The organism is Chroococcidiopsis cubana SAG 39.79 (assembly GCF_003991895.1).
GTDB classification, from domain to species: Bacteria; Cyanobacteriota; Cyanobacteriia; order Cyanobacteriales; family Chroococcidiopsidaceae; genus Chroococcidiopsis; species Chroococcidiopsis thermalis.
Genome location: NZ_RSCK01000001.1, coordinates 161850 through 256693, shown reverse-complemented (window position 1 = coordinate 256693; position 94844 = coordinate 161850). Strand labels below are relative to the sequence as shown.

The 94844-nt window shown below is 44.8% G+C and carries 94 protein-coding genes and 4 pseudogenes; 59 read left to right on the top strand and 39 right to left on the bottom strand.

Annotated elements, in window-relative coordinates; all coding sequences use genetic code 11:
- The 9 genes from DSM107010_RS41025 to DSM107010_RS01210 all read right to left on the bottom strand — a co-directional run.
- Positions 1-1253 (bottom strand): efflux RND transporter permease subunit (locus DSM107010_RS41025; RefSeq protein WP_241994078.1); only part of this gene is annotated, 1253 nt, incomplete at its 3' end.
- A gap of 190 nt (positions 1254-1443) precedes the next feature.
- Positions 1444-1956: a flavodoxin FldA gene (fldA, locus tag DSM107010_RS01245; protein ID WP_127022130.1), complete on the bottom strand. Its 513-nt coding sequence runs from the start codon at positions 1954-1956 to the stop codon at positions 1444-1446.
- Between the two features lie 399 nt (positions 1957-2355).
- A complete protein-coding gene (locus tag DSM107010_RS01240) occupies positions 2356-2769 on the bottom strand; it encodes a heavy metal-responsive transcriptional regulator (RefSeq protein ID WP_106171571.1) in 414 nt (137 codons plus the stop codon).
- An 83-nt stretch (positions 2770-2852) separates the two neighbouring features.
- Positions 2853-3470, bottom strand: a complete 618-nt coding sequence (locus DSM107010_RS01235; protein WP_181246581.1) for a cupredoxin domain-containing protein — start codon at positions 3468-3470, stop codon at positions 2853-2855.
- Positions 3471-3593: 123 nt separating this feature from the next.
- Positions 3594-5849 carry a heavy metal translocating P-type ATPase gene (locus tag DSM107010_RS01230; RefSeq protein ID WP_127022127.1) on the bottom strand — a complete coding sequence of 752 codons (2256 nt, stop codon included), beginning with the start codon at positions 5847-5849 and terminating at the stop codon, positions 3594-3596.
- A 29-nt stretch (positions 5850-5878) separates the two neighbouring features.
- A complete protein-coding gene (locus tag DSM107010_RS01225) occupies positions 5879-6073 on the bottom strand; it encodes a heavy-metal-associated domain-containing protein (protein ID WP_106165904.1) in 195 nt (64 codons plus the stop codon).
- Positions 6074-6245: 172 nt separating this feature from the next.
- Positions 6246-6896 carry a DUF305 domain-containing protein gene (locus DSM107010_RS01220; RefSeq protein ID WP_106165903.1) on the bottom strand — a complete coding sequence of 217 codons (651 nt, stop codon included), beginning with the start codon at positions 6894-6896 and terminating at the stop codon, positions 6246-6248.
- 274 nt (positions 6897-7170) lie between these two features.
- Complete coding sequence (locus DSM107010_RS01215; protein WP_106165902.1) at positions 7171-7503, bottom strand: four-helix bundle copper-binding protein; 333 nt, start codon at positions 7501-7503, stop codon at positions 7171-7173.
- A 160-nt stretch (positions 7504-7663) separates the two neighbouring features.
- Complete coding sequence (locus DSM107010_RS01210) at positions 7664-8020, bottom strand: four-helix bundle copper-binding protein (RefSeq protein ID WP_106165901.1); 357 nt, start codon at positions 8018-8020, stop codon at positions 7664-7666.
- 301 nt (positions 8021-8321) lie between these two features.
- Here DSM107010_RS01210 and DSM107010_RS01205 point away from each other — a divergent pair, with 301 nt between their 5' ends.
- The gene (locus DSM107010_RS01205) at positions 8322-9194 is read left to right on the top strand and encodes a hypothetical protein (protein ID WP_106165900.1); all 873 of its coding nucleotides are present in this window, start codon (positions 8322-8324) and stop codon (positions 9192-9194) included.
- A gap of 135 nt (positions 9195-9329) precedes the next feature.
- On the opposite strand, the pseudogene DSM107010_RS42790 reads toward DSM107010_RS01205, so the two are convergent.
- Positions 9330-9416 (bottom strand): annotated as a pseudogene (locus tag DSM107010_RS42790) (flavodoxin FldA); the annotation flags it as partial.
- Positions 9417-10226: 810 nt separating this feature from the next.
- Here DSM107010_RS42790 and DSM107010_RS41925 point away from each other — a divergent pair.
- Positions 10227-10358: a hypothetical protein gene (locus tag DSM107010_RS41925; protein WP_258183772.1), complete on the top strand. Its 132-nt coding sequence runs from the start codon at positions 10227-10229 to the stop codon at positions 10356-10358.
- Here DSM107010_RS41925 and fldA (DSM107010_RS01190) read toward each other — a convergent pair.
- Together fldA (DSM107010_RS01190) and DSM107010_RS01185 are read right to left on the bottom strand one after the other, a co-directional pair.
- Positions 10355-10885, bottom strand: a complete 531-nt coding sequence (fldA, locus tag DSM107010_RS01190; RefSeq protein WP_106165899.1) for a flavodoxin FldA — start codon at positions 10883-10885, stop codon at positions 10355-10357. The two genes, DSM107010_RS41925 and fldA (DSM107010_RS01190), sit on opposite strands and share 4 nt — an antisense overlap.
- A 321-nt stretch (positions 10886-11206) precedes the next feature.
- Entirely contained in the window at positions 11207-13300 is a 2094-nt protein-coding gene (locus tag DSM107010_RS01185; RefSeq protein WP_127022124.1) for a heavy metal translocating P-type ATPase, read from the bottom strand.
- A gap of 588 nt (positions 13301-13888) precedes the next feature.
- Between DSM107010_RS01185 and DSM107010_RS01180 the strand changes: the two genes are divergently transcribed.
- The 8 genes from DSM107010_RS01180 to DSM107010_RS01145 all read left to right on the top strand — a co-directional run bounded on the left by DSM107010_RS01180 (position 13889) and on the right by DSM107010_RS01145 (position 26692).
- On the top strand, positions 13889-14629 hold the full coding sequence (locus DSM107010_RS01180) for a DUF305 domain-containing protein (protein ID WP_106165898.1): 741 nt from the start codon (positions 13889-13891) through the stop codon (positions 14627-14629).
- A 307-nt stretch (positions 14630-14936) separates the two neighbouring features.
- On the top strand, positions 14937-16712 hold the full coding sequence (locus tag DSM107010_RS01175) for an efflux RND transporter periplasmic adaptor subunit (RefSeq protein ID WP_106165897.1): 1776 nt from the start codon (positions 14937-14939) through the stop codon (positions 16710-16712).
- Positions 16713-17096: 384 nt separating this feature from the next.
- Entirely contained in the window at positions 17097-20219 is a 3123-nt protein-coding gene (locus DSM107010_RS01170) for an efflux RND transporter permease subunit (RefSeq protein WP_106165896.1), read from the top strand.
- Positions 20220-20446: 227 nt separating this feature from the next.
- A complete protein-coding gene (locus DSM107010_RS01165; RefSeq protein ID WP_106165895.1) occupies positions 20447-21934 on the top strand; it encodes a multicopper oxidase family protein in 1488 nt (495 codons plus the stop codon).
- Positions 21935-22106: 172 nt separating this feature from the next.
- Positions 22107-22601: a hypothetical protein gene (locus DSM107010_RS01160; RefSeq protein ID WP_106165894.1), complete on the top strand. Its 495-nt coding sequence runs from the start codon at positions 22107-22109 to the stop codon at positions 22599-22601.
- Between the two features lie 349 nt (positions 22602-22950).
- Positions 22951-25371 (top strand): response regulator, encoded by a 2421-nt coding sequence (locus DSM107010_RS01155; protein WP_106165893.1) that lies wholly within the window; start codon positions 22951-22953, stop codon positions 25369-25371.
- Positions 25372-25431: 60 nt separating this feature from the next.
- The gene (locus DSM107010_RS01150) at positions 25432-25965 is read left to right on the top strand and encodes a universal stress protein (protein ID WP_106165892.1); all 534 of its coding nucleotides are present in this window, start codon (positions 25432-25434) and stop codon (positions 25963-25965) included.
- Between the two features lie 190 nt (positions 25966-26155).
- Positions 26156-26692: a DUF305 domain-containing protein gene (locus DSM107010_RS01145; protein ID WP_106165891.1), complete on the top strand. Its 537-nt coding sequence runs from the start codon at positions 26156-26158 to the stop codon at positions 26690-26692.
- Here DSM107010_RS01145 and DSM107010_RS01140 read toward each other — a convergent pair.
- Complete coding sequence (locus DSM107010_RS01140) at positions 26689-27528, bottom strand: IS5 family transposase (RefSeq protein ID WP_106165890.1); 840 nt, start codon at positions 27526-27528, stop codon at positions 26689-26691. The two genes, DSM107010_RS01145 and DSM107010_RS01140, sit on opposite strands and share 4 nt — an antisense overlap.
- A 93-nt stretch (positions 27529-27621) precedes the next feature.
- Between DSM107010_RS01140 and DSM107010_RS01135 the strand changes: the two are divergent.
- The 35 genes and pseudogenes from DSM107010_RS01135 to DSM107010_RS00980 form a co-directional block, all read left to right on the top strand.
- A pseudogene (locus tag DSM107010_RS01135) lies at positions 27622-27768 on the top strand (DUF305 domain-containing protein); the annotation flags it as partial.
- A gap of 149 nt (positions 27769-27917) precedes the next feature.
- Positions 27918-28094 (top strand): YHS domain-containing protein, encoded by a 177-nt coding sequence (locus DSM107010_RS01130; RefSeq protein ID WP_106165888.1) that lies wholly within the window; start codon positions 27918-27920, stop codon positions 28092-28094.
- 112 nt (positions 28095-28206) lie between these two features.
- A complete protein-coding gene (locus DSM107010_RS01125; protein ID WP_409197273.1) occupies positions 28207-30321 on the top strand; it encodes a heavy metal translocating P-type ATPase in 2115 nt (704 codons plus the stop codon).
- Between the two features lie 22 nt (positions 30322-30343).
- Positions 30344-30592: a hypothetical protein gene (locus DSM107010_RS01120; RefSeq protein WP_106165886.1), complete on the top strand. Its 249-nt coding sequence runs from the start codon at positions 30344-30346 to the stop codon at positions 30590-30592.
- A gap of 85 nt (positions 30593-30677) precedes the next feature.
- Positions 30678-30926 carry a DUF2933 domain-containing protein gene (locus DSM107010_RS01115; RefSeq protein ID WP_106165885.1) on the top strand — a complete coding sequence of 83 codons (249 nt, stop codon included), beginning with the start codon at positions 30678-30680 and terminating at the stop codon, positions 30924-30926.
- A 47-nt stretch (positions 30927-30973) separates the two neighbouring features.
- Complete coding sequence (locus DSM107010_RS01110; protein ID WP_106165884.1) at positions 30974-31633, top strand: methyltransferase family protein; 660 nt, start codon at positions 30974-30976, stop codon at positions 31631-31633.
- A 212-nt stretch (positions 31634-31845) separates the two neighbouring features.
- On the top strand, positions 31846-32157 hold the full coding sequence (locus DSM107010_RS01105) for a DUF5676 family membrane protein (protein WP_106165883.1): 312 nt from the start codon (positions 31846-31848) through the stop codon (positions 32155-32157).
- 412 nt (positions 32158-32569) lie between these two features.
- A complete protein-coding gene (locus DSM107010_RS01100; RefSeq protein ID WP_106165882.1) occupies positions 32570-33070 on the top strand; it encodes a DUF1269 domain-containing protein in 501 nt (166 codons plus the stop codon).
- A gap of 110 nt (positions 33071-33180) precedes the next feature.
- A complete protein-coding gene (locus DSM107010_RS01095; protein WP_106165908.1) occupies positions 33181-33654 on the top strand; it encodes a universal stress protein in 474 nt (157 codons plus the stop codon).
- Between the two features lie 37 nt (positions 33655-33691).
- On the top strand, positions 33692-34834 hold the full coding sequence (locus DSM107010_RS01090; RefSeq protein WP_106165909.1) for a hypothetical protein: 1143 nt from the start codon (positions 33692-33694) through the stop codon (positions 34832-34834).
- A gap of 89 nt (positions 34835-34923) precedes the next feature.
- Positions 34924-35289 (top strand): hypothetical protein, encoded by a 366-nt coding sequence (locus DSM107010_RS01085; RefSeq protein ID WP_199755341.1) that lies wholly within the window; start codon positions 34924-34926, stop codon positions 35287-35289.
- A gap of 123 nt (positions 35290-35412) precedes the next feature.
- Positions 35413-36951, top strand: a complete 1539-nt coding sequence (locus DSM107010_RS01080) for a phytoene desaturase family protein (RefSeq protein ID WP_106165881.1) — start codon at positions 35413-35415, stop codon at positions 36949-36951.
- A 45-nt stretch (positions 36952-36996) separates the two neighbouring features.
- Positions 36997-38211: an FAD-dependent oxidoreductase gene (locus tag DSM107010_RS01075; RefSeq protein WP_127022118.1), complete on the top strand. Its 1215-nt coding sequence runs from the start codon at positions 36997-36999 to the stop codon at positions 38209-38211.
- 32 nt (positions 38212-38243) lie between these two features.
- Positions 38244-38417 (top strand): hypothetical protein, encoded by a 174-nt coding sequence (locus tag DSM107010_RS38090; RefSeq protein ID WP_158631717.1) that lies wholly within the window; start codon positions 38244-38246, stop codon positions 38415-38417.
- An 83-nt stretch (positions 38418-38500) separates the two neighbouring features.
- Positions 38501-39160 (top strand): class I SAM-dependent methyltransferase, encoded by a 660-nt coding sequence (locus DSM107010_RS01070; protein ID WP_106165879.1) that lies wholly within the window; start codon positions 38501-38503, stop codon positions 39158-39160.
- 56 nt (positions 39161-39216) lie between these two features.
- A complete protein-coding gene (gene glgP / locus DSM107010_RS01065) occupies positions 39217-41076 on the top strand; it encodes an alpha-glucan family phosphorylase (protein WP_106165906.1) in 1860 nt (619 codons plus the stop codon).
- Between the two features lie 4 nt (positions 41077-41080).
- Positions 41081-43603 (top strand): magnesium-translocating P-type ATPase, encoded by a 2523-nt coding sequence (gene mgtA, locus DSM107010_RS01060; RefSeq protein WP_106165878.1) that lies wholly within the window; start codon positions 41081-41083, stop codon positions 43601-43603.
- Positions 43604-43788: 185 nt separating this feature from the next.
- Positions 43789-43962 (top strand): hypothetical protein, encoded by a 174-nt coding sequence (locus DSM107010_RS38085; RefSeq protein WP_158631716.1) that lies wholly within the window; start codon positions 43789-43791, stop codon positions 43960-43962.
- 61 nt (positions 43963-44023) lie between these two features.
- Positions 44024-44866 carry a zinc metalloprotease HtpX gene (htpX, locus tag DSM107010_RS01055; protein ID WP_106165877.1) on the top strand — a complete coding sequence of 281 codons (843 nt, stop codon included), beginning with the start codon at positions 44024-44026 and terminating at the stop codon, positions 44864-44866.
- A 110-nt stretch (positions 44867-44976) separates the two neighbouring features.
- Positions 44977-45366, top strand: a complete 390-nt coding sequence (locus tag DSM107010_RS01050; RefSeq protein WP_199755340.1) for a DUF1622 domain-containing protein — start codon at positions 44977-44979, stop codon at positions 45364-45366.
- 80 nt (positions 45367-45446) lie between these two features.
- Positions 45447-45929 carry a hypothetical protein gene (locus DSM107010_RS01045; protein ID WP_106165876.1) on the top strand — a complete coding sequence of 161 codons (483 nt, stop codon included), beginning with the start codon at positions 45447-45449 and terminating at the stop codon, positions 45927-45929.
- A gap of 139 nt (positions 45930-46068) precedes the next feature.
- Positions 46069-46731 (top strand): DUF1326 domain-containing protein, encoded by a 663-nt coding sequence (locus DSM107010_RS01040; RefSeq protein WP_106165875.1) that lies wholly within the window; start codon positions 46069-46071, stop codon positions 46729-46731.
- Between the two features lie 174 nt (positions 46732-46905).
- Positions 46906-48105, top strand: coding sequence for an ABC exporter membrane fusion protein (locus DSM107010_RS01035; RefSeq protein ID WP_106165874.1), 1200 nt, complete (start codon positions 46906-46908; stop codon positions 48103-48105).
- Positions 48102-49256 (top strand): ABC transporter permease DevC, encoded by a 1155-nt coding sequence (gene devC, locus DSM107010_RS01030; protein WP_106165873.1) that lies wholly within the window; start codon positions 48102-48104, stop codon positions 49254-49256. The genes DSM107010_RS01035 and devC overlap by 4 nt, the downstream gene beginning before the upstream one ends.
- 10 nt (positions 49257-49266) lie before the next feature.
- A complete protein-coding gene (locus DSM107010_RS01025) occupies positions 49267-49974 on the top strand; it encodes a DevA family ABC transporter ATP-binding protein (RefSeq protein WP_106165872.1) in 708 nt (235 codons plus the stop codon).
- Positions 49975-50110: 136 nt separating this feature from the next.
- Positions 50111-50611: a 2-oxobutyrate oxidase gene (locus tag DSM107010_RS01020; protein WP_106165871.1), complete on the top strand. Its 501-nt coding sequence runs from the start codon at positions 50111-50113 to the stop codon at positions 50609-50611.
- A 187-nt stretch (positions 50612-50798) separates the two neighbouring features.
- A complete protein-coding gene (locus tag DSM107010_RS01015; protein ID WP_106165870.1) occupies positions 50799-51134 on the top strand; it encodes a four-helix bundle copper-binding protein in 336 nt (111 codons plus the stop codon).
- Positions 51135-51251: 117 nt separating this feature from the next.
- A complete protein-coding gene (locus DSM107010_RS38080) occupies positions 51252-51422 on the top strand; it encodes a hypothetical protein (RefSeq protein WP_158631715.1) in 171 nt (56 codons plus the stop codon).
- Between the two features lie 18 nt (positions 51423-51440).
- A complete protein-coding gene (locus DSM107010_RS01010; protein ID WP_106165869.1) occupies positions 51441-52652 on the top strand; it encodes an MFS transporter in 1212 nt (403 codons plus the stop codon).
- A gap of 84 nt (positions 52653-52736) precedes the next feature.
- A complete protein-coding gene (gene ftsH / locus DSM107010_RS01005; protein WP_127022115.1) occupies positions 52737-54722 on the top strand; it encodes an ATP-dependent zinc metalloprotease FtsH in 1986 nt (661 codons plus the stop codon).
- A 309-nt stretch (positions 54723-55031) separates the two neighbouring features.
- Positions 55032-55847: a CemA family protein gene (locus tag DSM107010_RS01000; RefSeq protein WP_127022112.1), complete on the top strand. Its 816-nt coding sequence runs from the start codon at positions 55032-55034 to the stop codon at positions 55845-55847.
- A 134-nt stretch (positions 55848-55981) separates the two neighbouring features.
- Positions 55982-56426, top strand: a pseudogene (gene tnpA, locus DSM107010_RS00995) (IS200/IS605 family transposase).
- Between the two features lie 109 nt (positions 56427-56535).
- Positions 56536-57492 (top strand): bestrophin family protein, encoded by a 957-nt coding sequence (locus DSM107010_RS00990; protein ID WP_241994077.1) that lies wholly within the window; start codon positions 56536-56538, stop codon positions 57490-57492.
- Between the two features lie 97 nt (positions 57493-57589).
- Positions 57590-58564, top strand: a complete 975-nt coding sequence (locus tag DSM107010_RS00985) for an RNA polymerase sigma factor, RpoD/SigA family (RefSeq protein ID WP_106171540.1) — start codon at positions 57590-57592, stop codon at positions 58562-58564.
- A 315-nt stretch (positions 58565-58879) separates the two neighbouring features.
- Positions 58880-59356, top strand: coding sequence for a hypothetical protein (locus tag DSM107010_RS00980; RefSeq protein WP_106171538.1), 477 nt, complete (start codon positions 58880-58882; stop codon positions 59354-59356).
- Positions 59357-59408: 52 nt separating this feature from the next.
- Here the strand turns inward: DSM107010_RS00980 and DSM107010_RS00975 are convergent, their stop codons facing one another.
- Complete coding sequence (locus DSM107010_RS00975) at positions 59409-60839, bottom strand: TolC family protein (RefSeq protein WP_241994076.1); 1431 nt, start codon at positions 60837-60839, stop codon at positions 59409-59411.
- A gap of 453 nt (positions 60840-61292) precedes the next feature.
- Between DSM107010_RS00975 and DSM107010_RS00970 the strand changes: the two genes are divergently transcribed.
- From DSM107010_RS00970 to DSM107010_RS00960, 3 genes are all read left to right on the top strand, one after another.
- Positions 61293-61775: a DUF2808 domain-containing protein gene (locus DSM107010_RS00970; RefSeq protein ID WP_106169479.1), complete on the top strand. Its 483-nt coding sequence runs from the start codon at positions 61293-61295 to the stop codon at positions 61773-61775.
- Positions 61776-62059: 284 nt separating this feature from the next.
- On the top strand, positions 62060-62371 hold the full coding sequence (locus DSM107010_RS00965) for a hypothetical protein (RefSeq protein ID WP_106169480.1): 312 nt from the start codon (positions 62060-62062) through the stop codon (positions 62369-62371).
- Between the two features lie 278 nt (positions 62372-62649).
- On the top strand, positions 62650-62997 hold the full coding sequence (locus DSM107010_RS00960) for a hypothetical protein (RefSeq protein WP_106169481.1): 348 nt from the start codon (positions 62650-62652) through the stop codon (positions 62995-62997).
- Positions 62998-63059: 62 nt separating this feature from the next.
- Here the strand turns inward: DSM107010_RS00960 and DSM107010_RS00955 are convergent, their stop codons facing one another.
- Positions 63060-64817 carry an iron uptake porin gene (locus tag DSM107010_RS00955; RefSeq protein WP_181246488.1) on the bottom strand — a complete coding sequence of 586 codons (1758 nt, stop codon included), beginning with the start codon at positions 64815-64817 and terminating at the stop codon, positions 63060-63062.
- A gap of 700 nt (positions 64818-65517) precedes the next feature.
- On the opposite strand from DSM107010_RS00955, the gene rppA reads away from it, so the two are divergent.
- The 6 genes from rppA (at position 65518) to DSM107010_RS00935 (ending at position 70047) form a co-directional block, all read left to right on the top strand.
- Positions 65518-66222 (top strand): two-component system response regulator RppA, encoded by a 705-nt coding sequence (gene rppA / locus DSM107010_RS00950; RefSeq protein ID WP_106166556.1) that lies wholly within the window; start codon positions 65518-65520, stop codon positions 66220-66222.
- Positions 66209-67555, top strand: coding sequence for a two-component system sensor histidine kinase RppB (gene rppB, locus DSM107010_RS00945; protein ID WP_106166555.1), 1347 nt, complete (start codon positions 66209-66211; stop codon positions 67553-67555). The genes rppA and rppB overlap by 14 nt, the downstream gene beginning before the upstream one ends.
- 123 nt (positions 67556-67678) lie before the next feature.
- The gene (locus DSM107010_RS00940) at positions 67679-68974 is read left to right on the top strand and encodes an iron uptake porin (RefSeq protein ID WP_422387872.1); all 1296 of its coding nucleotides are present in this window, start codon (positions 67679-67681) and stop codon (positions 68972-68974) included.
- Complete coding sequence (locus tag DSM107010_RS41920; protein WP_422387873.1) at positions 68925-69287, top strand: iron uptake porin; 363 nt, start codon at positions 68925-68927, stop codon at positions 69285-69287. The genes DSM107010_RS00940 and DSM107010_RS41920 overlap by 50 nt, the downstream gene beginning before the upstream one ends.
- A gap of 83 nt (positions 69288-69370) precedes the next feature.
- Complete coding sequence (locus DSM107010_RS41020; protein WP_241994075.1) at positions 69371-69571, top strand: hypothetical protein; 201 nt, start codon at positions 69371-69373, stop codon at positions 69569-69571.
- The gene (locus tag DSM107010_RS00935) at positions 69553-70047 is read left to right on the top strand and encodes an MFS transporter (RefSeq protein WP_241994074.1); all 495 of its coding nucleotides are present in this window, start codon (positions 69553-69555) and stop codon (positions 70045-70047) included. The genes DSM107010_RS41020 and DSM107010_RS00935 overlap by 19 nt, the downstream gene beginning before the upstream one ends.
- On the opposite strand, the gene DSM107010_RS00930 is transcribed toward DSM107010_RS00935, so the two are convergent.
- The 20 genes from DSM107010_RS00930 to DSM107010_RS00835 all read right to left on the bottom strand — a co-directional run bounded on the left by DSM107010_RS00930 (position 69948) and on the right by DSM107010_RS00835 (position 88376).
- On the bottom strand, positions 69948-71174 hold the full coding sequence (locus DSM107010_RS00930) for a hypothetical protein (protein ID WP_106166553.1): 1227 nt from the start codon (positions 71172-71174) through the stop codon (positions 69948-69950). The genes DSM107010_RS00935 and DSM107010_RS00930 overlap by 100 nt on opposite strands.
- Positions 71152-71664, bottom strand: a complete 513-nt coding sequence (locus DSM107010_RS00925; RefSeq protein WP_106166552.1) for a DUF433 domain-containing protein — start codon at positions 71662-71664, stop codon at positions 71152-71154. Before DSM107010_RS00925 ends, DSM107010_RS00930 begins: the two co-directional genes overlap by 23 nt.
- 1096 nt (positions 71665-72760) lie before the next feature.
- A complete protein-coding gene (locus tag DSM107010_RS00920) occupies positions 72761-73777 on the bottom strand; it encodes an AAA family ATPase (protein ID WP_106166550.1) in 1017 nt (338 codons plus the stop codon).
- 163 nt (positions 73778-73940) lie between these two features.
- A complete protein-coding gene (gene holA / locus DSM107010_RS00915; protein WP_106166549.1) occupies positions 73941-74906 on the bottom strand; it encodes a DNA polymerase III subunit delta in 966 nt (321 codons plus the stop codon).
- 135 nt (positions 74907-75041) lie between these two features.
- Positions 75042-75326, bottom strand: a complete 285-nt coding sequence (locus DSM107010_RS00910) for a GIY-YIG nuclease family protein (protein WP_106166548.1) — start codon at positions 75324-75326, stop codon at positions 75042-75044.
- Positions 75327-75402: 76 nt separating this feature from the next.
- Positions 75403-75561 (bottom strand): hypothetical protein, encoded by a 159-nt coding sequence (locus tag DSM107010_RS38075; RefSeq protein ID WP_158631714.1) that lies wholly within the window; start codon positions 75559-75561, stop codon positions 75403-75405.
- Positions 75562-75818: 257 nt separating this feature from the next.
- Complete coding sequence (locus DSM107010_RS00900; protein ID WP_106166547.1) at positions 75819-76379, bottom strand: TRM11 family methyltransferase; 561 nt, start codon at positions 76377-76379, stop codon at positions 75819-75821.
- Positions 76345-77139: a hypothetical protein gene (locus DSM107010_RS00895; protein ID WP_106166546.1), complete on the bottom strand. Its 795-nt coding sequence runs from the start codon at positions 77137-77139 to the stop codon at positions 76345-76347. Before DSM107010_RS00895 ends, DSM107010_RS00900 begins: the two co-directional genes overlap by 35 nt.
- A 71-nt stretch (positions 77140-77210) precedes the next feature.
- Positions 77211-79022: a DNA polymerase domain-containing protein gene (locus tag DSM107010_RS00890; protein WP_106166545.1), complete on the bottom strand. Its 1812-nt coding sequence runs from the start codon at positions 79020-79022 to the stop codon at positions 77211-77213.
- Positions 79023-79238: 216 nt separating this feature from the next.
- Entirely contained in the window at positions 79239-80573 is a 1335-nt protein-coding gene (dnaX, locus tag DSM107010_RS00885) for a DNA polymerase III subunit gamma/tau (RefSeq protein WP_106166544.1), read from the bottom strand.
- 90 nt (positions 80574-80663) lie between these two features.
- Entirely contained in the window at positions 80664-82010 is a 1347-nt protein-coding gene (dnaN, locus tag DSM107010_RS00880) for a DNA polymerase III subunit beta (protein ID WP_106166543.1), read from the bottom strand.
- 66 nt (positions 82011-82076) lie between these two features.
- A complete protein-coding gene (locus DSM107010_RS00875) occupies positions 82077-82997 on the bottom strand; it encodes a DUF5895 domain-containing protein (protein WP_106166542.1) in 921 nt (306 codons plus the stop codon).
- A gap of 110 nt (positions 82998-83107) precedes the next feature.
- Entirely contained in the window at positions 83108-83422 is a 315-nt protein-coding gene (locus DSM107010_RS00870) for a hypothetical protein (protein ID WP_106166541.1), read from the bottom strand.
- 68 nt (positions 83423-83490) lie between these two features.
- A complete protein-coding gene (locus DSM107010_RS00865) occupies positions 83491-83718 on the bottom strand; it encodes a hypothetical protein (RefSeq protein ID WP_106166540.1) in 228 nt (75 codons plus the stop codon).
- A gap of 169 nt (positions 83719-83887) precedes the next feature.
- A complete protein-coding gene (locus tag DSM107010_RS00860; RefSeq protein ID WP_106166539.1) occupies positions 83888-84217 on the bottom strand; it encodes a hypothetical protein in 330 nt (109 codons plus the stop codon).
- 52 nt (positions 84218-84269) lie between these two features.
- Positions 84270-84986 carry a PD-(D/E)XK nuclease family protein gene (locus DSM107010_RS00855; protein WP_106166557.1) on the bottom strand — a complete coding sequence of 239 codons (717 nt, stop codon included), beginning with the start codon at positions 84984-84986 and terminating at the stop codon, positions 84270-84272.
- 68 nt (positions 84987-85054) lie between these two features.
- Positions 85055-85894, bottom strand: a complete 840-nt coding sequence (locus DSM107010_RS00850) for a ThiF family adenylyltransferase (protein ID WP_106166538.1) — start codon at positions 85892-85894, stop codon at positions 85055-85057.
- Entirely contained in the window at positions 85891-86469 is a 579-nt protein-coding gene (locus tag DSM107010_RS00845; protein WP_106166537.1) for a Mov34/MPN/PAD-1 family protein, read from the bottom strand. The genes DSM107010_RS00850 and DSM107010_RS00845 overlap by 4 nt, the downstream gene beginning before the upstream one ends.
- A 571-nt stretch (positions 86470-87040) precedes the next feature.
- On the bottom strand, positions 87041-87979 hold the full coding sequence (locus DSM107010_RS00840; RefSeq protein WP_127022109.1) for a nucleotidyl transferase AbiEii/AbiGii toxin family protein: 939 nt from the start codon (positions 87977-87979) through the stop codon (positions 87041-87043).
- Positions 87963-88376, bottom strand: coding sequence for a DUF6088 family protein (locus DSM107010_RS00835; RefSeq protein ID WP_127022106.1), 414 nt, complete (start codon positions 88374-88376; stop codon positions 87963-87965). The genes DSM107010_RS00840 and DSM107010_RS00835 overlap by 17 nt, the downstream gene beginning before the upstream one ends.
- A 979-nt stretch (positions 88377-89355) precedes the next feature.
- Between DSM107010_RS00835 and DSM107010_RS42785 the strand changes: the two are divergent.
- The 3 genes and pseudogenes from DSM107010_RS42785 (at position 89356) to DSM107010_RS00820 (ending at position 90715) form a co-directional block, all read left to right on the top strand.
- Positions 89356-89725 (top strand): annotated as a pseudogene (locus DSM107010_RS42785) (helix-turn-helix transcriptional regulator).
- A 14-nt stretch (positions 89726-89739) separates the two neighbouring features.
- Positions 89740-90009 (top strand): hypothetical protein, encoded by a 270-nt coding sequence (locus DSM107010_RS42780; RefSeq protein ID WP_146138869.1) that lies wholly within the window; start codon positions 89740-89742, stop codon positions 90007-90009.
- A 160-nt stretch (positions 90010-90169) separates the two neighbouring features.
- Complete coding sequence (locus tag DSM107010_RS00820) at positions 90170-90715, top strand: tyrosine-type recombinase/integrase (protein WP_106171143.1); 546 nt, start codon at positions 90170-90172, stop codon at positions 90713-90715.
- Between the two features lies 1 nt (position 90716).
- On the opposite strand, the gene DSM107010_RS00815 is transcribed toward DSM107010_RS00820, so the two are convergent.
- The 4 genes from DSM107010_RS00815 to DSM107010_RS00810 form a co-directional block, all read right to left on the bottom strand.
- Positions 90717-91346, bottom strand: a complete 630-nt coding sequence (locus DSM107010_RS00815; RefSeq protein ID WP_241994072.1) for a site-specific integrase — start codon at positions 91344-91346, stop codon at positions 90717-90719.
- 7 nt (positions 91347-91353) lie between these two features.
- Entirely contained in the window at positions 91354-91659 is a 306-nt protein-coding gene (locus tag DSM107010_RS41010; protein WP_241994071.1) for a hypothetical protein, read from the bottom strand.
- 62 nt (positions 91660-91721) lie between these two features.
- On the bottom strand, positions 91722-91889 hold the full coding sequence (locus tag DSM107010_RS38070; RefSeq protein ID WP_158631713.1) for a hypothetical protein: 168 nt from the start codon (positions 91887-91889) through the stop codon (positions 91722-91724).
- Positions 91890-91933: 44 nt separating this feature from the next.
- Entirely contained in the window at positions 91934-92323 is a 390-nt protein-coding gene (locus DSM107010_RS00810; RefSeq protein WP_106171147.1) for a hypothetical protein, read from the bottom strand.
- Between the two features lie 126 nt (positions 92324-92449).
- Between DSM107010_RS00810 and DSM107010_RS00805 the strand changes: the two genes are divergently transcribed.
- Entirely contained in the window at positions 92450-93862 is a 1413-nt protein-coding gene (locus tag DSM107010_RS00805; RefSeq protein ID WP_127022100.1) for a coiled-coil domain-containing protein, read from the top strand.
- Positions 93863-93938: 76 nt separating this feature from the next.
- On the top strand, positions 93939-94844 hold a 906-nt coding region (locus DSM107010_RS00800; RefSeq protein ID WP_199755338.1), incomplete at its 3' end, for an AAA family ATPase.

Here is a 94844-nt window from a genome sequence, read left to right as displayed (position 1 = left end):
TCTTCGACAATGACAATGGCATCATCCACTACCATTCCAGTTGCCAGAATGATGCCAAACAACGTCAGGCTGTTGATGGAAAAATTGAATGCTTTAACGAATGCAAAAGTGCCGATTAAAGAAACTGGAATTGCGATCGCGGTAATCAGGCTAGCACGCCAGTCTTGTAAGAAAACGAAAATCACCAGCACGACGAGGGCGATCGCTTGCCACAAAGTATTTACTACCTCTTGACGCGACTCTTCGACAAATAGAGTTGCATCATAAGGAATTTCATAGACAATACCTGGGGGAAAATCCTTTGCCAGTCGCACCAACTCAGCTTTAACTCCATCAGCAACAGTCAAAGCATTACTGCCAGGAAGCTGAAAGATTTGATAGCCAACTGCCTTGCGATTGCTGTAGCTAGCTGTAGAGCTGTAATCTTCGGCTCCTAATTCTGCTCTGCCTACATCCTTGAGCTTCACCAGCGTACCATCTGCACCCGTTTTCAACACCAAATTCTCAAACTCGGTTGCTTCTTTCAGCCGACCTTGAGCTTGTACGTCAATTTGATATAGCTGCTCGTTGGGGGCAGGTGGTTGCCCAATACGTCCGATTCCTAACTGGATGTTCTGCTCGTTGAGCGCATCTACCACGTCTTGGGTAGTCAAGCCTCGACTTGCCATCTGAGGTGGGTTCAGCCACAGTCGCATAGCATAGCGGCGCTCGCCAAACCGAGCAACATTACTCACGCCTTCAACTCTTTCTAAGCTATCTAGGACGTAGAGATCCATGTAGTTGCTGATGAAGTTCTCGTCGTATTTGTCTGACTCTTGGCTGTAAACTGCGATTCCTAAAATAGCTGCGCTCGATTGCTTGCTGACGGATACTCCAGTTTGTTGTACCACTTGAGGCAATCTCGGTTCGGCTACAGAGACTCGATTGAGAACGTTCACCAATGCGGTATCGGGATTATACCCTAACCTAAACGTAACGGTGATGTTGCTAGTACCGTCGTTGCTGCTGGTTGAAGCTATGTATCTCATGCCCTCAACGCCGTTAATCTCCCGTTCCAATACATTTGTCACCGTTTCTTCTACAACTGTGGCACTTGCCCCAACATAGTTTGCCCTGACGACGATTTGCGTTGGGCTGATGTTGGGAAACTGTGCTATGGGTAACGTGGGGATGCTAATCAGTCCGACTAGCAAGATGATGAGGGCGCAGACAATAGCGAAGACGGGTCGCTTGATGAAGAAATCGACGAACATGATTTACATCTTGATGAATCAGGGCGATCGCGGTTGGTGAAGTAGGGGAGGATTGGCTTTGCGAGGAAGAATTGGTGCACTATCTTTCGCCAACACACCTGAAAATAAGAGGACTTTTCCTGGCTGAGGTTAGTCAACCTAGCGTATCGTTCAATGCTTCTTAGTTTGACGAGCTACCTGCAAACGCCTCCTATAGACCAATCTCTTGCTTCAGTTGACTCACCCAAGTTTTGATGCGCTCTTGCGTTAAATCGGATTGATTATCTTCGTCCAATGCCAGACCGACAAATTTCCCATCGCGTAAGGCTTTAGAATCAGTAAATTCATAGCCTTCTGTAGACCAATAGCCAACTGTTTCGCCACCTTGTTCGGCAATTTTTTCTTCCAACATACCCATAGCATCTTGGAAAGTGTCGGGATAGCCTACTTGGTCGCCTTCACCAAAATAAGCTACTTTCTTACCCGTGAAGTCGATATTGTCAAGTTCATCGTAAAAATTTTCCCAATCGCTTTGCAGCTCGCCAATATTCCAGGTAGGACAACCGATGATGATATAGTTATAGCCTTCAAAATCACTTGCTTCAGCCTTGGAAATGTCATTTAAGTCAACAACACTATCTCCGCCAAACTCTTTCTGAATTATTTCTGCCGCAGTTTGCGTGTTGCTGGTTTGAGTTCCAAAAAATAAACCAATCTTAGTCATTTCTTTTCCTCATTAGAACTAAAACTAATTTAAATTCTCTAGCTGACTGGAGAGTCAAGGGTAAACCAAAAAAGATCTAACTGGTGATAAAGTTTTGAGGCATGAAATAGATAGTGCTTAATTGAAAGAAGCACTAAATGTAAAAGCTATATTTACAAAGGTGCTCAACTAAACCTAGAAGCGGCTGACAACTGTTTGTCAAACTACGTTTATTGCTGTTTCAGCACAGTTTTTAAGGTTAACGTAGCTAACTGGCAGAGCGATCGCCAGTAAATAAAGAAAATCGAGAATATACCTACGATTTTCTAACTATTCAGTTTTGAAGTATTTCACAACTCAAATCATATTCAGCTTTTAGGTGAAAGAGAAAACTTGAGATTTTAATGCCCAAGTGCCGCTCTACGCACGTTCAATAATCGGGCAAATCGTCTCTTCAGGATGTTCCGGTATAGTCTTCCAACCAGAGAGTAGCCCTTGTAACTCTAACTTGAGAATCTGTAGCTGCTGGATTTGTTTCTCGATTTGGGAAACCTTATCTTCCAACTCAATCTTGACACGATCGCACGGTAGCTCGCCGCGATCGTAAATATCTAAAAAATCTTTAATTTCTGCTAGGCTTAACCCTAGTCGCTGCGCCCGTTTAATAAAGTTCAAACGAACTAAAACATCAGAGCTGAATATTCTAAATCCACCTTCCGTTCTCCCCGATGTTTTGAGCAAACCTAGCTCCTCATAGTAGCGAATTGTTTTGATTGGTACGCCACTTTCCTTAGCAACTGAACCAATTAATTTTGTCTGTTCTTGAACTAACATATTCAGTTCCTCTGCTGGCAAACTCAGTCATTTCTATCCTAAACTCTCCAGTTAGCTGGAGAGACAAGAGGATGCACATTGATTTATGAACGGTGATGCATGTCAGCAGAGTAAAGGGCAGATGCTTTCTCGTTGTTGTCAACACTGGATGGTTGTACTTCGATAGTAGAATTAGCTCCTTGAACTTCTATAGCACCTCGAAACATATTCATGCCGCAGGTGAAAGTATAAGTACCTGGTTTGTTGGGTGTAAACTCAATAGGTTTGACTTGGTTGAGGGGTAGCTCTTGAGCAATGTGAAAATCAGGAAAACGGACTTCTTCGAGGCAACTGCTAGGATCTTTACGGTAGAAGTTGAGCCGAACTGGTTGACCTGCACTCACGACAACTCGACTAGGTTCGTAACCACCATCTACCGTAACTGTAACTTCTTGAATTCCTGCTTGAGTTGTCGCCTGACGAGATTTAGGCTTGCTGAGCAAGAACCACCACAGTTCTAGCCCGATTAATCCCAAGCCACCAACCGTAACTGCACCTTTTATCCATAACGGTTGTTCGATGCGCTCAAACTGACTGGTGCCCTCTGGTTCGGAGTGTTGCATTCCTTCGTGAGGCATTTGTGCAACTGCCTGACCTGAAGTCATCCCAAATATCAATCCTAAACTGGCAATACTACCGACGATCGCACTTTTATTCACCATTGGAAAACCTCCTAGACAATCGCTCCTGAAATTACGCCCAACAGAAATCCAAATCCTGCTAACGTACTGAAAAATAGCACTTGCTTGAGCATTGTTACTTCTCCTCGATCGTGCGATCGCTTTTCAACTTGTTTTTGGATGGAAGTTACGCAACCGCAATGCATTCGTCACGACAGAGACAGAACTAAACGCCATCGCCGCACCTGCAATAATCGGACTGAGCAACCAACCAAAGAAAGGAAAGAGAATGCCTGCGGCAATCGGAATTCCAGCCACGTTGTAGATGAAAGCAAAGAACAGATTTTGTTTGATGTTGCGAATGGTAGCTCGCGAGAGCTGAATCGCCGTCACAATACCTTGCAGATCGCCAGAAATGAGCGTCAGGTCACTAGCAGCGATCGCCACATCCGTTCCCGTACCGATGGCAATTCCCACATCTGCTTGAGCTAAGGCTGGTGCATCGTTAATGCCATCCCCCACCATTGCCACAATCTTGCCTTCTGCCTGGAGACTTTCTACTTGAGCGGCTTTTTGGTCGGGACGAACTTCAGCAAAGACTCGTTTAATCCCCACTTCACGGGCAATAACTTCTGCGGTACGGCGGTTGTCGCCCGTCAGCATCACCACCTCTAATCCCATCCGTTGCATCGTGCGGATTGCCCCAGTAGAAGAAGGTTTGACGGCATCGGAAATTCCCATAATTCCTTGGACTGTACCATCGATCGCAATCCAGATAACTGTTTTACCCAAATACTCCAGCCGATCCCATTGTTGCTGCAATTGACTAGTATCGATCCCCAACTCATTCATCCAACGATGAGTACCAATTTGTACCAGGAGATCGGATGCGTATCCTTGCACGCCGCTACCTGCAACTGCTTCAAACTCTCGTACTTGAGTTGGTTCAACTCCCTGAGAACGGGCATATTGCACCACTGCTTCAGCTAAAGGATGCTCGGAATTGCGCTCGATAGATGCTGCTAGGCGTAACAATTTTAGCTCGTTACTATTTGCCGTACCATTAACCGTTACGAAGTCCGTTACAGTTGGCTTACCTTGCGTAATCGTACCCGTCTTATCAAGCACGATCGCTTGCAGTTTGTGCGCTAGTTCCAGACTTTCTGCACCTTTAATCAGAATGCCATTTTCTGCACCTTTACCCGTTCCCACCATAATCGAAGTTGGTGTAGCCAAACCCAAAGCACAAGGACAAGCAATAATCAGCACGCCAACAGTGGTAATCAACGCCATCGTGACGTTACCCATAACGTTGAACCAGATGATAAAGGTGGCGATTGCGATCGCAATCACCGCAGGCACGAACCATCCCGTTACTCGGTCTGCTAATCGCTGAATCGGTGCTTTAGAACCCTGGGCTTGCTGTACGAGCTTGACAATTTGCGCTAAGAAGGTGTCTTTACCAACTCTTGTTGCTTTAAACTTAAAGCTTCCGGTTTTATTGATCGTCGCACCAATCACCTCATCGCCAGACTGCTTTTTCACAGGCAAGCTTTCACCTGTCACCATCGACTCATCAATGGTAGAAGCACCGTCTACGATCTCTCCATCAACGGGAATCTTTTCCCCAGGACGTACCAAGACGATATCGCCCAAAACCACTTCGGCAATGGGAACATCTACTTCTCGACCGTTGCGGATCGCGCGTGCTGTTTTAGCCTGCAATCCCATCAGCTTGCGAATTGCTTCTGAGGTTTGTCCTTTAGCGCGATTCTCTAGGAGTCTTCCCAGCAAGATTAAAGTAATGATGACGGCGGCGGCTTCGTAATAAACATCCGGTCTAAGACCTTGAGCGATAAACCACCCAGGCAAGAAGGTGGGGAACAGGGAATATAAGTAAGCCGCACCCGTACCGATTGCCACTAACGTGTCCATTGTAGCGGTATGGCGCTTGAGGGCTTTCCAGGCATTGATGAAGAATGATGCGCCACACCAAAATTGTACCGGAGCGGTTAGCACCAACTGTAACCAGGAATTGTGCAGCCACATCGGGATGAAGGGGATAGATACCCCCGTCATGGCAGGCAACGACCCAATAACTAGAGTGGCACTGATAATACCGCTCACCCAGACCTTGCGGGTCAAGTGGCGATTTTCCGCTTGCCGCGTCTGACGTTCCGTATCGTCTTCTGGAGCAAGTACGTCGTCTTGCATGGCTATAGCAGAATAGCCAGCCGCATCAACTGCATCCTGAATTGCTGCTACGCCAGTTTTATTAGGGTCATAGGTGACTGTCGCTTGCTCTGCACCAAAGTTGACGCTGCACTCACTCACCCCAGGAACAGAGCGGATGGCATCTTCAATATTATTCGCACAGGAGGCACAACTCATGCCTCTTAGTTTCAGGCTAGCGTTTTCCATTTTTGACTCCTTGGCAGATGCAACTGTAACTATGCAACTGAGTAGCCCGCAGCGGTAATGGCTTCCTTTACGGCTGCTTGGGATACCTGGGTTTCGATATTAACCTGCTTGGTTTTTGGATCTGTCTGAACTATAGCTGTAGGATCGATTGCTTTGATTGCCTTGGTAATCGTTTGTCCACAAGCTGAACAAGCCATGTTGGGAACTTTTAATTGGAGTGTCATGGTTCAAATCCCCTTTGGTTTAACTAACTCCATCTTGCAATCTCTAGTTGGCTGGAGAGTCAAGGGGGTGGAGAAAGAATTTTTGTGAGGACAAAAAGTAGGAGCTTGATTAGCTCAAAACCAAGCTCCTATTCAAAACCAGTAATAACGTAGTAAGCGAGCGCTTATTAGGCTAACTACGGTTGTTCATTGCCTGGAGCAACTGCTGCATTTGGGCAATTTCAGCACTTTGACTCTCAATAATATTTTCAGCTAAATTACGAATTTCACGGTGTTGGGCACTGTTAACAACTAAGCCAGCCATCATCGTTGCCATGCGGTGATGGCGAGTCATTTGACGGAGAAATTCTCGATCGAAATCCTGGGCATTTTCCAGCGCTTCCATCATTTCCCTGTCCATCATCTCCATCTGCATCATGGCTTGCATCATTGACTCATCCATCCCACTATCCATTCCCATGTTCATTTCAGTAGTAGGTACTTCAGTGCCATACCACTGTTTATACCAAGTTTGCATCTGCTCAATTTCACGGGTTTGCTCTTCAATAATGGACTGAGCCAGCTTTTTAACTTCTGGGCTTTTGGCTCGGCTTAGAGCCATTTGAGCCATTTCATTAGCACTTTGATGGTGAGGAATCATCATTTCGATAAAAGGCTTATCTACTTCAGTCCTCATGTCCATCCTACGCTCTGCCGAACGAGGGATTTGCGCCTGAATCTGCTCTTGGGCTTTAGCTCTGTCGGTGAGAGAAAAAGCTGTAATAGAGGTGCTTGTCAGTAAAGCAACAAGACTGTAGATAACAAACTTTTTGTTTTTGTTCATTTTTGGATGATATTCAAATCGCAGATAATTTTGGTACTTTTGCTAGTTTTTAGTGTGAGTAGCTTTGACTTAAAGCTATTTTGTGCAGTTGACTAAAGAGTCAGCAGTGAGGTAGATCTGTTCGCAACAGATTGTGGCAAGAGTTAAAGACATGCGGTTTCAAAATCTGTAGCGATCTCAGTTATTGCACGCGATAGTACTGTCCCTAAAATATTTGCCGTTTGAAGCAATTTGGGCAGTAACAATAGTGCTCTACCTCTCTGCCTTTGGATAATTAAGCTATGCCTGCAACGCTAGCAACCTTGCGGTATTCCTCAACAGCACGCCGACAAGCTTGAGCGCATTTTTGACAATGGGGATTATCTTTGTGCTTCTCGCATTCAGTGGCGCATGCTTCGCAGATTTCGATACACGAGCGAACGATCTGAGGGATAAAGCGCGAGCCACGACTGATGTAAGCAGCAGAAGCCCAGCAGATGTCTGCACAATCGCGGCATAGGCGAGCGCATTCGGGCATACTGCCAAGACATACATCTGCACAGTGTTCGCATTCATAGGCGCAGTGAACGGCAGCATCTACAATCGATTGGTAATTTTGATGCGGCATGAGTAACTCTCCTAACGTTCTGGTACAACTTCCCGATCGAGCTTAAAGTCTCTAGTTAGCTGGAGAATCAAGGCGATCGAGTACTACTAGAAACAGATTTTGGCGCTCGTCATAGTAATGCGTCTGCCCACTCAATAGGCAGACGGCGATCGCGATCTACTTACGCAGCCATAGCTGTAGCCATCTGACGGCAGGACTCGGCGCAACGACGGCAGGACTGAGCGCAGCGCTTGCAGTGCTCGTGGTCGTGCTTCTCGCACTCAGCCGCACAGCGATCGCAAGCCTCGGCACAGACGCTGCATAATTGACCGTGCAGATCGGAGTTACGGGACATAAAACGAGCGCAGATGTCGCAAGTGTCAGCACAATCACGGCACAGCTTGATACAGTGAGCCATCATCTGTACCATATCGCTATCTAAGCAGGCAGTAGCACAGTTTTCACACTCGCGCAGACAATCGAGACAAGCCTGAATGCAAGTTTCAAGTTGGGATTGATGAGATTGAGATACTGTCATAACTCTCCTCCAAAAGCTTTAAAAACGAAATGAAGCAGTCATTATGCTTCTGTAGCTTTACTTTAGAAGGTGGCAAACGCACTCGCGTCTCTCTAATGGCACTAATGGTACGGAGCGCATTTATTACTGTAGAGATACAGCAATTTCATCCAAATTTCATCTCCATGTGATATCTGTGTTATTCAATACACGATGACGAATATTTCACGCTAATTTCATTCTTCTGTGAGAATATGTAGATATAAGAGTAGTGAGTAACGGGTGTTAGTAAGAAGACGAGCAGCTAAATTACAACTTTTTTATGACTAATACAGATTCTAGAAAAATTACTAATAAAAAAGTTATTACTCTACTGGTAGCTACTACTATAATCGTTATGTTCCTACCAGGATTGACAGAGCATGTCTCCAGTCTCTTTTCTGCTCTTACCTTCACAGCCACTAATACTGTTACTGCATCCAAGTTAGGGCAAAATATCCAAATCTACGGCAAAACAGAACGGTTAGGTGATGGAATTATCCGCTCCTTTATCATGCTTGATGGTAAGAAGAATTCCTTAATAATTGGCGTGACTTTTACTAAAGAAGCACCGTTAAATCTGCCAGCAACACCTCACGAATACGAGCTTTCGCTACCGTCAGAAGCCTCTGCTTCAGCGTTCCGCTATGTTGTCATCACTTGGAATCCACAAGGGCATCAACCACTTGGGATCTACAATCCTCCTCACTTTGACTTTCATTTCTACTCGCTGGGTGCTGAGGAACGAAAGAAAATTACGGCAAATGGAGACGATTTGATTAAGGTATACAAGTCACCCTTAAAGAAATCGATTCCAATAGATTACATCCCAGAACCTACTAATCCTGCTCCTGGAGAAGGAAGGCATTGGATTGACAGTAAATCCTCAGAATTTCAGGGTTTACCCTTCACCAAGACATTCATCTACGGAACATACAATGGAGAAATCGTCTTTGGAGAACCGATGTTGACCAAATCTTGGTTAGAAACACAACCGAATTTTACCGAAGCTATAAAACTTCCAGAAGTATACTCCAAGAGCGCATATTATCCCACTTCGTATAGCGTTAAATACGACCGGACACGGCAAGAATATACCGTATCCCTCGATCGATTGATATTTCGTTCTTTAAAATCTTTTGAAGACAAGAATTAGGCGATCGCCCACTTGAGCCGATCGCAGCTTTTCGTTAGTTGAAGAGCGTAAGCTTCAAGACAAGCAACAATGCTGAAGTTCACGGTTCCAAGATTGAAATATTTTTCAAGGTTAACAATAAAGCTAATATTCTTTCTAAAAGCCAAACTCTTGTTTCAGTTGATTTACCCAAGATTTGATGCGCTCTTGCGTTAAATTGGATTGATTATCTTCATCCAATGCCGGACTATTGCTGGTTTGAATCCCGAAAAATAAACTGCTTTTTGCCATTATTCCTCTTTTCAAGTTTCTACTAGGAATATTTGCGCGGTAATCTGCAAGTGCAATTGTAAATTACTTCTTATTTTTTACGTATTTGATAAATAAATACTTCCTCCATCAGAAAGAGTCTATTCTTAAGAGAGTCGCGAGGAAAAAGACAAGCAGGGCACTTCTATTACCTCAAACCTTTAGGCAGAGGCAGCCTACGCCATTGCAATAAAAGAAGAGCGTTTTATACTCTAGGAGGTTATAAGTGCAGTTTTTATCGCTCTTGTAAAAGAGCGAAATTTCTGTCTTTTGATAAACAGGAATTTCACGCTAATTTCATTTCGATATACATGTTACAAAATTCTACCGCTTGAAAGGTGGGCATCTATTTTTTTTATTTATAGTGAATCACATCAATAACCATTAATCTAGCGTAGGAAAAAACTTAGATATGGACTGGCTGTCGAAAGCAGTTGGCATTGTGCTAGTGCTTCTAGCACTGCTCAATATTTATTTCACTGTTCTATATCCCCGTAGTGGCAACAGCGCCATTAGTATGCTATTGAGCAAAAGGTAGTGGCAGTTATTTCAGCTAGCGGCACAACTTTTTAGGGTTCGTCGCGATCGCTTTCTCTCTCATTGTGGTTCTGTAAATTTGACAGTGATTGCTACCACATTGCTACTCTTACTGTGGCGTAAGAATTCTAGCGATCGCAGGTGTTCGCCTAATCAGTGCAGCACTAATCGAGTGGATTGCTTTAGTGATGGGTAGGTGGAACTATAGTGAAGCCACGCTCCGACTTCCCTTCTAGAGGTCGGGATGCTACCCGTGCTTCAGTTGATGATTTTACCCGTTCTAACTTTTTGGATTCCTTTTGGATTGTGGAGCAAATTACTCAAAGAAAGCGGATTTAGACCGTAGCTTCCGTCTGTAAACCAAATTCTTGTTTTAGTTGCGCGACCCAGGTTTTAATTCGTTCTTCAGTTAAATCGGATTGATTGTCTTCATCCAAAGCAAGCCCAACAAACCGCTCGTCCCGAACTGCTTTCGACTCCGTGAAATCATAGCCTTCCGTAGACCAGTAACCAACTGTTTCACCACCAAGTTCTGAAATTTTCTCTTCTAAAATTCCCATTGCATCTTGGAATGAATAAGCATAACCTACTTGGTCGCCTTCACCAAAATAAGCAACCTTCTTGCCAGTAAAATCAATTTCGTCTAACCGATCAAAGAAGTTACCCCAGTCATCCTGAAGCTCACCCACGTTCCAAGTTGGGCAACCAATAATAATGTAGTCGTAGTCGTTAAAATCACTCGGTTCAGTTTTGGAGATGTCATATAACGTTACAACATTTTCTCCACCAAACTCTTGCTGAATCATCTCAGCTGCGGTTTGAGTATACCCTGTTTGAGTTCCGTAAAACAAGCCAATCTTTGACATACTACACTTCCTTCTAGATTAAATTTGAGTGCTATTCGCTAAGTTCTAAAGGATCGCAGCCCCTTTTACAATCAACTGTTAGATTTGAGTTGCGATTCTTTTGGAGTTGTCCCTTTAATCAAAAACGTTCTTATCTTGCTCAATTTCGAGCAGGTCATCTATCTCGAACTTACATCGATCGAGGTCACATCCCCTCTTGCTACCGAGATAATTCCGATCTCATTTTTCGGGCAGACAAGCATTTCATAACGATTTCATTTTTGTGTGCGTTATTGAATTAAGGGTCGGTTAATCCTAGAGAGCAGCTCAAATCAAGCAAGATCAGCCTCTGAGCCTAAGCCGACGTAATAACATGGCATTGATTGAAACAACAACGGTCGAAACGCTCATGAAGATAGCGCCTACTGCTGGAGATAAGAGAATTCCAAAGGAATAAGCGACTCCTGCGGCTAAAGGAATGCCAATAATGTTGTAACCCGTTGCCCAAAACAGATTTTGCAGCATTTTGTTGTAGGTTGCTTTTGCCAACTTCAATGCATAGGTGGCATCGAGGGGACTACTATTGATTAATACCAAATCTGCGGATTCGATTGCGACATTGGTCCCAGCCCCGATCGCCAGTCCTAAATCTGCCTCGGTTAGAGCAGGCGCATCATTAATCCCATCTCCCACAAACGCAGTCGGTTTTTCGGCTTTGAGTCTGCGGATAATTGAGGCTTTATCTTGCGGTAGCACGCGGGCATAGTAGCGATCGATGTTCAAATCCTCAGCAACGGTCTTGGCAACCGCTTCTGCATCGCCCGTAATCATCACCACTTGCACATTCATTTCCTGCAATCTTGCGACTGCTTCTCTTGCAGGTTCCCGCACTCGATCGGCTAATCCAAAAACAGCCAGCACTTGCCGCTCGTCCATGAGGACGATCGCGCTTTCTCCCCGCGACTCACTTTGCTCTAATCCTGCTTGTAAGGCTGCTGGGAATGCCAGCTTCAATTCGCGCACCCATTCGGGTCTACCGACTCGATAACGTTGGTTGTTTACCGTGCCTTCCACACCGCTACCAGGAATTGCTTGAAAATCTTCGCCTTTTGTAAATTGAATCTGGTGACGATCTGCTTCCTGCACGATCGCTTGAGCCAGAGGATGTTCGGAGAGCGATTCTAGCGTTGCCGCAATTCCTAACGCTTTGAGTTCATCAATTTTATCTGTGTAAATCCGTTGAACTCCAAATCGTCCTTCTGTTAATGTTCCAGTTTTATCAAACGCAATCGTTTGAATATTTCTTGCTCGCTCAAATGCTTCTCGACTGCGAACTAAAATCCCATGTTTCGCAGACATCGCTGTTGCATTGACAATCACCAGTGGAATCGCTAAGCCTAATGCGTGCGGACAAGCAATCACTAATACTGTTACGGCGCGATTAATTGCAAAAGTACTATCAGGACCGAATGCCAGCCAAACAATGAAGGTCAGCGTTGCAACTGCGATCGCAATCAGTGTCAACCAATACGCTAATCGATCCGCTAATGCTTGATAGCGGCTTTTAGAGCTTTGCGCTTCCTCAACGAGGCGCATGATTTGGCTAAGGGTGGTTTGTTCACCTGTTCGAGTGACTTTCACGGTCAATGCGCCATCTCCATTTACGGCTCCGGCAACCACTTCATCATTAACTTGCTTGGTGACTGGGCGAGATTCACCAGTGAGAAAAGCTTCATTCACACTCGAAGCACCTTCTGTGACTTCGCCATCGATTGGAATTTGTTCGCCAGGGCGAACTAGAATTAAGTCATCGTGTTGTAGTGTATCGACCTGAACATCCTCAATTCGTCCATTCACCAAACGATGCGCTACGGTAGGCACGAGTTGGGCCAAATTCTCTAAGGCTCGACTTGCTCCCTGAACCGATGCCATCTCGATCCAGTGCCCTAGCAGCATGATGTCAACGAGTGTTACCAATTCCCAATAAAATGGTTCGCCTCTCAGTCCAAATGAAACAGCGAGACTATAAATAAAAGCAACAGTGATGGCAAGCGCAATCAGCGTCATCATGCCAATCTTGCTGCGTAATTCACGCCATGCCCCTCGCAGAAAAACCCAACCGCCATAAAAATAGATAACTGTACTGAGAATTGGGGCAACCCACTCTGAACTAGGAAACGCGATCGCGCGATACCCGAACCACATCTGAAACATGGGTGCGTAGTAAAGCACTGGTAAACTTAGCACCAGACAGATGAAGAATCGTCGCTGAAAGATTTCTGGACGATGACCTGCGTGCTTATCGTGGTGGGAATGTTGCTGTCGAGCTTCATGCAAATCCTGACGGACATCAGCAAGTTGCCTCTGATGTTCATCATGTCCAACGTATTCTTGCTGGGGTTGCTGATGCCCGTGATCCTCGTGATGGCGTTGCATAAGTCTCTCTAGAAGTGGAGAAAAATGTAGATAGTTTAAGACTCTTAAAACAACGTATAAGAATCATCCATCTTAACAATCTGTTCACCTTAAAGCAGGTACAGAATACCCGCTCTAACTGCAATCTTTAAGTTATTTGTAGTTTGTTAAACTCATAGAGCCAAAGGCAAATTCAGCATAAAACGTGGATACTGCTAATACATCGTTCTTAAGTAAGAGTGCAATTTCTTTCTATTGAAAGATAAGCATTTCATCTTAATTTCATCGCCGTATGCTGTCTTTACCATGAAGAATAAAAAGTAGCATTTTATACTTAAATGATTTTGTTAGTTTTTCTCACTAACGCAGGCATTGACATTGCTTTGTCGAGCCAGCGATGCGATCGCGTGTAATGGATAAATGGATAAAGGATTTCATCCAAATTTCATCCTGTTTTGCAATACTTAATATTTAGGGCAATTCAATCGCTCTTCTGAGCGAAATCATTGTCTTGCTATAGCAGTCAGTTATGGTGGCAAACTTAACTGTTGACTCTCCAGCCAACAGGAGATTTCATAATGAGAAAGGAAATTCTTAAGCAATAGATTTATGAGTACAAAGTCGTTTAGGCAACCTACATCTGTGAAAACTAAGTTTTTAGCGTTAACCCTAGCAGCGATCGCCTCGATGACAGGTGGTTTACTTGCTACTGTTTTCGGTGTCTCGGCGAAAGATGGTAAAACTCCAGGCACCACCAACGCTCATGCCAAGCAGAATATGCAGCATGGAGGCGGTATGATGAATCACGGCAGTGGCATGATGAATCACGGCAGTGGCATGGCAATGGATCTTGGTCCAGCCGATGCCAACTACGATCTGCGGTTTATTGATGCGATGAGACTGCACCACCGAGGCGCGATCGCGATGGCGAAAGAAGCACAGCAAAAATCAAAGCGTCCTGAAATTAAGAGCCTGGCGCGCAACATTATTATTGCCCAAAACCGTGAAGAAAACGAGCTGCTGCGGAAGTGGCGACAGCAATGGTATCCCCAAGCGAGTCAAGAGCCTGTTGCCTACGGCGGAGAGGGCAAACCTGTAGTTCCAATGACAAAACAACAGCAGCAAAGCATGTCAATGATGATGGACTTGGGAACTGCTGACGCTCAGTTTGACTTGCGCTTCATGAATGCGATGATTGCTCACCATGAAGGAGCAGTCATGATGGCTCAAGATGCTTTGCAAAAGTCGAAGCGACCGGAAATTAAACAATTGGCTAATGAAATTGCCACTTCACAACAAAAAGAGATCGCTCAAATGAAGCAATGGCGCAAAGCTTGGTATAAGCAGTAAACCAGTAATGCAGTGTAGAGTTGAAAACGCTTATACTGCGATGTCTGAAGCTATGGCAGCAAAGTTTCCTTGCAACTAAGGCGATCTCAGTCGAGAAGTTTTGCGGCGATCGCGAAGGTGAAATAATCTCTTAATTATTTGTCTAATTGCCAGTAGCCATTTCATCTTGATTTCATCTGCATAGGAGAAACTAGATACTTAGTAGTGCAGTTGTAGTGCTGTGCTAGGTTCAGGCAAAAAGTAAAGAACTGCCCAGATGCTAACACGGAAAACTTCGCTCCCACGGTACACAAGGACATTTCTAGTGATGCTCAAATCATCCCGTCCCCAATCGTCTGCACCGCTTCGCCGCCTCTCTGGGGCGATCGTCAGCCTTGCAATCCTCATAGCTCCCATAACTGTGTTAGCTCACGGCGGACACGGAGATGAATTTCAAGGAGGAGGAAGTGAGGCGACTCAAACAACTGACTCGATTCCAGTCGATGCCGAGACTGCCAAGCGGCTGGGAATCAAAGTAGAGCCAGTGAACCGACAGCGACTAACAGTAGGGCTAAAAACGACCGGACAAATTGAAACTCTGCCCAACAAGCAAGTAGAAGTCACGACACCAATTTCAGGAGCTAAAGTAGCCCAGTTATTAGTGCAACCTGGCGCTGCCGTGCAAGCAGGTCAACCCGTTGCCGTTATATCTACTCCCGACTTAGTAGAACTGCGCGTCACTTCTCAGGAAAAGCAGGCAGAGGCACGAGCAGATTTACAAAAAGCGCAAGCAGACTTAAGACTAGCGCAACAAAACTATCAACGTTTCTCACAAATTGCCGCAGCCGAGATCGCGCAAGCACAAAGCCAAGTAGACTTTGCTCAAGAAAAGTCTGATAAAGACCAAGTTTTGTTGACTAAAGGTGCAATTCCCCGTCGCCAAGCTCTAGAATCCGAAACTCAGCTAGCCGAAGCTAAAGCTAAGCTGACAGCAGCTAACAGCCGTCGAGATGTCATTGCAGCCGAAGCCGATCTCAAACGCGCTCAGTCAGAGGTGGAGGCAGCTCAGTCCCGCCTTAACCTCAGCACTACTGCATATCAAACTCGACTGCAACAACTGGGTGCAAAAGCCAATGCTCAAGGGCTGGTAACAGTTACAACTCCCATTTCTGGTAGAGTTGCCGATCGCGAAGTCACTATCGGTCAATCCTTCCAAGATGCAGGTGGCAAGCTGATGACAATTGTGAACGACAGTCGGGTTTATGCCACAGCTAACATCTACGAAAAAGATTTAGATAAAGTTAAAAAGGGTCAACCAGTCAAAGTCACAGTTGCTTCTATGCCCGATCGGACTTTCACAGGACGCATCACCGTAATTGGTTCGGTGGTGGAAGGCGAGACGCGGGTAGTACCTGTCAAAGCCGAGATCGATAACTTTAGCGGAGTCCTGAAGCCAGGGATGTTTGCCCAACTAGAGGTGCTAACAGATCGGACATCAACAGCACTCCTGGCAATTCCCAGCTCAGCCGTGGTGGAAGCCAACGGCAAACAAATGGTTTACATCCAAAATGGCAATGCTTATCAACCAGCCGAAGTGATTTTAGGTCAGACATCTGGGGATATGGTTGAGGTAAAAAGCGGCTTATTTGAAGGGGATGCAATTGTTACCCAACGCGCCCCGCAGCTTTACGCTCAGTCTTTACGGGGAGGCTCAAAAGAAGCTCCAGCAGCAGATTCAGCCGGAGAAGCTGAAGCACCCAAGGCAAGTAACGAAGGCACAACTCCTAGTGCTACAACAGCGGGAGCGCAATTTCCCTGGTGGTTGGCAGGAGCAGCAGGAGGATTAGCGATCGGTACTGCTGCTTTTGCAGCGGGTGCTTTTTGGTCTGGTCGTCGCACCAAGTCTCAACTAGTCCCAGCATCAACAGGACCTGCATACGAACCCCATGAATATCCTAATGGTAATGGTTCTACCAAATCGACAACTTACTACACGCCCAAGCTAGACGATCGCGTAGAATCTGTTTCTAGTGACGAATCATCCTTGATGAACGACGATCGTCATACAAGGAGCCAGCAGTCAGAAGCCAGAGACCGGAAGTAAAGATCTTCTTCCAGAATTCCACAAAATCCCTGGTAAGGACTGTCGCTCGCTGCCTCATTCTAGACCATGAAGATTTGGACATGACAAGATGCTAAACATTCAGGCTTGACATTGGAGCAATACAAATTTTCTCCTTGGTTGCTACAAAAACAGTTGTCTCAAGCTCAAAGATTATTTCCAATCGCCATATTTTAGTTTTTGCTGCTAGGTACAATAGGGTTTTTGATTAACTAAACGTGAAAAAATCGATTTTCAAAATGGATTTCATCTCAATTTCATCTTCTTTTGGGAAATTGAATAGAGTACCCAATCGCCAACATCGCTACTCATCCAGCTAGAATGAGCAGTTTCAAACAGCAGCTATCTCTCACCTAGAATCGAAAAATGCTCAATTCCATCCTGAAGTGGTCAATCGTTCGACGCTGGCTAGTTGTTTTGGGGGCAGTCATTGTCACCGTATTAGGAATTTACAATTTGAGGCAGATGCCCTTAGATGTTTTTCCTAACTTTGCGCCGCCCCAGGTTGAGATTCAAACAGAAGCACCAGGACTGGCTCCTGAAGAAGTAGAATCTTTGATTACATTGCCAATCGAAAGTGCCATTAATGGTACGCCTGGAGTCACAACGGTACGCTCGTCCTCTGCGGTTGGAATTTCTGTGGTCAAGGTCATCTTTAGCTGGGAAACTGATGTATTTCAAGCCCGCCAGTTGGTAACAGAGCGATTGCAGCAAGCCCAAAGTAAGCTGCCTCAAAACATCGAGCCACCGCAGATTTCTCCAACTAGCTCTCCGATTGGTACGGTGTTGCAATATGCGTTTACTGCCGAGACTACGCCGTTGATGGAAGTCAGGCGACTGGTTGACCGCGATATCACTAACCGTCTGCTGGCAGTGCCAGGTGTTTCTCAAGTCATCGCTTATGGGGGAGACATTCGCCAGTATCAAGTATTGGTTGACCCTGCCAAGTTAAAAGCTTTCAACGTCTCCTTGGCAGAAGTCACCGAAGCAGCACAAGCAGCGAATACCAATGCGGCTGGTGGCTTTCTTGTCAACCCAGACCAAGAATTATTAATTCGGGGCATTGGACGAATTTCATCAATCGAAGAGCTGAAGCAGTCAGTAGTTACTGCCCGTAATGGCAATCCCGTACTGCTAAACGATGTAGCTGACGTGCAAATCGGCGCAGCCTTGCAGCGGGGTGATGGCAGTTTAAACGGTCAGCGAGCGATTGTGGTCATGGTTAACAAGCAACCCCAAGCTGATACTCCGACAGTGACTAGAGCGATTGAAGCTGCGATCGCAGACATTCAGCCCAGTCTGCCCGAAGATGTTAAAGTTACCGTTTCTTTTCGCCAGCAAAACTTCATCGACGATGCGATTAAGAATGTTGAAGATTCCCTGCGGGATGGCATCATTATTGTTTCCGTTATCCTAGTGCTGTTTTTGATGAATTGGCGTACTGCCATTATTACTCTCAGCGCCATTCCCCTATCGATACTCATTGGACTGCTAATTTTGAATTGGTTCGGTCAAGGCATCAACACGATGACTTTGGGAGGACTAGCAGTGGCAATTGGCTCGGTGGTAGACGACTCAATCGTGGATATGGAAAATGCCTACCGAGGGTTGCGGAAAAATCAGCTAGCAGGAAATCCAGTTCATCCGTTCCAAGTGGTCTATGACACATCAGTAGAAGTGCGCGTTAGCGTGCTATTCTCCACGATAATTATCGCTGTTGTTTTTGCCCCAATTTTTACGCTGACTGGAGTAGAAGGTCGAATTTTTGCCCCAATGGGGGTGGCTTACTTAGTATCGATTTTTGCTTCAACCCTGGTAGCAATGACGCTCTCGCCAGCCTTATGTGCCATCTTGTTAGCTAACCGCCGATTACCAGAGGAAGAAACTTGGATTTCCCGTTTTTCTCAACGGCTGTATCGTCCGCTGCTCCGATTTTCCATTCGCGTTCCTAGTGTGATTCTGGCGATCGCAGTGGCTTTATTTGTCGCCTCCGCGATCGTTTTGCCGTCGCTAGGACGAGTGTTTTTACCTGAGTTTCAGGAGCGATCGCTCGTCAATGCTATGTTGCTATACCCTGGTGTTTCTTTGGAAGTCACGAACAAGTCGGGGATGGCAATTCAAGAGGCGCTTAAGGGCGATCCTCGGATTGAGTCGGTACAGTTACGCTCTGGACGTGCGCCAGGAGACGCAGATGCGGGTGGTGTCAACTTAGGACACGTAGATATAGAAATTAGCGATGAAGGAATGAAAGACCGAGAAGCGACTATTGAAAAGATTAGAGCAGAATTTGCGAAATTACCAGGAGTTGCTCCTAGTATTGGTGGTTTTATTTCTCATCGCATGGATGAGGTCTTATCTGGGGTCAGAAGTGCGATCGCGGTGAAAATTTTTGGTCCCGAACTGGATGAACTACGCAGTATTGGCGCTGAAGTTCAGACAGCAATGAGCAACGTCCAAGGTGTCGTAGACTTACAGCTAGAACCCCAAGTGCCGATTAAACAAGTGCAAATTCAATTCGATCGCTCTGCTGCGGCTCGTTACGGTCTTTCAGTCGGTCAACTATCAGAAACGATTGAAACTGCATTAAACGGACAAGTCGTTTCCCAAGTGCTGCGAGAGCAACAGTTATTTGATTTATTAGTGTGGTTAAAACCAAGCGATCGTAATAACTTAGAAACTATTAGGAATTTATTAGTTGATGCTCCTAACGGGCAGAAAATTCCTTTAGGATCTGTTGCTAATATTGACTACGGCACTGGTCCCAATACGATTAATCGGGAGAACGTTTCTCGGTTAATTGTTGTCTCTGCTAACGTATCCGGTCGAGATTTAGGTTCTGTTATTGAAGATATCCGAGCCAATATTAAACAACAAGTGCAACTACCATCAGGTTACTTTATTCAATACGGCGGTCAGTTTGAATCAGAGCAACGAGCGACTCAAAACTTACTTCTATTTGGTGCTTTGGCTATTGTCGTCATTGCCGTCTTAATGTACTTCGCCGTCAAGTCCATATCTGCCATGCTGATGATTATGATTAATCTACCTTTGGCTTTGGTGGGAGGCATTTTTTCTGTGGCTTTGGGCGGCGGTGTCATTTCCGTGGCTTCAATGGTGGGATTTATCACTTTGTTTGGAGTCGCCACGCGCAACGGCTTGCTACTAGTTGAAAACTACAACGCTAAGTTAGCCAAGGGAATGCCTTTGAAGGCAGTTCTATTTGAGGGTTCAATGGAGCGACTGGCAGCTATTTTAATGACAGCACTTACCTCAGCACTAGGTATGGTTCCGCTTGTTATTGGTAGTGGTGCAGGTAAAGAAATTTTGCAACCTTTGGCGATTGTGGTATTAGGTGGATTGTTTACTTCCACGGCGTTAACCCTGTTAGTTCTTCCAGCTTTGTATTCTCAATTTGGTAAATTCCTGGTTCCTAAGCAAAACGTCTCAATTGTAGAAGATAGTAAAGTAGTTGGAGCCATCTCAGAATAATGCTGGAAAGACTGAACAGTTGCCTGTTTACTGAAAACTTTTAGGGCACTTAATCCAGATTTCACTTTCTCCTGAGACATGAATTAGTAGACATATTATATTCTTAGCTGCGATCGCTACCTATCCTAATTGGATGAGTAGCATCGGTAAGAAGCTATTTCTGGAGAATCTCAAAATTACAGGCTCATTTCTCAATCTTGCAGGCTTTGCCCTGTGAAGGACAGATTATGGTAAAAGTTAACCGCAGACAGTTTATTATCCTCAGCACTGCTAGTGCAGTGACTGCATCAGTCGCGAGCATTGCATTGGCACAAAACAGCAGGAATCCCTTCAAATCTCAAGCTTTGTCCCCCAAACTTCACAAAAGTGCTGACGGTTTACTAGAACTAGAGCTAGAAGCAAGTTCCCGTCCTATAAGTTTGGGAAACAAACAAGCAACTCTTCTGGGCTATAACGGACAAGTACCCGCTCCTCGGCTCGAAGCTCAAGCGGGAGATATAGTCCGCATCCGCTTCACTAACAACCTTTCTCAACCTACTAACTTACACTATCATGGGTTACACGTTACACCCATAGGCAATGCAGATAATGCTTTCCTCGACATTCCACCAAAAGAGAGTTTGACCTACGAATTTACACTCCCGAAAAACCACCCATCCGGCACATTTTGGTATCATCCCCATCGTCACGGCTATGTAGCAGAACAAGTATTTGGTGGGTTAGCAGGTTTATTTATTGTTCGGGGTGAGTTGGATGAGATTCCTGAAATTCAAGCTGCGAAAGAGGAATTTCTGGTTTTACAAGATTTTGGTATAGATGGAAGCGGACGCATCCAATCTCCAAACCACATGGCAATGATGATGGGGCGGGAGGGGCAGATGTTGACAGTTAACGGTCAAGTCAAACCCACTTTCTCTATTGCTTCTGGGGGTTTACTACGCTTGCGATTCCTTAATGCTTCACCTTCTCGGTTCTACCGCCTCGCTCTAGAAAATCATCCCTTTTATTTAATTGCTACAGACGGGGGAGCTTTAGCCGAACCTGTGGAACTCAAAGAACTGCTACTTGCGCCAGGAGAACGAGCAGAGGTGTTGGTGCGTGGGGAGAGAGAACCACAGCAGTACCGCTTGTTAAATTTACCCTACAACCGAGGAGGGATGGAAATGATGGAAGATGAAATGGGTATGATGGGTGGTAGCAGCCACATGATGGGCGGAAGTTACCAAGTTAATCCTCAAGTTTTAGCAACTCTGACTTATCAAGGCTCTGTCTCTACTTTACCTTTACCCAAACAGCTCATTCCTGTAGAAACTCTCCCAGAACCGAAGACACTCAGACGGTTAGAATTGTCAATGGAGGAGGAAATGACTCCTGGTATGGGGATGAGCTTCACGTTCAATGGGAAAGCTTTCGATCCAAATCGCATTGATGCCCAAGTTAGGTTAAATACAGTTGAAGATTGGGAATTAGTCAACGTCGATCCAGACCGCATGGATCATCCTTTCCATTTGCACGTCAATCCTTTTCAAGTCATAACGCGCAATGGGAAACCAGAACCCTATCGCGCTTGGAAAGATACTGTTTTGGTGCGTGGAGGTGAAACTGTCCGCATCCGCATTCCCTTTCGCGATTTTTCTGGTAAGACCGTTTATCACTGTCACGTTCTTGACCACGAAGATCTAGGAATGATGGGGATTGTGAATATACAGGCTTGACACTATCAGTCATTTAGTCATTCCCGCTTTGTATTCTCTATTTGACAAGTTTTTAGTTCCCAAAAAGACCATGCCGATACAAAATATTGAAGTTGCTCAAGGTTCACCTGTATAAACTTACTTGTCAGCTAGTTTTTTCAATCTTTAACCATTTCAACTCAGGAGTCAATCAATGAAATTATTGCAATTTGGCGCGATCGCTCTAGGTAGTGTAGGAATGCTCGTTTTAGGGGCTTTTAGCCATAGCGATCGCGCCACTAGTTATGCCAGCAGCTCAAATACTAAAGCTGCAAAAATTGTAGTGGCGAAGAATGAATTAGTCGAGAAAGCAGGTACATCTAAAGATAGTAAAAGTAAAAAAGGCGGTCAGGTTGTAGAGGCAGGAGCTTACCATCTAGAGCTAGTGCCTGAAAAAGAAGCGAATGGAACCCACTTGGATTTGTATTTACAAAGAGGAGACAATCACGAAGCAATTCCTAACGCTAAAGTCACGGCTCAAGTTCAATCGCCTGACGGAACGCAAAAAAACTTAAATTTTAAATACGATCCCAGCGGGAAGCACTATACAACTTTGTTGCCTGGGAAAGCAACAGGTCAATACCAGATGAAAGTTACTGCCGACATTAAGGGTGAAAAGGTAAACGGACGTTTTAGTTTTAAGCAATAATCCGAGCGGGCGGCTTTACCGATCGTAGGTAGTTATTTCACCAGTACAGTCGAGGACACGGCTTTTGTGTCCTGACTGGTAGCTAAATGCTTAGCTCAACTGCACTCGGCGCAGTAGCATAGCATTGATTGCCACAATGACAGGTAGGCAAGCTCATGACTTTTTAACTATCTTCCCCATGACTGAAACTATGCGGTGAATAGAGAAGATTTATAGCAAAACGTTAGCTTTAAACCGTTATTTCATCCTGATTTCATCCCGACCTGCAAAAATTTAATATGTGGAGGTATTATCGCGACCAGTTGTAGGAGACGCTGTACTTTCTACTACTTAACATCTGGAATAGGTTGTGAAGATTTTAGTTGTTGAAGATGACGAAGCTGTTGTTAACGTGCTATCTCTACTTCTCTCTAGCCATAACTATGTTGTAGAAGTTGCCGTAGATGGACAAATAGCTTGGGAACTAATTGAAGTTTATGACTACGACCTAATTTTACTTGATGTTTTATTACCTAAACTAGATGGCATTAGTCTTTGCCAGCGACTGCGATCGCACGGCTATCAGATGCCAATTCTGCTGGTTACAGGTCAGGATAACAGCCAAGATAAAGCAATGGGGTTAGATGCTGGAGCAGACGATTACATTGTAAAACCTTTTGAACAGCAGGAGTTGCTCGCTCGCATCCGTGCTCTACTACGTCGAGCAAGCGTTAATCCTGCTCCAGTTCTAGAGTGGGGAAGCTTGCGACTAAATCCAGCCACGAGTGAAGTGACGTATGCAGAAAATTTGCTGTCACTCACCCCTAAAGAGTACGCGCTGCTGGAACTATTTTTACGCAATACTCGGCGAGTGTTTAGCTATGGTGCGATCCAAGACCATTTGTGGGCATATGAGGATATTCCTAGTGAAGATGCCGTGAGAACTCATATTAAAACTTTACGACAAAAACTCAAAAAGGCAGGTGCGCCAGTTGATTCAATCGAGACTGTCTATGGCATTGGTTATCGCCTAAAACCCTTGGAGTCGAAAGCTAAAAATCGTCAGTTAGAATCGTTTAATTTGCCATCTACTGCTAAGGGCGAACCGATTGAGCAGCAGACGCTAACAGCCCTATCCGAGGTTTGGAATCGATTCAAAGCAAGAGTTAACAAACAGATAGAAATACTCCAACAAGCTGCTGCTGCTTTGATGAATCAGGCATTGGATCGGGAGTTGCGGCAGCAGGCAGAACAGGAAGCCCACACTTTATCCGGTTCGCTAGGTACATTTGGCTTTCCCAAGGGTTCTCAACTAGCTAATCGCATTGAGCGGCTGCTTCAGGTAGGCGAATCGCTAGAGCAAAACGAGATTGTGTGTCTTTGCGAATTGGTGGCTGCTCTGCGCCAGGAAGTAAAACAATCCCCTGAAGAATTGAACCTAGAGGCTGATGAGGAACCTATAGATGATAGCGATCCTCGTCCCCTATTGTTAGTAGTGGATCGCGATCGCCCTTGGGCAGAACAAGTCGTGAAGGAAGCCGCTAGCTGGGGATTTCGAGGAGCGATCGCTTCAACCCTCGTTCAAGCAACGGCTAGTCTGGAAGAGCAAAGCCCCACCATTGCCCTGTTCGATCCTACTATTGCCCAACTTACAGAAGACAGCTTAACGTTGCTAGTAAAACTCAACAACTGGACACCCCCCATACCAGTAGTAGTCTGTACTGCCCAAGCTAGCTTAACCGAACGATTGGAAGTGGCTAGACTAGGTGGACAAGCCTTTTTGCATAAGCCAGTCACTCCAACTCAAGCGTTAGAAGCAGTTCTACAGGTTCAGCAACGAGTAGAAATGTTTCGACAGATCGGAATTGGCGGTGCTACAGAAGTCCGTGTCATGATAGTAGACGACGATCCCCAAATCCTGGCGGCTCTACGCACCTTATTAGAGCCTTGGGGATTGCAAGTCACGACTCTGGAAGATCCACAGCAATTTTGCCAGATTCTAGAAGCAACGCTACCGGATTTGCTAATTTTGGATGTCGGAATGCCGAATGTCAGCGGCATCGAACTCTGTCAAATTGTCCGCAACGATTCCCGCTGGGGACGTTTGCCGATTATTTTCTTGACAGCTCATACAGATAGCTCCACAGTAAATCAAGTGTTTGCTGTAGGTGCGGACGACTTCGTTAGTAAACCTATTGTGGGTCCAGAATTAATTTCCCGCATCCTCAATCGCTTGGAACGCATTCAACTCCTGCGGAACATGACTGAGATTGACCCGCTGACAATGGTGTACAACCGCCAGAAGTTTGTGCAAGCCACTAGCCAACTGCTTTGCCTAGCTGGTCAACAAGGTCAACCGCTTTGTTTAGCATTTCTAGACATAGATTGTTTGAAGCAAATCAACGACCTCTATGGCTACAGCACTGGAGACATCGTACTGCGTCAATGCGGGCAGTTACTGCGGCAGACTTTTCAACAACAGTCTGTGGTAGCCCGTTGGGTTGGAGAAGAATTTGTCGTCACCCTATACGGCGCAACTAAAGCGGAGGGAATAGAGAGACTTTCTAGAGTATCGCAAACTATACGTCAACAATGGTTTACGTCAAGCGATCGCACTCATCGGTTTCGGGTTACGGTTAGCGCTGGTATTGCTCAATATCCTGATGACGGAACCGATCTAGATTCTCTATGTCGCGCTGCACTAGCCGCCCTGCATCAGTCCAAGTTAGCTGGATGCGATTGCATTTTCTCTGCGGGGGGAACCCCTAGCTCTATTCTCGCTTCCTCATAACTTCCTCAGATTGTCTGCCTAAGCTCAGAAAATAAGGGAAAGTTAGCACCCCAATGCTCTATGTTTCAAAAAATCCTCACAGCACTAGACAAATCTGAAATTAGCAAGCATGTTTTTGAGGAAGCTCTGGCTCTGGCAAAAGCTAATGGAGCTAGTTTGCTGCTATTGCACGTTTTATCGGTTGACGAAGAGGATTATCCTCTTGTCGCCGGACGTAATAGTTGGAACTACGACCCAAAAGCAATCTGTGCCGCTGTAGAAAGCTTTCAAAAGCATTGGCAGGAGTACGAACAGCAAGGGCTAGAGTTGTTGCGATCTCGCACTGCTCAAGCAACTGCTGCTGGGGTGAAGGCAGAATTTACCCAAAATCTCGGCGGTCCTGGTGCGTGTATTTGTGCAGTAGCTCGTGCCTGGGGTGCCGATCTGATCGTGGTGGGACGGCGGAGACTTTCGGTTTGGCGCGAGTTAGTGCCAGGTAGCGTCAGTAGCTACGTGCTTCACCACGCTCCCTGTACCGTGATGGCAGTGCAGTATCCCGTGAAAAAAAATATACGTACTCTCCACCCTCAGCCATTAAAGTTAGCATCCGAATAAATTTCGACTGAAATTTTTTGAACCCACAATGCCTTTGTTAAATGCGTTACGTTATTGCAACTTACTTTGAGTCTGGGAACGGGCGCTAGGGAAGCCTCTTGTTGACTCGTCCACTCATAACTTCCTCATAGTCTAAAGTTAGGATTGCAACTAAAGACAACTTCGGTTATTCATCGCGTAAGGTGAAGCCATGAATAAAGCATTAATTTATACTTTTTTAGGATTATTGACAGCTGGCGCGCTCTCCAGTACCGCTACAGAGGGTACGCAAGCTCAATCTCCAAGAGCGCAACAAGATCCGCATCACCCCTCTGCTCAAGCTACCCCTGCTCGCCAAGGGATGATGATGCAGCAAGTCGATCGGCACTTCATCGAAATGATGATTCCCCATCACCAGGATGCAGTGGAGATGGCTAAGCTGGCATTAAGCCGCGCTAAACGTCCTGAGATCGAAAAACTGGCTTCAACCATCATCAAAGACAAAAATCGAGAGATTGAGCAAATGCAGACCTGGTACAAACAGTGGTACGGCACAGAAGTACCTGCTGCACCGATGGCTGGCATGGGAATGATGGGCAGAGGACAAGGAATGATGGGAATGTCTATGCGCCCAGGTATGGAGATGCATTTGGACACTTTGAAGGATGCCTCTGACTTCGATCGGGCATTTATCCGCGAGATGATACCCCATCACCAAATGGCAGTGATGAGACCTCTTTCAAATTAGCTAACTGTGACAGCTTGAGCCTGTTCAAAGTTGTACAAAGTAGCAATCAGATTGCACCGCAACCCAAAACGTTTGCGACGGTTGCGATAGCGTCCCGATAAAATCCGAAACACTTTCAAGCGGCGGTTAACATGCTCAATCCCCACTCGTTCACGCGCCAGTTGCCGATTGTAAGCTTTGTCTTCCACTGTGAGATACCCGCCTCTAGGTTTCTTCTTCGGCAAGCGAGAGTGAATATGCAATTTTTGCAATCCCTGATAGCCCTTATCTTGCAAACTCTCAGTCAGGGGATGAAAGTGAATGCCAGAGGCTTTGAACAACTTAAAATCGTGCTGTCGTCCCTTGCCGAAGAAGGTACAAATGACTTGTTGGGTCTGGGCATCAATTACCAATTGGCTTTTGAGCGTATGGCATTTCTGTTTACCCGAATAGAATGCGCGTTGCCGACGTTTGGGACGCTCAATGCGGGTTTCGGTGACATCGACGATGACCACGCTTGGTGTAGCAAAACCGCGCACTAACTGCCGTTTACCTGGTAAACGGAAGCGCCGAGTTCGCATCAACGTATCTTCGACCCACTGGACAATTCGGCAGACCGTGGACTCACTGATGCCCCAACTCGTGCCGATGTGAAAATAAGGGCGATATTCTCGCCAGTATTCTAGTGCCACCAAGATCCGCTCGTCAAGTGCCAATTTTGGCTTAGCTCCTGGTTTTGGAGTCGTTCTCCATTCGGGTTGAAGGGCTTTGACCATTTGCTTGAAGGTTTCTCGCTGCACGCCAAAGCGTCGCTTAAACTGTTCATCCGTCAGGGTTTGAGCTATTGTAGAATTCATCATCAGGACGTTTTTGTTCAAATTGTTCTGTCCTGATGTTTCCTGATTTTGCGTCCCGCTTCAATCTGACTTTTTCTAATCTGCAAGAGGTCTATGATGTCACGGATGGTTGTTAACAACGGTACTCAGCCAGAACTTCGCAACTTAGCTCAATCCATTATTAAAACTCAAACGGCTGAAATCGAGCAAATGTTGCAATGGTATCGAACCTGGTATCAGGCTACTTCTAGACAAAATTAACTAAGTTTTCTTTTGCTATTTAGGGACGATCGGGCGATCGCGGTTTTCCGATCGACCTACAGGTTTAATCTTGGTGGTTTTCCCATCGAGACCCCTACCTCTAGCCTGAAACCATTTTTTCTTGCATAGCTATAAGAGGATAGTTGAATATGTTTGGATTTCTTAGACGCAAGCGCGAACAAAGCAACGACAAGATGGCGCAAGACCCGATTTGCGGCATGACAGTTGAGAAAGCTACCGCGCTCAAGTCAGAGCGGGATGGGGAGACGTACTATTTTTGCAGTCCTCATTGCCAGCGCACTTTTGAATCGCAAACAGCAGAATAAAGCACAACCAAAACTCCCTTTAAAACTCATTTAAGGAGCTGACAGAATGGCTACAAACCACTCGCATCACGGGCATCGGCATGGAAGTGCAGTAGCACCGAATCCAAATGAGATGGCGAAAGACCCGATTTGCGGCATGACGATCCCTAAAGCAACATCACTAAAGACAGAACGAAGCGGGCGCGCTTACTATTTTTGCAGCCAGAGTTGCCTGAACACGTTTTTAGATCCCGAAAGAGAACTCAAATCGATGCGGAAGCGCGTCACCATTGCCTTAACGGGAGTGCTGCTACTGGCAATCATGCGTGCCGCTGCTTTCATTGGTCTGGCAGCAGGCGTAACTTTAGTGACTTGGGTTCCCATTCCAGCCCTACCTTGGTTTACTTGGGGTGTGTGGCTATTCATCTTGACTACGCCAGTCCAGTTCATTGGTGGGTGGTCGTTTTACGTGGGGTCGTGGAACGCCATTCGCAGCCGTCACATCAACATGGATTTCCTAATCGCGCTCGGCACGACGGTCGCTTACGTCTACAGCGTGGTCGTCATCTTTTTCCCCAACATCTTACCTGTCAAAGTTGCCGAGCGCGAAGTCTACTTTGAGGTATCTGCTATTATCATTGCCTTTGTCTTGCTAGGCAAGTACATGGAGGAAATCATCAAAAAGAACTCCTCAGCAGCCATCCGCAAATTATTGGATCTAAAGCCTGCAACTGCCAAAGTGATTCGGGACGGCATGGAAATGGAAATTCCAGCAGAGAGCGTCATGGTTGACGAAACAATTGTCGTTCGCCCAGGAGAGCGAATTCCCACGGATGGAGTTGTTTTAGATGGGGCTTCTTCTGTAGATGAATCGATGCTAACTGGAGAATCAATTCCGGTAGAGAAAGGAGCGGGAGCAGAGGTGATTGGTGGAACGCTAAACCGCACGGGACTTTTCCACTTCCGAGCAACCCGCGTGGGGGCAGAAACAGCACTGGCACAAATCATCAAGTTTGTAGAAGAAGCGCAAAACAGTAGCGCTCAAGTTCAGCGGCTGGCAGATACAGTGACTGGTTACTTCGTTCCAGCAGTAGTCATTATTGCGGTACTTGCCTTTGTGGGCTGGTTGCTAGTAGGGAATTTCCCGCAAGCCTTACTGTCATTTATTGCGGTACTAATTATTTCCTGTCCTTGTGCTTTAGGGGTAGCCACTCCTGCTGCTCTGATGGTAGGTGTTGGGAAAGGTGCGGAAAACGGCATTTTGATCCGAGGTGGTGAAGTTCTAGAGCGGGCGCAAAAGCTTTCTACTGTAGTTTTTGATAAAACTGGAACGCTGACTAAAGGCGAGCCTAGCGTCACGGACGTGGTTCAGTTGTCAGAACGTCCAAAAGATGAAGTCCTGCGGCTGGCGGCTGCGGTGGAAATAGGCTCGGAGCATCCTTTGGGTGAGGCGATCGTGCGGGCAGCTAAACATCAGACGATAGATATTCCTAAAGTCGATAATTTTGAAGCGATTCCCGGACACGGTATTCGAGGAGAAGTCAATGGCGATCGCGTCATCTTGGGCAACCGCCGTTTGTTTCAACAACAAGGCTATTCCTTGACTCCAGAGGTAGAAAGTCGATTAACTCAGTTAGAGATGGATGGCAAAACTGCCATGCTGGTTGGTTGCAACGGTCTACTAGTAGGAATTGTTGCGGTAGCGGATACGCTCAAGCCCGAAGCCGAACAAGCAATTGCCGCCTTGCGTCGTGAGAGAGTCAAAGTTGTCTTGCTGACTGGAGACAACCAACGCACTGCGGAGGCGATCGCCCGTCAAGTGGGGATCGATCGGGTTATTGCTGAAGTTTTACCCAGCGACAAAGCCGAAGTTGTGAAGAGAATCCAACAACGCGGCGAAGCAGTGGCAATGGTAGGTGATGGAGTCAACGATGCTCCTGCACTAGCAACTGCTGATATTGGTATTGCTATTGGCTCTGGTGCCGATGTTGCCAAAGAGACAGGGGGGATTATTCTGGTGAAGAACGACGTGCGCGATGTCGTGGCGGCAATTCGCCTTTCCCGCGCCACCATGCGTAAGATTAAACAAAATCTGTTCTGGGCTTTTATCTACAACACGATCGGGCTTCCCATTGCTGCCTTCGGTTACTTAAGTCCAATTATTGCCGCTGCTGCGATGGCTTTAAGTTCTCTATCTGTGATTGTTAATTCGTCGCTACTCAAAGGATTTAAATTATCCAACACTTAGTTATAAAAATGAGAGGTTTTTTATGAGTTACCAGCGCCAGCACGATCCCATTTCACTTAATAGCTTATCTACAAAGCAAGCACTGTTTGTTGCCTTTGCTACCTCTACTTTTTTGCTAGTAGCAGGCTACCGCTTACCTTTAGTTTCTATTTTGCTCTTCGCTTTACCCCTGGGGTTTCTCTTAATGTCCCTTCCTCTGTCTATACAGTCTTGTAAAAAAAAGCCAGTTAAAAACCATTTACCCTTAATGTTACCTCCAGCAGATCGATAACTAGAACTGTATTTTTCGGGTCTTACTTTGCTGGAATTTTATAGACAAGTCGGGAATTTCAATTGCTACAACTTGAGAAAACTTTATGGCTCATCAACACGATCGTCAATCCAGTTCTAGAATCTCAATTGTCAAAATCGCCTTGTTTGTCTTCCTCGCTGTTATTGTCTTTCTACTGATAACAGAACATTGGGCGCATATACTCGGTATCCCACCATTATTCTTACTTCTGGGACTGTGTATACTCATGCATTTATTTATGCATGGCGGACATGGCGGACATGGCGGTGGAAATGGAAACAGTAGCGGTGGCAGCAACATATATCGCCCCTAAAATACCTGTACGATTAGGTCAATCTAAATATTCAAAAAGGTGTAGCCATGAGAGATATACCAGCTTACGGACTTTGGCTTTTGGTCATCGTTAATTCACTAGTATTCATCATTTTTGCTTTCAGCTTTACCAAACCAAAAAATCCCCGCGATTGGCGCTCTTTTGGAGCTTTTTCTGCCTTTATTGTGGCACTATTTACGGAAATGTATGGCTTTCCATTAACTCTTTACTTACTATCGGGCTGGCTGCAAACTCGCTATCCAGGGCTGGATATTTTTTCCCATGATGCCGGACATCTTTGGTGGACGTTGTTGGGTTGGAAAGGCGACCCCCACTGGAACCCAGTTCACCTTTTAAGCAACGTAGTGATTTTTGGTGGCATTATCTATCTTGGTTCTGCCTGGGAAGTTTTATATAAAGCTCAGCGAACTCACACGCTGGCAATAAGTGGACCCTATGCGACGATTCGCCATCCCCAATATATTGCTTTCATCGCTATTATGTTCGGATTTCTGCTCCAGTGGCCCACAATCTTGACGCTGCTAATGTTTCCAGTGTTGGTATTGATGTACGTGCGGTTAGCACGTCAGGAAGAGCGCGATGCACTAGCTGAATTTGGCGACGAGTACCGACGCTATGCTGAGAATACACCAGCTTTTTTCCCTCGTTGGGGCAGCAGAAGCGATCGCAAAGACAAACACTCCTAAATTTTGAAGTGCTGTCGGAGGGAATTACAAAAGTGCTGAATCATAAGCCTCGATCGATACTACTAGGAGCGGGGTATGGTTAACACTTGTTTATTTCGCTAAATGCTTTCTAAGGGTTGATTCATCAGAAATGGTAATTGAACAAAAATGTTCACCATACCCCGCTCTCATTAGTAGCTAGTTTTTAAAAAGAATTTAATTGGAGGTTTACTATGTTATCAAACACTCACGAGCGGGAAGAGCGTCACCTAAGTAGAAATTTTACTAAATTAAGAACGCGATCGCTCTCCATCGCCACCGCGATCGCCACGGGTTTTGTCTACACCATTTGCGTTTTGTTTATTGCTGTCGCGCCGAAAGCAGCAATGGCTTTCTTCAGCACTATCCTTCATATCGACCTAACCAGTTTGGTTAGAGTAGTTACCTGGGGGAGCTTTATAGCTGGACTTCTATTCTGGTCTCTTGGACCAGCTCTATACGCTGCCTTATTAGCTCGGCTCTATAACAGTCTTGCACCTAGGTAAACTTTAACTATATTTCTCTTCAATTGCGAGCAAGCCACACGGAAAACTGTTGAGAGAAATCACAAGAATCTTATCATGAAGCCGATCGTACAACTTAAAAAAAGCAAAGCGATCGCCAGCATTCGCTGATAAAACTAGATCCGCTATCGCTGACTGTTGCTACAAGCAAGATCGTAACATTACTTTATGTCATCGGTATCTTGTTTTTCATCCTAGTGCCCGACCGCGTTTTTTAGTTATGTCTCCCATTCTAAACTCACCCAGATTACCGAGCCGATGAATTGGAAACTCTGTATGGTTGGTCTTCTTCCCTTTTTCCTAGCCATGAGTACCGCCATTGTCGTGGTGGTTCAAATCCACAACTATTTCAAGCAAAGATAATCGAAATTTATTACAGATTGGGGGTGAAACTATGAGCGATTTAATAGTTATCGGTTTCAAAGACGAGTTTAAGGCAGATGAAGTTCTCATCGACTTAAGGAAACTACAGCGGGAGTATCTGATCGACTTAGAAGATGCTGCTGTTGTTGTTAGGAATGAAACAGGCAAAGTCAAAGTTAAGCAAACTCAAGAATTAGTATCTTCTGGGGCGCTGAGTGGAGGTTTCTGGGGATTAATATTTGGTTTTTTGTTCTTTCATCCCCTAATCGGTTGGGCGCTTGGGTCTGCTGTTGGAGCACTTTCGGGGTCGTTAACTGATATTGGAATTGATGACAATTTCATTAAAGAAGTTGGGGACACAATCGAACCTGGAACATCTGCTCTTTTTATACTTGTGAGAAAGTCCACACCAGATAAGGTTCTAGAAGATTTAAGCAAATTTGAAGGCAAAGTTTTGCAAACTTCTTTATCGAAGGAGGATGAAGCAAAATTGCAAGAGGCATTAACTAAAAGTGAAGCAGTTCAACAATAGCTTGACACGTTTTTGAAATGCTCGGTCAAAAGTAGATTCGTAGCTGCTTGGATGCCCTAGTTGTAGCGTTTGCGTTTCCTGAAACTCAGTCTGAAACTGAGGAGGTTTTCATGTTTGACAAAATCATCGCTGCTACAGATAGTTCAAAAGCTAGCAAACGTGTTTTTGAAAAAGCACTTAACCTAGCAAAGCTAACCGGAGCCAGTCTCATGGTGTTACACGTTTTATGCCCCGATGAAGAGGGCTGTCCAGATCCACTCGATCCCTTAGAGGTCTACTATCCAGGCAAAGATAAAGAAGCCGCAGAACGTTACCAAAAGAAGTGGGAGAAGTTCTCTCAGCAAGGATTAGAGATGGTGCAATCGTTTGTAGCAAAAGCAACTGCCGCAGGTGTATCCGCTGAGTGCAACCAGATTTCCGGCGAACCCGGTCAAACCATTTGTGAGATTGCTCATACATGGAAAGCAGATTTAATTGTCATCGGACGGCGGCGATGGCTTTCAGGTTTGGAACGGTTAGTTCTGGGTAGTGTCAGCAACTATGTACTCCACCATGCTTCTTGTTCGGTGCTGACCGTGCAGTAGTCGATCGCCTCAAGATAAAAAATCAATGGAGGAGATTATGGCAGAACGAACTGGTATTTTGGGAAAATTCCTTGCACTCGTTCAAGGGGAAGTTGCGGCTGACACTCTAGAAGCCTATCGACGGGCAGGTCAAGCGGTCTACGATCTCCTCCAGCAAGTCGAGGAACGCCGTTTAGCTCTAAAAATTCAATCCTTAAACCCCTGGACAGTAGATCCTGCAACCCAAACACAATTTCTTTGTGCCTGGAATGCTTTTGTACTTCAAACCCTTGGGGATCGGTTCTTAGAAGCCGACTACGGAGCAAATCCTGCCACAGCAGGGTACGTGCCACCCATAACGGCAAAACAGGCATTGGCTTTTTACACTCAAGTTGGGAGTTGGTTGAAACGGGCGTATCAAGCTGGAACCAATCCAGATTACCGTTTGGATGTGAGCCTGCCAGCAAATTTACCAGCTTGGGGTGAAAATGAGTCTTGTCCAAACACGCATCTAGATGGCACGATCGCTGCAACCCGCTTATTGCGAACTCACGCCGAAAGCGCGATCGCAGTATTTGAATCTGAAGCTTTGCCAGCGGATAAGCAAGCTGTTGTTAACCAATTTCACCAGCTTTTGGCAAGTGCAACCAGCGAAGCAGAATACGCCGAACAACTCTGGGCACCCAACCTGCCGCAAGAAGTGCATGAGCAAGTCGAGCAACATGCGAAATCTGCCCTAGAGCAGTACTATCACCTGGGACAAATTCTAGCAATGCCGCAGTTGCTCGATCCCAGCCAGACTGTTGAAACGCGAGCAAGTTCACCCTTTTCTACCAGTCAGAGATCGCGACCGTTACCAGGAGAAACTGGATTCGATCCCTGGTGTCTGACCGATCCGGCAGTGCGCGACGACTGGCAACGACCTCCCGAAACGAAAGAGGCGATCGAGCTTCTTTTGGGTCACTACTACTGCTGCCCCTGGGCACCGATTTACGTGGTGAAGCATCCCGTCCAGATTGGCGATCGGCAAATCAACACTTCGCAAGAGTTTACATTAGATGTTTCAGCCGAAGCAGTATTTGACGGTGGCGCTTTCAAACGCCAGATTCTAGTTGGCTCTTTTCAATCCTCGCCGGATTTAAATTACTGCGCTCCTCGTCCTAGCAATCGGCGTAGAGAATCGCGTCGTCGAGGTTGCTAATCAGAAGCGGGTGCATCGCAATAGTTGAGGGAAGTGGTATTCAACCGTGGGCAACTCAAGCTGACAGAATTAGGAGCGTAAGTAAAGTTATGGAAGCAATGCAAATAGAAGCAAAATCGATAGCAACTCAGCCATCTAATTCACTTCCTTTAGACTATCGGGGGATTGAAACTTCTCCTGCGCTGAATGCAGCCTTCCCGATCGCGATCGGCTTTACCATCGGCTTTGCGATCGTCTCGGCAGTTGCTGCTTCAATTTATGCGCGTATTCCTAAGCAAATGCAGCAGCGATCGTTCAGCTTCAAACCGCGTCACAAGGTTCCGTGTCATCGCTGTCAGTATTTTAGCAGTAATCCCCATCTCAAATGCACTGTTCATCCAGTAACCGTGCTAACCGAGAAAGCAATTGACTGTGCGGATTACCGTTCAAATAGCGAGACGGAACGGGTTGCATAAAAGTACCATCCCAGTGGTTAAGACAATCTATGCTAACGCCATCGTTCTGCTAAATTAGCAATTTTTAAGCTATAGGCGCTGTGGCAATACCATAAAAATGTTTATTGTTCGAGGAACGATTTTATGAAACCGGATTACCTGATTGTCGGTAGTGGTTTATCGGCATTGGTCTTTGGTGCTTTGATGGCAAACTCCGGCAAGAGCGTGCAAATCCTTGAAGCTCACGAGCATCCAGGGGGCTTTGGGCACACGTTTACAATGGCTAAAAAATATACGTTTAATGCCCAACTCCACTATGTTTGGGACTGCGGCGAAGGGCAAACGGTTAATCGGGTACTCAAAAAACTGGGTTTGGATCGGGACGTGACCTTTGAGCGATATGACCCGAACGGCTTCGATCGTATGCGAATGCCGGGGTATGCGTTGGATATTCCCTCTGAGCCGGAGGAATTGATCCAGCGATTGTCCGTGCTGTTTTCTGGGTATAGCGATCGCATTCGCCGATTCGTCAACGAAGTTGAGAAAACTGGCGCGGGCTTGAAAATACTCGCCCCGCCGATCGAACCAACCGAACTCCTCAAACATCCAAATGAAGTATTCTGTGCCGTTCAATATTACAACAGCACGCTCCAGGATGTATTTGACAAGTTTCAACTGCCACAAGCCGCTCAAACCCTATTAGCCCTGCAATGGCTTGATTTTTTACTACCGCCGAATCAACTTTCGTTCTATGCCTGGGTCGCATTGTTCAGGGGCTATCAAGCAGGTGCATTTTACCCAACTCAGCATTTTGAGCATGTAATTAACTCGTTCGTCAACGCGATTCAATCGCGTGGGGGACAAGTGTTGCTCAACCATGAAGTCACGAATTTTAGAGTCACAGACAAAACGGTTACGGGAGTTGAGGCGATGGATCTTACCACCCATCAAACCCATGAATTTACAGGCAATACCGTAATTTGTAACATTGACCCTAAAAAAGCCGCCAAAATGATTGGCGAGGAAAAGTTCTCCAAAAAAGTGCGCCGAAAACTCAACTACGAGTATTCTGCGTCCAACTTCATGGCTTATTGCGTCGTCCGAGACCTGGATCTTCGAGATTATGGGTTTGGTAAGTGGAATCTCTCTCATACAGGATATCAGGATTTGAATGAAGCCTTTGCTCAAATGTACGAGCGCAATGACTTTTCTAATCCTAGTTTTGCCATCACAACCCCCACCTTACTCACAGACGCACGGCGGGATTGTCCGGAGGATTGTCAAATTGTTGAATTCCTCACTGTTGCCAACTACAAATACTTCAAGCAATTGCGAGAAAGCGATCGCAAAGCCTACAACCAAAAAAAGCAAGAAATTTTAGATTCCATCCTGGATGTCGTGGAAGAACACTACGTGCCGAATTTTAGAAAGCACATGGTCTTCCACATCACGGGCAGCCCTACAACCAACGAACGCTTTTGCTGGTGTCCCAATGGAAATTCCTACGGCTCCAGTCTGACCCCACGCAATATGGGTCTGGGGCGACTGAATCACGAAACCTCACTCAACCATTTCTACTTCTGCAATGCCTCATCCGGCTATCCAGGCTTCGCTCCCACAGTTTGGACGGGATCGCTGCTCTATCAACGATTATCTGGCGACGTGATTTTAGGCAACGGTTAAACAGAGGCTCGCACATCATCCATTTCATCAATTAAGAGGTCAACCATGAGAATCGCTGTCATTGGGGGTGGAGCCAGTGGCATGGTCACAGCCTATCTGCTCGATAAACAAGGGCAGCATGTCACCATTTTTGAACGGCAACCCATGTTAGGGGGACATATTCGGACGCTCAACAAAAACGTGAAACCAAACCAATCCGATTGCAATGAAATTTTGGAAAGTGGAGCGCTTGAATTTCCAACTGTATTTCACAACTTCATCGCTCTCATGCAAGAGCTAGGAGTGGAACTAGAACCCGTCAATATCGGTTCAGCCATGTTTCTCAAAGATGATAGCTGTTTTTTATCGGGAGTCACGATCCGGAAAAACTTTACGGGGATTCGGCACCTGATCGAATCTTTGCGGCTCGATACCATCTACGCCCGTTCCGCTGGGTTATGGCTGAGAACGCGATTTGCCGAGCTGCAAGATTTCTACGATCGCCCGCTGTCACAATACTTGAAACGCCCGTGTATCCGCAATACCTGGCTAAAGTTGCTAGTCATGTACAGCTACTCAATGCCATTTGAACTCATTGATGATTTTCCAGCAGAATTGGCGATTCCTGTTTTACGCGACAATATCGCAGTCAACTGGGTCAGAATAAAAAGCGGCGTGTATTCTTACATTGAAAAAATCCTGGCACGATTTAAGGGTGAAGTTTTACTGAACGTAGAAATTGACCGTATTTTTAGAAGCTTAGATGCTGTGAAAATTGTGCGATCGACGGGTGAAATTCAGGAGTTTGATAAAGTCGTGTTTGCTACGCCACCCGACCAGGTTATGGTGCTGTTAGCAGATCCGACTGATGCCGAAATCAAGCGATTTTCTGCCTGGAAAGCCAATTATGCAACTACCTTAGTTCATACGGATGCTTCCATGTACGCCCGCTATGGCATCCAACCACCATCAGAATTTGATTTCTTCCAAACAGACAGCCGCTGGGGATATAACGGCTACCTGAATCAACTGTGCGCCATCTCGTCGCCTCAGCATTATTTCTTATCGTTCCAACTAGAGCAGCTAATTGCCGACGATCGCATCATTCACGTTCAGGAACACCACACCCCGTTGTATACCACTGAGTCTTTTCGATATCGAGATGAAGTGGTTGCCACCAATGGAGAGAACAACACGTACCATGCAGGAGCCTATCTTGGGGATGGTCTGCATGAAGGCGCTATTACGTCTGCCCTTCGAGTCGCTCAACTCATCGGTTAAGTTCGGCTCGATCTGTTTTCCATTCGAGATCTTTGGTTGTACAGATCGACTTCATCAACCCCAACTTCAAAGCTACGTTCAGAACATCCTCATCCCAAGCAATAGAAAGATCCAAGCAATATAAAGATTATGGCGATCGCCCTTGCAATCTGCAAGTCTACATTTTTGAAATTGTTGGTATATTGAACGCGATCGCACTCGGATGAGGAAAAGTTATTAAGTTAAACGCATTCGGATCGTTGTAATACAGATGCTATTCCCATGAGATGAAGGTCGGTAAAATTAAACTATGGACAAGAATCGCAATCAATACATTCCAGCTCTCAAATACGACTGGTTGACTCCTGTGTACGATCCATTACTAAAGTGGACTATGGGCGAGTTCGCTTTCAAGCGCCAATTAGTAAGGCAAGCTGGGATTGAAAAAAACAATCGAGTCCTCGATCTCGGCTGCGGTAAGGCAACGCTGACTTTGCTACTCAAAAAAATTCATCCTGAAGCAGAAGTTGTTGGGCTTGATGGCGATCTAAAAGTACTTGAAATTGCTAAAACCAAAGCTGTAAAAACTGGTTTGAAAATTGCTTTAGATCGGGGTATGGCTTTTGAACTTCCTTATCCCGATCGCTCGTTTGACCGAGTTCTTTCAAGTCTTGTGTTTCACCATTTGACGCGAGACAACAAAGTTCGCACCTTAAAAGAAGTGTTTAGAGTCCTAAAACCTGGTGGGGAGTTACATGTAGCTGATTGGGGAAAACCTCAAAACACGTTAATGCGTGTAGCATTCCTGCTCGTACAGATGCTTGATGGCTTTAATACCACAGCAGATAGCGTCAATGGATTACTGCCAGAATTATTTAGTCAAGCTGGATTTGAAGACATTCAGCAAACAGATCGACACATAACCCTATTCGGTACTCTCGCTTTGTATAGAGCGCGGAAAACTAAATAACTTTTGGGCTTTGTTTGTATGGCAATAGGTAAGCAATGCCAGGAGAGAAAATATTAATGAGTACTATCCTAAAAGACCCAGTTTGTGGCATGACCGTTCAGCCTAAGACAGAAGTGACTGCCTTTTACCGAGAGCAAGAAATTCACTTCTGCTCCGATTTTTGTCGTAATAAGTTTTTTGAGTACCCAGAACGGTATACCGCAGCATTAACTACCGCTAACTACGAAGAGGCTCAAGAGAATCGACGAATTGCATATTTTTCAATGGAGGTGGCTATTGGTTCCGCCATGCCAACTTACAGTGGCGGCTTAGGTGTACTGGCTGGCGACACTTTGAAATCCTTTGCCGACCTGCGAGTTCCTGCGGTTGGGGTGAGTCTTCTTTATCGAAAAGGTTACTTTAACCAAAAACTAGATGAGTGGGGCAGACAGCAGGAACAACCCGTCCAGTGGAGTCCCGATCGCTTCCTACATCCTTTGTCTGCAACGATTCAAGTAGACATCGAACAAAGAACCGTGCAAGTTCGAGCTTGGCAGTATGACATTGTTGGTTTGAGTGGATACAGCGTCCCCCTGATTTTGCTAGATACCGATGTTGAAGGAAACACAGATGGCGATCGCACCCTCACAGATTTCCTTTATGGTGGAGACGAGCGATATCGGCTGGCTCAGGAAATTCTGCTGGGAATTGGCGGAGTCAGAATGCTGCAAATTTTAGGATACAGCAGAATTGAAAGATTTCACATGAACGAGGGACACGCCAGTTTACTGGTTTTGGAGTTGCTGAAAAAACGTAACGGCGCGAATACGGAGGCATGGGACTTTAGCAGCATCAGAAACCAGTGCGTCTTTACGACTCATACCCCCGTGCCAGCAGGACACGACCAATTTGACTATGGTTTGGTGCAGTATAGTTTGGGGCAGATGCTACCGTTCGACGTACTGCAAATGCTGGGGGGACGAGATCGGCTCAACATGACAGTGTTGGGACTGAATCTCAGCCACTACGTTAACGGTGTAGCCAAGCGGCACGAGGAAGTATCCCAGGAAATGTTTCCAGGTTATCCTATCCATCACATTACAAATGGAGTCCATTCGTGGACGTGGACTTGCGACAGTTTTAAATCCCTTTACGAGCGATACATTCCTGGCTGGAGCAACGATCCATCGATGCTACGACATGCTATCAGCATTCCTCAAAAAGAGATTTGGTCAGCTCACTTGGCGGCTAAAGCGCGTCTATTTGCTTTGATTCAGGAACGAACTCGTCTTTCGCTATCCGTAGACACTCTCACAATTGGTTTCGCTCGTAGGGCAACGCTTTACAAACGAGCGGACTTGATTTTTTCGGAGATCGATCGGCTCGTGGAAGTTGCCAAACAAGTTGGTCCAATACAGTTTGTCTTTGCTGGTAAGGCACACCCGAAAGACAATCCTGGCAAAGAGTTAATTCGACGGATATTTGAAGTATCGCACCAACTACGGGGGCAAATACCTATAGTTTTTTTGGAAGATTACGACATGGAGCTATCTAAGCTAATTGTGTCTGGAGTGGATCTTTGGCTCAACACGCCGCAACGACCTTTAGAAGCTTCTGGAACATCGGGTATGAAGGCAGCACATAACGGCGTTCCTAGTTTCAGTATATTGGACGGTTGGTGGATTGAAGGGCATATTGAAGGAGTTACTGGCTGGGCAATTGGCAGCAAAGAATCAGAGCTTTCCAGATCGGACGACCTAACCCGCCAAGATGCAGAGGATTTGTATCAAAAACTGAAAAAGGCGATCGCACCAATGTTTTATCAAGAGCGCGAGCGGTGGGTTGATGTCATGCGACACGCGATCGCGCTGAATGCCTCATTTTTTAATACTCGCCGCATGGTACAGCAGTACGTTACGAATGCCTATCTACCTTAACTTTATGAATTACCTGCCATCTCCTTTTTGGAGTATTCCTACTGCGGATTTGCTGAAGGAACTTCAGACGACTTCCCAAGGCTTGACCAAAGCGGAAGCTAAACAGCGACTCATGCAATATGGATTCAATCTTATCAAGCCAAAGCGAAGAGCGGATACCTTGACGCTCTTGCTAGCACAGTTTCAAAGTCCGATCGTCCTAATTTTAATATTTGCTGCTGGATTGTCTTTTTTTGTTCACGACCACGTTGACGGTTCGATTATCTTGGGAATTGTTGGTGTCAGCGGTCTGCTAGGATTTTGGCAGGAACGGAGAGCCGCTAATGCTGTCGAGAAGTTGCTGGCAATTGTTCGAGCTGAAGTCAGCGTGCGGCGTGATGGCGATTGTCAAACCATTCCTGTAGAAGAAATTGTTCCTGGAGATATAACTATCTTGAATGCTGGGGGAACTATCCCTGGCGATTGCCTGATTTTAAAATCTAAAGACCTCTTTGTTGATGAAGCAGCTTTAACAGGAGAAACTTATCCAGTTGCTAAAAATACTGGGATTTTGCCAATAGAAACTCCTCTAGGTCAGCGTACCAATCTCCTTTTCATGGGAACGCATGTAGTCAGTGGTACGGCAGAAGCAGTGGTGGTACGCACGGGTAAATACACGGAATTCGGTCAAGTCTCCGAGCGGTTGCAACTTAGAGCGCCAGAAACAGATTTTGAGCAGGGTATTAGGCATTTTGGCTATTTCTTAATGGAAGTCACGCTAATGCTAGTCATTGCTATCTTTGCGATTAACGTCTACCTGGCACGTCCTATTTTGGATGCCTTTCTCTTTTCGCTAGCCTTAGCAGTTGGATTAACCCCACAACTGCTACCAGCAATTATCAGCGTCAACCTAGCTCACGGTGCCAGACGCATGGCTCGTCAAAGGGTAATTGTCAAACGTTTGGCTGCAATTGAAAACTTTGGCAGTATGAACGTACTTTGCTCTGATAAGACTGGCACTCTAACTGAAGGAGTCATGCAAATACACTCCGCGCTAAATGTATATGGCAATGAAAACCAGGAAGTACTTTTCTATGGCTACCTCAATGCTTTCTACGAAACTGGTTATGTAAATCCAATCGATGAAGCAATTCGTAGCCATTATCAGTTCGACCTATCAGGGTATCAAAAACTTGATGAGAGTCCCTATGATTTTATTCGCAAGCGATTGAGCGTCCTAGTTGCTACAAATAGCACTCATTTGCTAGTGACTAAAGGGGCGCTAAAAAATGTATTAGCGGTTTGTTCGTCAGTGCAATGTCCCAATGGGTCGATTGGCGACATAACTCCCCTGTTGAAATCGATCCAGCAACGTTATGAGGAATTCGGCAAGCAGGGCTTTCGCATTCTAGGAATAGCTTACCGAGATCTTGGTTCTACTACAAATATCACTAAAGATCTGGAAACTGAAATGACTTTTCTCGGATTCCTGCTTTTTGCCGACCCAGCCAAGATCGGTATTACTGGCACAATTCAACACCTAGAGAATCTTGGAGTTTCGCTGAAGATTATTACGGGCGACAACCAGCGGGTGGCTGCTAACATCGCTCAAGAAATAGGAATGACCAACCCTGATATTCTCACAGGCTTAGACTTACATCAAACCAGCGATGCAGCACTGCTCAAACGAGTCAACGAGGTGAATATCTTTGCCGAAGTCGAACCCAACCAAAAAGAACGTATTATTCTGGCACTCAAAAAAGCTGGCAACGTAGTAGGATACATGGGAGATGGAATTAATGACGCTTCAGCTCTACACGTTGCCGATGTTGGTATTTCTGTCAACAGTGCCGTGGATGTAGCGAAAGAAGCAGCTGACATCGTGCTACTAGAAAAAGACCTTGGAGTGCTAGTGCAAGGGGTGCAAGAGGGGCGGACGACCTTTGCCAACACGCTCAAGTATGTATTTATGGCAACTAGCGCCAATTTTGGCAATATGTTTAGCATGGCGGGCGCTTCGCTGTTTTTACCCTTTCTCCCCCTGTTACCCAAGCAAATTCTACTGACCAATTTGCTGACGGATTTTCCAGAAATGACGATCGCCACTGACAGCGTAGACCGAGACATGGTTAGTAAACCTCGCCGCTGGAATATCCGATTTATCCGTAACTTCATGCTTGTATTTGGACTGATTAGTTCTGTGTTTGACTATCTCACTTTTGGAACGCTATGGTTTATCTTGCGTGCCACGCCCGATCGATTCAGAACTGGTTGGTTTGTGGAGTCAGTTATTTCTGCTGCGGCGATCGTGTTAGTGATTCGCACCCGCAAGCCTTTCTTCAAAAGTCAACCCAGTAGGTATTTATCGATAACCACGCTAGCGACTGTTGCTATTACTTCTATCCTTCCATACATTCCTGTAGCAAGATTCCTTGGTTTTCAGCCCTTACCTGCTTCATTTCTTTTATTACTAGGAGCAATTGTTACAATTTATATCGTAACAGCGGACAAAATTAAGCAGGTTTTTTACCAGTATGTAAAGTTTTGAAAATTTATCCGATCGAGAACTTATCTTCATAATTTCCTCATAACTCGAATTTAGCCTAAATAAGAAACGCCATAAATATTTACTGCTTGAAGTAAAATTAAAAGCTTTCATTCTATTGCTTTTACATTTTTACTATAAAAAGCTTGTTGCTCAGACAGATTTATTTTTTAAATAGGTGAATTTTTATGCACGAACACAGAACTGAAGCACAAACTAATTCTGATTCTCAAGCTAGTTATAGCAGCCTGTACAAGCTAGTTAACAATGTACTTAGCATGATGGTTATGTTTGCAGCTTGTTTGCTGATTTGCCATACGCCTAGTTTGATGAATGCATTTTTAGGACATTTCTCTCACTAGAGTCATTGCTCTATTCCAGCCAAAACATTCGATCCTTGACAGTTGCACAAATTACTTACTTATGAATGCTCTACGCACAACTTTTTTAATGGTGCTGCTCGTTGTTTTATTTGTCCTGGTTGGACGGGTTCTTGGCGGACAATCTGGGATGGCGATCGCTCTCATTCTGGCATTAGCAATGAACTTCTTTAGTTACTGGTTCTCAGATAAACTTATTCTCAAGCTCTACAACGCTCGAGAAATTCAACAAGCCGATGCCCCTCGGTTATGGGAAATAGTTGCCCACCTTGCTAGCCGTGCTAGATTGCCAATGCCAAAAGTCTACATAATTCCATCAGAGCAGCCCAATGCCTTTGCTACAGGTCGCAACCCTAAACATGCAGCAGTTGCAGTCACAACGGGCATCATAGAGATACTCGACTGGAAAGAGTTGGAAGGGGTAATCGGTCACGAACTGGCACATATCAAGCACAATGACATTCTGACTGGAACAATTGCTGCTACGATCGCTGGAGCAATTACCTATCTGGCTCAAATGGCTTACTGGCTACCTATAGGACGCAGCGACAGTCGCAATGGCAATCCGTTTGTAGCACTGCTTTTGCTAATTACCGCTCCTATTGCAGCTGCGCTAATTCAGATGGCAATCTCGCGATCGCGGGAATTTGAAGCCGATGCAGGTGGAGCCAAAATCTCCGGCAATCCACTAGCATTGGCGAATGCCCTCCGTAAACTTGAAGCAGGTGCGCGGGCAACTCCAATGAATAATGCCACTCCCGCCACAGCACACCTGTTTCAGGTTAGTCCTTTTAGCGGCAGACAGGGTATTTCTAATCTTTTCTCTACCCATCCCTTAACTGTAGAGCGTATTCGCCGACTAGAAGCAATGGCAGGAAGGCTGTAGCAGCAATTGCAAGTTCTAGACAGCCACTACTACAGGATAAAAGTAATATCTCCCCTAATAACTCGCAGGATGCAACAGCAACCAAGACAAATAATACTCTGTCGGATTCTATGTTGGAAAACTTATTTAACTTCAAACGATTAATGGGTTATCTGGCAGTTGGGATTGAAGCAAGTGCTGCGGTACTAATTGGACTGGCTACCATTGAAGCAACTATTCGCGCGATCGATTTGTTTTTCTACAATCGCAATTCATCTGAAGATTTCAAGGAGGTAGTACGGCTGCGTTTTGGTACGTGGCTCTCACTATCTCTTGAGTTTGAGCTGGCAGCTGATATTGTTCGCACTACTATTTCCCGTACATGGACTGAGTTGGGTAACTTGGGAACAATTATTATTTTAAGAACTATCTTAAACTTTTTTCTTCAAAAAGAAATTGAGAGAGCGGCAAAAAGAAATTATAAATTAGCTAATGCAAAGCAATTGATAAACAAAGAATAAAACTTTTAAGAGACAAAGCATTTTCTCAAGCAAGAAGAAGTACGACGCTATACAGAAATTTAATTTTGTAAATCAGTCTTATGTTAAACAAAATTATCTCTAAATGGATTGTTCGTGTCATGGCTACACCGGAAGTAAATCTATTCATATTCGCTTTTCTCCTTAACTTTGTTTATGAAGTTTGGCAAGCTCCTTATTATGAATTCTATGGAAGTCCCTCTTTTTTGGACAAAATTAAAGACCTAACCCACTGCACTTTTGGTGATGGTGTCATTATCCTTATTAGTAATTGGGTTGTCAGCGGATTAGCTCGTTCTCGTTACTGGGTATTCAAACCAAGCCGTAAATTAATGCTGCTTTTTACTGGTACGGGTTTGGTTATTACCCTCATTACAGAAACCTATCGGGTGAATGTTACCAGAGCCTATGGCGTTCCAGTTTTAGCCGTGCCTGGTCTAGGCATGAGTTCACTCGCGGTACTTCAGTGGATTATTTTGCCACCTTTAGTACTTTATTTTGCACGCCGCCAGATGATGAGTTGGGAAATGGATGGCAGAAAATGAGCCAGAGCGATATTAATTTTTGTACCGTAGTTCTTGACTCTCCAGCCGCGAGGAGAACTTAGGGTAATTCTAGATTTGATGGAGTCACCCCATCTAACTTTCCAGGCTTTACTGCCCAATTACTCAATGGAGGTTATTTATGACTATGGCAACACAAGCAACGACTGATGTCCGGTGGGATCTAAAAGGTGAATGGTTCGATGTTTGTAGCTGCAAACTACCGTGTCCCTGCACGTTTGCTCAAGAGCCAACCTACGGTGACTGCTTATTTACACTGGTATGGCAAGTGCATGAAGGGCAATTTAACGGCATCAAGCTCGACGGTCTGAGTGTCGTTGCCATCGGAGAGGTGGAGGGAAATCAGTGGGTAGAAGACCTCACCCCATCAATGAAATTGCTGTTTTACATTGACGAGCAGGCTGACGAACGCCAGCGCAACGCCCTCAAACAAATCTTTACAGGTAAAGCTGGAGGTTGGCCGAGTCAGTTCGGCAAGCTATTCAGCGAAATTCGCGGGATCGAGTACGCACCGATTGAAGTTAAAATTGCAGATGACCTGAGCTACTGGCGAGCTGTGATTCCTGGGAAAGTTATAGCAGATGTTGAGGCACTCTCTGGACCAACAGCAGACCCGAACCGTCGCGTTCAGTTATACAATCCACCTGGTTCTGAGACGGGATCTGGGCAAGTTGCTACTTGGGGTATTGTAAAAGAGAGTCAAGCCATTGGCTTTGATTATTCCCACCCTTTTGAAGGACAGTCGAGTAAGCATATCCCTTTTGATTGGAGAATGCCCGAATAGAAGGATTAACTTGCGCTCGCTTTAGGGATCGCCTTCTTGACAGAAACACGAGTTCCTCATAACTTCCTCAGAATCTCTCTTTACAGTGAGATCAGCCTGTGACAAGCAATGCTGTCACAACACCATTTGAGGCAGCGATCGAACTAGCCTCAGCAGTCTAGTGAGATTTCAAGTATGGACTGGCGTTTGAAAGATTGGCTATTGAAAGGTTCCAGACGATGGCTCGTCATATTGGCGATCGCTACAGGAATCACCTCTACTACTGTTGCTACAGTCTATACTCTCTCGCGTTATCGCCTCTTGCCTTCCAGTCCTGCACCAACTGCTTCGCCAGCCGCTCCCATTACTAGGACAGTGACAGCTTTGGGACGTTTGGAACCCCAAGGAGAAGCCGTTCACCCTGCTACAACTGGTTCTATAGAAGGAACTCGGATTCTCCAGATCTCGGTCAAGGAAGGGGATAAAGTTCGAGCTGGACAAGTCCTTGCGATTCTCGATACCCGCGGTCGCCGTTTAGCTGCTTTAAAGGAGGCTCAAGAACAAGTCAAAGTTGCCCAAGCACGTTTAGCGCAGGTCAAAGCTGGAGCAAAAGTTGGAGAAATTAACGCTCAAAAAGCAACGATTCAGCGGATGGAAGCTGAGTTACAGGGAAATGTAACAGCTCAGGAAGCAACAGTGAAGCGGTTAGAAGTAGAATTGAGTAACGCTGAAATTGAATACAAACGCTATCAACAGTTGTATCGGGATGGTGCAATTTCAGCATCTACTCTCGATAGCAAACGTTTAACATCTGAAACTGCTCAGAAAAGGCTGGAGGAAGGAAGAGCAACCCTCAAGCGAGTTCGAGAGACAGTACAAGCACAACTGAACGAAGCCAAAGCCAACCTCAACCGCATCGCTGAAATCCGCCCTACTGACGTACAAACAGCTCAAGCAGAGGTAAACCAGGCAATCGCGGTGGTGGAAAAAGCAAAAGCCGATCTGGAGTTAGCATACGTGCGATCGCCACGAGACGGTCGAGTCCTAAAAATTCATACCCGCGCTGGGGAAGTGGTGAGCAACCAAGGAGAAGGGATTCTCAAACTCGGTCAAACCGATCGAATGTACGTGGTAGCAGAGGTATATGAAACCGACATCGGTAAAGTTCGCTTGGGACAACGTGCCACGATTACCAGCGATGCATTCGCGGAGAAACTACAAGGTACGGTAGACCAGATTGGTTGGGAAGTAGGCAAACAAGACGTTCTCAATACAGACCCAGCCGCTGCTACGGATGTCAGAGTTGTAGAAGTCAAAATTCGTCTCGATTCCGTCGCCAGTCGGCGAGTTGCTGCCCTCAATAACCTGCAAGTGACCGTGGAGCTTGAACCATGAGCCACAAACTGTTTTTAGCTTGGCTGCAACTTACCAGGGAAAGAGCTAGGCTTCTGGTTGCAACAGCAGGGATTGCCTTTGCAGTTATCCTCATGTTCATGCAGCTAGGGTTTCAAGCAGCCTTATACGAGAGTGCAACTCGCGTACATGAAAGCCTCAATGCGGATCTGGTGATGATTAATCCTCGCTCCCGCGCGCTGATGAGTATGAACAATTTCTCTCGACGGCGTTTATATCAAGCTCTCGGTTTTGATGGAGTAGAGTCTATCAACTCCGTATATGTAGGTTTGGGAACTTGGAAAAGTCCTGCAAGTCAGCGCGATCGCGCCATCTTGGTTTTAGGAATCGATCCAAGCAAGACAACCCTACACATTCCAGAAATTAATCAATACTTGAACAAATTAAAACTTGATGATGTTGCGATTCTCGACCGAGTTTCTCGCCCCGAATTTAAGCCATTTATTACTGAAGTGGCTCAAGGAAATGCGATCGCACCTGAGATCAACGGTCGAAAAATTAAGGTAATAGGTTTATTCACCGTTGGCTCTTCTTTCGGTTCCGATGCACTTTTAATTACTAGTGAAGTGAATTTTTTACGTATTTTCAAAACTCGTACAGCAAGTGAAATTAATATTGGTTTACTCAAGGTCGAGTCCGATCGAGATATTGAAAGAATTGTTCGGGCAATACAAACTAGTTTACCAAAAGATATACAAGTACTAACCCATGATGGATTCGTAAAATTTGAGAAAAACTATTGGCAAAAAAATACAGCGATTGGTTTTGTTTTTACATTAGGAACTATAATGGGTTTTATTGTAGGGAGCGTAATCGTCTATCAAGTTTTATATACAAACGTCTCCGATCATTTGGCTGAATATGCAACATTAAAAGCAATGGGCTACAAGGATAGCTACCTGTTAATCATGGTATTTCAAGAAGCATTGATTTTAGCTATTCTAGGCTACATTCCTGGATTTGCTCTAACGCTAGGTCTGTACGATTTGACTAAGAAGGCTACTAGCTTACCGATGGCAATGGATATAGTGCGAGCCTCTTTAGTTTTAAGTTTGACAATCTTAATGTGTTTCATTTCTGGCGCTATTGCCGTACGCAAATTGCAAGCAGCAGATCCGGCTGACATTTTCTAAGTAATATGTTATGAATCAAAAACTGGTTGTTGAAATCCAACACCTCAATCATTATTTTGGTGGCGGTGACTTAAAAAAACAAGTTTTATTTGATATTAATTTAGAAATCTCTGCTGGAGAAATTATTATTATGATGGGACCATCAGGGTCGGGCAAGACTACCCTGCTGACTTTGATTGGTGGTTTGAGATCTATTCAAGAAGGTAGTCTCAAAGTATTCGACCGCGAACTCTATGGAGCAAGCTTAGATCAATTAGTACAAATCCGCCGCCAAATTGGTTATATTTTCCAATCCCATAACTTGCTTAAATTCTTAACTGCTTGGCAAAACGTGCAAACATCTCTGGAACTTCACAAAGATATTCCAGATGAAAAACTCCACTCCCAAGCAGAAGCAATGCTCAAGGCAGTAGGCTTGGAACATCGAGTGAATTACTATCCAGAAAATCTTTCTGGAGGACAGAAACAAAAAGTAGCGATCGCCCGCGCTCTCGTCGGTCATCCCAAACTTGTTTTAGCCGACGAACCGACTGCTGCTTTAGATAGCAAATCAGGACGAGATGTAGTAGAACTGATGCAGCATCTAGCTCAGGAGCAAGGATGTTCTATCCTCGTTGTAACCCACGACAATCGTATTTTAGATATCGCCGATCGCACTATTTACATGGAAGATGGTCGGCTCGCACCAGAGGCAAAGTTTGTAAAAAATAATACCTAAAGCATCATCGCATAACAGTTCGAGCTGGGTATTGATATTGGCACAGCTAAAAGAGGGGATGAAAACACATCTACAGAATTGGTATTGCCGCTAGAGCGTCCGATCTCGATACCTTACAGAATCGACGGAGTTAGAAATGCCTAACCAATGCGTAATTGCTGTGTATGACAGGGTATCAAAAGCAAAAGAAGCCTTGCACGTATTGGAGCAAAATGGCTTCCCAATCGATCGCCTATCTCTGATTACCCAGAATCGAGAAATCGAAAAGGAATTGCATCGCCCTACGGATGATGTTGGAAACGCAGCTAAGCTCGGCGCTGTTGCTGGTGGTTCGTTGGGTTGGGTAATTGGAGTTCTTGCTGGTGCAGCCGTCGTTTGGATTCCTGGTGTGGGACCGGGGCTGGCAGTCGGACACCTAGCTAGCACCGCACTACTAGGTGGTATTGAAGGTGTCGTAGCTGGTGCAACTGGAGGGGGAGTGCTGGTGACGTTAGTAGACTGGGGTATTTCTCGGCAACACATCCGCAAGTACGAAAAAACTCTTAAGGACGGTAATTACTTACTGATGGTTGATGGCAGCACCAAGGAGGTAGCTCGTGCCAAAAATATCTTGAAAAACGCCGAGCGGAGGAAATAAATCTCCGCAAGAAAATACTCTCGTAAGTTTTGCTTGCAAGGATTTCGAGAAATGGTAAAAATTTTCACGCTGATTTCATTTGAGTCTGAGATTGTTATTAATAGGATTCGTTCTCCACCTAAAACTTCAATAAGGAAGTTCGCAAAGATTTTGAATTTGAACTAGACGTATGATAAGGAGTTGAATTATGGCAACGATGGAAAAATGCATTCAAGATTGTTTGGATTGTCTGCGCGAATGTGAAAACTGTGCCAATGCTTGCTTGAGCAGCGATATGGCACAAATGATGGCTGAATGTATCAGGCTATGTGGTGATTGTGCCGATTTGTGCGCTCTGTGCGCGCGTTTCCTGTCACGAAAATCCAGTCTCTATAGTGAAGCTTGCCTTGCCTGTGCTAAAGCCTGCGAACTCTGCGCGGCTGAGTGCGAGAAGCACAGCGCCCATGCCGAGCATTGTAAAACCTGTGCCGAGGCTTGCCGTCGTTGCGCTCAGAGCTGTCGTGAAGTAGCACATGCAGCTTAAGAGTTAACAATTGTTCTGGTTTAAAACACTTAGATAGGGCAGATGAATAAGTCTGCCCTTTATGCAATCGACGATTAACTCAGTATCTGACATGCTCAAAAATAGGGGATTAATCTCATGCTATTGATCTTTAGTTTGATTGCAATAGCTGTAGTGGCATTCATTTGGCTGCGTCGTTCTGGACATCATAGTGGAAATCGTGGCGGACACCACGGCAGTCATAGTAGCGATCGCGGAGGGCACGGCAGTCATCAAAGCCGCCATAAAGGAGGTGGAGGTTGTCACTAATCCTTTCTGGACTCTGCAATGAATAAAAAATTACTCCTGCTCCTCTTCTGCGTGTTTGTCGTCTCGATCGGCTTTGGCGTGACATTGCCAGTGCTACCCTTTTATGCCAAGCATCTTGATGCAGCAGGAGTATCTCGTGAAGCAATGGCGGTTCATATCGGACTTTTGACGAGCGTTTATGCCCTAATGCAGTTCATTTTTGCTCCGTTCTGGGGGCAACGATCGGATCGGGTTGGCAGACGACCCCTGATTTTACTAGGGATTGCAGGTTCTGCCATGACTCAAGTGCTATTTGGCTTCGCCACTTCTTTGGGAATGCTATACGTCGTGCGAGCAGTGGGTGGATTTTTATCTTCTGCTACGCTACCTGTTGCAACTGCTTACGTATCCGATCTCACCACGGAGAGCGATCGCAGTCGAGGGATGGCGTGGCTCGGTACGGCGGTGAGTCTTGGCGTTATTGCTGGTCCAGCATTCGGAGGACTTACCACCCGCGAAGATATGCACTTCACTGTGGGTTTTGTAGATTTCAAAATTGAGAATTTTGCACCTCCATTCTTTCTATCAGCGGTGCTAATGCTCCTCATACTCGCGATCGCCGTGCGATGGCTGCCTGAATCTTTACCTTCGCGAGCGGTAATGACCTCCAGCAATAAATTAGCCTTCAGGTGGAGAACGCTGGAAAGTAAACTGCTTCTGCTTCTAGTTCTAACAGCTGTTGCACAGTTCGGACTAGCGATTTTTGAAGCCACTTTTGCACTCTATGCTCAGGAAAAGTTGGGTTATGGTCCAGTGCAAACAGGAATTGTTTTTACGATCTGTGGGCTGGTGATGGCTGTATTTCAGACTATTGCAGTTGGCTATTTAACAAATAAGATAAATGCAGTTGCTCAAATTGCTTCTGGTTTGAGCTTGATGGGAATTGGCATTATACTCTTGTTGCTGGTACGGAATATGCTTCTGGTTTTCGGAGTTGTTGGCTTACTAGCACTGGGCATGGCATTGGTTACTCCCAACCTCTCAGCCCTAATTTCAAAACGAAGCGGTCAACACACTGGTAAAGTATTGGGAATGCAAAATGCTGCTAACAGCCTCGGACAGGTAGGTGGTCCGATGCTAGGAGGCGTACTATTTGCATGGCGGCCAAATGCACCATACCTATTTACCGGAGCCTTTTTGGTTAGTGTCAGTCTAGGAGTTATCTGGCAAGCGAAAAGTAGGCGGCATTAGTTGATTAATTATCTGAAAATGTCATTGGATCGAATCTCTCGTTAGAACATTAAGTGTTAGCAAAGTTTAGCTTGGAGACTAACAATGCCCGTTGAAAAAGATGGAAAACCCAATTCCCCCAATCCTCAACACTTCGGTAGCAGTCTATTGACGCTCCTGTTTTTCCTTTTTCTCTTCCACTTTTTCATTGCCCCTGGAATGCGTTCTCCAACGACTGAGGTTTTATACAGCCGATTTCGCAAGGATGTGAAAAATGGCAAAGTTGCTCAAGCACTATTGGCAGAAAATCAGATTCAATATACTCTCAAGGCAGATTTACCCAAACAGCAAAAGCCCCAACCAGATAATTCATCCACGCCTCCACCTAATTTGCAATTCCCCCAGCCGAATAGCTCAACCTCAGCTCCCACCAAAATCTACACGACTACACCCATTCCAAACGATCCGAGCCTGCCTCAGCTTTTAGCAGATAATAATGTAGAATTCGGTGCGCTGCCGCCCGATCGCAATGCCTGGATCGGTACGCTTTTAGGGTGGGTGATTCCCCCCCTGATCTTTTTTGGTATCTGGGGCTTGCTGCTCAACCGCGCCCAGACAGGTGCAGGTGCAGCCCTAACCGTAGGAAAAAGCAAAGCCCGCATCTATTCGGAAGGACATACCGGAGCCACGTTTGCTGACGTAGCTGGAATTGATGAAGCAAAAGCGGAGCTTTGGGAAATTGTGGAGTTTTTGAAAAACTCTGCTAAATATACTCGCGTTGGAGCCAAAATCCCCAAGGGAGTGCTTTTGATTGGCGCACCAGGGACGGGCAAAACTCTCCTAGCTAAAGCTGTAGCTGGGGAAGCGGGAGTTCCTTTCTTCAGTATCTCCGGCTCCGAGTTCATCGAGTTATTTGTCGGTGTTGGCGCGGCACGGGTGCGAGATTTATTTGAGCAGGCGAAGAAACAAGCTCCCTGTATTGTTTTTATCGACGAACTAGATGCTCTAGGTAAATCTAGAGCCGGAGCAGGACCAATGATGGGAGGTAATGACGAGCGAGAGCAAACCCTGAATCAACTATTGACAGAGATGGATGGCTTTGAAGCCAACACAGGGGTCATCATTTTAGCGGCGACTAATCGCCCTGAAGTTTTAGATCCAGCATTGCGCCGTCCTGGTCGTTTCGATCGCCAAGTAGTTGTCGATCGCCCAGACAAGCTAGGACGGGAAGCTATTCTCAAAGTACACGTAAACCAAGTTAAGTTAGCAGCTGATATAGACTTGGCTGCGGTCGCCGCTCGCACGCCAGGTTTTGCTGGTGCCGATTTAGCCAATTTAGTGAATGAAGCTGCCCTGCTAGCTGCACGCCAAGATCGAGAAGCCGTGACGATGGCTGATTTTAACGAGGCGATCGAGCGAGTGATTGCTGGTTTGGAGAAAAAATCTCGCGTTCTCAACGAGACGGAAAAGAAAACTGTTGCTTACCACGAAGCAGGTCATGCCATTGTTGGAGCTTTAATGCCTGGAGCTGGTAAAGTCGAGAAAATTTCTATTGTCTCCAGAGGTGTAGGCGCATTGGGCTACACGCTGCAACTACCAGAAGAAGACCGCTTCTTGATGGCAGAAAATGAAATTCGCGGTCGCCTAGCTACACTTTTGGCAGGGCGCTCCTCAGAGGAAATTGTCTTCGGCACAGTTTCAACGGGAGCTAGTGACGATATCCAAAAAGCAACCGATCTTGCCGAACGCATGGTTACTCTCTATGGTATGAGCCATAAGCTAGGACCTGTGGCATTAGAAAAAGTCCAGCAACAATTTTTGGATGGTTTCTCCAATCCTCGTCGTTCAGTTAGCCCTGCGATTGCGGAAGAGATCGATCGAGAGGTCAAGGAAATTGTAGATGGGGCGTATCAGATTGCCTTACGCATTCTAGAAACCAATCGTTCTTTATTAGAGGAAATGACTCAGCACTTAATACGGGCAGAAGTTTTAGAAGGAGAGCAGCTACGCGGTTATTTAGGGCAGGTTCAAGTACCTAATGATTTAGTAGATTGGTTACGCACAGGTCAGTTGCCATCTAAAAATAAATGAAATTTTTAGTAGATTTTTATCACTAAATATATAGCCAGTTTACAAATAAAGAATACCCCTTTTTATAGAATTCCAGTCGAGATTTTCCTACGAAATATTATTACTATCATTACTAAAGCTAGAGTAAATCTAGAAAACAGAATTGATTTTTCTCGACAGTTAAAAGTTTTTTCTAATTTAGAACAAATTTCACCTCGATTTCATCTTGCTTTCCATATAATAAAGTTTAATCACTTATACCTCATGCTTAGCTTAGTTTCAGGCTTTTAGTTTACGAGCTTAAAAGCCTGAATTTTTATCACGACAAGAATGAAGCCAAGGTCATCATCCAGAAAAACTAGCTTCATTCCCCGATCTATCCTTCGGACTATAGAAGGGATTAAACAGGCGTTCGACTCACAAGCAGAATCACAGCTAGTTGAAGAGTTTCGTGCTGCTCAACAACGTACGCTTATATCCATTCGTTTTTTGTTAATTCTAATTGTAGTTCTCGTGCTAGTAAGCCAACTTTCTAGACATTTTGTGATTAGTCCATTGGTTAAAGCTTTATGGAACAAAGAGGAAGTAGTATCTTTCTTAAACTCTTCTCAGGAAGAAAGAGCTTTAGCTGAACTAAAAAAGTTCGAGCAAGCAATTTATTTTGAGTTTCGTCTAAATAAAACTCCAAAACTATCTACTGAATTTTTACAAAAAAAGCTCAAGAAAAAAATAATTAGTTTAGCCAAAAAGTATAAGAATGAAAGTTTTGATGCAGTCGTAAACGTTTTTGGAGATTTGCTTTCAGCCTTCACGTTCGTTACGATCGTTGTAGTTAGCAAACAGCAGCTAAACATTATCAAATCTTTGCTTGATGACATAATTTATGGATTAAGCGACTCTGCTAAAGCTTTTTTAATTATTTTATCTACCGATCTATTTGTAGGCTTCCACTCTCCTTACGGATGGCAGATAATCTTGGAAGGTGCCTTGAAGCGTTTTGGTCTTCCAGAAAATAAAGATTTTATTTTTTTATTCATTGCTACTGTTCCCGTGATTGCAGACACCATTTTTAAGTATTGGATTTTTCGCTACCTCAATCACTCTTCTCCATCAGCAGTAGCAACCTATCACAACATGAATGAATAACTATTTCAAATAGATGTGTTGTCAAAGTAGTTAATTTTTTCATAAAAAACAAATTTTTACTTTTTAAGTTAGCGTATGTCCTTTTAATCTCTGCGGGTCAAATTCCCCGCCGCTCTGCGGCGTAAAATATAGAGATGAGTGAGTACATCCACAAAAGTCATAACGTAACAGTTTTGCTGTACCATTTAGTGTTTCCGGCGAAGTATCGACGAGCTGTGTTCGACGAACGACTTGGTTGCAGTTTTAAGAGAAGTGTGCTTAGAAATTGAGAAACGCTACGAAATCAAGTTTGTCGAAATTGGTGTGGACAAAGACCATGTACATTTTTTAGTACAGTCAGTACCAACTTATAGTGTGACTAAGCTGGTAACAATGCTCAAAAGTCTGACAGCACGAGAAGTATTTAAACGCTGCCCACAAGTGAAACAACAGCTATGGGGTGGTGAGTTTTGGAGTGACGGTTACTTTGCAACTACGGTGGGAAAGCATGGTGATGAGGGCATGATTGCCAGATATGTGAAAAAACAGGGGAATGACTATCTCAAGTTACACCGAGACGAGCAATTGTCTCTTTTTTGATTCTGATACCCCGTCCGCTTGCGGCGGGGTAGTTCATTTCAGTTGTTATTTCAAGGTATCAGGAAAAAATGAAGATCGAGAAGCATACTAAAACTCATTCCTTAAGATCGTGGAAGCAAAAATTTTACGACTACACGGGAGAAAGATTAAATTGATTTTATTTAATTTTACGCTTGCAAGGTTCAATTATTTCAACTATTCTCCCTTGGGTATTTTTTTTAGCGTTTATAGCTTTGCAATTGCATTACTTTACTATGAAAAAATCCATATAACTTTACCAAAAATAGATGGTGTCCCTAATGTGGTGTTAAGTTTTAATCTCGTCTTGAGTTTGTTATTAATATTTCGGACTAATACAGCTTACGATCGCTTTTGGGAAGGACGTAAGCTGTGGGGAAACTTAGTCAATACCGTTCGGAATTTGAATCGAGGAATTTGGATAATAATTAAAGAACGAGAAGCGGCAGATCGGGAGGAAAAAAAGGCAGCGATGCGGTTGGTAGTTGCTTTCGCGATCGCCATGAAGTTACATTTGCGCCGCGATCCTGTAAATGAAGAGTTACTTTCACTAATGTCCGCCTCGGAATATTCAAAGTTACAAAATACAGACCATCCACCGCTAGAGATTACGTTCTGGCTGGGAGAATATTTACAGCATCAGTACGATTCTCAGACGCTCGATGTTTATCAACTAAATGTTTTGCAGAAATTGCTAGATGAGTTAGTGAATATTTTGGGCGGTTGCGAAGGAATTTCAAAAACACCAATGTCTTTGAGTTACGCAATTTATTTGAGGCAGCTAGTCGTGTTGTACTGTTTAATCTTACCTGTTGAATTAGTAAGTGGCTTGATTTGGTGGACGACTCCGCTCATGATTTTTATCAGGTTTATTTTATTTGGAATTGAAGAAATTGGCTCCGAGCTGGAAAATCCTTTTGGACACAATCCAAATGACCTACCATTAGACGTGATTTGTCGCACAATACTTTGCAATACTGAAAATATCATTGCAGTTAATGCAAATAGCAATCGCTTTTTTAGAACAGATAATAAATTTAGACCGTAGAGGGAAACTGTAAAGGCTATTTGCTTAAAAAGCATAGTTAATTCAGCCTCAAAACATTTGTTATTCACAATCTTGCTGCTACAGACACGATACTCCCATGCTTACCACCGTAAAAACCGCTCAAACAGACACTGACCTCGTTCGGATTTACCTACGCGAAATTGGTCGCGTACCGCTGCTAACTCACGAGCAAGAAGTTTTCTATGGCAAACAGGTACAGCGAGCGATCGCTTTGCAGTTGGTGAAAGATTCGCTCACCGAGCAGCTAGGTCGAGAACCGACGCTTGATGAATGGGCAAAAGCTTCAGAAATATTAGATAATACTAGGTTAACAAAAGCGATCGCCGATGGTGAGAATGCTAAGCGTAAGATGGTAGAAGCAAATTTGCGACTGGTAGTTTCCATCGCCAAAAAGTATACTAAGCGCAATTTAGAACTTATAGACTTGATTCAGGAAGGAACCATTGGCTTGCAAAGGGGTGTAGAAAAGTTCGATCCCACCAAAGGGTATCGGCTTTCAACTTATGCCTACTGGTGGATTCGCCAGGCTATTACTAGGGCGATTGCCCAGAACAGTCGCGCCATCCGGCTGCCTATCCATATCACAGAGAAGCTAAATAAAATTAAAAAGACACAACGCCAGCTGTCCCAACACCTAAAACGCACGCCATCAATTTCTGAGTTAGCAGCAGCACTGGAATTGACTCCCAACCAGGTCGTCTCGTATCTAGAGGTAGCACGTCAACCTATATCTCTAGAAAAACAGGTAGGAGAAGATCGGGAGACCGAACTGGGTGAAATGTTGCCAGATCCTGCTGCTTCTCCTGAAGAGTTTGCGATCCAGTCATTAATGTCCGATAACTTAAAGCAAGTGATGGCAACAGTTTTGACACTGCAACAGCAGCAGGTATTGAGCTTGCGTTTTGGTCTAGAAGATGGACGAGCGCTTTCACTGAAAAATATAGGCGAGCGGCTTAACTTTAGTCGCGAACGGGTGCGGCAAATTCAACAAGAAGCCTTAGCCAAACTCCGTAAATGCAAAGCCGAGCTAGATAAATACTTAATTAGTTAATTTACAATTGGTTCTTCAAAAACTTTGCCTAGTGAATAAATTTTGTCAGTGAGATTGCCAAGCATTCTCAAAAGTTTAATCTCAAGCACTATCTTTCTTTATGGCAAAGCCAGTCTTCTTCACTAAGCCGTTGACGATCTTCAATTCTTACTAGACCGAGCGACGAGCTTTTGAGGAAGCGCGATCGCTAAGTAATTTTAACTCTGGATGTCATTTCATCTGAATTTCATCTTACTCTGCCAATCTAGTTAGCAAGAGATTCATCTTGAGTGAATTTAAAAGCTAGCGGACAGAGTTAATTTTTGAGAAGCTTAAATGAAGAAAACACTAATTTATGCTACCGCATTAGCACTAGCTACCGTAGCTTTTACTTCTACTAGCTATGCAAGTACAAAAACAGATAGCGATAACATTTCCAATGTTGAGAATGAGCTGCAATCTCCAGCTAATCGCTGGCAGCTTGTTAAGCAAGTTTTCAAACTAAACGTCCCAAAAAATATTAATGGACTCTCTCAGTTAATTATTGATACTCCATCTACTGTAGCTGTGAGTAATGACATAGATGTTTTGGCTCAAAACGGTCAAAAAGTTAATATTAATGTTTCTGTTAACGACAAAAAAATTATCATAGATTTTCCCGAAAAAAATATTTCTAATACCAAGCTTATAGTTGAACTTAATAAGGTTAAGCAACTATCTCATGGTCCTGATTCCGTTTATAACCTTTGGGCTAAAGTCGTCGGCAGTAATACAGAAATTCCTATAGGTGTAGTTCGGTTTCGAGCATTTTAATTTCTAGATTGTGACCTGCAACCGCAGAATTTTCAGCTCAATGTCATGAAGATTATTTAGGAGTGCTAATGGGTTTACTCTCAGAAAGATTACTAACAGCGCGTTGCAGCGTTGCCAAAGCGCGATTGTAATTCAAAATTGCATTAAGCCGATTCACCTGCGCTCGTGTCAAGTCGTTTTCAGCACTAATCACGTCTAGTTGAGTACCAACTCCTCCCTGAAAGCGCACGCGGGCAGTTTCTAAACCCAATTGAGCCTGTTGTAGTGCTGCGGAAGCAGTTTGAATGCTGCGAGCATTTGCTTGAAGGTTTTTATATCCCTGTTCGACTTGAAAACGGATCTGGTTGCGAGTTTGAGCAAAACGAGTTTCAGCGATCGCCCGATTACTTGACTCCTGTGCCGCGCCAAATCTAGCCGATCCACCATCAAAAAAATTCCATCGCAGTCTGGCTCCTGCGGCATATCCATCTTGTAAATCAAATTCGTCGCTTAAGTCATCCAATACTTGATAGTTGGCAAACAAACTAATTTGCGGTCTTGCCTCAGCTAAGGCGACTCGACGCTGCTGCTCGGCAATTCTACGTTGTGCCAACTGCTGTTGCAGCTCTACTCTATTTTTATACGCCAGGACAATACTTTCTTCCAGCGAGAGTTTCCATTCCTCTGCTTGCCGCACTGGATCGGCAGCACTTACATCTACTGTCTCACTCAAACTCAACAATTGCACCAATTGGCGACGGGCAATATCTTGCTGGCTTTGAGCGTCGATAAGTTCCTGTTCTGCATTGCCAAGCTGCACCCTAGCTCTAACAATATCAAATTGAGCTACTAACCCACCTTCTTCTAACGCAATGGCATCCTGCAAGCTTCTTTGGGCATTATTGACCGCAGCCTGGGAAATCCGTACCTGTTCGTCTGCTTCTTGCAAATCGTAGTAAGTATTTGTAACATCTAAACGAGTTTGTTCGTTTAGTCGCTCTACGTCCAACCGATCAAAGCGCACCTGCTCCTGGGCAGCCCCGATTCTGCCAGATCGCCTACCGAAGGTGAAAATGTCATAGCCAACTTCTAAGGTTCCGCCTAAAGGAGTTTCAGAGGAAGACTCTTCACCGTCATCGAGATCGTCCAGTTTATCGCTAGCATTTTGTTCGTGGGAAAATTCTACTTCGCCGCTTAAAGTAGGTAATTGAGCTGCCCGCGCTTGGTTTAGGGCAGCTTGACTGCGCTGCAAGGTTTGTTTTGCTACCTGAAGTTCTCGATTGTTCCTTTGTGCCAGCGCGATTGCCTGTTGCAAAGTAATTGGTTGTGCTTGCTGCAATCGGACTTGTTCTGGACGGGTAGGGAGATCGAGCGGATTGGGGTTGGGATTAAGCGAGTCTGGCGACTGGCTTTCTGAGGGAGTTGGGGATACAGGCTTAGTTTGGGCGCTGGTTGATTGAATCTGGCTAAGAAAGACAACAGTACTAACACCCGTTACAGTCATAAGACAAACCATCTGCGTAAATTTTCTACTAGCTTGAAGTTTCTGTCTGATGGGCAACGGAATCATTGTGAAATGCACTTCGATTTTCAAGTTCAGAGGTGACTGGAAAGCACTAAGTCTCAAGTATTTCACACAGATATGAAATCTGGATGAAATTTACCCATCGTCTAATTAATTCTTCAAATTTGTAGATATTTGTGACATAGTATTGAGTTTTGATCGATTGCCTAGCTTTTTTAAATATCGTTTTCAGTCCATAAACTTGCCTTATTTCAAACTTAAATTTTCTTCAACCATAATTCTGCATATTACTAAATAAATAATTTTCTTTAACAGTCCAAAATTTCATCCTAATTTCATAGTCATTGGTTTACCTTAGCATTAGGTTTACATAACCAAAATGAGTCTAAGTATGAATTAATTTATCCGATCCTTAGTAAGAGTAGAGTCGAAATGATTAAAACACTAATTTATGCTGCGGCATTTAGTTTGACAGCCGCAGCGACAGTTCCATCTGTCTATGCAATTCCTGCAACAGATACGATGAAAGTCCCTCATATTGTTAGCTCCGTTCAATTTCCTCAATCTAAAGCATCAATCGTCAGGCACACTTTTCGATTACAAATTCCCCCAAATAGCAGATCTCTTTCCCAACTAACGATTGACGTACCTACTGGTTTAAAGGTAAAGAATAAGATCGATGTTTCCGATCGGTCAGGTCGTCAAATTGACACTAACACCTCGGTTGAGGGTAGTAAAATCACGTTGGCGTTTCCCACACCTATCCCTCCTGGAGACGAACTCAAAATCGCCATGAGAGATGTAAAAATTTCAGGAATTACCAATGCTTGGCTGTACAGAGTTTACGCTAAACTTGATGGAGTTGATACAGATATCCCTATCGGCTTTGCTCGCTTTCGTGTTTATGTACGGTAATAGTTGATATTTCACTTCAATTTCATTTGAGCCTGTCAAGATAGTAAATACAAGCTCAATCGAGATATTTTCTTTCATACATAAGGATGTCAAGGGTATGGCTGGCACTTGAGTAACTACTCATTTACAAGTGAAGCGATTCAATAACTTGAACTTGTTCGCAAAAAAATATCTCAGTCTAATCAGTTGAAAAATTTAAAGAGTTGGTTAGATAAGATTTTTGAGCTGTCTAACTAAAGATTAGTAGTGCAATCGATTTACGTTTTTGATTTGGAGGGTTTACAATGAAAACATTTTTGCTCGGTACTGCATTCATCCTAACGCTCGCATCTTTTGGTTCTGCTGCTTATGCAAACCCCAACAATTCCGGCAGCAAAGAAGGCTGTCAAGCGACACCGATCTCAGAACCTTCTGGCGGAGCTAGTAGACAACGACTTGCAAACGAACAAAAGTGCCATGCAGGAGTTGTAGGAGATCGGCAGTCTACAGAGGCATCTAACACAAAAGGTTGTAAACTTCCCATAGCAAGACCATCAGGCGGACCTTCAAGGGAAAGACTTGCAGCTCTACAGAAGTGCTATTCAGGTGTTCGATAATCAGGGCAACAGTTTAGACAACACGTAGCTGGAGCCACAAATTGCACTGTCGAGGTTGGAATTAAACTTATACAGTACTAGTTTTCCCCTTCACTTCACAAAGCTTGAATTGTGGCTCTATCTACTTACTACTTAAGGATAAAAGTAGCTCTGTCTAGAAGCTTATTCAATGCCTAGAAAAAGCTAACTTTTTTGCAATTACTAGCAAAATGCAAGTAATTGCATCGAGTTGGTGTCGTTTCAAATAGCAAAGCAAAATCAATCCAGGAGTCTGTGCTATGAAATTTACAATACTTGGCGGTCTGTCAGTTTTACTATTTTCTATTGCAAATGTACCTACATTAGGAGTTGAGACAGCAGCAGCGGCAGATCGAGAAAACAGTACTGCTGTTAGATATCAACTGCGTCCCTTCAATCTAGTTTATTTGGCTTATCAAGGTTACTTCCGAGACCAAGGTATTCCTGGCTACAGTGCGTTCCTTGCAGCTTACGAATCGGGGAGAGTCAGTGCTGAAGAACTCGTGCAAAGTGCAGTTAAAAAGAACAAACTTTCCCCTGAAACTGCAAGCGATCGAGGCTACCTCAGAGCTGTGAAGTCTCAGATAGAGAGTTTGAGAAAAGATTAACAATCGCACTGTCCTTGCCCGCTCGTAAAGAGACGAGCAAGGACAAATCTTAGAACTAAGTTCTAAAACCTGAAGGTCGTTCGTATAGTGCCAACATAGATGTTGCTGTTATCATTATTGTGTTCTGGATTGAAAATGACGATCGCGCCAGGAGTGACCTCAATATTATCTGTAATCGGAAAGCGGTAGAGTGCCTCTAGGTGATAGGAAGTATCGCGATCGCGACGACCGCCAAAATCATTACTAGCCGATCTGGGTGGCATACCAAAGATCAGACCGAGTACGCTGCCTTCTTTACCCAAATCTTGTACGGCTAAGGTTGCTGCCCAATTCCAAATTTCAGCAGTTTGGGAAGGGCTGTTTTCATTGAGAGCGACAGTGTAACCGCCCCAACCCGAAATTGTGATTCTTTCACCTAGCTTGAGGCTGGCTTGGGCGGCATAGTGATTGGCTGAAGTTGCAGCACTATCGAAGGGATTGTTAGCAAAGTTACTGCCAATACCTCCCGAAACACTAATACTGTTGTTAGTAGTAACGCTATCGGTCGCGGCATTATCGTAGCTATGAGCGTAGGTCAGTCCTAAATTTAAGGCATCAGAGGGACGAAAAGCTAGTTGAGCGATCGCCGCATAATCCCCGTTGAAAAGTCCAAAACTGTTACCAGGGTTATTAGAATTCGGTGCTTTATAGCCCAGAGATAGACCGATACGACCTTTAGGGTTAATGTTGACAGTTAAAGCAGAACCCGCAGTCCCCTGCTGGCGATAGATCGGGTTAAAGCGCCCAAAGTTAGAGATGGCTCCATTACCGCTGCTTTCAAACACGGGGTTGAAAGTGTAAATATTGTCAAAGAAGTCAGAGTTGGCAAAGTCAACTTTGACATCAGCAATGTCACCCACGGGAAACTTGTACCAAAAGTCGTCGAGAACAACATCATTGCTATCACTGCCATCGAACGATAGGCGTGTCATAGCAGTACCCGTATCACCAGAAGCGCCAGGAGTTCCAGTTCTCGTAAACGGGGTGATGTTACGAGCTTGCAGCCGAGTTCTCAACTGATCTTTTCCAGTAAAACTGGTGTTGAAATTAAGCCGAACGCGGTCAGCCAAGATAGTATTGATATCTAAATCTCCTCTAGAACCGTCTGCTTCACCGCTACGAACAGCTCGCTCGTCACCGAAGACATCGGCTACAGCAGCAACTACTTCTCCAGTTAGAGTGGTGGTAGTAGAAAACTGATTGGCTTCTAATTCAGCCGTCTGAGCTTCCAAAGCATCAACTCGTCCGCGTAGCGTAGCAAGTTCGGCAGAGAATTCCTCTTGCAACCGTTGTAAAGTTGCTAGGTCTTCTTTTGTAACTGCATCAGCAGTAGCAGTAGCAATTAGTTCGTTAACTCTGTCCAAACAAGCATTTAAACCAGCAGCAAATTCATAACGAGTCAAAGCGCGGTTGCCACGATAAGTTCCATCGGGATAACCAGCAATACAGCCATATCGTTCTACCAATGACTGTAACGCTTGAAACGCCCAATCGGTAGGTTGAACGTCGGATAGCTGAGAAACAGAGGTGACTTGAGCTAGAGCATCTGTGGTTTGACTGTTTTGGCTGATTCCATCAATGCTGGTTTCATCTAGCTGTGGAGTAACTGGTTGTAATGTTGAATTAGATTGGCTTAGTTGTGCAATTTTTTGCTCTGAGGGATTTATAACTAACTCCGATACCGGAGCTTCAGCAGCTTGAGTGCGGACTGTCAAGAATAAGGCAGTACCTACAAGCGTAACTGGACACAATCCCAAAGCAATCCACAAGAACTTTGTCATAGTTTTCGCTCACACCTATTTTGTTGTTTTGACAGAAATGCCCAACTTATTCAGCAAATAGCGTCATGTTTGTCGCTACTACCTGCTTATTATTTCAGACGAAGATGAAATTCGGATGAAATCCTTTTTAGGATTGAGTGCTGAGAAGGAAGCTACAGTTCTCTTTGATAATTTCCACTAGCAGGGCTTTCAGAAAATATTATAGAAACCTTACTCTAATATCAAAAATTAATTTTTTTAAACTCGTGTTTAAGATAGTTGACAGAGAAATAGGAATACTTGCATTGCTAGCTGATACAATCTCTCCTTTTACTCACCTTATATTTCAGTGTAACTATTACATTAGTCAATTTAACTTGGAAGCATGAAATTCTATTTTTACAACAGGGTCGATTGAAAAGCCATTAGAAAAAAATCTAAACTATGCAAGTAGAAGTAAGTAAAATACTGAGATTTATTAATTGTAATATTAATTGTAAGTAGTTACCTCTTAGCTGAAAATGCGAACGGAGGTAAACTTTCAATAGTAGACTTGCCAAAGCAAATACTTTGTAATTCAAGTAGTGAATCAACTTTGCCCAGAAGGATATGATATTTCATCCCAATTTCATCTAGTTCTGTCAATCTATTCTTAGTAGATAATTTGATTGACAGTTAAGCAGAGGAAAAACCTACTCACAATAGCGTAAAGATTAATTTTATGAGAATACTACTAGTTGAGGATGAACCAGACTTAGGAGCTGCAATCAAGCGAACTTTAGACCAAGAGAAGTACGTGGTTGACTTGGTTCTAAATGGCACTGAAGCCTGGGAATATTTGGAAAACCAGCACGCGCAGTATAGCATGGCGATCTTGGACTGGTCGTTACCTGGATTGTCAGGAATAGACCTTTGCAAGCGGTTGAGGAGACAAAACAGCCCTCTACCAGTGTTAATACTAACAGCTAGAGATAGTATCGAAGATAGGGTGACTGGTTTGGATGCGGGGGCTGATGACTATCTAGTCAAACCGTTTAGCATGGCAGAACTACTAGCAAGGGTGAGGGCGCTCCAACGGCGATCGCCTCAGATTCAACCCCAAAAACTCCAGGCAGGCAATTTAATTTTGGATTACGCAACCCGAAGTGTTTATCTGGTCGAACAAAGTGGCAAGCGGCAGTTAGTGCCACTAACGAAAAAGGAATTTCAGCTATTAGAGTATTTTATGACAAATCCGAACCGGATTGTTAGCAGCGAGCAGATTCGCAATCAGCTTTGGGAAGTGAATGCGGATACGACTAGCAATGTTGTAGCTGCTCAAATTCGCTTGCTCAGACGACAACTTGCAGTCATAGGCAGTGCTTATGCAATCGAAACAGTTCCTGGCAGGGGCTATCGCCTCAATATTCCCGATGCAGCAAAATAAACTTTTTACTCGGACTCGCTGGCAATTAGTCGCTTGGTATGCAGCCATCATGGGCTTTACTTTAGGTCTACTTGGTTTTGGAGTTTACCAAGCAATTATTCACGCTCACTGGCGCACTCTAGACCGAGAGCTAGAGATTGTGGCTGGAACGCTACACGACTCGATTGAAAAAACTTTGATACAACCTGGGCAATTGGAACAGGCAACCAAGCAGCTCTTGCCACAACAAATGCCGCAATTGGAAAACCGTCACATCCTTGGAGCCATTCACCGAGACGAATACTACATCAGGTTCTTAGACCGTTCTGGACAGGCGATCGCTGCGTTCGGTTCTCAACCAAATGGATTGCCGCTTACCCCTGGAGAGGCGGCGTGGCAAACTCTTGTCGATGCTAGGGGAAATCGATATCACCAAATATCTTTATCATTACACACTCAAGACAATCGCCCTTGGGGATACATGCAGATGGGGCGAAGTCTTAAGGATGTTGACGATTACCTAGCTAATGTGAAATTAGTTTTGCTAGTGGGATTACCAATCGCTATGGCTATGGTGGCAGTTTCCAGCTGGTGGCTAGCAGGGTTAGCAATGCGACCAATTTACCGCTCGTACAGACAAGTCCAACAGTTTACAGCTGATGCAGCTCACGAATTGAGAACGCCTTTAGCTGCACTAGGAGCAACTGTCGAATCAGCTCTGCGATCGCCCGATCTGTCTAAAGCAGAAGCATATGATATTTTACAAACTTTAAATCGCCAAAATCAGCGGCTAACAACGTTAGTTGCCGATCTACTTTTGCTATCTCGCATGGAGCGGCGACCGTTACCAGCGCGACATCAGCTTTGTTGCTTAAACGATATTATCGGCGATTTAGTAGAAGAATTAACATCCTTGGCTCTTGATGCCGGAGTAACGTTGACATCTGACATCCGCGTAAAAGGTTTGTTGCGCGTCTTTGGGGATGAAGAGCAACTGTATCGCTTATTTACAAATTTAATGGTTAATGCTATTCAATACACGCCGTCAGGCGGTCGCGTAACTGTAATTCTAGATCGTAGCGGTCACTCCGCGCTGATTCGAGTGCGAGATACGGGCATTGGCATTGCACCTGAACAACAACAACGAATTTTCGATCGCTTTTATCGCGTCAGTAGCGATCGCTCCAGAGCATCAGGTGGATCTGGACTGGGGTTAGCAATCGCAATGGCGATCGTTCAAGCGCATGATGGTAGTTTAGAGGTGCAGAGCGAATTAGGTAAAGGCAGCACTTTTAGCGTGCGATTATCCTTGGAAACTACACCACCTCCAGATACTAGAGCGGTTGAAGGATAGTCTTAGTTAGAAGATCGATCCTGAATTATTTCGTTGGCAGACCGGACTGTGATTTCATCATAATTTCATCAGGTAGAAGTTAATGTCGTGGCAGTGTTTTGAGAGTGAGGAGTCACGACCGACGTGAAAAAAGCATATTTTCTGTCATGCAGCACCAGTCTACTTGTAGCGATCGCCTATTGCCTGCCAGCTGTTGCTGGAACTGAGTTTTCTCCCTATACCCTATCTTCCAAATCTTCTAACAACTTAATAGCTCAGGAAGTTTCAATTACCTCCGTCTCCCAGCTATCCGACGTTCAACCTACTGATTGGTCATTTCAAGCATTGCAGTCATTGGTAGAACGATACGGCTGCATTGCAGGTTATCCCGACAGTACCTATCGCGGCAATCGGGCATTGACCAGATATGAATTTGCTGCTGGATTGAATGCGTGCCTGGAACGAGTCAACGAGCTGATCTCGACTGCAACGACCGACCTAGTTACCAAAGAAGATTTAACCACTCTGCAAAGGCTCCAAGCTGATTTTGCGACTGAACTTAGTACCCTGCGAGGTCGGGTGGATGCACTGGAAGCAGCTACAGCCCAACTGGAAGCGAATCAGTTTTCTACTACGACTAAACTCAACGGGCAAGTGATTTTTGCTCTGAGTGGAGCTGTTGGGAAAGACAAAGCCGTTTCTTCTGGCGTGTCGGCAGGTTCGGCTGGCAGGGTGGATGAAAATTTCACCCTCAGCAATCGGGTGGTGTTAGATTTCGAGACCAGTTTTACTGGAAAAGATACGCTGACTGTCTCGCTTTATGCCAACAACTTTCCCGATTTTAGAGACGCAACGGGTACTAACATGGGACGACTCGTGTACGAGCGAGATACCGTTGGTTCTACCGAAAATGACTTAGGAGTGTTTTATCTTGCCTACGAATTTCCTATAGGCGATCGCCTGACGGTTCTTGTCGAACCCTACGGTGGTGTTTTAGGCGATTTTGTCGATCTCATCAATCCCTATTTTGGAGATGTAAAGGATGGTGCTATTTCTGCATTTGGCTACCGTAGTCCCATCTACTCGCAAGTTGGATATGGTTCAGGGGCAGGTCTAAGTTATGAATTTAGCGATGCAGTCAACCTATCCTTAGCCTATTTAGCCAGTGAAGCCGAAAATCCCACATCTGGGTTGACTGGTGGTCCCTTCGTAGCATTAGCCCAGCTGACTCTGAAGCCTACTAAAACTATCGATCTAGGTTTAACCTACGTGCGTTCTTACAACGGTCTTGATGCAGGCGTTGCAGGAGTTGGGAGTACGTACTCCAACCGACCCATTCGATGGAGAAAGTTACACGTCAGATTCTTATGGCTTAGCAGCAAATTTCCAAATCAACTCCAAGTTAGCATTGGGCGGTTGGGCTGGCTACACGCGAGCTGAAGCTGTCTCAAGAGTTAATGATGGAGCTAATGCTTCTATCTTTTACTATGCAGTGACTCTAGCTTTTCCAGATCTCTTTCAAGAAGGTAACTTGGGTGGTATTGTGGTTGGCTTACCACCTAAAGTGACTAGTAATGATATTGATGACCGTGAAGATAGAGATTCCTCTTTGCACCTAGAAGCTTTCTATCGCTTTCAAGTTACCAAAAATATTGGCATTACTCCAGGAGTGCTGGTCATTACCAATCCAGAACACAATAAAGATAACGACACGATTTACGTAGGAACAATTAGAACTACGTTTTCTTTCTAAACCCGATCTAGGAGTTTTTTTACAAAAGGGAATATTTAGTGCTTGAAGAATGACTGAGGGGAGAAGGATCGGTCGAACCTCAGTTGAGTTGGTTAGTAAGAATTCAGCCGCGCTCTTGTCTGGTAACACCGCGCGTTACTGCTTTCGTCCTACTGTCACCTCTAGCAGGAGCGATCGCCGATTGCTTGGATCGCAAGCGGATTACGATCGCAACTCATTTAGCGCGAATGCTGTTCGTTAGCTTACTACCATTCGTTACAGCAGTGTGGAAGTATACTTGCTGATTTTTGCGCTCAATGTCTTCAATACCTTCTTTACACCGACATATAAGGCTACAATACCCCAAGTCACGGGACAAAATGACTATCTGCAAGCGATCGCTCTTTCCAGCGTCACTTACCAATCGTTAAGCGTATTGGGTTCAGGTTTTGCCGGAGCTGTCGCCGCTTTTATCGGTGCAAGACAAATTTTCTTCTTAGATGCTATGAGCTTCGTAGTTGCGGCTATTTTAACCTTCAGCATACCAGAACAGCTCAGAGTTGTTTCTAGCCAACCAGTGGTTAGGACAACAGGCAGAACATGGCAAGATAGCACAGCTCGTCGCTACAGCGCACGTTACGCCGTGTGGCTTACAGTTTCAATGTTGTACTCATACTCCGGTCAATCCCGATCTAGTTGCGGTGCTGGTTGCTGCCCGACACTAGCACTGCCGATCGCCTGCCAGCGTTCGAGATCGCTGCCAGTGATGCCAGTAGCATAGAGGATTTTGCCTGTAGTTACATTTACTCGCATCAGTTCGCCCCGTCCGTCCTTAGCAATAACAGAAAAGATATTGGCTTGACGATTGAGCAGCAGTTGATAATTTTCTCCTTCTGCCATCTCAATCCCAGTGTCAAGCTCTTGGGTCTGTTGGTGATTTTTCAATGTTAGAAAACACTGGATCAGAGTTGGGGCAGTTGCAGCCGCTAGAGTCAGTTGGATTGGGTCGGTGGGACTGGCGGTGAGTGCATTAGGGGGTAGTGTTTGGGGCTGCTCTAACTCTGTATCAGTCGATTGGCTTGTACTAGTTTGGCGCTTTTGTTCTAAGTTTTTGGAACGAGTGGCGCTCTGCTCCATCGCTTCTAAGTAACGGTTTCTTTTCACATGAATTTGCTCCAATACTTTTGGTAATATGATGTTGTAAAACTTCTGCCACTTCTCATCATTTAGCTGCCTTAACTCTTCGATAGGAATAGCAGATTCCACCTGAATGCCATGGCGATACCAAGCGTTCAATCCATCTTCTTTGAGAGCACTATCCAACATCCGTTCGACGAGTTTGAGTCCGGTTCGCGGTTGTTCCTGGTTGCATAAGTCTTTCACAAATTCTTTAACGCATAGAATTGCCATTTCTACGTGTTTTTTGTCTTGCCTTCCCTGCTGCGGTAAGCCACGTAAAGATTTTAATTTTCCTTCTAAACAAAGAATGGGATGAAGCACTTTGATGTTGACACCAGATAATTTAGACTCCCCAGGAAATGGAATGGCAGTACCCGTAATTTCAGAATCGTTTAAACCATATACTGACGCGAGAAAATCAATTCTGAGGTTAACGTCCTGGCGCTTGACTGTGACTATCCCAGAATTAGGACTGGGGTCGAAATCTCGGTTCAGTTTGGCTTCACCCTGTAAAGCTTCTTGACAGGTAAGGACTTCGATTTTACCACCATAAAAATCTAAGTCTTCACTGGCAAAGGGAAGCATCTGTTGCAATTGTGGAGAGCGATCGCGATACTTGGATGCCCACAAATTAATTGCTTGTCCTCCTACGACAACAGCATCTAATTCTGCTGCTTGTAGTTTGACAAAGATATCGTACAAATCTTCAGGAGTTAGTTTCTTCACCATAGCGAGAAGGGATGGATTCTTCCCATTTAATGTTTTCGGCTTGCAGGCTCCAATACTGGGGGTAGAGAGTCATATCTACTAACTTTTGTGCTTCTTCTGGTGGTATGTCGAGCAACTGCATTCTCGCCTCTATCTTTTCTCGAACTAGTTGCGCCATCTCTCTATCTTCGTACAAAGTTGTCAAGCCTGTTGCTTGGGTAGAATTGCCTGCTTGTTGGACACGGTATTGCTGTATGAGTTTAGCCAAAGGATGCTCTGGCGGTAATGCATCTGCAAAAGCAATGGCTGCATCAATACCTTCGGCATACAGAAGCGAAAAATTGGTAAGTAGATCTTGTTTGGTATAACCTTCAAGGAGTTTTGTTACTACCCACTCAACGCTAAAGTGAGTGCCTAAGATAAAAGGCTTGCCACCCAAGAAGTTTGGGTCAGAAACTATAAAATCTTCAAATAACTGACGCTGCTGGTAATCTTTTCTGTTAGATATCATAGTTACAGAACCAATTTAATTATTTGCCAACTCAGAAAACTAATGGAAATAGCATGTTCTTCACGAGCTAAATCATAAATTTAAAAAAAATAACTATAATTTCTACTCGTTTCATCACTATTTATTTAATCGGATTGTTTGTTAAATAGTTTGATGTATGAGAGAGATGCAAAACACTACGATTTTAAACTTATTGTAACTCGTGTCGTCTGTTAAGTTCTTGAGTTGATTGACGCTCCTCCAGTAGATCTGCAAATCATCTTTGTTTGTTCTGACACGCTCTTACGTTAAATCTTGTAAGGATAGCTTCATAAATGCTTTCTCCGATCGTAGACCTAAGCGTCGGAGCTGTCATCGAAACAGGAGGCAAACCAGCGCATCGTCCAAGTAAGCCCGACGGCTAGAAACTCGGCATTGAGGTATTGAAGATCGATAAAGATTCTATGGCGCTCCTCTCGCTCAAACATACCTATACTAAAAAATCTCTTTATAATTCAACTTGAATTATAAAGAGATGGTTTTATTCTGTGCAAAACTAAATATTGACTAATAATACGATGTAAACTGAAGCATAACGAGATTAAATCTCCTACAGTTGGTCAGTTTATCCTGAAATAACCTAGGTTTGATTTTGTTACCTATGTTCTTCTAAGACTTGAGTAGAAAAGCTCTTCATTTATCGTAATATAATAAATATCCAGGTCGGGATTTATAAAGATAAATTTACGATTGAAAAAATGAATCGTTTCAAACAACTAGATCTAGTAGTTAATTGGATGCTCAGCATTTTTTTTGTTTTACTAGCAGGGGCAAATTTTTTGTTCGAGCGGCAACTATTAGCTCTACTGTCACTCGTGCCAGCAGTTGGGCTTTTTCCACCTCTAAAATCTTCTCCAACGTTCAGACTAGTTATGCTAGTTATTGGAGTATTCGTAATGGTGCTTAGTTAGTTGTTTAAGTTCCGCACATTTTTGTACTAAATTCGCTCGCTAAGAATATCCAGGATCTATAGCAATCTCGATATAATTAACGACCCAATAAACTACATAGACTATTTCTAGATTTTCAGAAGAGCGGCTGAAAATCTAGAAATAGTCTATGGCATGAGTAGAACATCCCATACTAGCCGAGGTTGCGCTAGTTGTTTGAGTTGGTTTTTGGCATTATCTAGTTTGGTAAGCCAGGTAGGATCTTTGAGCTGATGCCACCAGCAATGTTCTAAGTATTCCAGCAACCAAAGTTGTTGTTGGAAGTCGAGCAATTCTGCTTCTTTGCCAATCGATAAAGCTGTCACGAGGTCTTTTGGAGGTAATTGGAGGTGGGAAAGGAGTTCGGGTGGAAGCGATCGCAGTTTTTGGTAATGATAGATAGCACGACCTGGGCTGCCGTTGGCAAGAGCAATTATTTCAGGACGAGCAATAATTTCTGTATATCCAACCTGGGAGAGAACTTGAAGGAGATCGGTATTCAGTAGAGGAAAAAATGGGATTTTCTGGCATCTACTGGTCACTGTAGGTAGTAGTTGCGCCGGATTGCTGCTAATGAGGATGAGAATGCCTGAAATTGGTTGCTCCAAAGTTTTGAGTAAAGCGTTGGCAGCAGCAGGGTAGATAGCATCAGCATGTTGGATAATTGCAACTTTGAATGAGGCATCGAGAGCCGAAGTAGACAAAAATTCAGAAACTTTTCTGATTTGGTCGATCCTGATAGCCGGAGGAGATTTGCCCAGTAGTTCGCCTTCTGTTACTCGTGTTGCGGTGATTAGTTCTCCTTGATGCACGTATGTTGGTTCTATCCAGAGAAGATCTGGATGATTTTGTGGGTTAGCAATACCCAGCCATTGGTTGATAAAAGCGATCGCACTGGAAGTTTTGCCAACACCATCTGGTCCAGCAAATAGATATGCTGGGGCGATGCGGTTGGAGTCGATCGCATTTTGTAGGGCAGAAAGAGCGATTTGTTGACCGACAATTCGATCGAAGGTAAATTGCTGGGTCTGTTGTGGCAGTTTGTTTTGTGGAGCCTGCCAGCTGGTATCGTCTATACATTGTTCCACCATGCATTTAGTTGCAGTGGTTTGCTCTATTTGTAGTAATTCTAGTTGAACGTCCATGTCTATATTATGAGATTTGTGGATGTTTAGTATGCGGTTCGCATCGGACTCTACTAGAGTGCGTTAAGGTTTGCGCTGTGGCGATCGATCGAGCAATCTAAGTCGAAACAGTAGCAACAAGCTAATAGTCGTTTTGTCGAGCGATAGCCGTGAAGATTTTGTTTCAGACGGTGCAGAGTTCGATGATGTATATTGCCAAATTCTCAGCACTACCTCCTGATTTGAGCAAAACTTCTAATTCCAGCAGAATAGCCATTGCCTTTTTGAGCTTTATTAGAGATGCGGCTCTAATCTCTTGCTTGATAAAGAACAGTCTTTTAGGGTTTTTGAGTTCGACAAATTTAGCAATTGCAGCATCGTCTTTCCATCCCGCCTCTATGCAAGCCTTAGCCGACAGCCAGGTACGAAAGCAGGTAGCGAGCGTAGCGACAATTCGCAGGGGAGGTTCGTTTAAAGCTAACAGGCGATCGAGTTGTTTGAGAGCCAATGTTGGATCGCCCGTCCGACAGGCAGCAGCAAGCTCCAAACTACTACTAGAAGTGTTGACTACCAATTGTTTGACCATTTCCACATCGATTGGTGTATCCCCTGCATAAAGTTTGAGTTTTTCCAGTTCGTTCCATGCTTGTCGAGAGTTGTTGCCTACAGCTTCTACTAAAGCAGCTACAGCATCATTAGTAAGTGTGACACTGATAGAAGATGCAAACGATTTAACTTGTGACACGATCTTTGTAGATTCCCACTGGGGAATGAGTGGAAATGTTTTGAGCTGCGCGGATTGCAGAATTAACTTGACAGATTTGTTTCTTTCATCTGGTTTCCTAGTCGATGTCATCAAGAGAATATTATTTTCTGGAATATTTGGTAGTGTCTTTTCTAATTCTGCAATGACTTCTGGCGGACATGCTCCCAAGAGGCTGCTTTGAGGTAGGTGTACGATTTTTCCACCTTCTCCCAAGGGTGCTGTTGCGATCTCCACCAGAGTGCTAGCGATGTTGTCTTTATCTGCTGGAGCTATTTGAATGTAGTTCAGCAATTCCCACTCTCGATCTAAGTGTTGTGCGCGTAAAGCCTCAACTGCTTTTGAAAGCAGAAAATCATCTTCTCCCCAATAGATGTAGACTGGCATAATGTATAAAAATTCTATCTTTATTAGCTTCAGCGACAGCTGTTTCGTTGTATGAGAATTATTTGACCGAGCGGTGTATTCTACAAAAACTTAGCAGGCTGGAAGCCAAAAGCAGCACAAAATTTCTCAAAGAAGTTAGTTTTTTTTGCAGTAGGGACAGTAGTATTTTGGATTATGTCTGCGTTTGAGTTCGCGTTCCAACGCTCTAGTACCGTTACGCCAGTGGCGAACTAGTTTTAGTTCCCTGCCATACTGAAAGACAGCAGCGCGACAAATTTTGGCTCCCTGCCCGTTTTTGTGCTGTTCTAGTCGTTTCTTCAAACTGCTAGATGTAAAACCTAAGTAGTGGCAAGCTTGTCCTCGCCTAGAGTTTGGGTTGCCTATAGGTTTACCAAAACAGATGAGATACACATAACTCATAAGTTTTGACTCGTCTGGTGTAGACGAGTCATCCTCCTATCTTTTGTGGCTGCGTAAATTTCTGCGTACTATTGCTTCAGTCGCGATACATTGAGGTTAGTAATGCGCTGGCGACAAACTGGTGTTGGCGATCGCTGTTTGCTGAATTGGTTGCGCGATCGCTACCTTTAAATAACTGCTCGATATACAAGCAGGACTCAAAACAGAGTCCTGCTTGTATATCGAGCGTTGTCACGCCTTCATACCATTTTGATATGACTATGCCACGGGAGATCCCCCCAACCCCCCTTAAAAAAGGGGGCTACAAGCGACTGATTTAGTGCAAAGATAAACAGAATTGGTATCACTACATAAAAATGCTGGCAAATAATGATGCTTGCTTCTGCGTGTGGCTTTTGTGCTACAATTACCGCTTTACGTTTAGAGTGAATTGCTATTAATACGAGATGAAATTAGAGAAAACGTACTAATAAAGCTATTTGAATTAACGTTTTAATTAGCTTTTTCTATAATTATTAAATGGCAATCAACATCAGTATACCTAACGCTATTGACGAATAGTCCGTAGGGTAAATCGGTAGTTTGAGCGCCGACCGTCTTCAGCCAATTTCTAAAGTATTTATCGAGATTTCTGTTATGCTGCCAGGGGGACGAACTGCATAGAGATACTAGTCTACCTCCAGGTTTTAGACATTTATAAGCCTTGATAGTGTGGCTGATTTGTAGCGAGAATGGTGGATTTTGAATTATCCTGTCATACTTGCAATCGAGATTAGGTGTAGTCAGAAAGTCAGAACCGATCGCTAGAAGATTTTGTAAAGTGAGAACCAGTTGTAGCTCTGGAATTGGTTCGATGACTTCGACTATTGCACCGAGATTTTGTAATTCAAGAGCGAGATTTCCAGTTCCAGCACTCGGTTCGAGGCAAAGGCAGCCAGGAGTAATATTGGCATTTTTTATAAGAATTTCTACTACCCACGGCGGAGAAGGAAACACATCCTTGCGATTGAGAATGCTATCAGTTATTGCGATCGGTAAATTTAATAGCTCCACTGCCTTGTTGCTCAATAGTATTTCTCTCAGTAGTTGGTTGCGTGACAAAGCGATGGCGCAGTGCGTCAAGTCCTTCCAGATATTGCATTACGCAAGTTGGTCCCCCAACTTGGTATAGCGCGATCGCATCTGACCATTCTTTGGGAGATGCTTGCTTGTCCTGAAGAATAGCAACAACTGCTGCTGGTAGATGGATAGACGATCCTGTTGCTGAGTCATGGTAAAGTACGGTTTCAGAAAGCAGTTCTCGTTCGCTGAGGACTTCTCCTGTTTTGGACAAATTAATCCGATGCAGTTGTGCTGTTATCCCCGACAACGGTAAGCTACATTGGCTGGTTTTAACTGTATTTTTGCTTGAGTTTTTCCGGTGCTTATTTACAATCACAGGATTTATTGGTGTTTGAACGCTGTAAATTTGGGGAATTTCTAAAGATAGCTGACCCTGAATCTGATAAGTCGTAGTATGTTTTTGGGGAGCGATAATTCTATAGCTGTAATCTGCACTAGAGCGGGGATCGCCAAACTTTCGGAGTTTCACTCTGACTTGATGAAAAATCTGACCTCGAACGTAACTGTTTGCAGATAAAATTGATAATGGTGATTCTTCACTCCATTCGATAGTAACTACGCGATCGCCTGACAAACCTTCATAAATATCTGTAATTCTGGCATGGGGACGACAGGCAATAAATTTGTTAACCCAGTCTTTTTGCTTTTTGTTTAGTCTGGGTTTTCTATAGCTTTTCTTTTTTGTCTTCATAGTACTGGTTTAGTTTTGCTAGTGAGATCTGCATAAATGGAAGACTTATGCAGATTTACTAAGGGGGATACTTAGAAAAGAGATAGCTGTACTTTTCGGCTGCCAAGTATTTCAGGTGCAACTAAGTCAAGAATTTCTTGGCGTTTTTGGGCAACAATTTTTAAGTAGTAGCCGCTGGAGTAGTCACCGCAATTAGTTATTCCTTCAATACCTTGGTAGAAAGTAACAACTTCTCCTGTACTGCCCAGACGCAGAAGGTTTTTTTCACCTTTTTTGATTTTGCGGGTAATTTGTAGTTTAGAGATGGGAAAGCTACCAGAGCTAAGTTGTTGTTTGATGGATTGGTAATAAGTCTCTGCTGATTGAGGATTGCCCAGAAAGTAGGTCAGGTATTGCAGGGGAAATTCCTTTTCTAGTTGCGAGCGATCGCGCTTGCGCCAGAGCCCCTTAGTAGTGACACTGCCATCATCGTGCCAGAGGATGTAGTTTTTAGCGCCGCGTGAGGGAACGAACATAGCAGTGGCTTGAGTTTCAAGTTCGATGTCGATCCCTTCAGGCATTGCCGCTTTTAGGTTTTCATAAACTTGCACTGGCTGGGGGTGGCTGAAGAAGATACCGTCGGTGTCGCTCTCAACTTGGATGCCTCCTTGCTTCTCAATAAATGCGATCGCGAACCGGAGTATGCGCCTACCATAGGCAGTGACGAGAGCAGCAGCTTCCATGTCGTTGAAGCTCAGTCCAGAAGTGCCTAAAAAGCCAAATAGGGAGTTGATCGTGACTTTGAGGGCGCTTTGGGCATGGCTGGCATCTATGTCTCCAGCTTTTGCCAGTTGCTTGAGTCGGAGCCGTTCTTGAGTCAGATATTCTAGAATGCTCAATCCCACTCGGCGCGGATCTTTACCAGAGCAGATGCCGTACTTGAGCATGATACTGGGGTACAGACTAGCCACATCAATTTTGACAACATTACGATGTAATCCTGGTACTGAGATTACCAAACCGCCATCGAACTGCATTTTCCGATCGGCTGTCGGTCGAAGGGTGGGGTACTGGTTTTCAAGTATGCGCTGCCATTTCGTGCCGTTACCCGTGATGGCGAGTTGTTGCAGGTTCATTCTGGGTACGATCCCAGATTCGTAGTAGTATGAAGGCACTAGCTTGTCAGCGATCAGTTTAGTGTCTTCTAGGTCGTAGATGAGATATTGGCGGATTTTTGCCCAGCCTTGACTCTGGGCTCCTTGTTGCCAGCATTCTAGAATTTGTTGGTATGGCAGAACCAACCGCTGTTGTTGGCGCAGTCCCATTTCTAGCACTGCTCGTTTGAGCGAACGAGCGTTGTGAAGGCATTTAGATATATAATCCCATCTGAGAACGCAGATATAAACATCTACGTGTTGGCTGCCTTTGACGTACACCTGATGAATTTTTAACGGCTGACCGAATACTTGTGCTGTTTGGATTGTCCGCAACCTGTCTGCAATTTTGAAGGGATGTCGAATGTTGTATTTTTCACATCGAGCGATGATAAAAGGTAGGTCAAATTGCGTGCCGTTAAAGCTAAGGATTACGTCCGCACAATACCCTGAGACGTGCCTGACAAATTTCTGTAATAAACTACTTTCATCTGATTCCATAAATATCGTGACTTGCCAATTTTCATCCATACAACCAATGGCATATATGCGATCGGTTTGGCTGGAGAGTCCAGAAGTTTCAATATCTATAACCATTTGCCTGAGATGGTTGTAAGGCATTAGCTCTCGATCGGGTTCCCATCGATCTCTGGGAGAGCGATCGGTATAGAAAATATCTAATTCATTTTCATTTACAATAATTTTCCCTTTACTCCCAATCACCAGATTTCTATGATTATATTGTTCCATCGCTATTAGGTAGAATAAATTTAGGCTATTTTTTAGTCAATTAATTAATAAGTTTTGAGATAAAAAATGCAATTTCAAATAATTATAATCGCTCGGTATTCGAGCAGAGAGTGGTAATAGGATACGGAAGAATGTACAGTTTTTCCTCTTGTTGTCTGAGTACTAAAGACAAACATTCTTCCGTCCTTGACAGTCACCGGACAAAATTGGCTAAAACTACCACACTGAGCTTGTCGTTTTGCCTACAGTAGTTAATTGTTTGTGAAGACGTGCTTCTTCGATCGCCTTGACCCATGCAGGAGCTTTCTTGCCGTTGATAGTTGCAAGAGCATTCCATTTTTCCCACAGCTCTCTATAGCCCAGATAGGGGAGTAATTGATGCCCCCAAGCGATCGCGTCGCTGGGATACTCCCAACTGTACCAAGGGTCTGCGGTCGGCTGATTATTTGCTGTTAACGAGCGAGGAATTTTGGCTAGTTCTAGAATTATGACTTCCAGCCAGAGTTGCGACGATTGTTGTTTCATCTGCCGCTCTCTGGAATTAAGTAGTTTGATGGCATCTTGAATTGAGATGGCTTTCCAGTATTGAACTAAAGATTGTAATCTCTCCCATTTTTCTGTTGCCTGCCATGCTAGTTCTGTAGCATCGACGCAGGTTTTGATGACGAGCAGGTCTTTGAGTATTCTCAGGATGTCCAGGTAAACAATGAATGGATCTTTGCCTTGCTCGACGAGTTTTTGGATGATGCGACAACAGGCAGTTACATTTCCCGTGCTGATGTTATCCAACAGATCGAGCAGTTCTGGTTCGGGGACAGTACCAGCCATGAGATACACCTGCTCGGCAGCAATCTGCGTGCCAACATTACTCAGTTGATCGAGCAGGGTTAAGGCATCTCGCAGGCAACCATGACTTGTTTGCGCCACGAGTTGCAGTGCTTCAGGAGTGATGTCAATTTGTTCTGCAACGGTAATTGCTTGCAGGTGGTCTGCAATTGCTTTGGGATCGATCTTTCTAAAGTCAAAACGCTGGCATCTAGAGATGATTGTCAGCGGCACTTTATGCACTTCTGTAGTACATAAAATGAATACTACGTTTGATGGTGGTTGTTCTAGTGTTTTGAGTAACGAGTTGAATGCCGCTAAGCTCAGAGAGTGGCACTCATCGAGAATTATGACTTTGTATCGACTTTCGACAGGTGCAAAACTCGATCTTTCGACGATCTCGCGGATGTTTTCTACGCCGGAGTTACTAGCAGCATCGAGTTCGTTGACATCGAGAGAGTGACTGGAAGCGATCGCGCGGCAAGATTGGCACTGACCGCAGGGTGTTGTGGTGGCTTGGTTGACAGATTGGCAGTTGAGAGATTTAGCTAGGATGCGGGCGGTGGACGTTTTGCCAGTACCTCTAGGTCCGACGAACAAGTATGCTGGGGCAATTTTGCTCCCATTGATGGCGTTAGACAGGGTGGTAGCAATGATGTCTTGTCCTACCAGTTGTGCCAGAGTTTGGGGGCGGTATTTGAGGTGAATCGGATTGTAAGGAATCATCAGCTGATTTGACGAAGTGTTTGTGGAAGTGTTTGTTTGTGTTAGCGCCCGATTTTTGGAATTCGAGCGCCAAGGAGGGCGATCGCCTTTTTAAACTGTCACGGCTGCTTTTGGTTTACTTTGCCTGTTGCGCTTAGCTTTGGTAGTTTGGGCTGTTTCTGATGTTTCGGAGCTGGGTTCGCTTTCGATTTGTGCTACTGTCTCTGTCACCTCTGGTGACTCAACATTCTTGCTGGATTGCGTTTGGGCTACTTCTGCCGGATTGCTAGCAGGGGTAGTATTTGTATTGGCAGGTTTGTCGATCTCATAGCCGGAGGAAATTAACACGGGCATGACAAGGGTTAGTTGGTTGAGGATGCCACCGACAGGGCAGACGATCGCAGGTCTAGATGCTCCGTTCGATTTAATGACGATTTCATCGGTGGTGACGTATTTGACAGCTTCAGCTAGGTAAGTCAGGTTGAAGCCAATGCCGAGCTGTTCGTTGGATGTAGAATTGGCTTTAATAATCAGGGATTCAATAGCGTTACCCACATCGGTAGATTCCGTGTACAGGGTCAGTTGTTGGTTGTTAACATCCCAGATAGTCTTGACAGTTTTGCTTTTCTTCTCGGCTAGGGTTGCAACTCTTTTGAGTCCGGTTTCCAGTGCGGCTTTGTCTACATAGAATTCGTGTTGGAAGCTGGTGGGAATCAGGCTATCGAGCTTGGGAAACTCTCCTTCTAGCAGTCGGGAGGTAATTCTGGTGTTGGGCAAGTTAAATTCCACAAAATTACTGTTGAAGTAAAGAGTGCAAGTACTGTTTTCGCTCTTGGTTGAGAGGATTTTCTCAATTTCTTGCAAGTTTTTGTAGGAAACGGTAAATTCAATATTTTCAGCCATATCTGCATCGAAAGCTGCCGATACTAATGCCAAGCGATGAGAATCTGTTGCTCCCGCTTGCCAGCGATCGCGCTCGAATTTGAAATTGACACCTGTTATGACGGGTCTAGTTTCGTCTTTGCTAGTAGCGAACAGAGTGGCGCGAATAGCTGCCAGGAATTTTTTGACTGGTAACGTGATGCTTCGATCGCCGCCAGTGGGTAGCTGTGGAAATTCACTGGGATTGAAGCTTTGGATTCTTCGCTTGCCACTGGAGTGGGAGATAATGCAGGTGCGTTCTTCTAATTCAAAGCATAGTTCTCCTTTGAGATAGCCAATCGTGTCTGCCAGCAATTTTCCTGGTAGTGCTGCTACACCTGAAATTTTGATGTTGGCTTTGGTTTTGCTATGAATGCCGAGGCTGAGATTAAAGCTAGTGGCAGATAAAGTTTGGGTTTCGGCATCAGCAACTAACAGGATCGCGCCGAGAATGGGATCTGTGGGTCGAGTTGGGATGGCAAGGGAAGCAGCATCTAGTAACTGAGATAGTTTGTCTTGTTCGATGATGAAGTTCATGTTTTTTATGGTGATGGAATTCTACTGAGGGAGGTATTGCCTCCCCTGAAGGTGCTTTTTGAAACTTTAGTAAGGCAGCTCGTCTGCGTTAGCGATGACTGCCACAGCATTGGTGTCGATAGTTGTTGCATTTATGCTATCTGAAGCACTTTCGATCGCTCTGTTATGTTCTTGGGCAGTTTTGAGAATGTTGCTAGAGAACTCGTTGCTACTTTGAACTATCGCCCATAACTCCTCCTCTTTTTGCGGTACGAGGTAATTGCTGAGGTCGTAACCTTGGGGGGCAGGCGTGGCAAAATAAGCGGGAACAGCTACCCATGACTTTTGTTCGCCATCTGGAGGTTCGAGGGATGGCTTGAAGGTAGGATTGAAAATGCCAGCTACGTGAAAGCGTTCATCTTTCGGTTTATACTGAGTTTTTCTTCGGTTGGCATAGGCAATTTCTAGTTGACGCTTAAATTGTCTGTATGCCTCGCCAAAGCGGACTGCTGCTACTCCTTTGATGGAAAGGATCAGCGGTAGGTCGTGGAGATTATTGTTGCTTTCATTTACTAAGTAAATCAAGTAAAAAGTTCGCAGCGTCGCTAAGTTGCCTAATTCCTCATATTTTTTGCGTCCTTCAATGTTTTCGTAGTTAGCAACAAGTTCTCCAGTTTTTCTTAGTTCGATACAGCGCGGTGAAGTCCTTAATATATGCATTCTCGGCGACTGGAGCAGAACGCCTAATTCTGTAGCACCACTAGAAAACGTATGTTCGTAGGTAGCTTCCGGTCCGCGCCAGCCAATCTGTGGTAAGTTTTTGGCTTTAACAAACATACCAACACTTGCAGGAGACTTATCGTTCAAGACTTGACAGATAGGAAGATCGGTAATTTTGCCGTCGTATTGAGAGGATTCATATTTAACAATGAGATTGTCAAAGTCATCTTCAGTAACGGTATTGTTATCTGAGTTTATTGATGTAGCTTGAGTCGTTTGTTTTCGCATATAGCCAGAGTAGATATGTCGGTTCGTCAGCACCAACCGAGATTGCAAAGCAATGAGTCGTTGTTAAAAAAGACTCCAGCATGGCTGGAGAGCGATCTTATTTATGAGTTTTAGTCGAAGATTTGACTAAAACTTTCAGGATTTTTACTGCCGTTACTCTTACTGTAGGTACAATCAATGGATTTTTCTTGCAGCAGCTTGCTTTCCATTTCTAATTCTTTAGCTCGTTGGAATGCCAAAATATCTCTGATTTTTTGCAGTACGGTAATTAATTCATCTAACTTGCTAATACATTTGGTAGTGAATGATATAGAAACATTTTCGCCATTTTCTAGAAAATAAGCGGTCTGTAACTCTTCGCTACCGTAATTACTAATAATTACATTGGGGGTTATATTGACATTAAGCGAATGCTTGAATAACATAAGACTCCTGTTTTTGCTGGTACGTGCATCAATTAATGAAAATCTATTTGAATTGAGTGCGTAATATTTTAACGTCCGCTCGTCTTTCGTGTAGCAGATAACATCAACTTGGATATGTTAGTGCCGTTCGTAACTTTCCAACCTGCATTCTTGCATTTTTCCACCGCCTCATTGAGTTCTACTTGATTGGGTAAAAACTTGTATCGAATGTAAGGAGCTGTACCGCACGCCGGATAGATATAAGTTTGAAAACCATCGCCAACTGCAACATATATCATGCGCTTGTAGTAAATCATTGTTGCTTTAATTTAGTGAGTGCTGATTTTTGTGAAAGCGGATTGAGGTAGTTGTGGTTGTGCGGACAAATTTTGTTGTTTTAGCATCTTTACAAAAATAAATTGAGCAGGTCTTCATTAGATTACGCGACTCTTCTTTACTACACTTAGATAGGACAAAAAGACCTGCTCAATTTATTAAGGTGTAACCCCTTAGATCTTTGACAGCGCACTGCCAAATTATTTTGCTAGAGCATCCCCAAGCCTTACATTCAATTGGTGCAGCCAGTCGTCGAGAGTTTCTAATAACAGCTGCCGTACACAGATGGTTTTCCAGCAAATATTGTTGGAATTTTTCTGCATCTTTAGTTTTGTCAAAACCAAAGTAAGAGACTTTTCTCATCCCTAACGGATTTGTAATTGTTGCGACTCTTGGCGATAAAATGTTGAGCATCCATCCATCTGGTGTTAGCTGCACTTTTTTGAGAGCGATTCTTTGGTAAATCGTGGTATTGTCCATATCTTGTTAGTCACGAGCAGGGAAGATCGGCATTTCCCTACTCCTGTTACGTTCAAATTTCGACTTCGGGAACTGTGGCTATATATTCTTGAGTGGTAAGTTCGCCATTGAGGAACTTTTTGAGATTCAGTTCGCTAGCATCGTCATCAAATTCCGAAAGAGTAGTGGAAGCAACATCTTTTTCAGATTTTGTCAGTTTTAAGAGAATGCTTTCTAATTTCTGCTTAAATCTTTCGTGTTGTTGCCTACTGTATCCGAAATGATAGATAGGCGCTGACTTGGAGTTAACTAACAGGTAGCTGATGCCAATCTGTTCGGGAGAAAAGCTACTGTTTTCTAGTAAGAGAAACAAGCGAAGTTGCGTTTGCCAGCTTGCGAACAACTGTTGGTAGCTGGGCGGACAATGTTGAATCGACCAATCTATAGCAATTAACCGCTCTTCTCTTTCTATAATCAGATCGTATTGTGCCACTAACAAGTTATTGTTAATAAGTTTTTGCAAGCTGACATTCCAGCTCTTAGCGATCGCCGGTGTGCTAATAATTGGTTGAACCTTTTCTACCCATGCTTTGAGCTGAGGAGAATTGTTTAGCAATGGTTCCACAGATAGACCCATACCTATCTGTTGCATAATTAGGTGAAATTGTTTGCTTAGAATATTTACTCGCTCGCCAAAACCTGGAGTGTAAATACTTTCTGGCTCGAACTCTGAAAATTTCTCTGGATCGGTTGCTAAAATTTCAAGTTGTTTGTAGTCGATCTGATTCATCTTCCATAGCAATAGCATTCAACGGTGAGTGCAAAGCACTACCGTTGTTAGCTTTTGTACTGGATTTCTTAGTGTTGAAATTGAGATAAAGTAGAGCGTGTAGTATAAAGGGATTTGCAATTCATCGTTTTGCAGTCAAAATACGTAGCGAATTTTCTCAATCCTCCAGTAAATGTGAGTTCTAAAATGTATTGACTGGCTATTGTAGCGGCAAATTGATTGACAAATAATGCCTGATAATTGTGTAGTTGAATTTCAGCACAAGAGAGACGAGAACTCGACAATTCTTCCGCTCGCGCCACTAGTAGTTCTGGGTGAACCGATGTTGGAGATGGAAGTTGGTAGCAGAGATTAGGGCATTCGGGGCGATCGAAAGCATGTGATAGATTAAAGTTGTTAGTGGTTCCTAGCAAGACTTGACCGCTGGTTTGAGCGTTGCCGCAGTCAAGCCAGAATATGGAAGCTGCTTGCGTTTTTGAATTGTATTCCAGGCAGCGCTCGATCTCTGCTCTAGCTGCGGCATTATCAACGCAGCCGATAATGACTGTCAGCATATTCCATTGTTTTAGTTTATTCACCATCTGACAGTCAAAGGGCTTTTCGATCGCTTTAATGCTAATTCCAAAGGCGCTGCTGTAACGAATTGCTAGTGCTGCTGCTTTATTCATGCCGATTTCTTCAGGCAGGAATATTTGTCTGGGAATATTGCGCGACTCTACTGTATCGAAGTCAACGATATGAATAGATACTTGTTTTTTAGTAACGCTTTGAATTTGGCAAACGACTTTGCACAGTTCTCTGATGATACAGCTACCCGTTCCACCAGCACCGACAAGGACAAACTGAATCTGAGTATTTCCAGCCGGAATAATCGGTACTGAATTAGCAAACGATAAGTCGATTGTCATACGGCAAAAATCCAAGCGGTGGGTATGTTGAAAAAGCGATCGTAAACTCCCAATCGCACGCTAATAACAGGACGAGCGGGTAAAGAACCGATGACGGCGAAGATTCTGAACTTACCGCTCTCTTCGATATCGTCTTGAGTTGAAAAGCAAGCTGGCGCTCCTGCATGGCTGTGGATTTCGATCGGGGCAGTTTCATAAGTGGAATTAAATGACGATTCTATTGCGGCAACGCTCGTGCGGCTAGCTGTTTGCGCTGGAACGTGCAGTTGCCATTGGTTGGTATAGTCCAGATAGAACAAAACTTCTCGATCGCCTGCTTCTAGGCAAATATGAATAATTTCTGAAATAGTTGACGCGGGGACTTTTGGTGGCACGAGGCGAAAATAAGGCTGGATGTGGGGAAGATTGTCAACGGTGATATTGGCGACGGGTAAGCATACTTCTAGTTCTGGGCGGTGCGATCGCAGGAAAATACCATTACCCGCCATCCAGTATTCTTGTAACTTTCCAGAATAGGGAGGGAGATTGCTAGTATCGCTGGCGATAATGTTATAGCTGCAAAAGGGGTTGTTCATAGCGCGACCGGTTAACCTTTTGGTAGAGTGAGTTGCTACTCAGTATGAGCGTGCAGCGCTGTACTCGTTGTTTGGTTGCACGACTGACATGTGCTTTACGGCATAATTGAACGGCTAGGCGCACAGCAGATCGTTGGAGGCAGGCTTGCATCTGCTCTGGTAAGCAGCAGAGCCTTCTTATGAAAGTCACGACATAGCCTCAGACTACACAAACCTAGTCAAATACTCAGAACCAATTGCATCTGGTGGCAGCTTTTTGTGGCTTTTGGTAGCGATTTAGGATTATGTTGCACTGCCGCACAGTATTTTGCATAGGTGCAGCGAGCGCAATTTTCCCCGTTTTTGCTTCCCACAAGTCATCTGTACGCAACCTAAAGGCAAAATCGCGCTATCGTTACTTCTACTAGCTGCTTGCGCTCTGGTGTCGCATCAAAGCTCACCCGATCTCCCGTCCGCAGGTACAACCAACTCAACTTTTGCTATTCTTGGCAAACAGACTCAGCAGGAGGCAGTTGCAGTGACAGAGCAGCTAGCGTTCGTACTGGAGGTGCTTGGCGGTTATTATGAGGAATCAGTTTGCAAGTGAGAATTCAATTCGGCTAATTATGCGGCGAGCAGTATCTAGAGCCTGGCTGAAGGAAGGTCGTTCAGTCTCAGTAGCGTAAGACATGCCGACGACGAAACGCTCGTATTCATTTGCATAAATTGGATCGTCTTCTAGATAGAGCAGCATCCTTCGCAAACGCTCTATCGGTGGTACTGTTGAAAGATTGAGATCTCGATCTCGTCGTGCATCTTCTGCTAAAAGCAGAACAACTAGGTTTGGGAAGTTTTCATAGGCGCTGATATATTCTTCTAACGCCGTTAGGTCGTGCAGGTGGCGGATGAGTGTCGGATCGTCACCTTTGCTGCCACGCCGTCGCGACAGTACGCGCCAAGTCAAAGCGCTGAGTTTGTCAGCAGCTGTTTCTACGGGCGAGACGCAAGCAATTGAGGTGACTTCAGGACTTTGCCGCATAGCCTGGGCGATGAAGGATTGCAAAGGTCTTTCTTCAAACGGTAGAGCTGGCGGCTTAAAAGTGATTTCTAGTCTGATCTGAGGACGTAGTGCTAGAGCTGGTGCAAAGTTTTGCCGATAAACAATTTGACAGTTGAAGAAGCGTCCTTGATTGCGGCTTTCAATCTCCTTATCGTCAAGCAACCAGTCGGGACTGCCCTGGCGGATTGATTCAACGAGCTGGCGGCGGTAATTGCGGCATTCGTTGCGGTTAAAGCCAGTAGCTGGAAGCATAACCTTGAAATCCAGATCTTCGGAAAAACGTTGTATCAAACCATATCCTTTTGACAAGCTGGTGCCGCCGGAGAACACCAGCCGCATAGCGGAATTGTTGACGGCATTCAGGGCAGCCACCAGCCGCATAGCGTGCCAATCTTTTTCAATGAAGGATGCATCTACGCCGAGGTCAGCGGCAAGCAGTTGTACCAACTCTGGATTAGGAGATGCGTTCAAAGGTTACGTACTTCCCGTCATAGCCGATCTGGCGCGCCACGCGCCCTTTGATCCCAACGACTCGTCCAGTTGGAATTTGAGTCGTCTGACCCTCGTTATAAGCTCGGTCGTAGCTTGAGAGAGCCACTTCCACCTTCAGTTTCTTCAACGCTTCGGTTGCTAAGTCACGCAGTCCTTTTCGGGGTACTGCACGGTTTGACAAGGGCGAGACAGATGCTTTGGCGTAAAGACCGTAGCCGATTTTCACGAGCTTGCCTTTCGCCACTAATTGGCGGAGACTGCGACCAACTTGGTCGTAATCCGCCAGATCGTCAAAGTCTTTACGCATGAAGACCTCACCTCTACTACGCCCAATGCGGGAGGCGATTCGGTCTTCTAGAGTTTTAAAATTTCTCATCGCGTCCTTCCCAAGCAGGGGGTTGGCAAAAATACGACATTTATATCTTACCAAAATACGACAAATTTTTTCCTCGATCTAATAGGGGCAAATAAATTCATCCATCTGCAAAAAAAACGAGCGACACAAACAGCAAATTTTTCACTGGCTCGCTCGATGCCAACTGCTCGCTTTCTACGATGCCAGGAGGGGTGGAGAACTGCTGGCAAACAATCTATATCTGCCTAAATTTACTCAAATCTAACCAGAGTTAACTCTTGCAAGACTTGGTTCCCTATTTAGGGCAAGCTCTTTTCTGGCTTGTTCTCCCCAAGGCTTCTGAGCCAGTTCAGGACTGTGGATACACCCCACCGAATCTTATGGTGATTGTCTTTCCCTGAGTGCAAAAGCGTAACGTGTTACCATCACCCACCCTAACTACCGTAGGTAAAGCATTTTGTGTTCCTGCTGCAACGAGAACTACCAGCAGAGAGAAAATAAATAAGAGTAGTGCTTTCATACGGGGAGCGAAAATTCTCCCTATTATGCTTCTCTATGTAGCTTGTTGAGGAAACTTTTGTTCGTTCGCTAAATTCACTAGATAAACAAATATTAATTAATGCTAAAAGAGCCTCTCCAGCTTTTGAACATCAGTTACCCTCTTGTCAGTTATCATCACTAACTTTATGTCAACTTTATGTCAACGGTAATTATTCAAGCTAAATCGAGCGACTTTCCTACAACGGCAAGGAATTTCTGCTGGTTCGACTAAGCTAGCACGGGTTCGAGCTTCAAGCAGTTCGTCTCTAACCGATCGCCCTGTGGCAACACAATCTATTTAAGTCTAGAGCAATTAGAACAAGTATTTAACCAAATCGATGCTCGTTTGGAAAAATTGAGCTAATCAAAAATTAGTGAAGTGTAAAAAGTTGAGGAAGTTGAGGGAACAATTAAAGTGAGATTGAAATCAAGTACGCGATCGCTTTCAAAAAATTAATTTATGAAACTTGAGGAGATTTATCAGTTTTTTGTGGCCCAACCACCAGTTTATCTGACGCAGGAGCAAGCTGTTTGCTACGTGCTGTCAGTTTTGCTTGAGAGCGAATCTTACGGTACTGGGTTGATTGAAAAGCTAGAGTCCGAATACCCTAACTACCGTCTTTTCGATACAGTCTTGTACGCGGCGCTATCATTTCTGGAATCCGAGCAAGTGGTCGCTTCTCGCCTTCAGAAAGTCGAAGGGCGCGGTCGTCCCAGGCGGATGTATTCGGTCAGCCCCCAATGGCTTTGGCGTTGCACAAAAACTAGCCGCTTTATGGCGAGGATTCGTTACCAAACAGCCCCAAGTCTTGAAGACTGTTGCCGTTTGAAGCGCGATGCCTTTATGCGGTATGCTCTTCGACCATGCGATCGCATGGTCGAAGCGACCTTCGCCTCTCCACTATTTGTATTTGACGCGCCTCAGCACCAACGCCAAAAGCACGAAGCAGCCACTAACTACTTAGGAGGCAATCGATTTGAAGGACACAACACCACAAAATTCCCCACCACAACACTCTCAACCACCCGTCACCCGTTGGGAACTAATCGACGCGATCTCCAAACTGTACGTGATTCGGGACGAGCCGAATCAATTGAGAACTTCTCTCAATAAACCCAGAAAGCCTTGTTGCTAGTAGTTGCAAAAGTCTGAGCCAAGCTATTTGGGGGCAATAGTTTGAGCCGTTTTCAATGACTTGACGAAACATCCAAAACATCAAGTGACAACTCGATGTAGGATAGTAATTGTGAAGTAAATCTAAACAAAAGAAAAAGTGAAGGTCAAAGGCAACGGACGCGCAAAAATACTCACGCAGGCTGAACTGGAGCGCCTATTTACACGCGGCTTCCTCACCCCTAGAGACAAGCTACTCTTTGCGATCGCTTACTACTGCGCCTGTCGCGTCAGTGAAGTTTTGGCGCTGACGGCGGCAGATTTAGCTGGTAGTGTGGTGACGCTGCGTAAAGCTACCACCAAAGGCAAGATGGCGACGCGCACTCTGCCTTCGCACCCGAAGCTACAGGCATATTTAGCAGCTTACGATCCACCATCTAGTCTGTTGTTTCCAGGGCGGAGTAAAGACAAGCCACTCAGCAGAGCAGCTGCCGATCTAATCCTCAGAGCTGCTTGCAGGCGAGCAAGGATTAGGGGCGCTTCGACTCATTCATTTCGTCGCACGGCGCTCACGAATATGTCCAATGCCAACGTGCCGATCCGCGTGATTCAGGAAATTTCGGGACATAAATCTTTGACTGCTCTCCAGCGTTATCTGGAGGTGAAGCCAGATCAGGTCGAGTCGGCGATCGCGCTGTTGGTTTAATTTACAATCCAGCACTTGAGGCAGAAGCAGATGAAGTTGTCAAGAGATGTTTTCGGAAAAGTTGGCTCTGCCAACTCAAAGGGGCGAGCCAGTAGTCGTAGGTCAGACGATCTTGACTGGGAAATAGCAAGAAAGCGCCCAGGAGGTAATCGATCAAATTGTCGTAGCTCTGGATGCGGGTGAAAGATTGCATCTGTATTAGTACCGCCAAAAATGCTTGCGACGTTTCCACTCCCATCATCATCATCTCCCGTTCTTGCTGCTTAGAGAACTTGACTTTCGTGCCGTACCAATTCCACAGCAAGCAGCACTGCTGTAGCGATAAATGAAGCGGTTGTAGTAGCAATGCGGCACGATAATATAGCCCAGAGCGCCTCAGCATATAGGGATGAATTGGCAAGGGAAGATTGGCAATCTTGCCTGCTTGAGCAATTAAATAGTGTAGCGAGCGCTCGCCCAGGCGCGTTTGCCGTTCTGTGGCGAATAACCAATCGCATCGACGCTCTTGTGCTAGGTGTTGTAGCAATTCCATTTCAGCAGCACACAGAGGTTGAAGATTGACTTGTTTGTGCAGGCGAGCGCCACTTTTGAGTTCGCGGTTGCGGATGATGTAGAGCGTTTTTCTGGTCAAGTCTAGGTCAGACCAACGCAGCCAACATAGCTCGGATGGCTGTAAACCATTGGCAGAATAGCAATAAGGCGATCGCCTTGTTCCTGGTGGGGTAACGAGTTTGTGACATCGCGGCGATGACTGCATCGATTTCGTGCAGGTAAAGAAATTCACGTTCGCGGCGTTGTTGGAATACAGTTTTGAGGGGTGGCGGTGTCCTGGGCATGGAACGGACAAATTTTTCGGCAAAGTCGCGGTTAATTATGCCATACCATGTTGGTTGAAGGAAGATCGATTTTGTTGAGACATTGAAGCTAGTTTCATGCAGGGGCAAATTCTGTCTCGACAGCGCCCGCACGTGAGTACCCGCTCTTTTCTTTTTGGTGAGCTTGGTAATTAGCTGTTTCCAAGCCTTGCTACTTGAGTATAGTCAGCGGAGTAAAGATTTCCTTGCGCGTCGCGACCGACAATACAGCCACCACCCCAGGCACGAACAACCGTCACGATTGTATCGTGCATTTTGACAGTATTGCCTTTTTGGAAAGAATGTTGGATGACAGACATAGTGAAGATCTCAAGATTGGTCAACTACCGTGATACTAATACGACTAAGCACTCTTGCTCTCAACTATTGGCTGGCATATTGGCAGTTGAAAGGAGCCGCATGGCTGAGGTGGAGATCGACGAATGGTGAAACTGGGGTCTCCAGTACTTGCTAGATGATATTGGATGCAGGCGTGAATGTCGTAGGCATTCCGCGCCAAATCGGGTACGAGAGCGCTATTAATACCCAGATGTTGACTAGAAGATAGTTCTGTAATCACGGGCTTGAGTTGGTTCAGGCATTCGTCTAATTCTTGATAACGCTCGACGGGTAAACGGTCGTTGAATAGCCAAGCCACTTCTTCTAGTTGCCCCATGTAGAGACGAGCTAGGAGTTCGCAAGCTTTGGAAATAACAGCTAGCTGTTCGTCACTCAATCCTTCCAAATTAACCATTCTATTGTCCTCCTCTATTTTTTTATTTCTTTGACAATCTTATCATTTTTACATTCTAACTAGAACATAAAAATGATATTCTATTTAGAATATAAAAACCTTCAGTTCGCGAATACTATTTAACTAATGCCATTAGATAACCAGCAGCCGATCGCTCAACTCGTGGAAGAGCGCGAGCAAACTTATCCCAGTGGGGCGCAGCAACCGCTTAGTGCAGCAACTCCTCGTGTGGGACAACTTTCTGGGCAACAGTGGCGACATCTGGAAAAAGAGCCAATTTATTTACTGAAGCTGACAGTTAAAGTAGGAGTGCAATCGCTCAAATTGGATGGCTCCCATTTAGGGATTGGGGATGATGTCTTGAGATTGTTGGAGAGTGCGGCAAAGGGGGGCTACGCAGCGAAAATTAACCACCGCCTCAAAGATGCTGCTACCAAACTTCAAGCACGACAGAAAATCATCTACAACCGCTACACCCTTTTGAGCGAACCGTTCCGCTTCGTACACGAATCGGCATTGCCCGATGCCCTAGAAGCAATTGAAGGGATGATGGCAGAAGCTGATTCTTTGCGGCAAGGAATTTTAGCAACATACGAAGAAGAATATGCTGGTTTCTTGTCGTGGGTGGAGCGAGTACTAAAAGCGGCAGCATTAGAACCAAAAGCAATTGAGCTAGCGTTGCGGCAGTATGCTGATGCTTATCCGACTCAAAAGGAACTGCAATTAAATTCATTGCAAATTCTAGTGGAAGGACCGATAAAAATTCCTTCCCTGCTAGAGCGTTCGGAGCGCGAAGCAGAAGTGCAAAGGCAGCAGGCAGAGGCAGAGGTAGCCTCTGTCGAACGGCAAAAACTCAAGTTAATCGAGCGATCGCAACAAACGTTACAGCAGACTTTAATTTCAACTCTATACGACGCGCAAATCAGAAGTCGGGACGAGGCTGACGCAAAGCTGGCACAATTGCTAGAAAGCTTTAATTTGTCGGGAGCGGATGCGACATCGAGAACGGGGCAGAAGTGGGACACCTTAATTGCTCGCTTGCAAGTCTTGATGCAATACGATCGCGATTTAGAGCCACTCGTAGAGAGGGCGAGGCAGTTGGGGCAGCTATACCTGAGTGACAGCCCCGACTTAGATCGGATACAGCAGCACTTGGAAGACTTCCGAGCCATGCTGAAGCAGCGCGTGCAGCAGAAAAACTCGACTGGAGAGGGGCTTGCCAACTTGACGAAGGCGTTGGCACTAGATGCGGGTTACTCCGAGTTATTGAGGCAGTTAGAGGCGATCGCGCAGCAACCAGATCCGGAGCAGTTACGGCAACTCAAGGGCAAGTTGGCATCGATGGAGAATTTGTTTAAATTCCGTACCAAGGACTTGCTCAAACGCTGGCAGCAGGCAGAGGCAGCGGTGCGCCAGGAGTTGGGGTTAGAAGCAACAGCCAAGACAAAGGATCTCGTTACTGCTCCAGATACCGTCGATAGCGACGAGTGCGAGCGTGACTCGACCGCTCGACCTTACGACCCAGAGGCAGGATTTTAGGAGAACTCACCTTCTAGTTGGAATACAGAATTCAGATTCTAGTTAAAAAACGAAATTAAATCATCATGATTAAATCATGGCAATCGCTAAAAACACCAAAAAGTTAGCTGCTCAAATCCCCAACAATGCCCCATCTGGCTCTGCTCTAGAGCGGTTGCAGCAATTACGGCGAGAGTTGAATCAGATTTTCTTGGAGCGTTCTACTGTTATTGATGGAGTGCTAGCCGTATTGCTAACAGGTGGAAACGTGGTTTTATTTGGTCCGCCTGGTTGTGCTAAAAGTTGGATGTTACAACAGTTATGCCGAGCGATCTCTGAAGCTGTATTCTTCGATCGCCTGTTGCAACCGACCATCACTCCTGACGAGTTACTAGGGCAACTGTCACTGCGAGCATTACAGCAGCAAGACGAGTTGATCCGCAACACCAAACGCCGACTACCAGAGGCACATATTGCTTTTTTAGATGAAGTGTTTCGCGGTAACTCCACTAGTCTCAACGCTCTATTGCGGTTGATGAACGAGCGAGTATTCGAGAATCCAGAACCGCAGCCAGTCCCGCTACTATTCTTGTGCGGTGCTGCCAATAACGTTCCCACTGATGGAGACTTGGATGCTTTCGTCGATCGCTTCGTCTATCGCCCTTGGTTGCAATACGTTCGCAAGCTAAGTTCCAAACGGGAATTAATTCACCGAGCTAGGCATAATCTCAAACCAGAGGTGATGGTGCGCCTGAGTCTGAATGAAATTCAAGCTTTACAGCAACAAGCAGCAAGCGTACATTTTTCCGACGAATTGGCAGAAGAGTTGATCAAATGCCAATTGGCACTGGAGAAGGAAGGATTTTGGATTAGCGATCGCAAGCTGCAACAGCTAGTCAAACTGCTGCAAGCCCATGCGCTGGTGCAGGGCGATTTGCAAGTGTATCCAGAATCTTTTCACGAATTGCTGCCAGACTGCCTGTGGCAGAGAGATCCTAAAGAA

Bases quoted from the DNA above. Each gene is read 5' to 3' on its own strand.
- DSM107010_RS01220 (WP_106165903.1), bottom strand. From the start codon at position 6,896: ATGAACAAAAACAAAAAGTTTGTTATCTACAGTCTTGTTGCTTTACTG.
- DSM107010_RS01020 (WP_106165871.1), top strand. From the start codon at position 50,111: ATGCCTAACCAATGCGTAATTGCTGTGTATGACAGGGTATCAAAAGCA.
- DSM107010_RS01085 (WP_199755341.1), top strand. From the start codon at position 34,924: ATGGAAGCAATGCAAATAGAAGCAAAATCGATAGCAACTCAGCCATCT.
- DSM107010_RS01235 (WP_181246581.1), bottom strand. From the start codon at position 3,470: ATGGTGAATAAAAGTGCGATCGTCGGTAGTATTGCCAGTTTAGGATTG.
- DSM107010_RS00845 (WP_106166537.1), bottom strand. From the start codon at position 86,469: ATGAACAACCCCTTTTGCAGCTATAACATTATCGCCAGCGATACTAGC.
- DSM107010_RS00810 (WP_106171147.1), bottom strand. From the start codon at position 92,323: ATGGTTAATTTGGAAGGATTGAGTGACGAACAGCTAGCTGTTATTTCC.
- DSM107010_RS01205 (WP_106165900.1), top strand. From the start codon at position 8,322: ATGACTAATACAGATTCTAGAAAAATTACTAATAAAAAAGTTATTACT.
- DSM107010_RS01150 (WP_106165892.1), top strand. From the start codon at position 25,432: ATGTTTCAAAAAATCCTCACAGCACTAGACAAATCTGAAATTAGCAAG.
- DSM107010_RS01040 (WP_106165875.1), top strand. From the start codon at position 46,069: ATGACTATGGCAACACAAGCAACGACTGATGTCCGGTGGGATCTAAAA.
- DSM107010_RS00965 (WP_106169480.1), top strand. From the start codon at position 62,060: ATGAAAACATTTTTGCTCGGTACTGCATTCATCCTAACGCTCGCATCT.
- DSM107010_RS01025 (WP_106165872.1), top strand. From the start codon at position 49,267: ATGAATCAAAAACTGGTTGTTGAAATCCAACACCTCAATCATTATTTT.
- DSM107010_RS01165 (WP_106165895.1), top strand. From the start codon at position 20,447: ATGGTAAAAGTTAACCGCAGACAGTTTATTATCCTCAGCACTGCTAGT.
- DSM107010_RS01160 (WP_106165894.1), top strand. From the start codon at position 22,107: ATGAAATTATTGCAATTTGGCGCGATCGCTCTAGGTAGTGTAGGAATG.
- DSM107010_RS00860 (WP_106166539.1), bottom strand. From the start codon at position 84,217: ATGGACAATACCACGATTTACCAAAGAATCGCTCTCAAAAAAGTGCAG.
- DSM107010_RS00890 (WP_106166545.1), bottom strand. From the start codon at position 79,022: ATGGAACAATATAATCATAGAAATCTGGTGATTGGGAGTAAAGGGAAA.
- rppA (WP_106166556.1), top strand. From the start codon at position 65,518: ATGAGAATACTACTAGTTGAGGATGAACCAGACTTAGGAGCTGCAATC.
- DSM107010_RS00875 (WP_106166542.1), bottom strand. From the start codon at position 82,997: ATGCGAAAACAAACGACTCAAGCTACATCAATAAACTCAGATAACAAT.
- DSM107010_RS01090 (WP_106165909.1), top strand. From the start codon at position 33,692: ATGGCAGAACGAACTGGTATTTTGGGAAAATTCCTTGCACTCGTTCAA.
- DSM107010_RS01095 (WP_106165908.1), top strand. From the start codon at position 33,181: ATGTTTGACAAAATCATCGCTGCTACAGATAGTTCAAAAGCTAGCAAA.
- ftsH (WP_127022115.1), top strand. From the start codon at position 52,737: ATGCCCGTTGAAAAAGATGGAAAACCCAATTCCCCCAATCCTCAACAC.
- DSM107010_RS01215 (WP_106165902.1), bottom strand. From the start codon at position 7,503: ATGCCGCATCAAAATTACCAATCGATTGTAGATGCTGCCGTTCACTGC.
- DSM107010_RS01225 (WP_106165904.1), bottom strand. From the start codon at position 6,073: ATGACACTCCAATTAAAAGTTCCCAACATGGCTTGTTCAGCTTGTGGA.
- dnaX (WP_106166544.1), bottom strand. From the start codon at position 80,573: ATGATTCCTTACAATCCGATTCACCTCAAATACCGCCCCCAAACTCTG.
- DSM107010_RS00895 (WP_106166546.1), bottom strand. From the start codon at position 77,139: ATGAAGACAAAAAAGAAAAGCTATAGAAAACCCAGACTAAACAAAAAG.
- glgP (WP_106165906.1), top strand. From the start codon at position 39,217: ATGAGTACTATCCTAAAAGACCCAGTTTGTGGCATGACCGTTCAGCCT.
- DSM107010_RS00870 (WP_106166541.1), bottom strand. From the start codon at position 83,422: ATGTTATTCAAGCATTCGCTTAATGTCAATATAACCCCCAATGTAATT.
- DSM107010_RS38080 (WP_158631715.1), top strand. From the start codon at position 51,252: ATGCTATTGATCTTTAGTTTGATTGCAATAGCTGTAGTGGCATTCATT.
- htpX (WP_106165877.1), top strand. From the start codon at position 44,024: ATGAATGCTCTACGCACAACTTTTTTAATGGTGCTGCTCGTTGTTTTA.
- DSM107010_RS00985 (WP_106171540.1), top strand. From the start codon at position 57,590: ATGCTTACCACCGTAAAAACCGCTCAAACAGACACTGACCTCGTTCGG.
- DSM107010_RS01010 (WP_106165869.1), top strand. From the start codon at position 51,441: ATGAATAAAAAATTACTCCTGCTCCTCTTCTGCGTGTTTGTCGTCTCG.
- holA (WP_106166549.1), bottom strand. From the start codon at position 74,906: ATGCCAGTCTACATCTATTGGGGAGAAGATGATTTTCTGCTTTCAAAA.
- DSM107010_RS01230 (WP_127022127.1), bottom strand. From the start codon at position 5,849: ATGGAAAACGCTAGCCTGAAACTAAGAGGCATGAGTTGTGCCTCCTGT.
- DSM107010_RS01080 (WP_106165881.1), top strand. From the start codon at position 35,413: ATGAAACCGGATTACCTGATTGTCGGTAGTGGTTTATCGGCATTGGTC.
- DSM107010_RS01000 (WP_127022112.1), top strand. From the start codon at position 55,032: ATGAAGCCAAGGTCATCATCCAGAAAAACTAGCTTCATTCCCCGATCT.
- DSM107010_RS01210 (WP_106165901.1), bottom strand. From the start codon at position 8,020: ATGACAGTATCTCAATCTCATCAATCCCAACTTGAAACTTGCATTCAG.
- DSM107010_RS00920 (WP_106166550.1), bottom strand. From the start codon at position 73,777: ATGGACGTTCAACTAGAATTACTACAAATAGAGCAAACCACTGCAACT.
- DSM107010_RS42780 (WP_146138869.1), top strand. From the start codon at position 89,740: ATGCGGTATGCTCTTCGACCATGCGATCGCATGGTCGAAGCGACCTTC.
- DSM107010_RS00955 (WP_181246488.1), bottom strand. From the start codon at position 64,817: ATGACAAAGTTCTTGTGGATTGCTTTGGGATTGTGTCCAGTTACGCTT.
- DSM107010_RS01075 (WP_127022118.1), top strand. From the start codon at position 36,997: ATGAGAATCGCTGTCATTGGGGGTGGAGCCAGTGGCATGGTCACAGCC.
- DSM107010_RS01170 (WP_106165896.1), top strand. From the start codon at position 17,097: ATGCTCAATTCCATCCTGAAGTGGTCAATCGTTCGACGCTGGCTAGTT.
- DSM107010_RS01175 (WP_106165897.1), top strand. From the start codon at position 14,937: ATGCTCAAATCATCCCGTCCCCAATCGTCTGCACCGCTTCGCCGCCTC.
- DSM107010_RS01120 (WP_106165886.1), top strand. From the start codon at position 30,344: ATGAGTTACCAGCGCCAGCACGATCCCATTTCACTTAATAGCTTATCT.
- DSM107010_RS00855 (WP_106166557.1), bottom strand. From the start codon at position 84,986: ATGAATCAGATCGACTACAAACAACTTGAAATTTTAGCAACCGATCCA.
- fldA (WP_106165899.1), bottom strand. From the start codon at position 10,885: ATGTCAAAGATTGGCTTGTTTTACGGAACTCAAACAGGGTATACTCAA.
- DSM107010_RS01240 (WP_106171571.1), bottom strand. From the start codon at position 2,769: ATGTTAGTTCAAGAACAGACAAAATTAATTGGTTCAGTTGCTAAGGAA.
- DSM107010_RS01125 (WP_409197273.1), top strand. From the start codon at position 28,207: ATGGCGAAAGACCCGATTTGCGGCATGACGATCCCTAAAGCAACATCA.
- DSM107010_RS01110 (WP_106165884.1), top strand. From the start codon at position 30,974: ATGAGAGATATACCAGCTTACGGACTTTGGCTTTTGGTCATCGTTAAT.
- DSM107010_RS00925 (WP_106166552.1), bottom strand. From the start codon at position 71,664: ATGATATCTAACAGAAAAGATTACCAGCAGCGTCAGTTATTTGAAGAT.
- DSM107010_RS01100 (WP_106165882.1), top strand. From the start codon at position 32,570: ATGAGCGATTTAATAGTTATCGGTTTCAAAGACGAGTTTAAGGCAGAT.
- DSM107010_RS00805 (WP_127022100.1), top strand. From the start codon at position 92,450: ATGCCATTAGATAACCAGCAGCCGATCGCTCAACTCGTGGAAGAGCGC.
- DSM107010_RS38070 (WP_158631713.1), bottom strand. From the start codon at position 91,889: ATGTCTGTCATCCAACATTCTTTCCAAAAAGGCAATACTGTCAAAATG.
- dnaN (WP_106166543.1), bottom strand. From the start codon at position 82,010: ATGAACTTCATCATCGAACAAGACAAACTATCTCAGTTACTAGATGCT.
- DSM107010_RS01050 (WP_199755340.1), top strand. From the start codon at position 44,977: ATGTTGGAAAACTTATTTAACTTCAAACGATTAATGGGTTATCTGGCA.
- DSM107010_RS01070 (WP_106165879.1), top strand. From the start codon at position 38,501: ATGGACAAGAATCGCAATCAATACATTCCAGCTCTCAAATACGACTGG.
- DSM107010_RS01180 (WP_106165898.1), top strand. From the start codon at position 13,889: ATGAGTACAAAGTCGTTTAGGCAACCTACATCTGTGAAAACTAAGTTT.
- DSM107010_RS01015 (WP_106165870.1), top strand. From the start codon at position 50,799: ATGGCAACGATGGAAAAATGCATTCAAGATTGTTTGGATTGTCTGCGC.
- DSM107010_RS00910 (WP_106166548.1), bottom strand. From the start codon at position 75,326: ATGAGTTATGTGTATCTCATCTGTTTTGGTAAACCTATAGGCAACCCA.
- rppB (WP_106166555.1), top strand. From the start codon at position 66,209: ATGCAGCAAAATAAACTTTTTACTCGGACTCGCTGGCAATTAGTCGCT.
- DSM107010_RS38085 (WP_158631716.1), top strand. From the start codon at position 43,789: ATGCACGAACACAGAACTGAAGCACAAACTAATTCTGATTCTCAAGCT.
- DSM107010_RS00930 (WP_106166553.1), bottom strand. From the start codon at position 71,174: ATGGTGAAGAAACTAACTCCTGAAGATTTGTACGATATCTTTGTCAAA.
- DSM107010_RS00980 (WP_106171538.1), top strand. From the start codon at position 58,880: ATGAAGAAAACACTAATTTATGCTACCGCATTAGCACTAGCTACCGTA.
- devC (WP_106165873.1), top strand. From the start codon at position 48,102: ATGAGCCACAAACTGTTTTTAGCTTGGCTGCAACTTACCAGGGAAAGA.
- DSM107010_RS00865 (WP_106166540.1), bottom strand. From the start codon at position 83,718: ATGATTTACTACAAGCGCATGATATATGTTGCAGTTGGCGATGGTTTT.
- DSM107010_RS00835 (WP_127022106.1), bottom strand. From the start codon at position 88,376: ATGAGAAATTTTAAAACTCTAGAAGACCGAATCGCCTCCCGCATTGGG.
- DSM107010_RS01045 (WP_106165876.1), top strand. From the start codon at position 45,447: ATGTTAAACAAAATTATCTCTAAATGGATTGTTCGTGTCATGGCTACA.
- DSM107010_RS01185 (WP_127022124.1), bottom strand. From the start codon at position 13,300: ATGCAACGCCATCACGAGGATCACGGGCATCAGCAACCCCAGCAAGAA.
- DSM107010_RS01105 (WP_106165883.1), top strand. From the start codon at position 31,846: ATGTTATCAAACACTCACGAGCGGGAAGAGCGTCACCTAAGTAGAAAT.
- DSM107010_RS01115 (WP_106165885.1), top strand. From the start codon at position 30,678: ATGGCTCATCAACACGATCGTCAATCCAGTTCTAGAATCTCAATTGTC.
- mgtA (WP_106165878.1), top strand. From the start codon at position 41,081: ATGAATTACCTGCCATCTCCTTTTTGGAGTATTCCTACTGCGGATTTG.
- DSM107010_RS01130 (WP_106165888.1), top strand. From the start codon at position 27,918: ATGTTTGGATTTCTTAGACGCAAGCGCGAACAAAGCAACGACAAGATG.
- DSM107010_RS01140 (WP_106165890.1), bottom strand. From the start codon at position 27,528: ATGAATTCTACAATAGCTCAAACCCTGACGGATGAACAGTTTAAGCGA.
- DSM107010_RS01145 (WP_106165891.1), top strand. From the start codon at position 26,156: ATGAATAAAGCATTAATTTATACTTTTTTAGGATTATTGACAGCTGGC.
- DSM107010_RS00850 (WP_106166538.1), bottom strand. From the start codon at position 85,894: ATGACAATCGACTTATCGTTTGCTAATTCAGTACCGATTATTCCGGCT.
- DSM107010_RS00975 (WP_241994076.1), bottom strand. From the start codon at position 60,839: ATGACTGTAACGGGTGTTAGTACTGTTGTCTTTCTTAGCCAGATTCAA.
- DSM107010_RS00970 (WP_106169479.1), top strand. From the start codon at position 61,293: ATGATTAAAACACTAATTTATGCTGCGGCATTTAGTTTGACAGCCGCA.
- DSM107010_RS01035 (WP_106165874.1), top strand. From the start codon at position 46,906: ATGGACTGGCGTTTGAAAGATTGGCTATTGAAAGGTTCCAGACGATGG.
- DSM107010_RS00960 (WP_106169481.1), top strand. From the start codon at position 62,650: ATGAAATTTACAATACTTGGCGGTCTGTCAGTTTTACTATTTTCTATT.
- fldA (WP_127022130.1), bottom strand. From the start codon at position 1,956: ATGACTAAGATTGGTTTATTTTTTGGAACTCAAACCAGCAACACGCAA.